At 33.7% G+C, this 115,343-nt stretch carries 82 protein-coding genes, 7 tRNA genes and 1 pseudogene; 46 read left to right on the top strand and 44 right to left on the bottom strand.

Features of this window, described 5'->3' with window-relative positions:
* Positions 1–28: 28 nt before the first annotated feature.
* The 4 genes from GQS07_RS00455 to GQS07_RS00440 form a co-directional block, all read right to left on the bottom strand.
* Entirely contained in the window at positions 29–1,756 is a 1,728-nt protein-coding gene (locus GQS07_RS00455; RefSeq protein WP_158209182.1) for a phospho-sugar mutase, read from the bottom strand.
* A 21-nt stretch (positions 1,757–1,777) separates the two neighbouring features.
* The gene (locus GQS07_RS00450; protein ID WP_158209181.1) at positions 1,778–2,734 is read right to left on the bottom strand and encodes a glycosyltransferase family 2 protein; all 957 of its coding nucleotides are present in this window, start codon (positions 2,732–2,734) and stop codon (positions 1,778–1,780) included.
* 3 nt (positions 2,735–2,737) lie between these two features.
* On the bottom strand, positions 2,738–3,328 hold the full coding sequence (locus GQS07_RS00445) for a DUF4199 domain-containing protein (RefSeq protein WP_158209180.1): 591 nt from the start codon (positions 3,326–3,328) through the stop codon (positions 2,738–2,740).
* Positions 3,329–3,536: 208 nt separating this feature from the next.
* Positions 3,537–4,832: a S28 family serine protease gene (locus GQS07_RS00440; protein WP_158209179.1), complete on the bottom strand. Its 1,296-nt coding sequence runs from the start codon at positions 4,830–4,832 to the stop codon at positions 3,537–3,539.
* 275 nt (positions 4,833–5,107) lie between these two features.
* Between GQS07_RS00440 and GQS07_RS00435 the strand changes: the two genes are divergently transcribed.
* Both GQS07_RS00435 and GQS07_RS00430 read left to right on the top strand, forming a co-directional pair.
* A complete protein-coding gene (locus GQS07_RS00435; protein WP_090407597.1) occupies positions 5,108–5,359 on the top strand; it encodes a type B 50S ribosomal protein L31 in 252 nt (83 codons plus the stop codon).
* A 132-nt stretch (positions 5,360–5,491) separates the two neighbouring features.
* The gene (locus tag GQS07_RS00430; RefSeq protein ID WP_158209178.1) at positions 5,492–6,682 is read left to right on the top strand and encodes a GlmU family protein; all 1,191 of its coding nucleotides are present in this window, start codon (positions 5,492–5,494) and stop codon (positions 6,680–6,682) included.
* A gap of 92 nt (positions 6,683–6,774) precedes the next feature.
* Here GQS07_RS00430 and GQS07_RS00425 read toward each other — a convergent pair whose 3' ends face one another.
* Positions 6,775–8,577: a hypothetical protein gene (locus GQS07_RS00425; RefSeq protein ID WP_233269291.1), complete on the bottom strand. Its 1,803-nt coding sequence runs from the start codon at positions 8,575–8,577 to the stop codon at positions 6,775–6,777.
* Positions 8,578–8,705: 128 nt separating this feature from the next.
* Complete coding sequence (locus GQS07_RS00420; protein WP_158209176.1) at positions 8,706–9,149, bottom strand: DUF4268 domain-containing protein; 444 nt, start codon at positions 9,147–9,149, stop codon at positions 8,706–8,708.
* A 50-nt stretch (positions 9,150–9,199) separates the two neighbouring features.
* Between GQS07_RS00420 and GQS07_RS00415 the strand changes: the two genes are divergently transcribed.
* Positions 9,200–9,838 carry an NUDIX hydrolase gene (locus tag GQS07_RS00415; protein ID WP_158209175.1) on the top strand — a complete coding sequence of 213 codons (639 nt, stop codon included), beginning with the start codon at positions 9,200–9,202 and terminating at the stop codon, positions 9,836–9,838.
* A 155-nt stretch (positions 9,839–9,993) separates the two neighbouring features.
* Positions 9,994–10,800 (top strand): lysophospholipid acyltransferase family protein, encoded by an 807-nt coding sequence (locus tag GQS07_RS00410; protein ID WP_158209174.1) that lies wholly within the window; start codon positions 9,994–9,996, stop codon positions 10,798–10,800.
* 44 nt (positions 10,801–10,844) lie between these two features.
* Here GQS07_RS00410 and GQS07_RS00405 read toward each other — a convergent pair whose 3' ends face one another.
* The 5 genes from GQS07_RS00405 to GQS07_RS00385 all read right to left on the bottom strand — a co-directional run bounded on the left by GQS07_RS00405 (position 10,845) and on the right by GQS07_RS00385 (position 17,638).
* Positions 10,845–11,381 (bottom strand): TlpA family protein disulfide reductase, encoded by a 537-nt coding sequence (locus GQS07_RS00405; protein ID WP_158209173.1) that lies wholly within the window; start codon positions 11,379–11,381, stop codon positions 10,845–10,847.
* An 18-nt stretch (positions 11,382–11,399) separates the two neighbouring features.
* Complete coding sequence (locus tag GQS07_RS00400; RefSeq protein ID WP_158209172.1) at positions 11,400–12,497, bottom strand: efflux RND transporter periplasmic adaptor subunit; 1,098 nt, start codon at positions 12,495–12,497, stop codon at positions 11,400–11,402.
* A 26-nt stretch (positions 12,498–12,523) separates the two neighbouring features.
* On the bottom strand, positions 12,524–15,697 hold the full coding sequence (locus GQS07_RS00395; RefSeq protein WP_158209171.1) for an efflux RND transporter permease subunit: 3,174 nt from the start codon (positions 15,695–15,697) through the stop codon (positions 12,524–12,526).
* 11 nt (positions 15,698–15,708) lie between these two features.
* Positions 15,709–17,097 carry a TolC family protein gene (locus tag GQS07_RS00390; RefSeq protein WP_158209170.1) on the bottom strand — a complete coding sequence of 463 codons (1,389 nt, stop codon included), beginning with the start codon at positions 17,095–17,097 and terminating at the stop codon, positions 15,709–15,711.
* A gap of 118 nt (positions 17,098–17,215) precedes the next feature.
* Complete coding sequence (locus GQS07_RS00385; protein WP_158209169.1) at positions 17,216–17,638, bottom strand: hypothetical protein; 423 nt, start codon at positions 17,636–17,638, stop codon at positions 17,216–17,218.
* A gap of 671 nt (positions 17,639–18,309) precedes the next feature.
* Between GQS07_RS00385 and GQS07_RS00380 the strand changes: the two genes are divergently transcribed.
* From GQS07_RS00380 to fabV, 12 genes are all read left to right on the top strand, one after another.
* Entirely contained in the window at positions 18,310–20,691 is a 2,382-nt protein-coding gene (locus tag GQS07_RS00380; protein WP_158209168.1) for a hypothetical protein, read from the top strand.
* Between the two features lie 910 nt (positions 20,692–21,601).
* A complete protein-coding gene (locus GQS07_RS00375; RefSeq protein WP_158209167.1) occupies positions 21,602–22,552 on the top strand; it encodes a helix-turn-helix domain-containing protein in 951 nt (316 codons plus the stop codon).
* A gap of 16 nt (positions 22,553–22,568) precedes the next feature.
* Entirely contained in the window at positions 22,569–23,696 is a 1,128-nt protein-coding gene (locus GQS07_RS00370) for a helix-turn-helix domain-containing protein (RefSeq protein WP_158209166.1), read from the top strand.
* 1,089 nt (positions 23,697–24,785) lie between these two features.
* Complete coding sequence (locus tag GQS07_RS00365; protein ID WP_158209165.1) at positions 24,786–28,310, top strand: DUF11 domain-containing protein; 3,525 nt, start codon at positions 24,786–24,788, stop codon at positions 28,308–28,310.
* 38 nt (positions 28,311–28,348) lie between these two features.
* Positions 28,349–31,276, top strand: a complete 2,928-nt coding sequence (locus tag GQS07_RS00360; RefSeq protein ID WP_158209164.1) for a hypothetical protein — start codon at positions 28,349–28,351, stop codon at positions 31,274–31,276.
* A gap of 429 nt (positions 31,277–31,705) precedes the next feature.
* Complete coding sequence (locus GQS07_RS00355) at positions 31,706–33,040, top strand: gliding motility-associated C-terminal domain-containing protein (protein WP_158209163.1); 1,335 nt, start codon at positions 31,706–31,708, stop codon at positions 33,038–33,040.
* A gap of 12 nt (positions 33,041–33,052) precedes the next feature.
* Positions 33,053–33,985: a type IX secretion system membrane protein PorP/SprF gene (locus tag GQS07_RS00350; RefSeq protein WP_158209162.1), complete on the top strand. Its 933-nt coding sequence runs from the start codon at positions 33,053–33,055 to the stop codon at positions 33,983–33,985.
* Between the two features lie 12 nt (positions 33,986–33,997).
* Positions 33,998–35,971, top strand: a complete 1,974-nt coding sequence (locus tag GQS07_RS00345) for an OmpA family protein (protein ID WP_158209161.1) — start codon at positions 33,998–34,000, stop codon at positions 35,969–35,971.
* A 452-nt stretch (positions 35,972–36,423) separates the two neighbouring features.
* Positions 36,424–37,695 carry a gliding motility-associated C-terminal domain-containing protein gene (locus GQS07_RS00340; RefSeq protein ID WP_158209160.1) on the top strand — a complete coding sequence of 424 codons (1,272 nt, stop codon included), beginning with the start codon at positions 36,424–36,426 and terminating at the stop codon, positions 37,693–37,695.
* 13 nt (positions 37,696–37,708) lie between these two features.
* Positions 37,709–38,641, top strand: coding sequence for a type IX secretion system membrane protein PorP/SprF (locus GQS07_RS00335; RefSeq protein ID WP_158209159.1), 933 nt, complete (start codon positions 37,709–37,711; stop codon positions 38,639–38,641).
* An 11-nt stretch (positions 38,642–38,652) separates the two neighbouring features.
* A complete protein-coding gene (locus tag GQS07_RS00330; protein WP_158209158.1) occupies positions 38,653–40,620 on the top strand; it encodes an OmpA family protein in 1,968 nt (655 codons plus the stop codon).
* A gap of 162 nt (positions 40,621–40,782) precedes the next feature.
* Positions 40,783–41,976 (top strand): enoyl-ACP reductase FabV, encoded by a 1,194-nt coding sequence (fabV, locus tag GQS07_RS00325; RefSeq protein WP_158209157.1) that lies wholly within the window; start codon positions 40,783–40,785, stop codon positions 41,974–41,976.
* A 102-nt stretch (positions 41,977–42,078) separates the two neighbouring features.
* Here the strand turns inward: fabV and GQS07_RS00320 are convergent, their stop codons facing one another.
* The 3 genes and pseudogenes from GQS07_RS00320 to GQS07_RS00310 all read right to left on the bottom strand — a co-directional run bounded on the left by GQS07_RS00320 (position 42,079) and on the right by GQS07_RS00310 (position 44,004).
* The gene (locus tag GQS07_RS00320) at positions 42,079–43,029 is read right to left on the bottom strand and encodes a hypothetical protein (protein ID WP_158209156.1); all 951 of its coding nucleotides are present in this window, start codon (positions 43,027–43,029) and stop codon (positions 42,079–42,081) included.
* Between the two features lie 312 nt (positions 43,030–43,341).
* Positions 43,342–43,842: pseudogene (locus GQS07_RS00315) on the bottom strand (fimbrillin family protein); the annotation flags it as partial.
* Between the two features lie 15 nt (positions 43,843–43,857).
* Positions 43,858–44,004, bottom strand: a complete 147-nt coding sequence (locus GQS07_RS00310) for a hypothetical protein (protein WP_158209154.1) — start codon at positions 44,002–44,004, stop codon at positions 43,858–43,860.
* Between the two features lie 301 nt (positions 44,005–44,305).
* Between GQS07_RS00310 and GQS07_RS00305 the strand changes: the two genes are divergently transcribed.
* On the top strand, positions 44,306–45,706 hold the full coding sequence (locus GQS07_RS00305) for an FISUMP domain-containing protein (RefSeq protein ID WP_158209153.1): 1,401 nt from the start codon (positions 44,306–44,308) through the stop codon (positions 45,704–45,706).
* A gap of 76 nt (positions 45,707–45,782) precedes the next feature.
* On the opposite strand, the gene GQS07_RS00300 is transcribed toward GQS07_RS00305, so the two are convergent.
* Positions 45,783–48,218 carry an ATP-binding protein gene (locus tag GQS07_RS00300; protein WP_158209152.1) on the bottom strand — a complete coding sequence of 812 codons (2,436 nt, stop codon included), beginning with the start codon at positions 48,216–48,218 and terminating at the stop codon, positions 45,783–45,785.
* A 152-nt stretch (positions 48,219–48,370) separates the two neighbouring features.
* Positions 48,371–49,513 (bottom strand): acyl-CoA dehydrogenase family protein, encoded by a 1,143-nt coding sequence (locus tag GQS07_RS00295; RefSeq protein WP_090407668.1) that lies wholly within the window; start codon positions 49,511–49,513, stop codon positions 48,371–48,373.
* Between the two features lie 100 nt (positions 49,514–49,613).
* Here GQS07_RS00295 and GQS07_RS00290 point away from each other — a divergent pair, with 100 nt between their 5' ends.
* The 15 genes from GQS07_RS00290 to GQS07_RS00220 all read left to right on the top strand — a co-directional run bounded on the left by GQS07_RS00290 (position 49,614) and on the right by GQS07_RS00220 (position 61,931).
* Positions 49,614–50,702 carry an anhydro-N-acetylmuramic acid kinase gene (locus GQS07_RS00290; RefSeq protein WP_158209151.1) on the top strand — a complete coding sequence of 363 codons (1,089 nt, stop codon included), beginning with the start codon at positions 49,614–49,616 and terminating at the stop codon, positions 50,700–50,702.
* 328 nt (positions 50,703–51,030) lie between these two features.
* Positions 51,031–51,750 (top strand): MotA/TolQ/ExbB proton channel family protein, encoded by a 720-nt coding sequence (locus tag GQS07_RS00285; RefSeq protein ID WP_158209150.1) that lies wholly within the window; start codon positions 51,031–51,033, stop codon positions 51,748–51,750.
* A complete protein-coding gene (locus GQS07_RS00280; RefSeq protein WP_158209149.1) occupies positions 51,750–52,145 on the top strand; it encodes an ExbD/TolR family protein in 396 nt (131 codons plus the stop codon). Before GQS07_RS00285 ends, GQS07_RS00280 begins: the two co-directional genes overlap by 1 nt.
* A 3-nt stretch (positions 52,146–52,148) precedes the next feature.
* Positions 52,149–52,961 carry an energy transducer TonB gene (locus GQS07_RS00275; protein WP_158209148.1) on the top strand — a complete coding sequence of 271 codons (813 nt, stop codon included), beginning with the start codon at positions 52,149–52,151 and terminating at the stop codon, positions 52,959–52,961.
* Between the two features lie 20 nt (positions 52,962–52,981).
* Complete coding sequence (locus tag GQS07_RS00270) at positions 52,982–54,199, top strand: bifunctional folylpolyglutamate synthase/dihydrofolate synthase (protein ID WP_158209147.1); 1,218 nt, start codon at positions 52,982–52,984, stop codon at positions 54,197–54,199.
* A gap of 89 nt (positions 54,200–54,288) precedes the next feature.
* Positions 54,289–54,363: transfer RNA gene (locus tag GQS07_RS00265), tRNA-Val, on the top strand.
* Positions 54,364–54,409: 46 nt separating this feature from the next.
* Positions 54,410–54,484 (top strand) — tRNA-Val (locus GQS07_RS00260).
* Between the two features lie 29 nt (positions 54,485–54,513).
* Positions 54,514–54,588 (top strand) — tRNA-Val (locus tag GQS07_RS00255).
* Between the two features lie 29 nt (positions 54,589–54,617).
* A tRNA-Val gene (locus GQS07_RS00250) sits at positions 54,618–54,692 on the top strand.
* Positions 54,693–54,722: 30 nt separating this feature from the next.
* Positions 54,723–54,797: transfer RNA gene (locus tag GQS07_RS00245), tRNA-Val, on the top strand.
* A gap of 29 nt (positions 54,798–54,826) precedes the next feature.
* Positions 54,827–54,901 (top strand) — tRNA-Val (locus GQS07_RS00240).
* A 647-nt stretch (positions 54,902–55,548) separates the two neighbouring features.
* On the top strand, positions 55,549–57,327 hold the full coding sequence (gene argS, locus GQS07_RS00235) for an arginine--tRNA ligase (RefSeq protein WP_158209146.1): 1,779 nt from the start codon (positions 55,549–55,551) through the stop codon (positions 57,325–57,327).
* A 61-nt stretch (positions 57,328–57,388) separates the two neighbouring features.
* Complete coding sequence (locus tag GQS07_RS00230) at positions 57,389–58,843, top strand: hypothetical protein (protein WP_410505320.1); 1,455 nt, start codon at positions 57,389–57,391, stop codon at positions 58,841–58,843.
* A complete protein-coding gene (locus GQS07_RS00225; RefSeq protein ID WP_158209145.1) occupies positions 58,836–60,269 on the top strand; it encodes a LysM peptidoglycan-binding domain-containing protein in 1,434 nt (477 codons plus the stop codon). Before GQS07_RS00230 ends, GQS07_RS00225 begins: the two co-directional genes overlap by 8 nt.
* The gene (locus GQS07_RS00220) at positions 60,270–61,931 is read left to right on the top strand and encodes an MBOAT family O-acyltransferase (RefSeq protein WP_158209144.1); all 1,662 of its coding nucleotides are present in this window, start codon (positions 60,270–60,272) and stop codon (positions 61,929–61,931) included.
* 70 nt (positions 61,932–62,001) lie between these two features.
* On the opposite strand, the gene GQS07_RS00215 is transcribed toward GQS07_RS00220, so the two are convergent.
* The 7 genes from GQS07_RS00215 to GQS07_RS00185 all read right to left on the bottom strand — a co-directional run bounded on the left by GQS07_RS00215 (position 62,002) and on the right by GQS07_RS00185 (position 72,692).
* Positions 62,002–62,475 (bottom strand): DUF4265 domain-containing protein, encoded by a 474-nt coding sequence (locus GQS07_RS00215; protein WP_090410265.1) that lies wholly within the window; start codon positions 62,473–62,475, stop codon positions 62,002–62,004.
* A gap of 418 nt (positions 62,476–62,893) precedes the next feature.
* Entirely contained in the window at positions 62,894–66,565 is a 3,672-nt protein-coding gene (gene purL / locus GQS07_RS00210) for a phosphoribosylformylglycinamidine synthase (RefSeq protein WP_158209143.1), read from the bottom strand.
* 335 nt (positions 66,566–66,900) lie between these two features.
* On the bottom strand, positions 66,901–67,665 hold the full coding sequence (locus GQS07_RS00205; RefSeq protein ID WP_158209142.1) for a glycosyltransferase family 2 protein: 765 nt from the start codon (positions 67,663–67,665) through the stop codon (positions 66,901–66,903).
* Positions 67,666–67,811: 146 nt separating this feature from the next.
* Positions 67,812–69,674 carry an LTA synthase family protein gene (locus tag GQS07_RS00200; protein WP_158209141.1) on the bottom strand — a complete coding sequence of 621 codons (1,863 nt, stop codon included), beginning with the start codon at positions 69,672–69,674 and terminating at the stop codon, positions 67,812–67,814.
* A 76-nt stretch (positions 69,675–69,750) separates the two neighbouring features.
* Positions 69,751–70,566: a 2,3,4,5-tetrahydropyridine-2,6-dicarboxylate N-succinyltransferase gene (locus tag GQS07_RS00195; RefSeq protein ID WP_158209140.1), complete on the bottom strand. Its 816-nt coding sequence runs from the start codon at positions 70,564–70,566 to the stop codon at positions 69,751–69,753.
* A 26-nt stretch (positions 70,567–70,592) separates the two neighbouring features.
* Positions 70,593–71,435, bottom strand: a complete 843-nt coding sequence (locus tag GQS07_RS00190) for an NAD(P)-dependent oxidoreductase (protein WP_158209139.1) — start codon at positions 71,433–71,435, stop codon at positions 70,593–70,595.
* A gap of 639 nt (positions 71,436–72,074) precedes the next feature.
* Positions 72,075–72,692, bottom strand: coding sequence for a hypothetical protein (locus tag GQS07_RS00185; RefSeq protein WP_233269288.1), 618 nt, complete (start codon positions 72,690–72,692; stop codon positions 72,075–72,077).
* Positions 72,693–73,020: 328 nt separating this feature from the next.
* Here GQS07_RS00185 and GQS07_RS00180 point away from each other — a divergent pair, with 328 nt between their 5' ends.
* Positions 73,021–73,221: a hypothetical protein gene (locus GQS07_RS00180; RefSeq protein WP_158209137.1), complete on the top strand. Its 201-nt coding sequence runs from the start codon at positions 73,021–73,023 to the stop codon at positions 73,219–73,221.
* A 99-nt stretch (positions 73,222–73,320) separates the two neighbouring features.
* Here GQS07_RS00180 and GQS07_RS00175 read toward each other — a convergent pair whose 3' ends face one another.
* Both GQS07_RS00175 and dinB read right to left on the bottom strand, forming a co-directional pair.
* Entirely contained in the window at positions 73,321–76,380 is a 3,060-nt protein-coding gene (locus GQS07_RS00175; protein WP_158209136.1) for a DNA polymerase III subunit alpha, read from the bottom strand.
* 126 nt (positions 76,381–76,506) lie between these two features.
* Positions 76,507–77,664, bottom strand: coding sequence for a DNA polymerase IV (dinB, locus tag GQS07_RS00170; protein ID WP_158209135.1), 1,158 nt, complete (start codon positions 77,662–77,664; stop codon positions 76,507–76,509).
* 83 nt (positions 77,665–77,747) lie between these two features.
* Here dinB and GQS07_RS00165 point away from each other — a divergent pair, with 83 nt between their 5' ends.
* Positions 77,748–78,515, top strand: coding sequence for an XRE family transcriptional regulator (locus GQS07_RS00165; RefSeq protein WP_090410256.1), 768 nt, complete (start codon positions 77,748–77,750; stop codon positions 78,513–78,515).
* A 37-nt stretch (positions 78,516–78,552) separates the two neighbouring features.
* On the opposite strand, the gene GQS07_RS00160 is transcribed toward GQS07_RS00165, so the two are convergent.
* Positions 78,553–79,617 carry a 2,3-butanediol dehydrogenase gene (locus GQS07_RS00160; protein WP_158209134.1) on the bottom strand — a complete coding sequence of 355 codons (1,065 nt, stop codon included), beginning with the start codon at positions 79,615–79,617 and terminating at the stop codon, positions 78,553–78,555.
* A gap of 266 nt (positions 79,618–79,883) precedes the next feature.
* Here GQS07_RS00160 and lgt point away from each other — a divergent pair, with 266 nt between their 5' ends.
* Both lgt and GQS07_RS00150 read left to right on the top strand, forming a co-directional pair.
* A complete protein-coding gene (gene lgt, locus GQS07_RS00155; protein WP_158209133.1) occupies positions 79,884–80,741 on the top strand; it encodes a prolipoprotein diacylglyceryl transferase in 858 nt (285 codons plus the stop codon).
* Positions 80,742–80,769: 28 nt separating this feature from the next.
* A complete protein-coding gene (locus GQS07_RS00150; protein WP_158209132.1) occupies positions 80,770–81,480 on the top strand; it encodes a hypothetical protein in 711 nt (236 codons plus the stop codon).
* 60 nt (positions 81,481–81,540) lie between these two features.
* Here GQS07_RS00150 and GQS07_RS00145 read toward each other — a convergent pair whose 3' ends face one another.
* Complete coding sequence (locus GQS07_RS00145) at positions 81,541–82,488, bottom strand: Dyp-type peroxidase (protein ID WP_158209131.1); 948 nt, start codon at positions 82,486–82,488, stop codon at positions 81,541–81,543.
* Between the two features lie 711 nt (positions 82,489–83,199).
* On the opposite strand from GQS07_RS00145, the gene GQS07_RS00140 reads away from it, so the two are divergent.
* Together GQS07_RS00140 and GQS07_RS00135 are read left to right on the top strand one after the other, a co-directional pair.
* On the top strand, positions 83,200–87,678 hold the full coding sequence (locus GQS07_RS00140) for a hypothetical protein (RefSeq protein WP_158209130.1): 4,479 nt from the start codon (positions 83,200–83,202) through the stop codon (positions 87,676–87,678).
* A 26-nt stretch (positions 87,679–87,704) separates the two neighbouring features.
* Positions 87,705–88,250: a hypothetical protein gene (locus tag GQS07_RS00135; RefSeq protein WP_233269287.1), complete on the top strand. Its 546-nt coding sequence runs from the start codon at positions 87,705–87,707 to the stop codon at positions 88,248–88,250.
* Positions 88,251–88,449: 199 nt separating this feature from the next.
* On the opposite strand, the gene GQS07_RS00130 is transcribed toward GQS07_RS00135, so the two are convergent.
* The 10 genes from GQS07_RS00130 to nhaC form a co-directional block, all read right to left on the bottom strand.
* Positions 88,450–88,534, bottom strand: a tRNA-Ser gene (locus tag GQS07_RS00130).
* 135 nt (positions 88,535–88,669) lie between these two features.
* On the bottom strand, positions 88,670–89,803 hold the full coding sequence (gene ribB, locus GQS07_RS00125) for a 3,4-dihydroxy-2-butanone-4-phosphate synthase (protein ID WP_158209129.1): 1,134 nt from the start codon (positions 89,801–89,803) through the stop codon (positions 88,670–88,672).
* Positions 89,804–89,860: 57 nt separating this feature from the next.
* Positions 89,861–91,321, bottom strand: coding sequence for an LptF/LptG family permease (locus GQS07_RS00120; RefSeq protein WP_158209128.1), 1,461 nt, complete (start codon positions 91,319–91,321; stop codon positions 89,861–89,863).
* A 10-nt stretch (positions 91,322–91,331) separates the two neighbouring features.
* On the bottom strand, positions 91,332–91,979 hold the full coding sequence (locus GQS07_RS00115; RefSeq protein ID WP_158209127.1) for a LolA family protein: 648 nt from the start codon (positions 91,977–91,979) through the stop codon (positions 91,332–91,334).
* Between the two features lie 11 nt (positions 91,980–91,990).
* Positions 91,991–94,489 carry an FtsK/SpoIIIE family DNA translocase gene (locus tag GQS07_RS00110; protein ID WP_158209126.1) on the bottom strand — a complete coding sequence of 833 codons (2,499 nt, stop codon included), beginning with the start codon at positions 94,487–94,489 and terminating at the stop codon, positions 91,991–91,993.
* Positions 94,490–94,625: 136 nt separating this feature from the next.
* Complete coding sequence (gene tpx, locus GQS07_RS00105) at positions 94,626–95,126, bottom strand: thiol peroxidase (RefSeq protein WP_158209125.1); 501 nt, start codon at positions 95,124–95,126, stop codon at positions 94,626–94,628.
* 175 nt (positions 95,127–95,301) lie between these two features.
* Positions 95,302–95,559, bottom strand: a complete 258-nt coding sequence (locus GQS07_RS00100; protein ID WP_090410493.1) for a DUF6952 family protein — start codon at positions 95,557–95,559, stop codon at positions 95,302–95,304.
* A 19-nt stretch (positions 95,560–95,578) separates the two neighbouring features.
* Positions 95,579–95,887, bottom strand: coding sequence for a thioredoxin family protein (locus GQS07_RS00095; protein WP_090410494.1), 309 nt, complete (start codon positions 95,885–95,887; stop codon positions 95,579–95,581).
* Between the two features lie 41 nt (positions 95,888–95,928).
* Positions 95,929–96,567, bottom strand: a complete 639-nt coding sequence (locus tag GQS07_RS00090) for a peroxiredoxin (RefSeq protein WP_090410495.1) — start codon at positions 96,565–96,567, stop codon at positions 95,929–95,931.
* A gap of 236 nt (positions 96,568–96,803) precedes the next feature.
* Positions 96,804–98,255 carry a Na+/H+ antiporter NhaC gene (gene nhaC / locus GQS07_RS00085; protein ID WP_158209124.1) on the bottom strand — a complete coding sequence of 484 codons (1,452 nt, stop codon included), beginning with the start codon at positions 98,253–98,255 and terminating at the stop codon, positions 96,804–96,806.
* A 395-nt stretch (positions 98,256–98,650) separates the two neighbouring features.
* Here nhaC and GQS07_RS00080 point away from each other — a divergent pair, with 395 nt between their 5' ends.
* On the top strand, positions 98,651–99,577 hold the full coding sequence (locus GQS07_RS00080) for a bestrophin family protein (protein ID WP_158209123.1): 927 nt from the start codon (positions 98,651–98,653) through the stop codon (positions 99,575–99,577).
* A 1,094-nt stretch (positions 99,578–100,671) separates the two neighbouring features.
* Here the strand turns inward: GQS07_RS00080 and GQS07_RS00075 are convergent.
* Positions 100,672–102,252 carry a PepSY-associated TM helix domain-containing protein gene (locus GQS07_RS00075; RefSeq protein WP_158209122.1) on the bottom strand — a complete coding sequence of 527 codons (1,581 nt, stop codon included), beginning with the start codon at positions 102,250–102,252 and terminating at the stop codon, positions 100,672–100,674.
* 316 nt (positions 102,253–102,568) lie between these two features.
* On the bottom strand, positions 102,569–102,904 hold the full coding sequence (locus tag GQS07_RS00065; RefSeq protein WP_233269286.1) for a hypothetical protein: 336 nt from the start codon (positions 102,902–102,904) through the stop codon (positions 102,569–102,571).
* Positions 102,905–103,125: 221 nt separating this feature from the next.
* Between GQS07_RS00065 and GQS07_RS00060 the strand changes: the two genes are divergently transcribed.
* The 3 genes from GQS07_RS00060 to GQS07_RS00050 all read left to right on the top strand — a co-directional run bounded on the left by GQS07_RS00060 (position 103,126) and on the right by GQS07_RS00050 (position 106,053).
* Positions 103,126–103,752, top strand: a complete 627-nt coding sequence (locus tag GQS07_RS00060) for a 2OG-Fe(II) oxygenase (RefSeq protein ID WP_158209120.1) — start codon at positions 103,126–103,128, stop codon at positions 103,750–103,752.
* A 394-nt stretch (positions 103,753–104,146) separates the two neighbouring features.
* Positions 104,147–105,043 carry a LysR family transcriptional regulator gene (locus GQS07_RS00055; protein ID WP_158209119.1) on the top strand — a complete coding sequence of 299 codons (897 nt, stop codon included), beginning with the start codon at positions 104,147–104,149 and terminating at the stop codon, positions 105,041–105,043.
* A 71-nt stretch (positions 105,044–105,114) separates the two neighbouring features.
* A complete protein-coding gene (locus tag GQS07_RS00050) occupies positions 105,115–106,053 on the top strand; it encodes a YeiH family protein (protein WP_158209118.1) in 939 nt (312 codons plus the stop codon).
* A 278-nt stretch (positions 106,054–106,331) separates the two neighbouring features.
* On the opposite strand, the gene GQS07_RS00045 is transcribed toward GQS07_RS00050, so the two are convergent.
* Positions 106,332–107,960 carry an acyl-CoA carboxylase subunit beta gene (locus GQS07_RS00045; RefSeq protein ID WP_158209117.1) on the bottom strand — a complete coding sequence of 543 codons (1,629 nt, stop codon included), beginning with the start codon at positions 107,958–107,960 and terminating at the stop codon, positions 106,332–106,334.
* Positions 107,961–108,132: 172 nt separating this feature from the next.
* Here GQS07_RS00045 and GQS07_RS00040 point away from each other — a divergent pair, with 172 nt between their 5' ends.
* On the top strand, positions 108,133–108,777 hold the full coding sequence (locus GQS07_RS00040) for a DUF47 domain-containing protein (protein WP_090409640.1): 645 nt from the start codon (positions 108,133–108,135) through the stop codon (positions 108,775–108,777).
* A gap of 19 nt (positions 108,778–108,796) precedes the next feature.
* Entirely contained in the window at positions 108,797–109,894 is a 1,098-nt protein-coding gene (locus GQS07_RS00035) for an inorganic phosphate transporter (protein ID WP_090409638.1), read from the top strand.
* 73 nt (positions 109,895–109,967) lie between these two features.
* On the opposite strand, the gene prfB is transcribed toward GQS07_RS00035, so the two are convergent.
* Positions 109,968–111,066, bottom strand: a protein-coding gene (gene prfB / locus GQS07_RS00030) for a peptide chain release factor 2 (protein ID WP_143021889.1) whose coding sequence is annotated in 2 segments (ribosomal slippage) — positions 109,968–111,002 and positions 111,004–111,066 — 1,098 coding nt in all. Because the reading frame shifts where the segments join, the coding sequence is not laid out codon by codon here.
* Between the two features lie 47 nt (positions 111,067–111,113).
* On the opposite strand from prfB, the gene GQS07_RS00025 reads away from it, so the two are divergent.
* Positions 111,114–112,139, top strand: a complete 1,026-nt coding sequence (locus tag GQS07_RS00025) for a threonine aldolase family protein (protein ID WP_158209116.1) — start codon at positions 111,114–111,116, stop codon at positions 112,137–112,139.
* A gap of 100 nt (positions 112,140–112,239) precedes the next feature.
* The gene (locus GQS07_RS00020) at positions 112,240–112,557 is read left to right on the top strand and encodes a DUF6787 family protein (RefSeq protein WP_158209115.1); all 318 of its coding nucleotides are present in this window, start codon (positions 112,240–112,242) and stop codon (positions 112,555–112,557) included.
* Between the two features lie 63 nt (positions 112,558–112,620).
* Here the strand turns inward: GQS07_RS00020 and GQS07_RS00015 are convergent, their stop codons facing one another.
* The 3 genes from GQS07_RS00015 to dnaA all read right to left on the bottom strand — a co-directional run bounded on the left by GQS07_RS00015 (position 112,621) and on the right by dnaA (position 115,343).
* Positions 112,621–113,346 (bottom strand): SAM-dependent methyltransferase, encoded by a 726-nt coding sequence (locus GQS07_RS00015; protein WP_158209114.1) that lies wholly within the window; start codon positions 113,344–113,346, stop codon positions 112,621–112,623.
* Between the two features lie 99 nt (positions 113,347–113,445).
* Positions 113,446–113,904, bottom strand: coding sequence for a low molecular weight protein-tyrosine-phosphatase (locus tag GQS07_RS00010; protein WP_158209113.1), 459 nt, complete (start codon positions 113,902–113,904; stop codon positions 113,446–113,448).
* The gene (gene dnaA, locus GQS07_RS00005; RefSeq protein WP_158209112.1) at positions 113,904–115,343 is read right to left on the bottom strand and encodes a chromosomal replication initiator protein DnaA; all 1,440 of its coding nucleotides are present in this window, start codon (positions 115,341–115,343) and stop codon (positions 113,904–113,906) included. Before dnaA ends, GQS07_RS00010 begins: the two co-directional genes overlap by 1 nt.

Genomic DNA, 115,343 nt, shown 5'->3' with positions numbered 1-115,343 from the left:
GACTGGCATTGCTACCAGTCTATTCTATTTAGTTTAATTTCATTTCTTTAATGATATCTTGAATTTTCTGGTCTAAAAGTTGCTCAGTAGCTTTTACTTCAGACAAGTCGTGTAACGGTTCGTTTACACTGAAATAGAACTTAATCTTTGGCTCAGTACCACTTGGACGAGCTGCGATTTTCGTACCATCTTCAAGATAGTAAATCAACACGTTTGACTTAGGAACATCAATCGTTTCAATTTCATTTGTAATTAAGTTTTTAGCCTCACTACTTTGATAATCTTCAACACATACTACGCGTTGTCCGATAATTTCTGTTAATGGGTTTTGTCTTAATTGAACCATCATTTCTTTAATTTCTTCTGCTCCAGAAATACCTTTTTTCACAAGAGAAATTAAATGTTCTTTATAGAAACTATTATCAATGTAAAGGTTCATCAATTCTTGGAAGAATGAGCTTCCAGCAGCTTTTGCAATTGCAGCAATCTCACAAACTAATAACGTAGAAGCAACAGCATCTTTATCGCGTACTGCGTCACCTACCATATATCCGAAACTTTCTTCACCACCACCGATGAACTTTTGATCTGGACATTCGTTGATGAATTTAGCAATCCATTTGAATCCTGTTAAACCAACTTTACACTCTACATTGTAGCTTTCTGCTAAGTCTAACATCATAGGAGTCGATACAATTGTAGAACCGATAAATTCGTTTCCTTTGAATCCTTTGTTTCGTTTCCATTGCTCTAATAAGAAAGCAGTCATCATAACCATAGTTTGGTTACCATTTAACAATCTCATATTTCCATCAAGGTCACGTACTCCAATACCGATACGGTCAGAATCAGGGTCAGTACCAATAACGATATCTGCACCTTTTTCATCTGCTAATTCCATTGCCATTTTCAATGCTTCTGGCTCTTCTGGATTTGGAGATTTTACAGTTGGGAAGTCCCCATTTGGTTCTTCTTGTTCTTTTACAATGAATACATTTTTGTATCCAGCAGCTTCTAAAGTTCTTGGAATAAGTTTAATAGAAGTACCGTGTAAAGAAGTATAAGATATTTTTAATCCGTCTTTGATATTTTGAGGAGTATCAAAGCTTGCATTTTCAATTGTAGATTGGATGAACGCTTTGTCTAACTCTTCACCAACGTAAGTGATTAAGCTGTCGTTTCCGGTGAATTGTACTTCGTTATAGCTTAATGAATTGATTTCATCAATAACTGCAGCATCGTTTGGAGGAACAATTTGTCCACCATCTTGCCAGTACACTTTGTACCCGTTGTATTCAGGAGGGTTATGTGAAGCAGTCAATACAATACCAGCATTACAGTTGTAATGTCTAACAGCGAAAGACAACTCAGGAGTAGGACGCATTTCAGAGAATAAGTAAACCTTTATTCCATTTGCTGTAAAAACGTCAGCTACTACTTTCGCTAATTCTTGACTGTTATGACGACAGTCATAGTTAATAGCTACTTTCCACTCTTGTCCAGGGAAAGATTCTTTGATATAGTTAGATAAACCTTGTGTATTTTTACCCAAAGTATATTTGTTGATGCGGTTTGTACCGATACCCATAATACCACGCATACCACCTGTTCCAAATTCTAAGTTTTTGTAAAAACTATCTTTAAGTAGGGCAGGGTCAGTATCAATCATTGTTTGAACAGAAGCCTGTGTGTCAGCATCGAAAGGTGATTTTAACCACAATTCTGCTTTTGCTAAGATTTCTTTTTCTATTTGCATAATATTAAATTTTAGTGTGGATTAAAAACCGCGTTGTTCAGCGATTTTATATCTACTAATGTTTGTTCTCGTTTTTAAAATCATTTCTCCTAAGAAACCAGCAAGGAACATTTGTGTTCCAATTACCATTGTTGCTAAGGATATATAAAACCACGGATTCTGTGTAACCAAAATCGCTGTTTCATTGTTGTATAACTTGTACAATTTACTCATTCCAATACCAAAGGCAGCACAGAATCCAATACCAAAAGTTATTCCTCCTAAGGTACCGAAAAAATGCATTGGTCTTTTCCCAAATTTTGATAAAAACCAAATTGTAATAAGATCTAAGAAACCATAGATAAAACGGCTCATACCAAATTTAGTTGTACCGTATTTTCTTGCTTGGTGTTGTACTACTTTTTCACCGATATTGTCATATCCTTCATTCTTTGCAAGAACAGGAATGTAACGATGCATTTCACCGGATACTTCAATGTTTTTAATCACCTCGTTTTTATAGGCTTTTAATCCACAATTGAAATCGTTTAAAGTAACACCGGATGTTTTACGGGCAGCCCAATTGAATAATTTAGAAGGAAGGTTTTTAGCAATGACTGAGTCATATCTCTTTTTCTTCCAACCAGATACCATATCAAAACCATCAACAGTAATCATTTTGAATAACTCTGGGATTTCATCAGGACTGTCTTGTAAGTCGGCATCCATTGTAATGACTACATCTCCATTCGCTTGTGCAAATCCAGCGTGTAGTGCTTGTGATTTACCAAAGTTACGTTGAAAACGTATTCCTTTTGTATGAGAATCGTCATATGATAATTGTGAAATTATTTTCCAAGAATCATCTTTACTACCATCATCTACAAATAAGATTTCATACGAAAAGTCGTGCTCACGCATAACCTTCGTTATCCACTGATGCAGTTCGGGAAGCGACTCTGCTTCATTAAGCAAAGGAATTACAATTGATAAATTCATTTATTACTTGCGTTTCTTAGGCTGTTTTGGTTCAGCAATTACTTCTTCTATGTGTTCTTCAACAGGTGGAATAAATTCAGACTTGTTTTTAAAAATAGCAGCTAAAAGTAACCCTAAGATAGAGTTTCTCAATATACTACCAGCCCACATAAACAATTGAGATTTTGGTGCAAACTGACTGATGTCGCGTGCTTTTTGTAATTGTTCATCTATTTGGTCTTGTGGTAAACCTGAATTATCTAATGTTTGAATAAGCATTTCATACAATGCTTTATTTACGACATCTTTTGCCGCTGGGTCAACAACGTTAAACAATAAGTTATATACAATATAGTTTACGGTAACCCCAATAGTAATCATGATTAAGTAAGGAGTAAACGCCTCTCTAAAAGTTACATATCCACCACATTTGTTTTTAGCAACAAGGACAGATAAAATACCAAGACATACAACAACTCCCATATTGAAGAAACCTGCAAGTGTGTTGGCAAATAATGTTTGATCTGTGAAAAAGATAACACAGTTAAACAAGATATAATAGATGGCTAATATAATTCCAAAAGTGATTCCTACTTTATTTACGGTACTCTTCATTACGATTTTAATAGATATAATTGACAAATATACTAAAAATAACCCTTTACCTTTTGGTTACAATAAGAGAATATTAACATTAACTAACGAAGAATTGTACCCTATTACTAATGTCTTGGAAGAAGTTTGTGTAGCTGATTGAGCAGTAGGAGAGTATAAAACAAGAAGTGACTCTGTACATCACTTCTTGTTTATATGTTTTAGCTGGTTAAAGCGTTTGCGTTTGAGGTTTTAAGCCTGTCAATTGTTCTAACGACTTAAAGAAATCTTTTCTCATTTGTGGTGTCATATTCTTAACTCTTGCTTGTCCGTGGTCTTTACCAGGTAAAACAAAAGACTTAGAATTTACTTGTTTTGTTGGTATTACCATAGACGCACTCCAAGTGTCTGTTTCTCCATACACATAAAGAATGTTGTTTGCTTCTGTATCTAACCACGTTTTTACCTTTTGGATTAATTCGTCAGAAAATACGTCATATGTAGTTCCTTTTGGCATAAAAGTAGCCAGTGGATTTTGGTCAAAGCTAACGTATTGTTTGAAAGGTGTAATATCATACCCATAGTATCCTAATTGTGTGCCCGCTTGGTAAAAGTGTGAAGCAAAACGTTCAATTGTTTTATCGCTAAAGAAGTCGATGTTACTCACACTTAAAAAGTGCTCTGTTAGTTCGTCTAAGTTTGTAGTATTTGGAAATACAGTACAAGAATGCCCAGATTGCCAAAAGCCAAAACTATATTCTAATACTGCATATTCAAAAGCTTTTTCAAGAGAACCTAAGTAGTCAAAAGTCAAGTTAGCTCCTTTAGCATACCAATTTAGCTTTTCTAAGATTGCCTTTTTGTTTTTAAACAAGCTTATTTGAATAGTGTAAATCTTGTCGCGACACGTTTTATCTCCAACTTGTTCAAGAAAAGGGTAGATACGTGGTTCTTCTAAGGATTGGTTAAATGGTGCTACGTAAGGAATCGCTACATCAACATCATTAGGGTAGAAGTATTTGTAGTAAATAGCCGTTTGTCCACCTTTGCTAATACCCGTACTAATCCATTTTCCGTGGTATAATTCACGAAACAATTGGTTAATTTCGTGTAGATCGGTTGTTACTTGTTCCATTGTCAGAAATTCCCACGGTTTGCCATCAGGAATTGACTCGCCAAAATAGCGATGTTCTATATTGAGGTAATTACTGTTTAAGTAGCTTACCATTTCACTTGCGCGTACATATAAATTATACCCGTTGGTTTCCATAATCGTTGGTCTGTCAAAACCTCTGTGGTAGTAATGTACTTTTTGTTTAAAATACCCTTTAGAAGGGTCGTTGTGATCTACTAATTGTCGTATAAACAATTCATACAACAGATAGTCATCGTCATTTGTTTCTATCTGTTTAAAAGTTACATTCTTTAAATTGTAAAGTGCTTGTTCTACAACCTTTTTGTCGGGATGAGCAAAAGACAGTAAGTAGAAGCATAAAAAGAGTAAGGTAGTGAGTGTTTTTTGCATTGGTTTTGTGTGTTTGAAGGTGTTATAAAAATAGTTTAGGTTTATCAATATGATATAAATCCAAGTTTGAAGCCTTGGAAAGCAAAAAGATAGGGATTATACTTTGTTTGAACAAAAAATAATTTAAATACTTATTTGATAATTGAATTTTAGTTGTACATTTGCACACTGAAAAGTAAATAATTATAACAAAAAAGTTATCGGAAGTTTACACCTTTCTTGAAAATAGAAAGCTTCGGGACGGAAAATAACTCAAAATTTAAATAGAATTTATCATGAAAAAAGGTATTCACCCAGAAAATTACAGATTAGTAGCATTTAAAGATATGTCTAACGAAGACGTATTCATCACAAAATCAACAGTAGATACAAAAGAAACTATCGAAGTTGACGGAGTAGAATACCCAGTGTTCAAAATGGAGATCTCTCGTACATCTCACCCATTCTACACAGGTAAATCTAAACTTATCGATACTGCAGGACGTATTGACAAATTCAAAACTAAATACGCTAAATTCAAAAAATAATTTAGTATATCATATAATAAGAACCTCTCAAGCAATTGAGAGGTTTTTTTTTGGTCCGTTGTGAGAAAATGTTGTGTTTTTCCAGCTGATTAAAGTAACTTTGATTTCAATTAGAAAAAGATCCGATTAATTATGAATTATATTTTATTTGATGGAGACGTAAGAGAGGCATTATTGCCATTTACTTTTACTCGCCCAGTAGCTGATATACGTATTGGTATTCTTACAATTAGAGAAAAATGGGAGACTTACCTGCGTTATACTACAACTACATTAACGGAAGAATATTTGTCTGCTAAATTTCCAATGGTAGAGGTAGAAAACAATGTGATGATTAATGCATCATACTTGCCAAACCGTGAATTAGCTGACCTTATTTTAGACTTAGAGCCAATGCAGGCTGTAGTTTATCAAGAAGATATCATTGCTTTTTATACACAAGAAACACAAGAGGAAGTAGATTTTAATGATTATACATTAATTTCTTATGAAGGAGAGTTAATACAAGTTGCTAATAAATGGGATATTTTCCAAAAGAACGATGAGGCGCTTCGTGCTGACTTTGCTCTTGTTACGGAAGATAGAATATCAGAGCCAATCCCTTCTAATGTTAATGTAATTGCTCCAGAGAACGTATTTATTGAAGAAGGTGCAAAGTTAGCTTTTGTTACTTTAAATGCTTCTACAGGTCCAATTTACATCGGTAAGGACACCGAGATTATGGAAGGGTCAATTATTCGTGGACCTTTTGCTCTTTGTGAAGGTGCCCAAGTAAAATTGGGAACTAAAATATATGGTGCTACTACAGTTGGACCAGAGTGTAGAGTAGGAGGAGAAGTGAATAACTCTGTAATGTTCGGCTATTCAAACAAAGGACATGACGGATTCTTAGGGAACTCGGTTTTAGGGGAATGGTGTAATTTAGGAGCAGATACAAACAACTCTAACTTAAAGAACAACTATGCACCTGTTAAATTGTGGAACTATGAAACAGGTGATTATGAGAATACAGGTTTACAGTTCTGTGGATTAATGATGGGAGACCACAGTAAAAGTGGTATTAACACTATGTTTAATACAGGAACAGTAGTAGGTGTGTCTTGTAGTATTTTTGGAGGTGGTTTTCCTAAAACATTCTTGCCAAACTTTACTTGGGGTGGTGTAGAATCTACAGATCACTACAAAGTAGACAAGGCTATTGAGACAATGAAGATTGTAATGGAAAGAAGACATATCGAGTTAACACCAATTGATGAGGAGATAATTCGTCAAATTGCTGCAGATACTGAATTAGAGAGATTTCAACACAGTTTGAAAAGATAATATGAAAATGTGAAAAGGGGCTATCTCATTGAGATAGCCCCTTTTTTTATGCTTTGTTATTTATCATACACACTACAAGATACAATGTATTCTTAATAATATGATACTGTTTGTGGTCTGTCGTAATTAAAGTTAGGTAACGACATATCATATTGACTTGAATTAGCTCTAAAAATACTTGAACCAGCATCTGGCATTGTAGGGTAGAATATCAATGATATCGCTATTTTACTAAATACCAAGTAATCGTTATTCGCTACTACTCCAATACTAAAACGAGAATACAATTTTGAGTCTAAAAAGCGGTTGTTCTTATCTCCCATAAAAGCTGTTTCTATATTAAAGAATGGGTTAAAGCGAAATCCTTTCCATTCATACGGAGCGTAGGACTGCCATTGGTATGCCATTGAAAACCTACGTGTCCCCGTTATTTTTTGAGCTCTTATTCCTTGTATAACACCGTCTAAGCGCAATTCATCACCAACATTATCTATTCTATTAGTACCTAAAACTAATTGGGGGATGAAGAAATGACGGAACCTCCAATTGCCCATCATAAAGAGTTTAGTGAAATATGTACCTTCTAATCTAAATGCTCCTTGTTCTGCTTTATTGCCAAAGAAATAACTACCCCATTCTATGTTTCCTGCAAAATAACCTAATCTTGTATAACCTCCGATAGAGAATTTAGCACCAAAATAAGCGCGACGCTTAGAGTATTGGTCTTTCATTCCTCCTGTGATAGCAAATACCTTTCCAACTTGTACGTCCTCAATTAAGTTATAATTAAAGATATAACGGTCTTGTACATAGTTAATAGAGCTTAAACTAATAGAGGCAAGATAGGTCCTTTGATCTCGATAGTATTCTAAAGGATCATATATCTCATTAGGTGTTTTTAAAAAGTTCTGTTGCACATAGCGTAAAGACGTACGTAAATTTGTTATTACAGGTTTGTCTTTATAGCTTTTAAACAATGGTATGGAATATCCTGCCCAATAGTCATAAGTATTGTATTTGACAGACTCTAAACTGTATTTATCTTGTGCTTGATTTGGAAGTGAATCTCTTTTAAATCGTTGAGAAACACTTACTCCTCCTGCCCATTTAGTATAGGGTGAATAAAAAGGACGATCTACAACAACTCCTTTTACATAGTTCTGCCAAACATCTTGATTAAACAAAACATTGGCGCGTATAAAGGTGTTTTGAATGTTGTTTACAGAATAGCTGAAAAGCATTCCTTCTTTTCCTCTTTCTTTGTAACGCGAACGATATTGTAAGATTACATCGTGTCCAAAACCACCAAAATTACGGTCTGTCAGTTTAAAACGAAGGTTGTTTGTTGATAAGGAACCTGTTGGGTAAATACTCCACGAGTCTAACTCTCTAATTAACACGTCAACAGAGTCGGGAGATGAAGTAGGTATTGCATACATTGTAACCCTTCTCACAAAACGTTGGGTACGTATTAAACGTTCACTTTCCTTTATTTTAAGGGAGTCGAATTTATCTCCCTCTTTAAAAATAAGGTAATTACGAATGGTAAATTTCTTTGTTTTTAAGTGAAAGTTATTTCCAAGTTTTTCTAAGCTTTTTGTAGGCTTACGCAAAGAGTCGGAATCTGAATAACCAAAAGGATCTAAAGTGGTTATACGGATATTTCTAATAATTTTTCCTTCACCAAGTTCTAAGTGTTGGTCAAGTTTAAGTTCAGGAGCATTAGCAACAAGCTTTCTATTATTTTTATAAATAAGCTTATTGATTAATCTCCCAAACTTAGTTTTTTTATTGTTTTCCTCTAAGTTTTTAAAAATACGAGTAGTGTCGCGTTCTATAACTGTAGGGATTTCTGCTTTTGAATAATGTATAGTAGTTGTTGCTACGCTATCCATTTTTATAGGCTCTAATTCTTGTGCTTTTGAGGGCATCCAAAAGAATAAACATAAAAATAGTATGTAAAAGCAATCACGCATATCCGTTAATACAGTATAAAAAGTAAGGTTTTCTTATAACGATAAACTTACGTGTTTATTTCTAAATCACGAATATAATCTTCATATTCATAGAAAAATAATTCAAAAAGTCCCATTTTTTCATTAAAGAAGTCATAAATATCATTCCAAGTAGCTTTGTTATTGATACAAACATTTGTTTGTTCGATCCAAATACGACTTACAAGCTTTCCATTTTCTAAATAAAAGTTTTCTTCGAAGATAGCTTCAGGTAAATACTCTTCTAAAAGTATTGTTTTTAAAGACTCAATTTTTTGAAAATAAATAGTTCTTTTCTCTTCATCTTTATGTTCTATATCCAATAACACTTGTGCTTTTTTATTGTCAGCATAAAATTTAAATGCAAAGTCTTTAATCTTGGTATTGTGCAAAAGCCATTTACGAGGATAAACATCTGCAAATGTTATCCAAAACTCTCTTTTTATTCTTTGTGCTTCTTCTTTACTGAACATAGGTAATAAAATTGTAATTTTATAATACAAATAATTTGTAGCGCGAAGATATGACTTTTGAAACTTTTTTTCATCAAATACAAGCAATTAAAAGCACTGAGCTTCTTGGTATAGAGGCCCAAGAGGTTATGGTACCTACTGAAAGAAGACCGTATTTAGATGTAGAGAAATTTAAAGAGAGACATCCAAGAACCTCTGCTGTGATGATGCTTTTGTATCCTAAAGAAGGAGAAACTTCACTATTGTTGATTGAACGTGCAACTTATAAGGGAGTACATTCAGGACAAGTTGGGTTTCCTGGAGGGAAATTTGAGAAGTCAGATGTAGATTTAGAAACTACGGCTTTGCGTGAGACAATGGAAGAGGTAGGGATTACAGCCAATCAAATTGAGGTAATTAAACCTTTTACACAAGTCTATATTCCTCCAAGTAATTTTATAGTACAACCTTTTTTAGGTGTATTAACCGAAACTCCGCTTATTATTCCAAGCGACTACGAGGTTGCAAATATTATAGAGATGCCTTTAAACACTCTATTAGACGACTCAATTGTTCAAAATGTATATCTACAGACGAGTTATGCCGATTACATCAATGTACCTGCTTTTGTGTATAATGACTATACTATTTGGGGAGCTACTGCTATGATGTTAAGTGAGTTAAAGGAGACAATTAAGCTGTCGATTTAAATTTAATTGCTTTTTTAACGTTATTTTACACATTTACAGCTATTTACTTTTGTAATTTTCTTTTTTTAGTCGTAATTCTGTACTAATTATAAGTATTTTAGGTTAGTCTATTCCAAAAGTTGTAAATTTGCAGTTCGCTTTAATGAGTGTTGAATATGGGATTGTTTAAAAGAAATCCATTTGGACATATATTGTTCTTAAAGAAATGGATTATTAGAGTATTTGGTTTTGCAACGCATCAACGCTTCAGAGGTTTCAATGATTTAAAGATAGAAGGATCTGAAGTACTGCGTAATTTACCAGATAGAAATGTTTTGTTTATATCTAATCACCAAACATATTTTGCAGACGTAGTGGCAATGTTTCACGTGTTTAATGCAAGTTTAAAAGGTCGTGACGATTCAATTAAAAACATTATGTACATCTGGCATCCTAAGTTAAATGTGTACTATGTAGCTGCGGCAGAAACAATGAAGTCGGGTATCTTACCTCGAATATTGTCGTATGTAGGAGCTATCACAGTAGATAGAACTTGGAGAAGTAAAGGTGTGGAATTAACAGAAAAGAAAAAGGTTAATAAGGATCAGGTAGAGAATATCCATACAGCTTTAGAAGATGGTTGGGTTATTACTTTTCCACAAGGTACTACTAAGTCGTTTAAACCAATTAGAAAGGGAACAGCTCATATTATCAAGAATTACAAGCCAGTGGTTGTACCAATTGTAATTGACGGTTTCAGAAGATCGTTTGATAAAAAAGGATTGTACCTGAAGAAAAAAGGTATTCTACAGTCAATGGTGATTAAAGAACCTTTGGAAATAGATTATGAAAACGATACAATTGATATGATCGTAGAGAAAGTTGAAATGGCTATTGAGCAACATCCTTCTTTCTTAAAGGTTATCCCTCAAGAGTTTTTAGAACAAGAACAGGAGTTGAATAAACTTCGTAGATATGAATAAAAAAAGACGAGCACATTGCTCGTCTTTTTTGTTTTAGGAACGTTTTATAAAGCTAACACTTGATTCATGAACTTCTCAACTTCTGGCGAATCGTAATCAACACCTCCTACGATGCGTTGTACTAAATTCCCCTTCTTGTCAAAAATTATAGTTGTTGGAACTGAAGTTCCTAAATAGTGTTCTGAGATATTACCTCCAGGAATGTATACTGGTAATGTGTACCTTTTCTTATCCATAAAGGCTTTTGATTTAGCGTATTGTGAATCCACATCTACCATCATAAAGACAACGTCTTTTTTAGCAAACTTGTCTTTTAGGGCTTGAATGGATGGCATTTCCTTGATACAAGGAGGACACCACGTTGCCCAAAAGTTTACAAAGACAACTTTTCCTTGTAATGAACTTAAAGATACTTTTTTACCATCACCATCTAAGAAAACAGCATCTACTTTAGAACTGTTAATCGTTGGTGGATTGCCCTCTGCTACTGTTGCTGCGTAAGAAGTAAATGAGTGTGTACTCATTAAGGCAATTGCTCCGAAAGCAATTGCTTTTTTTACTGATTTAAAAATAGGTTTCATATTTTGCTGTTTTATATTTTACATAGCTACTTTACCTTCTTTCATTTCTTCAGAAGGTTTATTGATGATTAAATCGTCAAGGGCTAACTGCCCAAATACTTCTGTTATTGTATCTAATTGAGCACCCATTTTCACAGGTATTCTCTTTAAGTTTTGCTCTTTGTCTAAGGTTAGAACAAAAGTACCTGCTTGTGAACGCAAAATGCTTTTAGTGTTTACCCAATAAGTAGGATTATGGCGTTGTAAGTTTAACTGTACTTGAGCGTAATCTCCTCCTTTAAAATTCTTGTCTTTATTGTCAATATCAAACTCTAAAGTCAATGAACGGTCTTGGTTGTTTAACAAGCCTGAAGTACGCGATAATTGTGTGTCAAACTTTTGACCTGGTGCGCCACTTACCGTAAAAGTAGCTGTCATTTCATCAGGAACAGCCGCTGCGTGTTTTTCTGGAATAGAAACCGTTAAGCGCAACTTTCCATTCTGTGCCATTGCAAATACAGGTTGAGCTCCGTTGTTTCCAACTAAAGACCCTGTAGACAAATATCTATCCGTAATAATTCCGTCAAACGGAGCTGTAATGCGTAAATAATCTTGTTGTTGATACGCTTGAGCAGTACTTGCTTTAGCAGATTCATAAGCTGCTTTAGCACTATTCATATTACTTTGTGCGCGTTCTAATTCGATTAAGGCAACAGCACCACTGGTTTTAGAAGCATCAACTAAACGCTCATATACTTGTTTCGCAAGAAGATAATCTGTGTGTACTTTTTGTTCGGCCGACTTGTCTGATAAATGGCGTTGATTTACTTCAGGAGCTTCTAATAACGCCAATAATTGCCCTTTTTTTACTTGATCTCCCCGGTCAACGTAAAGCGTTTTTATAAAACCAGAAACCTTTGAATACAAGGCTACTTGTTCATACGGTTTCATTTCACCGGGAACTGAAACTGTATAAGAAAGATTAATATGTTGAATAGGCGAAGTAGTAATGGTTACTTTAGCCGTTTCTGTTGTTGGTGTTGTAGTTTGCTGTTCTTCTTTAGACGAGCAAGCTGTTAGTAAAACTGAGAATGCAAGCACTGCTTTCACAGGGAATGAAAATAAAAAAGTTTTCATACTATATTGAAATTTTTGAGTCATTGTTAATTAGTTTCTACTTCGTAATATTTACTGTCTTTATCATCAGGGTCTAATGAAGGACCAACGATGCTTGACTTCGCCATCATAGAGGTAAAGAAATGAGGTAGCAACAACAGAATTGTGATTGTTGAAGCAATTAATCCTCCGATTACCGCTTGTCCTAATGGAGCTACTTGTTCTCCACCATCTCCAAGTCCTAACGACATTGGTAACATACCTGCAATCATCGCCGCTGCTGTCATTAAAATCGGGCGCAAACGAGATGAAGCCGCTAATCTTGCTGCATTAACAGGGCGTAGGCGTACTTCTTTTCGGTAGTGTTCTGCTTGGTTAATCAAGAGAACAGCATTGGAAACAGAAACTCCAATCGACATAATGATTCCCATATACGACTGTAAGTTTAGCGTACTACCACTTAGGAATAGAACAATTAAGCTACCTGTGATTACAGCTGGTAATACTGATAAAATAACTAACGGTAGGCGGAACGATTGATAGAAGGCAGATAACATCAAGTAAATTGTAATTACCGCTACTCCTAAACCGATTAATAAGTTACCTAAGGTTTCGTCTAATAAATTAAGTGTACCTTCTGTCCATACCATTGTACCTCTCGGTGCTTCTCCCACATTAGCAATGGCTTTTTTAACTGCTTTAGAAGCCGATCCTAAGTCTTTTTGATGAATATTAGCAATAATGGTAACATAGCGGTTTGGACCTTTACGGTTTACTTGTGCCGCTTCAGGAACGCGAGTAATTGTTGCCACATCGTCTAAAGTAGGGCGTAGGCTTCCTTTTTTCAAAGGCATAGCACGTAGTGTTTGTTCGCTATTCATATCTCCTTCCGGAATCTGAACTTGCACCTGGAATACTAATCCCGAATTAGGGTCAACCCATAAGTTTTTGTCAGTAAAACGCGTAGATGAAGTTGCTGTAGCTAAACTTTTAGTAACGTCTCTCATCGTCAAACCAAATTGTCCTAATAAATCTCTGTCCACTTCAATTTGTAAAGAAGGATAAGCAAGCGGTTCTGCTATGCGTATATCTCTTAAATAAGGAATTTGTTTTAACTCAGCTTCAATTTTCTTAGCGTGTCCCTCTGCCACTTTTATTTGGCGAGAACCTACTTTTACTTCAATTGGCGTCATAGCACCTTGTCCCATAATCTTTTCAACCAACTCCATCGGTTCAAAGTTGATTTGTACATCAGGTCTGTTTTCTGCTACTAAAAGGCGAATCTTTTCTTTTAGTTCAACCATAGAACCAGTGTATATGCTTTGGTCAACAGCTACTTGTAATACGGCTTCGTGAGAGGCATTTGTAAACAAGAAAATAGGGTTAATTGGCGTACCTGACGGTTGCATACCCACATAAGCTGAGGTAATAGACAACCCATTTTCAGGTAGAATAGACTTGATGTCACCAATGATATCCTTGACAATCCCCTCTGTTTTTTCTAAGCGACTTCCTTGTGGTGCTTCAATTCTAATTTGGAAATCTCCACTGTTAGACGTTGGCATAATATCCATTCCAATTACAGGCAATAACAGAGCTATAGCACCAATAGCAATCGCAACATACCCTATAAATAATACTCTTGAACGTTTATGTGAAACACGCACCACTTGCGAATAACGCAGTCTGAACTTCTCAAAAAATTTGCGTTGTCTTTTAGTCTTAGATTTGTAAACTTTCTTCAACTTGTTTTTCATTAACCAGTTTGCCAAAATAGGCACAAAAGTTTGAGAAGCTAAGAAAGAGAATATCATTGCAAAAGCTACTGCCATAGATAGAGGCATAAACATATCTCTTGGGATTCCCGCCATAATAAATGCTGGCGTTAATACAGCAAGAATACACAGTAAAATCAGTAATTTAGGAATAGATATTTCTAACAACGCATCTAAAATAGCCTTAGGCTTTCGCTTGCCCATTTCCATATGTTGGTGAATATTCTCAATGGTTACGGTGGCTTCATCGACGAGGATACCAATTGACAAGGCAAGACCACTTAAAGTCATAATGTTAATGGTCTGACCAAAGAAGTATAGGGTAGCAACCGCCGACAAAATAGCAACAGGAATGGTTAGAATTACGATTAACGCTCCACGGGGATCTCCTAAGAAAAGGAAAATCATCAGTCCTGTAAACAAAGCACCTAAAATACCTTCGTGAATTAAGTTTGTCAACGAACGCTCAATGTATTTCGATTGGTCAAATTCATAGCGAATACTCACGTCTTCTGGAAGGGTGTTTTTAAGCATTGGCAGCGACTCTTTCAAGTTGTTTACCACGTCAATTGTAGAGGCATCTGCCTTTTTGATAATAGGCAAGTAAACAGAACGAGAGCCGTTAATTAAAGCATACCCCGTTGTTTGGTCAGCCGCATCTTGTACATTAGCAACATCCTTGATATAGATTGTTCTACCGTCTTTATTCTTAATTGGTGTGTTTAAGAAAGTCTCTTGATTTTTGGCAATTGAGTTAATCGGCGCCATTAAGTTTTCTTCTCCAATGCGGATATTACCAGCAGGAGAAGGGTGGCTATTCTGTGTAATAGCAAGTGTTACTTCTTCTGGGTTTAAGCCATTTGCTTGCATTGCTTGTTGGTCTAAGCTAATTACAATCGAACGCACGTTTCCACCAAAAGGAGCAGGAGCTGTAACCCCAGGAATTTGCACAAACATTGGTCTAATGCGCGTTTGTACCATTGTTTGTAGTTCTGTGATAGAACGCTGAGAACTCTCAAAAACTAATTGTCCCACAGGCAGTGAACTACCGTCAAAACGCACCACCATAGGAGGTACCGCACCAGGAGGTAAGAATCCCATTGCACGCGATACTTGGGTAGAAACTTCTCCCGCTGCTTGTGCCATATCTGTACCAGGATAAAACGAAAGTTTCATCAACGTTAATCCTTGTACACTTTTAAAGTCAATATTTTGAACTCCCCCTACGAAAAGTAATACCTTTTGGAACTCATTAGCCATAAAACCATCCATATAAGCTGGAGATAGTCCACCATACGGCATAGCAATGTAAATAGAAGGCAATTCTATTTCAGGGAATATATCTACGTTTATTTTTTTAATTGCATTAACTGATAAAAAGCCCATTGCTAATACGATAATCATAATCGCAATCGGTTTCCTCAATGCAAATCGAATAAGATTCATAGTAAGTTGAATTAAAGATTGTTGAAAAGAAATTGGAAATCAGTGGTCAATGTTGCTTGTGCTACTAATTGTAACCAATACTGTTGAGATGCTTCTATATGCGTTTTCTCAGCTTGTTGCAATAGCGATTGAATCTGCAATAATTCACTCAAAGCAATTAAACCACTTTTATAACGTGCTAAATACATTGTGTAAGCCTGATGTGCTTGCTCAATAGCCTGTTTTGTCTTTTGCAATTGCTTTTGTTGCTCATTGATTTTAGCGATGCTCGACGCCAATTGCGCTTGCATTTGTTGGCTGTATTGTTCCTTTTGAAAATCAACACTCTTAGCCATTTTAGCAAAGTTTTCTTGCTTGTGCTTATTCGTAAAAAGAGTTGTAAAGTTCCACGTTAGTCCAACACCAACCAGATAGTTATCTACGCTATTTGAGAAACCATCTTTCCAACGATCAGATACATAACCAGACTTGTCTATTCCAGACCCTCTAACAGCATATCCTCCTAAAACTTTGAAGGATGGTAATCCACTGCGAGCGATAGATTTACTTGAATGCATCAGTGATTCCGATTGGTGTTCAAGTGATTGTAAGAAAGGGTGATTGTTTTCAATTGCTGTAGCAGGTTGATTTTCAATTGTAGAAAATGTTAGAAAACGCTCGGTTTCAATTGTATTCATTCCGCTTTCTTCCCCCGTTAGTTCAGCTAAGTGTATAAGCGAACTTTCCTTATTTCCTTGCCATAAGTCTTGCTGACTCAACGCTTGTAAATAAGAAGAATGTGCCAGTAAACTATCAGCTTGTGGTTTCATTCCTGCTGCAGTTAAACTGGCAGTAATACGTTGTACTTCATTGAGGCGATTGGTGTTTTTCTGTGTCCAATCTAAGTTAGCCTCATTGTATAAAGTACGGATATAGCGAGTTGTCAGTTCCTTTTTGAGTTGAATAGCATAAGCCTCTTTATCAGCAATAGACTTATTTAAAGAAGCCTTCGTTGCTTTAGTAGCTTGTTTTTGTTTGCCAAAAGCAAATACTTCCCATTCCACAACAGCAGAGCCGAAAGTGTTCATTGTATTATCTGCTCCGTCAAACGCATCAGGATTACCACTTACGTTAAAAAAACCAGGTTGCGGAAAGAAAGCACCATTGCTACCTTCAAACGAACCATAAGAGTTTTGTGCTTGAATGCGAAGTTGTGGTAACGCTTCCGTTTTAGAAGATTTATAATGATGTTGTGCAGCATCTACAGAGGCATTTTTAGCTTGTAGTCCCACATAGTTTTGTTCAGTTTTTTCCCACAAATCAATTAGTGAAAATTGAGGCGTATTTTGGGCGTACCCCCATTGAGCAGTAAGAGTAATCACTCCTACAACAGCGGTTGTAAAAAGGTGTTTTTTCATCATCAGGAAGATTTTGAAAAGGCTGTAAAAGCTTGATAGCCTTGATTAATTTGAAAAATTTAAGCATAGTAATGCTTACCCAATAGTGTGAATATTGCGTAGCTAAATCGTTGCTTTTAAATCAAATTCTAAAATTCTGATGTTGTATAAACAGAGGTAAGTTTCCTCTAAGCAGCGTATTGCTACTATACAGAGGGTGAACAGTGAAGTCTTTTAAAAACGCAAAGCCAAAAAAGAAGAAAACAAAAGTAGAGATAAGCAAGGCAACATAAGGGTTGCTGATATCTACACCTGCTTTTTGTATCACAATATCGCTATCAGCAGTGAATTGATTCTGACAATTCTCTGGGCTAAAAACAACTTTGTTACTGTGCTTTGGTTTATTGGGTTTAGTGCTTTGTTCAATAGAAGTTAAGTCATTTGTGCTAAGAGCAGAAATAGTAGCTTGAACAGTACACGAAGATAAAATAACCCACAAAAGACTAAATAGGGCAAAGAACCTTTGACCTTGAGATTTAATGTTATGTGAATTGATTTTTTTCATATTACGCAAACATATATGTTTCTGTTAATAGTTCAAAGGAATAAATGACAAAGATTTGTTAATAGCAAAAGAGGCTATGAATAGATGTTATGAGGTGTTTTAAAATAAAAAGAGGTAGTTTTTTGAGGTAAAAAGGTATGTTTTTCTGTTTTTTTGGTTAAAAAAATGTCTAAAAGTGCATTTTCTCTTGTTTATTAAGTGTAATAGAGGTGTTTTTAAAAATGATTTATATGACGTATTTATAGCCTTTAAGTCAGCAATAATAACGGCTTTAGCTATGTATTTGTTTAGGGTTTAATGTAGTTAAATAGGAACCTTGTTCGACACAAGTTCGACACAAGTTCGAGATTCCTTAGGAAAACGGTCGTTTTGTCGAAGGAGTGTGGTGGGAATGTGGTAGGAGTGTAGTAGGAGTATCAAAGAAGATTTGAAGAATAATCGATTTATTTTAGTGTAAAGCGACTATATAATGAAGATAGTTTTCTAAAATTAGAGACTATAGTGTTGTTGCCGATAATAGATGTAGCAAAATTTATGAGGAGAGTAGTATAGGGAATTAAGTGGGTTTGAAAAAGTTTCATTTATAGTAAGTTGCATTAATGTAATAGGAAGATTACTTGGGAATTGTAGTATATTTATGGTTTTATTAAAAATTTGCAGAAACAATAGATATGGCACAAAAAGATATAAGATTAGAAGAAATTAAGGAGCTTTATGATCAATTGATAGTTGGTGACAAATTATTGGAGGCTAATGAAGAAGAGAAGGCTATTTTTTATGCAAAGAATCAAAGTTTGTCTGAACAGGTATTATCTATTGTAGAGGAGCTCTTGCGAGAAAATGCCTTAAATGTAGAGGCTCTGTTTTGGAAAATAAGTATTCACAATGGTCCATACTATGATGATGTCTCTGTAATACTTTCTACAGCACAAGAAATTATTGACAATGTGTCAAATGACAAAGAAGCTGTTTTTTCTGCTTACGACTTAATAGCGTGGTCGTATGAACATAAGTTAGAACTAAAAGAGAAAGCAATTGAAGTTTTACACGATAAGTTGATTGAAATTTCAAAGCTAAAAGATGATTATAGTTTACAAGATAAAGAGTTCGGAGATACATATTATAAAATAGCTTTCCTCTACAGAGAGTTGGAAGACTTTAGTACAGCAGAAGCTTTTTATAGAATGAGTTTTGAACACGCTCCAGATCATTATTACACAGGATTTCAAGGTGGTAATCTATTTCTTGAAAGAGGTAAGTATGGAGAAGCTTTTATTTATATGAATTCTTTTTATAATTTTCACAGTAATGCATATTGTAGCGTATTTGTAAAAGCAATAGAAGTAGAATATGAGGCAGGAAAAATAGACAACGAATGGGGATTGCTGTATTTAATGTATGCTATTGCAGTTGATTATCCTACAGAATGTGGGTATAAAAATGTACGTGAGGTTGGTGCAAAGTATGCTTCATTAATTGAAAAAGGATTGGAAGAAAATCCTGATAATGCCTTTGCTTTACAGATGAAGGCAAAGTATTATTTAAGTGTAGAGAAGAATACCAAACGTGCTTTTGAGTATTTGCATCAGTATTTTGATCAAAATAAAAAGATAGAAGGACCTCTTTATTTTATATTTTACGAATTAGGAGAACGTTTAGGTATTGATATTCAAGAGTATGGTTATGAGTTAGATTGTGAAGGTTTTTTCGCATATAATTTAATGACTCTTTTTCTTGAGAAAGGAAGTGAGTATCGCGATAATGACGATATTGAAAAGGCTTTAGTTTACTATGAGAATGCGAGTAATATTGGAAAGTATGCAATTCCTCTTGCAGAAACTTATTTTGAAACTGGTGTTGGTAATAAAGTAAACAACAATAAACACGGGTATGCTTTGATGTGCAATAATTTAGGGATAGTAAGTAAGAATATTGTACAGTTAACAGATGGGAATTATGCCGTTGAAGACTGTGTTGAAGCTTTACAATTGCATAGAAAAGGGTATAAAGCTGCTCCTTTTTGGGAAAATATGGAAAGCGGATTACGTTTGGCTGAATTGATGAAAGAGTATGATGAGGTTGAATATTTTGCTAATGAGTTATTAAGTTATTACGATGTATATAGTGCAACTTATGTAGCAATAAAAGGGAGAATCTTAAAAAACTATTTGAACGCAGGTAAATTTGAACAAGCTGAAGCATATTTTAAAGCGGTTCGTGTTGACTTTGAGTTAAAAGAGATAGAAGATGAAGACGTGGTTGCAGAGGTGATTTATATGGCAGCCGATATGTTTACATATCTGCGTTATGAATTAAAAGATTACCATAGTTCAATCGATATGACCGAAGCCTTTTTTAGTAAGTCTAAGTACGTAGAATTAAATGAAGAGGTAGCTAATATTAATTACTGGTTTAGTTTAGCTTGGGCTTATCACGGATTAGAAGATTTTGAAAAAGCATCAAAGTACTTTGATTTGATGAAGTCAACCTATGAACATAATGAGCGCTATAAAGGGACGCTTGAGGATATTCCGGCAGAGTATAATTTACCTAAAGAAGAGCGAGAAGCGTTGAATCGTTTATGGGTGTTTAATCGGCAAGAAGTTGAATCAATAACTAATTATCCTTTAGAAGATACATTTGGAAATGTAGCCCATTTAAATAAGATTGTTGATTATATAACAGGAGGACGTCAAATAAGAGTAGAAGGTTGGTTAAGTGATGATGTAAATTTGAAGGTAGTCCCAAGAGTACAGCGAAAGGATATTAAGGAAGAAGTTTTTGATACTTCTTTAGATTTCTATTTCCAAAAGGAAAATATTACGATTCGCTTCAATATTGATGAGCGCAATGAACAGATTAAGTCATTTTTTGGGTTAAAGTCAAAAAATGTATGGAAAAAGGAGATGTATGTCTATTATTACTTTTATAAGGAAGGAGAGACAGCATCGAATGATTTTGATGTATTTGGCAATGGCAATAAAGAGTTAGATAGCAAGGCTCAGTTATTTTGGAATGCATTCGTCAGTAAATATTACCAATTAAATAAATAATAAGTAATGATATAAAATCCCAAACAATTTTGTTTGGGATTTTTTGTTTTTAGTCACTAAGCAAAGGAAAATAAAAAGGCTTACAAAAAAAAACGCGTAGTGTTTTATTTTTTTATAGATGTCTGGATTGGAAACAAGAGATTAAACAGTTTAAACTTGCATATTTAACATAGCTAAGAAGAGTGTAAATTATGTTATCATAAAGTAAAATGAAATATTTTAAACTTTATGATTATTGTGTAAAGCTTAGTTTATTAAGTTAATTAATGAATTAATTACAATCTATTTATTATAGTTAGTAGTTTTTGGTATTAAAAGGTAGGTTTGTTTATGTGGTAATGTTCACAAAATGTAGTACTTTGCTATAGCATTCTTCAGGAAATGTGACTTTTTGTGATAAACATTGTCTAAAATGGGACTGAAGAGGCAGGTTGCTAAGAGGTAGATAACAAAAAAACGGAAAATATGCCTAAATATAACAGTATGATTATTTAAAAAATGATATTTATCATATGTTGTATTTGAAGTTTGTTTTAGTTAAAAAGAAGAGTTTGTGACAATTTACGAATTGATTATTGTTAAAATCGCTTATTTTGACTTATAAATATGTTTATTATATACTATTTAATAAATAATATTTAATACAAAACGGCTTTTAGGTTGTTTAATGTTGCGTATTTTTTTCATTTATATGGGATTTTCGCAAATCTAACGTTGATATGTTAAAAACACTTTTAGAATTAGAAATAAGTAATAATTTTGCAGAGCTTTTTAAAATAATTAGAATATGCGAATATTCTAAATATAAGTCCCCACTTAATAAAGCGACACATAGCATAACGAAGTTGTGCTTTGTTGTATCGTTGTGAGGATTTATGATTGTAAAGCAAGCTATAATTCTCACAATGATATGACTGTATTAAACAAAATAAATAGCGTTTTAATCGAGAAAACTAACTTCTTAAAGTTAGTAGGTCTTGTATTAGTTGTTTCTGTTATTCAGTTACTATTTGCTATTTTTGGATTTTCTATCACTTTTATCTGGTTAACTATTCCACTGTTTTATATTTATACAAAATATGAAACAATAGAAAAAAGCAAATTGTGGAAAGAATTAGTTGCTCATTACATTGTTACAATTCTTGTAATGGGAGTGCCATTTAGTGATGATAACTATTATTTTGAAATAGTTAATCTTCCTTATTTAATGTTTTATTCTTTTGCGATCTATACTAATTTAGTTGCAAAGAGAGAACATAGTTTTTCAAATCAAACAATCAATTTTATCGGCGTATTTAGTTTTTACTTATTCATAAGTATTTTTGTACTAAGCTTTTTAACTGTAATGGAATTGACAGGAAGTCGTTTCACTGTTAAGGGGGAGTTTGTAAACAAAGGATTAGTTTTCTTTATGAGTTTGTTTTCTTTGGTAAGCTATTTGAGTTTTACGAATCAAGAAATGGTTCAGGATATGGGAGCTTTATTAAATGATAATATCGCAAGTAGCACTGAAGAGGCTGTTTCTGATTTTGAAATAAAAGAGAAAAAAATTATAAGTTTCTTTAATAACAATAAAGGTTTTTTAGAAACATCGTTTTCATTAGAACAATTAGCTAAAGAAGTAGGGTTAAGTAAACAAGAAGTTTCTGAGGTTATTAATCAGAACCTATATTCGAGCTTTTACCAGCTTTTAGCTAAGTATAGAATAGAATATGCTAAATCATTATTGATGAGGGATAAAAACCTTACTATCGACGCTGTAGTTGATGAATGTGGGCTCTGTTCGAAATCAACATTTAATAAATATTTTAAAATGTACGTTGGGCAAACACCTTCTGTTTTTAGAAGCCAAGTGGCATAGGGCGTAATTGATGTAAATGGAGGAATCGTATTTATATATAATTATTTTAGCAGCGGCAATAATATTGTCGTCAATCTCCTATTTCATTAATAGTAGTTTAGTAGCAAGACCTAAGTCAAGAAGACTTGCCAATGGTTTTTTAGTTTTGTTTACTATTCATTGCTCAATAATTATTTTAACAAGATTCTTCTACAATGATTATATCTTTGTTTATTTAGGATTGCCTTTGAGTCTATTTTACGGACCTTTTTTGTATATCAGTTTAAATGCAATGACAAAAGGGAAGGAAGGTGACTATGTAGTTGGATTTTCAAATTCACTTTTGCACTTTATTCCGGGTATTGTTTTTTTCTTGATTTATGTACAATCTATTTTTATGATTGATAAACTAAGTGTTCCTTATTTAGTTTATTATTATTTAGTATTGTATGTTACGCAGGCAATTCAATTTATGGGATATGCTTTGTACTGTTACGTTCAAGTAGGGAAAGTGACATTAGAAAACCAATCTCGCCTATTAATTTTGAGAATTGTTTGGATTCTTATTTTTATGGCAATGATTTTTATAGGATTAGTTTCTTATAATGCTATTCCAAACAACGATCAGAATATTATTTATATAGGAATGTTCTGTTATTCATTGACTATTTTTCAATACTATGTTCAAAGATTGAAAAATTCTAAAATAGTAGAACACGGAGTTGAGGTTGAGGTTGTTGAAAAAGTAGAGGATACTGCTCCTGTTGTAGAAGTAGTACAGAAATATGAAAAGTCTAAAGTAAATGGAGAACATTTAGAAGACTATAAAGCTTTAGTAGAGAAAGTGATTATTGGTGATAAGTTTTATTTAGATTCTGGTTGTTCTTTAGAACGCTTGGAGAAAATGACAAAAATATCAAAACACCATCTTTCTCAGTTCTTTGCTTTACAATATAACTCACATTTCAATGCGCATATTAATAAGTTGCGTGTGGAATTTGCGAAAAAAGTTTTAAAAGAAAGAAATAATGAAATTACTGTTACTGAATTAGGAGAGTTAAGTGGATTTAATTCGCGCACTTCTTTTTTCAGAGCATTTAAAAAATTCGAAGGGGTTTCTCCTTCTGAATTTATAGAAGAGCAATTACGATTGAACAACAAATAACAACAGATTACCGGAGTTCTAAAGCCACGAACTCCAACAACAACTTAAAAAATCACATCATTTAGCCAATGCATGTGATTTTTTTTTGCTTTATACTGAGTTGTTTTGTTGATAAGTAGCTTTAAATCAATTAGGTATATGTAAAGGTTGATAGTTTTTTAGCTGCACGATTGGTTGCTCTGTCTTTGTAATCATAATCTTAATTTACATTTAAAGGTAATTAGGTCGTAATTAAGTCGTAATTGAGTCGTAATTAGTTCGCTAAAAAGGCTTTTAGGTGAGGTAATTACGAGCTATTTACGGCCTAATTGCGAGTTAATCACCTGTGAGGTATGTTTTGTGTGTTGTAAATCAGGTGTTTACGTAATCTTAATAGGTGGTAAAATATGTAATTTCTATCTGTAGTATATACAGTAACTGCTGCTATTGGTTTTATATGTGGTGTTTTTTTTCTTTTTTACTATTGCTAAGGTAAGGGGTGCTATATTTTGGATCTAATTTTTGTTGTGTTAGTTAGATAGGGTAGGTGCATTAGCTTGTCTTTTTATTGGAGTTTACTTTTTAGCACTATAATCTATCTGTTTTTTTGTATTGTTTGGGACAAGAAAACCGCTGTTTTTTAAAGATTTTGTGTTCAACTTTACTACTACCTCGCGTTTTGGTGCGTTTTTTATACCGCTGTTTTAGATTTTTTATCAGTTTTATTGGTGTTTTTATCATTCAAACTTATTTTTTCTTCCATCTAAAGTAATTTTTTTTACTGCTTTTTTGTGTTAGTAGTTTAAGGTATATTTTTCGATTAATTAAATGATTTTTAAGCGGTTTTTTCAAGTAAAAGTACGCCTGTAGATGATGTCTTAAATCGGCTGTATTCGTTTTTTACAATATATAGTAGAATATATACTAAAAGGCTGATTAGTAGTACTCTGTTACAGGGATTGAGGCGTGTTTCATATTCTTGGGAGGTATGACGTACTAAGAAAACGCAACCTTTACTACGTTAATTATCAACACTTTTGCATTGTTAAATCGGATGTACATATAATGATGTCAGCCAGTTTAAAAACAACAAAAAAAATAGTTTAAAATATGAAAAGAAAATTATTTACAAAGGTCTTGGCGACAATGATGCTTCTCTTAGGAATAAGCGGAAGTGGTTTAGCACAGTTCAAGATCGGTGAAGACTTTACTAAATCAACAACTACAGAGAACAATGTAGTTTTTCTTAAAAATGGAAAAGGAGTAGTTACTTCTTATTTAACTGCAGCCAAAGGTATTGATGCTGATGGTGATGGGTGGTTGCGTTTAACTGAGGATAAGTTACAACAAAGTGGTGGAGTTATCTTTGATGAGCGTTTTCCCTCTGATAAAGGAGTTGTTTTAGATTTCGAATATAAGACATGGAGGAATTTAGTAGGAGATTCTCAAGTACCAGAAGGATTTGCACCCAGAGGAGGAGATGGTTTTACTGTTTTTCTAATTGATGGAAGTGTAGAAGGTAAAGATGTTGTTGTAGGTGGTGATGGACATCATTTAGGTTATGGAGGTCAATTAAATGATCCCTATGAAGATACTAAACCTGTAACTGGAGCTTATTTAGGTTTGGGATTAGATGAGTATGGAAATTACATTTTTGAAGGAACGAACGGGTATTATGCTTTAAATGGATTACAAAATAATAATTGGATTGAAGGTTACGACAAGGAAGTAATGCGTTACAAGTTCGTAAACTCAGTTGGTTTGCGTGGTAGTGCAAATTATAAAGGACAGATTACACCTTTAATTGCTTATAAGACATTAAAGGAAAATGAAGGAGGAGTTGGTTTTTCTAAATTAACAAGTGTTAGACCAAATGACCGATCATTCTATAGACGTGTTCAAATGGAACTTTATAAGTATAAAAGTGGTTATAAAGTAGAGGTTAGATGGAAAAGAGATAATAAGTCTACTACACCATTTGAAGAATTATTTACAGCTGAATACGATGAAGTACCAAGTGAGTTCTTAAAAATAGGTTTTTCAGCTGGTACAGGTTCGGCAGTAAATAATCACGAGATCAGAGGACTTTCAGTTTTTATGCCAGAGGGTGTTAAGGTTGAAAAGTTTGTAGATAAAGAAAGTACAATTGTAGGAGAGAATCTTACGTATAGGATTGAAGTTAGAAACTTATCACAAGGACAATATAAAGGTGTTGTTTTAAATGATTTATTAGGAGCTATTTCAGACAGTTTTGAGGTTAAAGAAATGTCATTTAAAAGTGAGACAGGGTCTACTTTTACAAATGCTGGGGGATTTGATAAAAATCTAAAACAATTAGAAAACATTAAAGTAGACTTGGATAGTAGAGATGCTGCTGTATTCACAATAAAAGGTACAATTGTTAGAATGCCAGTAGGAGGTGTAATTAAAAACACTGCAACTATTAATGTTGGTGCTTTAAAATTTTATAATGAAAAAGAGGCAATTGGTATTGGGCGTTTAGAAAGCACTGTAGAAACACAAGTTTCATTTGTAGGTGATGATTTTTGTGAAAACGAAGGAGATAACTTTATTTCAGGATATCACTCAACGATTATTAAAACAGCACATGGTTTTGAAATTTTTGGGGAACGTTCTATGCCAACAGGAGGACAAGGAGATGACTTTTACGTGCCTACATTAATTTGTCCTGAGAAAGGATTTGACTTTAAAGGAAGTCCATTACATGCAACTTTAGGAGCGAGAGATTACGATAATAGTCAGAATTTTTTACTGACAACAGATGGTTTATATGTTTGGGGAAGTAATGGTTATCAACAAGGTGGAGGATCACATTATTCAGTAGTTTCTCCTGCATTAGTTAATACTTCTAAATTTCAAAAAATGACATTGCCAACTGGTGTGACTCCGAAAATGGTGCGTTATATGACAGCATCACATAGGGTTCTTGCTTTGTTGTTAACAGATGGTAGAATTATGATTAATGGTACTAAATCTGAATTATATGGAGACGGTACAAGCGAGATAGATGGTAATTGGCATACAGTAAGTAAATCAGGAAATACACCTTTATTGGAGGTTGAAAAAATGAAAGTTCATACAAGCGGTGGGTTTGCTTATACTAAGGATGGAAAATATTATGCATGGGGAAGTGTTGTTTATAATGGAAGTTACAGGAATTCAAATTATGGATATAGTTATGCTGAAGAAGTAAGCAGTCCATTTAAAGGAGAGCCTGAAATGATTGCAATAACAGGTCATGGAGAGGATTCTTTGGTTAGCTACTTTACTCTTGCTAAAGATGGAAAAGTTTATTCTATGGGTAGTAATAGTAATGGAGAGCTTGGGGTTGGTGATCTTAATGAAAGAGTAAATTGGGAAACTGTTAAGACAGAAGACGGCGAGGATTTAAAAGATATAAAATATTTGAATGCACAAGATCATGCTTCTTATCAAACAGCAGCTGGGGCAATTAATAAATACGGAAGAGCTTATTTTTGGGGGAATAATGCTTATAATATGTTAGGTCAAGATCAAGATGTTAAGTATAATATACCATCTGCAACAGAGCCTCAAGGATTAGATAATAACCGCGTTGTTTACTTAGAAGTTGGTGGACATACGGGAATGATTGTGAATGATAATAATAAGTATTGTTATGTAGGACACAAAGTAAATGGTAGTATGGGAGATGGTAGAGAAGAAGAGGACCGAAATTTTACCGTTCATACTTTCGACTGTGAAAATACAGCAAACGTAGTAGAAATGTGTGGTAAGATTGAGATTGAACCAGAGCCAGGATTATTAATTCATAAAGTTGGAACATATGTAGATAGTAATAAGGATGGAAAGGTTAATGTTGGAGACCACATAAACTATACGTTCACAGTTAGTAATACAGGAAATACAATTTTAAAGGATATTTCTTTAACGGATGGTAAAATTAAGTTAACAGGTGGGCCTATTGAAACTTTAAATCCGAATGGAATAGATAATGGTACTTTTTCAGGTGTTTATGAGATAACACAAGTAGATATTGATCGTGGAGGAGTATTTAATATAGCATTAGGTACAGCTAAAGATCCAAATGATAAGCCAATTGTATCTAAGTCAATAGATCCAGAACCTTTACATCCTACGGATCCTAATTATCCATTAGAAGATCCTAAGTATAAAGATTGTGCTACGTGTACAGTTACAACATTACCACAAGATCCATCGATTACTTTAGTTAAAGTAGGTGTTTTTGATGAAGATACGCCAGGGGATAATGGAAATGGAATTATCAACTATACGTTTACTATGACGAATACTGGAAACGTAACATTGAATACTGTTGAGTTAATAGATTTTGATATTGATCCTTTTAAGCCTGTATTTAAGGAAGAACAAGGAACAGGAAGTTTAGAAGTTGGTAAGAGTTGGACTGCTACTTTTAAATATTCAGTTACAGATGCAGATATGGATTTAGGATATAAATTCAACCAAGCTTTAGTGATGGCAAAATCTCCAAGAGACAAAGAGGTTGAAGCTGAATCAGGAACTGAGATAGGAAATGAAAATCCTACAATTACAGAAGTAGAAGGTGGTGGACCTTTAATGACTAACCCACACATTTATCACAAAGTACAATAATTTTAATTAAGACGTTTAAGACACAAAAATATATCGTTATGAAAAAAAGAATACTTTCAGCTGCTTTATTAATGGGAGCAATAGCGGCAAATGCACAGGTTGGTATTGGAGTAAAAGAACCAAACTTATCTGCTGAGTTAACTATTGAAGCACATAATCGTGGATTGTTAATTCCAAATGTAAAGTTGAATGGAGCTTTCGATAGTGAAAGGATTTCAAACGGAAACGTAGTAAGTTTATTAGTATATAACACTAATACAACAAAACTTAATGATAAAACAAAAGATTTAAAACCAGGTTACCACTATTGGGATGGAAAAAGATGGGCTCGTTTAACAGCAGAGCAAGATATTCCTCAGATCGTAGTGAATCATTTTCAAGATATTTTAAATTTAGATGAAGGAAGTGTTACTAATTTAATCAAAGCAATTTTTAAAGGAAAGCTTTCATTAGATGGAGGACTTGAGTTCAAAGATAAAAATAGTGCTGCTGCAAATTTATTATTAGCTAATGCTGGTATTCAAATTGCGGATGGTGGTGTTACTCCTCAAAAAATAAAAGAAGGTAAGCCAGGTGAAGTTTTAGTTACTGATGCTAATGGAAAAGTTAAATGGGTAAAAGGGAAAGATGCAGTAGTTGAAAAACTGGTTAAAGATAATGAGACGATCACAACATTAGTAGATAATGGTGATGGTACTATCACATATACAAATGAAGCAGGTGTAAAAGTTACTGTTGATTTAGCTAAAGGACCTAAAGGAGACAAAGGAGAAGATGGTAAGTCAGCTAAAGTTGTTGATAACGGAGATGGAACAGTTACTATTACAGATGGTAGTGGTGGAACAGCTATTGTTAAAAATGGTAAAGACGGAATTTCAGTAACAACAGTTGTTGAGAAAGACGGTACTATTACAGTTAAAGAAGGAGAAAAAGTAGTTGGAACTATCGTAAACGGAAAAGACGGTAAGTCAGTTACAGTAGTAGATAACGGAGATGGAACAGTTACTATTACAGATGGTAATGGAGGAACAGCTACAGTTAAGAACGGAAAAGATGGTAAAGACGGAATTTCAGTAACTACAGTTGTAGAGAAAGACGGTACTATTACAGTTAAAGAAGGAGAAAAAGTAATTGGAACTATCGTAAACGGAAAAGACGGTAAGTCAGTTACAGTAGTAGATAACCAAGATGGTACAGTTACTATTACAGATGGTAAAGGAGGAACAGCTACAGTTAAGAACGGAAAAGATGGTAAAGACGGAATTTCAGTAACTACAGTTGTAGAGAAAGACGGTATTATTACAGTTAAAGAAGGAGAAAAAGTAATTGGAACTATCGTAAACGGAAAAGACGGAAAAGATGGTAAAGACGGAAATTCAGTTACAACAGAAATCGGAAAAGACGGTGAAATCATCGTTAAAGAAGGAGAGACAGTAGTTGGAACTATCGTAAACGGAAAAGACGGAAAAGATGGTAAAGACGGAAATTCAGTTACAACAGAAATCGGAAAAGACGGTGAAATCATCGTTAAAGAAGGAGAGACAGTAGTTGGAACTATCGTAAACGGAAAAGACGGAAAAGACGGAAATTCAGTTACAACAGAAATTGGAAAAGACGGTGAAATCATCGTTAAAGAAGGAGAGACAGTAGTTGGAACTATCGTAAACGGAAAAGACGGAAAAGATGGTAAAGACGGAAATTCAGTTACAACAGAAATCGGAAAAGACGGTGAAATCATCGTTAAAGAAGGAGAGACAGTAGTTGGAACTATCGTAAACGGAAAAGACGGAGTTGATGGTAAGTCAGTAGTTGTATCAGAAAAAGTAAATGGAGTTGTAACTATTACAGATGGTGATAACAAAACTGTTGAAATTAAAGACGGAGTTGACGGAGTTGACGGAAAAGACGGAGTTGATGGAAAAGATGGAGTTGATGGAAAAGATGGAGTTGACGGAACAAACGGAGTTGACGGAACAAACGGAGTTGATGGTAAGTCAGTAGTTGTATCAGAAAAAGTAAATGGAGTTGTAACTATTACAGATGGTGATAACAAAACTGTTGAAATTAAAGACGGAGTTGATGGAAAAGACGGAGTTGATGGAAAAGATGGAGCTGATGGAAAAGATGGAGTTGACGGAACAAACGGAGTTGATGGTAAGTCAGTAGTTGTATCAGAAAAAGTAAATGGAGTTGTAACTATTACAGATGGTGATAACAAAACTGTTGAAATTAAAGACGGAGTTGATGGAAAAGACGGAGTTGACGGAAAAGATGGAGCTGATGGAGTTGACGGAACAAACGGAGTTGATGGTAAGTCAGTAGTTGTATCAGAAAAAGTAAATGGAGTTGTAACTATTACAGATGGTGATAACAAAACTGTTGAAATTAAAGACGGAAAAGATGGAAAAGACGGTATCGGTGGGAAAACGATACCTGGAGATAATACTGTTACAATTACAGGAGAAGGTACAGAAGAAGATCCTTACAAAGTAAGCGCTAATTTTCCAGTTGTTAAGCCTGCAGATGGTAAGGAAAATAACAGTAATGTTATAGTGACTGAAGGAGTTGAAAACGGTGAAAAAGTATACACTGTAGATGTGAAAGCAGCTATGCCTAAAGTATTCTATATGCCACCAGTAATGTTTGATACTTCAAAAGCAGAAACAGGTAAAACAAGAAACTTGTACGCAGAGTATAAAGCAATGTTTACAGGGGATTTAAGTGAAAATGTAGTTGATACACCTAGACCACAAAAGCCTATGGTTAAGTCTGATGGAGCAGCTACAATTCCAGTATTTGCAGCAAACGAATTAGATTTCTTTGTTCCTTATTATGATCCAACTGTTTTTGATAATGTTTCGGTTAGTAAGGAAGGTGTTTTAACTTATGATATTATCAAGAAAGCAAAATACGGTGCATTTATGACTGTAGTATTTGTTGTGAAAGATCAAAAGGATATTAAATAAGAAAAGTTAATCGTGTTAGTCTTCGGGCTAACACGGTTTCTTTAAAAATAAGAGTTTGAAATTATACTACGTGCCGTAGATTAAGTTATAAAGTTGTATTCTAAATAAGGGATTATAACAATTAATAGCATAATAACAAGGTGTTTTAAGTAAATATGGTACAATAGTTGCTATATGACTTATGCCTAAGGCTGTGATTCGAGAAGTTTAAATTCTTAAACCTTTGATAATAAGAATGTTTTACTGTATTCTGTCTTCAGAAAGTCAAGTTAGAATGAGGATGTGGTAAAAGATAGAGTTAGTACAAAGGGAGAATTGTTAAAAGGTGTTTTAAACAAGAAGACACAAAAGGTATTCGTAGAAAAATAATATACAGATTGTAAGTTTTGGGGGTAATTCTTACTTATAATCTAAAAAAAAACTGAAGTTATGCAATCAAGAAAGTTATTTAAATCAGTTGCTCTAATCGGACTTATTGTTCCTTGTGCTGCATTTGCACAGAAAGCAGAAAAAGCAAAAGAAGATAAAGTAATGATTAATAAAGGTAAGATGTCTATCGTTAATGGTGGTGTGATGTCTACGCTTTATGATTTTGAAAATACAGCAGAAGGAATCGTTAATAACGATGGAACTGTTTATTATTATAGCAATTTTCACAACGAGAATATTTATTCTCACAGCAAAGATGCTAAAGGATCTAAAGCTATTTTTACTCCAGCAGATCCTGCAAAAGGAGCGCAAAAAATATCAACTAAAGCGACATCAAAAAAGAAACCAGGTATTGCTGAGTTTTACAATGTGGAGTTAAATAATCCTACAGCAGTAATGGCGTTTGACCTTAAAGGTGAGATGGACGTTAATGGTACGGTTGATTTTAAAGATGGTATTATTAAAGTTGATCCAAAAGAAGGAGCGCTTACCTTTTTAAAAGGTGCAAAAGCTAATAACCCTACGGATAAAAGTCACGCTGAAGGATTTGTTGGAAAAGTAGGAAACGAAGAGTTTCAATTCCCTAAAGGAGATGAAGGTTTATACAGATATGCTCGTATCAGTGCACCAGGTGCAGCAGAAGATGCTTATGAAGGTAAGTTCTCTACGAATGACGCAGAGGCTTTCTTTAGAGCTCGTAAAAACAAAGCTGGAGTTATTGACTTAGTTGACATGAAAGAATACTGGACTGTTGAAAAAGGAAATGACAATAGTAAAAATGATGTAATGCTTACCTTAAGTTGGGATGAGCGTACTACACCAGCTGAATTGTTGATTAATCCTGAAAAAGAATTACACATTATTCGTTGGGATGCAAAACAACAAATGTGGGTAGATGAAGGTGGAGCTGTTGACCTTGAGAGAAAAGAAATTACTACTGTTTCTACAGTTAGAGGTTATGGTTTCTTTACTTTAGGAACAGTGAAAACAGATTTATTATTAGATGGAGATGTAGTTATTTACAACTTAGTTACTCCTGATGGAGATGGAATGAATGATTACTTCATTATCGATAATATTAATAGATTCCCTAATAATACGGTAGAGATTTACAACCGTTGGGGAGTTAAGGTTTATGACGCTAAGAACTATGATAGTGCTGGCGATGGTTCAGTAAACGTTTTTAACGGATATTCAGAAGGCCGTGTTACAGTTAATAAAAACGAGAAACTACCAACAGGTACTTACTTCTACATTGTAAACTATGAGTATAAAGATGCTCAAGGTTCAAGAATGATTAAGAAATCAGGTTACCTACACTTAGACACAAATTAATAGAAAGAATTTATGAGTATTCAACATAAAATAAAAAAGATTGGAATCAGCCTACTTGCGTTAGGCTGTTTCTCTCAAATGCAAGCGCAACAAGATCCTCAGTTTACACAGTATATGTATAATACAAATAATGTAAACCCTGCCTATGCTGGATCAAGAGGAACTCTTACTGTTTTTGGGATGTATAGAACGCAATGGGTAGGTCTTGATGGAGCACCTAAAACAGCAAATGTTTCTGTTAATACACCTTTAGGTGAAAGTGGTTTAGGTTTAGGGGTAAACTTTACCAATGATCAATTAGGTGCAATGGCAGAAAATAATATTTCGGTTGATTTATCGTATGCAATTGACCTTAATAGAGATTATAAATTAGCTTTTGGATTAAAAGGGACAGCTAATTTATTAGATGTAGATTATACTAAACTTAATATTCATAATCCAAATGATCCTGTTTCTCAGGAGAATATTAATAATAAATTTTCGCCAAACCTTGGAGCTGGTGTATATTTGTACTCAGATAAAGCATATTTAGGTTTTTCAGTTCCTAACTTTTTGACAACAGATCGTTATGATGATAATGATGTTGAAACAATGCGTCAAAGAGCTAACTTTTATTTAATGGGGGGATATGTATTTGAGTTAAATCCAAGTCTTAAGTTGAAGCCAGCCTTCTTAGCAAAAGCAATAGAAGGAGCACCATTACAAGTTGACTTAACAGCCAATTTATTAATTGTAGATAAGTTTACTGTAGGAGCTGCATACCGTTGGGATGCATCTGTTAGTGCATTAGCTGGATTCCAAATAAATGAAAATTTGTTTGTAGGTTATGCTTATGACGCAGAAACTACTAAATTAGCAAGATATAATTCTGGGTCACACGAGATCTTCTTGCGTTTTGAGTTGTTTAAACGTGGCGGTAGAATTAATACACCAAGATTCTTCTAATAGATTTATAGTATGAGAAAAGAGATTATTAAAATAGGATTGTTTACAATGTTGCTTTTGGGAGCTGGAATTCAAGGTTTCGCTCAGAAAGTAGCTGAGAAAAAAGCTGAGAAAGCATCCGAAAAATTAGCTTATGTAGATGCTATTAAGATTTATGAGCGCATTGCTGATAAAGGTTATACAAATGCATCAATGTTACAAAAGTTAGCTGATGCTTACTATTTCAACGGAAAGTTGATCGAAGCTAATAAATGGTATAGTGCTTTGTTTAATAGTGAATATGACGATAAAGATTTAAACGCAATCTCTTCGGAGTATTATTACCGTTTTGCACAAACTTTGAAAGCAGTAGAAGACTACGATTATTCAAAGCAAATGATGGAGAAGTTTGCAGAAATGGAAAGTTCGGATTCTCGTGCTAAATTATTTGAAGAACAAAAGGATCGTTACCTAAAAGATATTGAAGCGAATTCTAATCGTTACCAACTGACGAATATTGGTGTAAATACTCCTTATTCTGATTATGGAGCTGCTTTATTAGGAAATCAGTTAATCTTTACTTCGGCAAGAGAAACTGAGGATAAATCAGGTAGAAGAATTCACGAATGGACAAACGAGAGCTTTACAAGTTTGTTTTCGTCAACAATTAATGCTGATGGAACTTTTGAAGCACCGGAAAAGTTTGCTCCAGAATTAGATAGTAAAGTAAACGAAGCTACGGCTGTGTTTACTGCTGATGGAAAAACAATGTACTTTACACGTAATAATACAAGTGTAAAAGGGAAAAAGAAAAGAAATAAGGATAGAGATACTTTATTAAAAATCTATAAAGCAACTTTATCTGATGAGGGTAAATGGGAGAATGTAGAAGAGTTACCTTTTAACTCGGATAACTTTAATACAGCTCACCCTGCATTAACTCCTGATGAAAGCTGGTTATACTTTTCTTCTGATAGAGAAGGAACTTTAGGGCAGTCTGATATTTTTAGAGTTGCTATTTATCCAACAGGAGGTTACGGAAACGTTGAGAATGTTGGAGATAAAGTGAATACTGCAGGTAGAGAAACATTTCCTTTTATCTCTAAAGATAATTTCTTGTTTTTCTCTTCTGATGGTCACCCAGGTTTAGGAGGATTAGATGTATTTGTAGCTAAAATTAATGTTGATGGAAGCTTTGGTACGGTTACTAATATGGGAGCACCAATTAATAGTAGTACAGATGATTTTGCTTTTTATATTGACAACAAAACTAAAAAAGGATTTGTTAGTTCAAATAGAGCAGACGGTGTAGGAGGAGATGATATTTATTTCTTTATGGAAAGAGTTTGTCGTCAAATCTTAGAAGGTATTGTATTTGATAAGGATACTAAAGAGGTTTTAGCAAATGCAACAGTTACTGTGTTTGATAATACATATAAGAAAATAGGAGAAATCTTGACTGATGAGCAAGGTTATTACAAAGTTGAAGAGGCAGAATGTGGTGTTAAGTATCGTTTGAAAGCCGAAGCTCCTGAGTATAATACTGAAGAAGTAATTGTTCAGTTAGACTTTAATCCAGGTGGTGTATTCAAGCAAGATATCGCTTTAGAGAAAACAGAGAAGCCTATTGTAGTTGAAGATGACTTGTTTAAGAAATTAAAATTACAACCAATCTATTTTGATTTTGATAAGTCTAACATTCGTCCTGATGCAGCGATTGAGTTAATGAAAGTGGTAGAGGTATTAAAAGAATACCCAACTATGAAAATAGATGTTCGTTCTCATACTGATAGTAGAGGTAATGATAATTATAACCTTAGTTTATCAGATAGAAGAGCGAAATCTACAATTCAATGGATGGTTAAACAAGGTATTGATGCAAGTAGAATTACAGGAAAAGGTTACGGTGAAACAAGATTGTTAAACAAATGTAGTAACGGAGTACCATGTACTGTTGAAGAGCACCAATTAAACCGTCGTAGTGAGTTTATCGTATTGGAACTTTAATCTGTTTCGTTAGAAACAATTATAGATATTTGTTCAGAGCAACAAAACAATTTTTTTTTCGACCCATCTACTGTGAGATGTAAAAATGCAGTACTTAGCCAAAAGTAAGGGCTGCCTAGGAATAGGCAGCCCTTTTTTTATGTTTAATATTTTTTTTAGTTATCTATTAATAGTTAGTTGTTGAAATTTTGTATTTGATTCTGAGGGATTTATAAACTTATCTGGTCTGATAATATAGAAAACCTAAGGTATTTTCATTTTTTTTTATTAGTGTAATCTTGTTAAAAATGATATTAATTCTAAAAATAGTTAGAATAATTATTTTGTGTGTGTGCTTTTAACTTGTTGGTTTGTGATTAATATAATTCTTAACATAAATTAGTTGTTTTTTTATTATTTTGCTAATTTTGTATTATTAAGTGTGAAAAAGAAAATTGAAAAATACTAAAACTATGAAAAGAAAAATTACATATGGAAAAGGGATATTCCCGTTAGTGCTTTTAGCAACTACTGGAGTTTCTTTTGGACAAGAAACATCTGCGTTTTATAATGAAGGAAAATTTCTTGTAAGTGGTGAAACAGTGCTTTCTACTGTTGGTGAATTTGAGAATAGCGCGTCGGGTAATTTTACAAATGACGGGAAGGCTTATTTCTTAGATGATTTTAAGAATGAAGGGATCTATAATTTTAGTTCATCTTCAAAAGAAGGGCATACATTTTTTGAGCAAAATGATGATAATAAAGAAAAAACTGTGCTAAGTGGTACTAAGGGAACAAGTTTTTTTAATATCACATTCGATACGAAAGAATTGTCTTTACAGAATGAAATAGATATTAATGGGAAAACTTATTTTAAAAGAGGAAATGTTCTTGTAAACGAGAAAGAGCAAGGTGCAATTACTTTTCTTGAAGGAGCTTCTGTAGAAGAAGTAGGAGATGATAGTCACGTTGTAGGTGCTGTTGAAAGGGATGGACGTGATGAGTTGACTATGCCAGTTGGTAATGGAGAATATTATCGTCCAATTACTTTAGGAGCTTCTATAGGTAAGGATGACTTATTTAAAACAGTATATAGATATGAAAATCCATTACTAAAAAGACCTCATACCGCTAAGAATGCGATTTTAGAGGTTGATGATACTGAATACTGGGAAGTTGAAAATAAAGCTAAAACAGGCTTTGTAATCGTAGCGTTATCTTGGAATGAGAATACTACTTCTAAAAATATTTTAGATAATGTAAATAATGGCTTGCATATTCTTAGATGGGATGAAGAAGCTAAAGTTTGGGTAGCAGAATCAGGAGAAGTTGATTCAGTTAAGAAAACTATTACTACACCGTCAGCTATTGATGCTAAAGGGATTTTTACTTTAGGTATTGTTGATAGCAACTTTACAGATGAAATTAAAATTTATAATGCTGTTTCACCTAATGGAGATGGTCAAAACGACTATTTCATTATAGAAAACATTAATCATTATCCAAATAATAGTGTTCAGATTGTGAATCGTTGGGGATCTAAAGTTTTTGATACAAATAATTATGACCCTAATGGAGATGGTTCTGAGAATGTGTTTATAGGTGAGTCAGGAGGTAGAGGAGTTATTGGAAGTGGAAAATTACCGTCAGGTACTTACTATTATATTTTAAAGTATGAGAAGAAAAATGGTAATGGTACAGAATGGGTTACAAAATCTGGATACTTACATTTAGAAAATAATTAGAAAATAAATTGCAATGAAAAGAAGTAAATATATAAAATTAAGTGTTCTATTATCAGCAATGTTATTTGTTGGTTTAGATGTACAAGCACAACAAGATCCACAGTATACACATTATATGTATAATACGACTAATATAAACCCTGGTTATACTGGTTCTCGTGGTATGATGAGTATTTTTGGAATGTATAGAGCGCAATGGGTTGGTTTAGATGGAGCGCCAAAAACGGCTAACTTATCTATTGATACACCAATTGGAGATAAAGGGATGGCTGCTGGGATAAACTATACAAATGATAGGATTGGTGCAATGGATGAGAATAATATTTCGATTAATGGATCTTATACTATTGATTTAAATAATGAGTTTAAACTTGCATTTGGTTTAAAAGCTACAGCTAATCTTTTAAATGTTGATTATACTAAGCTTGATATTAGAGATGGTGAGGATATTACTTTTCAAGAGAATATCAGTAATAAGTTTAATCCAAACTTTGGAGCAGGACTGTATATGTATTCTGATAAAGCATATGTAGGATTCTCTGTACCGTCATTTTTAACATCTGATAGATTTGAAAATGAAGGAACTAAAATGATGAGAGAAAAAATGCATTTCTATTTAATGGGAGGATATGTATTTGATTTAAACCCAAGTTTAAAATTAAAACCTGCATTTTTAGCTAAAGCAGTGTCTGGGGCTCCTTTACAAGTGGATTTAACAGCTAACTTTTTAATTGTTGACAAGTTTACGGTTGGAGCTGCTTATAGATGGGATTCGTCAATTAGTGGTTTGGCTGGTTTCCAAATTAATGATGGACTATTTATTGGGTATAGTTATGACGCAGATACATCAAAGTTAGCACGTTATAATTCAGGATCTCACGAGATATTTATGAGGTTTGAATTATTTAGCCGATTTAATAAAGTAAGTACATCACGTTTCTTTTAAAAAATGAAAATATGATTAAGAAAAATACAAAAATTATTTTATGTAGTTTATTTTGCTTAGGCTTTTCTTTGAGTGGCTTTTCACAAAAAGTTTTAGAGAAAAAAGCAGAAGTAGAGTTTGAGAAATTTGCGTATATAGATGCAATTAAACTTTATGAGAAAGTGGCGAAAGAAGGGCATAGAAATGCTGATATTCTTAAGAAGTTAGGTGATGCTTACTATTTTACAGGGAAGTTTATTGAGGCAAATAAATGGTATTTTGAATTGTTTGAAGGGACTTACATTGATAAGGGGAAGGGGACAGTAGGTTCAGAATACTATTATCGTTATGCAGAAACATTAAAGTCTATTGGTGATTATGAGAAGTCAAATCGCGTAATGGTGCGTTTTTCAGAATTAGAAAGTGAAGATTCACGAGCTAAGTTGTTCTTGTCAAATAAAGATTATTTAAAGAAAATTGAAAATAAGGAAGAAACATTTGAGTTAACTAACCTTATTGTAAATTCTCCTTATTCAGACTATGGAGCTACAGTTTACGGAGATCAGTTTGTTTATACTTCTGCTCGCTTGACACCAACTCAACCTAAAAATTTGATTCATAAGTGGACAAATGAGAGTTATACAAGTTTATTTTCAAGTACAATTAGTTTAAATGGTTCTTTAGAAAATCCAGTTTTGTTTTCTTCTGAATTAGATTCTGAAGTAAATGATGCTACCGCTGTTTTTACACGCAATAAACAAACAGTTTATTTTACAAGAAATAACTCTTCATCAAGTGGAAAGAAGAGAAAAAATAAAGACAATAGTACTTTAACTAAGATTTATAGAGCTTCACTTTTAGGTAATGGTAAGTGGGGAAAAGTAGAGGAGTTACCATTTAATTCTGATAATTTTAGTACAGCTAACCCTGCTTTGTCACCAGATGAAAAGTGGTTATATTTTGCTTCGGATAGAAAAGGTGGTTTAGGACAATCAGATATTTATAGAGTTGGTATTTTTGGTAATGGAGAGTTTAGTACGCCAGAAAACTTAGGAAGTAAAATTAATACTTCAGGGCGTGAAAACTTTCCCTTTGTTTCTGCTGATAACTATTTGTTCTTTTCATCTGATGGATTGCCAGGTTTAGGAGGATTGGATGTTTTTGTTGTAAAGATTAATGATAATGGTACTCTTGGAGACCCTGTAAATATGGGAACGCCTATTAATAGTAGTTATGATGATTTTAGCTTTTTTATTAATGGAGTAGGAACAGATGGATACGTTAGTTCAAATCGTCCTGGTGGAAAAGGTGGAGATGATATTTATTCTTTTAAAGAAAAACCTTGCTTACAAGAGTTAACTGGAAAAGTTTTTAATAAAGAAACGAAAGAACCAATTATAAGTGCTATGGTTATAATATCAGATGCTCTTTATAAGTCTGCAGATACATTATACACTAATAATGAAGGTATTTATAAGTCAAAGGTTTTATCTTGTAATGAGAAATATAGAGTTTTAGCTCAAAAGAATGGTTTTAATACAATCGAGACAGTTTTTGAGATATCTGGGGTTTCAGGTTTAAAGGTATTAGATATAGAATTAGAACAAGTTATTGAACCAATTAAGGTTAATGACGATTTATTTGAGAAATTAAAACTTAAACCGATTTATTTTGATTACGATAGGGCTGAGATTAGACAAGATGCAGAAGTAGAATTGTTTAAAATTGTAGAGGTAATGAGGTTGAATCCTGACTTAACAATTGATGTGCGTTCTCATACAGACAGTAGAGGTAATCCTACTTATAATTTAGCTTTGTCTGATCGACGTGCTAAATCTACACGAGATTGGATTGTTTCGCATGGAATTCAAGGTAATCGAGTAACTTATCGTGGTTTTGGTGATACACAATTGCTAAATGGTTGTAGACGCGGAGTTAAGTGTAGTGAAGATGAGCATGCTGTTAATAGACGAAGTGAATTTATTGTAACAGATTTATAATTAAAATAGCCTCTTATTGTATTATACAATAAGAGGTTTTTTTTATAAAATAGTTAGTACTATTATGTAAGTATAAAATTCTATTATTAAGTGTGTTTTATTCTTATAAAATGATTAATTTGCAACTTGGAATAAAGTCAATTAAGTAGAAAAAGATTTAAAATGATAATACAACCTAGAACTAGAGGATTTATTTGCTTAACTTCTCACCCTGAGGGATGTGCTGAAAATGTTAAAAAGCAAATTGAGTATGTAAAGTCTAAAGGACAAATTAACAATGGACCTAAGAAAGTACTGGTTATTGGTGCTTCTACAGGTTTTGGATTAGCTTCAAGAATATCAGCTGCTTTTGGATCTAATGCTGCTACTATTGGTGTTTTCTTTGAAAAACCTGGTACTGCTGGTAGACCTGGTACTGCAGGTTGGTATAATACAGCTGCTTTTGAAACAGAAGCAACTAAAGCTGGTTTATATGCAAAAAGTATCAATGGAGATGCTTTTTCTGATGAAATTAAAAAGCAAACTATAGAGTTGATTAAGCAAGACTTAGGTCAGATTGATTTAATAGTATATAGTTTAGCTTCACCTCGTCGTACGCACCCTAAAACAGGTGTTGCTTATGCATCGGTTTTGAAACCAATTGGAGAGCCTTTTACTAATAAAACAGTAGATTTCCATACTGGCGTTGTTACTAATATTTCTATTGATCCTGTTAAAGAACAATCGGATATTGATAATACTATCGCTGTAATGGGGGGTGAAGACTGGAAGTTCTGGATAGAAGATTTAAAAGCTGCAGGGGTTTTGGCTGATGGTGTTAAAACAGTTGCTTATTCTTATATTGGACCTGAATTGACATATCCGATCTACCGCAATGGTACAATTGGTATGGCTAAAAATGATTTAGAAGCTACTGTGTCTACAATTAATGAGCTATTAAAGGATAAGAATGGTGTTTCTTATGTTTCTGTAAATAAAGCATTAGTAACTCAGTCAAGTTCTGCAATTCCTGTTGTACCTCTTTATATATCATTATTATATAAAGTAATGAAAGAGAAAGGTATTCACGAAGGATGTATCGAACAAATGCAACGTTTATTTGCTGAGCGTTTATATGCTACTGATGCACAATTAGATTCAGAAGGACGTATTCGTGTTGATGATTTAGAAATGAGAGAAGATGTTCAAGCTGAAGTTGCTAAGCTATGGGCTGAAGTAACTACTGAGAATATTGAAGCTATTTCTGATTTAGCTGGATATAGAAGGGACTTCTTTAACTTATTTGGATTTGAATTTGATGGTATTAACTACGATCAAGAGAGTGATGAGTTAACACAAGTTGAAAGTATAAAATAATATATAATTATTTTTATAAAGAAAGGGGATCGTAATTTACGATCCCCTTTTTGTTATAAGCTGAATGGATAAATGTAGTTTACCTATTCATATATTTTATAATTATTCTCGAATACAACGGATAGAAGCTCCTAAAGCTCTTTGTGCAGTTTGGTTATCTGATATCCATCCTTTTTCAATTAAGAAACTTGAAGCGTTAGTATTATTAGATTTTGGTTTTGTACTTGATGTCCAATAATGTGCTGTTTTTCCTTCTCTTCCTGGTCCAACAGGTGCTCCTGATGTAAACATTAAGTAGCTTGGATCAGTTGAGAAAGTTATTTTCTGTCCATTTTCAGCGTTAAATTCCCAACTTTCATTTACAAATTTTCCATTGTCTGAGTCAAAACTTTCAAAAGCTTCTGTAGGAGGTACTCTATAACCAATTGGACAAGGATCGTAAATAGATTTTTTACCTAAGTTATTTTCTAAATTACCCCATAATTCGTTATTTCTATTTTCTATACCTGATGTTTTTCCATTCCAATCAAAGTCACTTCCGTGTGAAGCTTTAAAGTATCCTGTAGGGAATTTTACTGCTTCATCAATAGCAGAGTCTTTACCATTTGCAGTAAATGTACTTGCTTGCCATCCATATTTAGTGTGGTAAACAATTCCTTCGTGTTCAGAACCATCTAATTTAAAACCGTCTTTTAAGAATGGATCTTTTCTTCCCCATTGGTATTTTAATCCATTACCTTTTTTATCTGGATCTACTGATAATGCTCCTAAATTTATAGCCATAAATTGAAACTTATCTCCAGCTTTACTTTTTACAGTAATGTTTTTATTTACGTCATAAGGAGTGCTCCAAATATGCCAGCTCCAAAGAATTGTTCCCATAGGGAATTCATCTGTAGGCTCCCCATCAGTTACTGCAATTAACGCATTACCACCAATTTTTTCTGATGTAATGAAAGTAACAATCCCATTTTCATCAAGAGATACATTTGCAATTACTCCTTTTTCTGTTTTTGAAGATTCCCAAACAACAAATGCTTTTTTAGGAGTCAATTTCTTAGGAGTTATTTTAGATGTAGATTTTCCATTCCCCTGAACTTTAGCATCAAATTTATAAGCTTTATTTGCTTCGCTTACAATATAACTATTAGCATAACCATTTTTATTTAAATCTTCTGCAGGAAAGAAGATAATAAGAGGAATATTGTAAATATGATTAGGTAAATAAGCTTCAGGTGCAATATCAAAATCTAAAGTTTTACCATCAACTTGTACTAATATTTTTAAAGGTTGTTTTTCTAATAATGGATTAATTGTAATACGTGCTTTAATAGAGTTAGTATTTAAAGCATCATTTTTACTTTTTTATGTAATTGATTTAGCTGTATTCGAACCTGTTTGAGGAATTACTTTATCAGCAGTTAAGTCAACAGTAAAGTCTCCTGCTAAATTTTGGTTTTGTGAAGTAATAGTAATTTCTGATATTTTTTGATCAGGTGATTCTAATGTAAAGTCAAACTCTAATATTGAGAATAAGTTTTTTAACCCAAAATTAATAGATGAATTGTTATTGTTTACGCTAATTTTTTGTGTAGCATAAAAGAAAGAATAGTTTGCAATGTTATCGTTTGTAGCAGTTTCAGCTTGATATTGTTCACTTGGTAAATTAACTATCACTTTTTTCGGATCATTTCCGTGTGATTCATGGTGTGGATAAAGAGCACTAAAAGTGTGGACACCTTTTTCGAAGTTTGAAATTGGTTCAAACGTTGCTTGATTTGTTTCTGCTCCACTGATAAGTTTTGAAGTAAAGTGATTTAATTCATTTTTACCACTTTCAGTAGACATTGAATGATAAATTCCTAATTTAGAATTGGTATTCTATTTAAATTCTCTTGGTAGTTGTGCTTCAATTCTACCATCAAAATTAATAGGGTCAACAGGATTATTGTCACTGCTGCTACAAGCCGAAATTGTTGCTGCAATTGAAGCAGAAGTAATTAGCCCGTAAAAAAATCTTTTTTTCATAAAGCTTTAAATAAGTTTGTTAGTTTACCTCTCATCTATATTGGTGATTTGAATTAATTACTAAATCATTTGGGAGGTTTTATAGTCGGCGAATATATTAATATTGTTGTAAAATTTATGATATAAAATGTTAATTTAAAAATTACGTTTTTGTATTTTTTATGAATAATATTTTTATATCAATTAATTATTGATTTAAGTTAATTAATTACTATTAAAAAATAAATTAAAAATAATTTCTACTATTTAGTTTAAAGTATATATTTGTGTGACTATTAAAAACTATTAACTAAATTAAATTATGGGAAAAAAGAATTTGTTACTCTTAGGAGTTGTGTGTTTTGTTTCATTTTTCACGAGTTGTTCAAGTGATGATGGAAATGTTGAAAGTATTGAAGGCTTTAAAGTAGATCAAGATTTACTGAATTATGAAGCAAATGGAGGGAAAAAAGAAGTGAAAGTAACTTCTAAATTGGAGTGGAAAGCTGAATTAGATGAAGCTACTGCTTCTTGGCTTTCTATTGAGAGATTAGTAGATAAAATTGTAGTTGAAGCAAAAGTTAATGAAACTACAGAAGAACGAGTAGGAGTGGTTAATTTACTATCTAATGAGACTGGGAAGTCTCTTCTGAAAATTAATGTAAAACAACTTGCTGCAGATAAGAATGTTGGTAATAAAGCTTATCAATTGGCTATGCCTACAAAAGATATGTTTAAAGGGTCAAATATTTATAAAGTACTTGATGATTCAGGTAATGAAGTAGCAAGATTATACTTAGAGTATTTAAAATCTACAGAAATAGCAGAACAAAGAATTACTTTACATACTTTAAAAGATGGTAAGATTAACAATACTGAAGGAGTTGTATTACCTGATGGAGGAGCTATTAAATGGGATTTAAAACTTAATAAATTTACTTATTCAAAGGGTGCAAATGCTGATGCTAAAACTGTTTTTATACAAAATGATGGAAGTGTTACTTTTTCTAAAGGTGAGGGATTAACGGTTGTTGATGCTAAGTTAGAAGCTTACGTACTTGAAGATAAAAGAAATGAAGAAGTTAGTAAATATGCGTTAGTGAAAATTGGTGGTCAAATTTGGTTGGCTGAAAATTTAAAAACTAAGTATTACTTAGATGGTTCTCCGATTAATGGCTATATAAACAAGAAAGATTGGCACGAAACTACAGAAGGAGCTTATGCTTTTTACGATAATGATATCGCTAATAAGGATGTAATGGGAGGATTATATAACTGGATGGCTGCAACAAGTCCGAAAGGATTAGCTCCAAAAGGATTTAGAGTTACTGGTCATAAAGATTGGGCAACAATAGCTTATTATTTAGATCCTGCAAATTTTGATATTGATGATACTTATGGTGGTGCAAGAGAGTCGGAAACTATTGCTCCAATAATGAAATCTACTTCAGGATGGCAGTTTAACAGTAGTGTAAACAAACCGGGAGATGGAAACAATTTATCAGGTTTAAATATTTTTGCTTATGGTTCTACAACTGAAAGTAGTTTTATGGAATTTTCTGGTAAAGGGAGACAAGCATATTTTTGGACTACTGATGAATATGAAGAGAAAACAGCAATGTTTAGGAGATTTTATTATGATGAAGTATTCGTAAATCAATGGTTTGAGAATATGAACTATGGATATTCAATAAGATGTCTTATTGAGTTAGATAAATTCTAAGCACTAAGTAATAAACAAAAATGCCATCACAACGTTATATTGTGATGGCATTTTTATTTATAAAACCTTTTTTTCTTTAGAAATTCTCCTCTTTAATAAGGGCTAATATTGTATTGATTTCTTGTTCAATAGTTGTAATGTATAAACTTACTTCTTCTTGCTTATCAAATGAAATACTATGGTTTTCTAAATCTTCCAATAGAGGTACTACATTGTTAATTTCCAGTTGTCTGAACATAGGTAACATCTTGTGTGCTATGTTTCCTAATGTGTCTAAGTCAAAGTCCTCTGCAGCATAATGCATATCTAAGATGTTCTCTTTTGTACTATCTAAAAAGATCACAAGTATTTTGCGCAATGCTTCTTTTTCTGGGCCAATAAACTGAATTAAGGTATCTGTGTTATAAGCTTTGTTTTGATCTGTTTTACTTTCGTTTACAGCAGTTGGTTTAATTGACTCTATGCTATTATCAGGGTATAGTACGTTGCTGATTAACATCAATAATTCCTCTAATTGTAGAGGTTTTGGATGTGCTGCAGTAAAACCGCTATTGATAAATTCTTCTTCTGTAATATCTCTTTTACCAGATAATGCAATGATTGGAATATTAGTAAGCTGCTCTTCTTGTTTGATGGCTTGTAATAATTCAAAACCATCTAATTTAGGCATTTGTATGTCGGTTAATAAGATGTCTATCTTTTTATCTGAAATAACCTGAACTACCTCTGTAGAGTCGTCAATTAATATTACCTTTTTGAATAGGGGAGTTAATATTTCCTCCATTAATTGTAATTGTATTTTATCGTCATCTACAACAGCAATAGTGTTGTTTTGTAAAATGTCAAAGCGTTTCTGAGTGTTTTCAGTATGTGCGATTTCTTGTTCCTCTTCCATAGTAATTGCAGGAAGGTTAATTGAGAATGTAGAACCTTCTCCTAATTTACTTTCCACAGCAATTGTTCCGTCTAATAATTCAATTAAACGTTTGGAGATATTTAATCCTAATCCAGTTCCTCCAAATTTTTTCTCAATACCATCGTGGGCTTGTTTAAACTCTTTGAAGATATTGTCAACTTCACTATTATCAATACCAATCCCAGTGTCGTTTACTAAGATTTGTATAGCGTCATTTTCAATAAATGCTTTAACAGATACTCCACCGTTTTGTGTAAACTTAATCGCGTTTGTGATTAGGTTCGTAAGAATTTGTTTGATGCGGTAAGGGTCTGTATAAAACTTTTGGTCTAACGCCTCATCTACTTCCCACGTTAAACTAATCTTTTTGTTTTCTGCTGAAGGAATTAATACCTGGCAAGTGCTAAAAATAAGTTCCTTGATATTGATGTTTTCTTTTTGAATACTTATTTTATTGTTTTCAAGACGTGAGAAATCCGTTAAATCGTTCACCAGGTTAGTAATATACTGTGAAGAGGATTTTATATTAGCCACGTATTGCTTTTGCTTATTTTGCAAAGGTGTTTGGTCTAATAAGTCGGCAAATCCTATTAAGCTGCCCAGTGGAGTTTGTAAATCGTGAGTTACTGTAGCAAATAACATTGTTTTACTGCGCAAAAGTACCTCTTTCTCTTGGTTTAACTTTTCTAACGCAACCCTATACTCTTGGGTTTGGTTAAGATCTCTGATGATAATCCACCCTAATATGATAATAACAATAAGAGCAGAACCACCTAAATAAGCAATATTTGTAGAAGCAGTACTTATTCGTGATTTAGATTCGTTTATTTTTTGATATGAAAGGACTAAGATATTTTGTTCTACGTTTTGTAAAATCTCTCTTAGCTGATTGGTGATATTCTTGTTTTCTTGTAATAATTTTTGTTCTTGTTGTAACAGTTTTTTTTGTTGTTCATTGATTTTAGCCTGAGTAGAGGTTATAATTTTCTCCATAGCATTAATCAATGAATCAGATACACGAGGGTAGTTAATAGTCGTCTTAATGGTATCTGTGTTATCACCTTTAAAAAGACGTGCCCACGCGCTGCGTTTTTCTTTCTCCTTAGATTGGATTACTATAGGTTGAGCCTTGTTTTCGATCTCTTCTCTAATATTGTATATCTCAGAAAAAGCCTCTGTGTATTTCGTGTCTTCAGACAGTTCTTTACGGGCTTTAATAATACTTTTAAAGCTAACTTTTTTCTTAGCTAATAGTTCTTTTACGGAGTTTAGTTTTGATATAGTGATTGGATCTTGAACTTGTTTTTGCATCAAGTCAATTTGCTTTACAATGGTGTCAAGTTCCTTGTAATATAAGTTTATATCACTTTGATTACCTGTTAATATTGCACTACGGCTATAGGCTTCACTACTATAAAGGTTATTAATAGTACTACTAACTAAAAATATTTTATTGTTTTCTTCAACTACTTGCTCTTCTGGAATAGTAAACTTTTTTGCCTCTTTGTAGATGTATGCTCCAGAGAAGATTACAGCTATAAATAGGGTAAAGTATAAGAAAAGTATTTTGGTTTTTATAGATCTTGATGGCTTCATAGTATAATTGAAATATGGCGTAAAAATACAAAAGTCATTTGAATGAAAGTCATCTTTCAATATTAGTTGATTGACAAATTGTGGAATGGTAAGAAAACAAAAAAGGATGTACCGCACAGTACATCCTCTTTATATTTAAACGAATGGAAAAACTATTCTTTAGCGATACCTCTTGAGATAACGATTTTTTGAATCTCAGAAGTACCTTCGTAAATTTGAGTAATTTTAGCATCACGCATCATTCTTTCAACGTGATATTCTCTTACGTATCCATTTCCTCCGTGAATTTGAACAGCTTCGATTGTTGTATCCATTGCTGTTTTCGAAGAGAATAATTTAGCCATTGCTCCAGAGATAGAGATATCTTGTCCTGCATCTTTTTCAGCTGCTGCTTTCATACAAAGCATTCTTGCTGCAGAGATGTTAGTAGCCATATCAGCTAATTTGAAAGCTACTGCTTGGTGGTTGATAATTTCTGTACCAAATGCTTTACGTTCTTTAGCGTATTTTAAAGCTAATTCGTAAGCACCTTGTGCAATACCTAATGCTTGAGAAGCAATACCGATACGCCCTCCGTTAAGAACATTCATTGCGAAAGCGAATCCAAATCCGTCTTCTCCAATTCTGTTTTCTTTAGGAACTTTCACATCAGTAAACATTAATGAATGCGTATCAGAACCACGGATACCCATTTTTTGTTCTTTTGCTCCAATTTCAAATCCTTCCCATCCTTTTTCAACGATGAAAGCATTGATTCCTTTGTGTTTTTTCTCTGGGTGAGTTTGTGCTATTACTAAGTAGTAATCAGCTGTACTACCATTTGTAATCCAGTTTTTAGTACCGTTTAACAAGTAGTAATCTCCCATATCTACCGCAGTTGTTTTTTGCGATGTAGCGTCTGATCCAGCTTCAGGCTCTGATAAACAGAAAGCTCCGATTACTTGACCTGATGCAAGAGGAGTAAGGTATTTCACTTTTTGTTCTTCACTTGCATATTTTTCTAATCCTGCACAAACTAATGAGTTGTTTACAGACATAACTACTGCTGCAGAAGCGTCTACTTTAGCAATTTCTTCCATTGCTAATACGTATGATACGCTGTCTAATCCACTTCCTCCATATTTCGGGTCAACCATCATTCCTAAGAAACCAAGTTCTCCAAGTTTTTTTACTTGTTCTGCTGGGAAAATTTGATTCTCGTCTCTTTCGATAACACCAGGTAGTAATTCTGTTTGAGCAAAGTCACGAGCAGCTTGTTGAATCATCAACTGCTCTTCTGATAATTTAAAGTCCATTTTTCGTATCTTAATTTTTTAGTTGATTCTTAGTATTGTAGTTTCCAAATATATATGAATTAAATCAATTATTCAATGAACATTGTTTAATTTTATCCCTATGAAAAAGTTTCAGTATAATATTATCGGAGTAATGTCAGGAACCTCATTAGATGGGGTTGATTTGGTATATGTCGAATTTACTTGTGATAGTGGCAAATGGTCTTTTGAGGTTTTGAATGCAGAAACTGTACCTTATTCTGAAGCGTGGAAGACGAAGTTAGCCAATGCAATTAATTTGAATAGGGAGGAAATAGAACATTTTGATGAGCGATATACTGTGCATTTGGCAAGTGTTATTCGCGAATTCATTATTACACATAAAATAAAAGAAGTAGATGCTGTTTGTTCACACGGGCATACGGTATTTCACAAGCCTGATTTAGGCTATACATTGCAGATAGGTAATTTGCCTTTGTTGTCTGATTTGATAGAACAGAAGGTAGTTTGCGATTTTAGAGTTCAGGATGTACTTTTAGGAGGACAAGGCGCACCATTAGTGCCTATCGGCGATCGTTTGTTGTTTGCAGATTATGAGGCTTGTTTAAATTTAGGTGGATTTGCCAATGTGTCTTATGAGAATAATAGGGGGTATAGAATTGCTTTTGATCTTGTTCCTGTAAATACACTACTCAATGCGCAGATGAGTAAAGTAGGATTAGAATATGATGCGGAGGGACATCACGCATCAAGAGGAAAAGTGAATAGTGAGCTTTTAGCAGAGCTAAATGCATTAGATTACTATAAAGAAAAGGCACCTAAGTCTTTAGGAGTAGAGTTTGTCAAAACATTTGTTAATCCAATTTTATCCAAGTTCCCTTTGTCTGTGGAGGATTACTTAGCAACTATAGTAGAACATATCGCTATTCAAACTGCTAACGGATTATCGTTGAAACAAGGAAGTACGGTATTGGTAACAGGAGGTGGTGCACACAATAATTATCTACTGCATCGCATTAGAGAGAATAGTCCCCATTTAATCTTCAAAAAACCAGATAATTTGATAATAGACTTTAAAGAGGCTATTATATTCGGGTTTTTAGGAGTCTTGAAAATAAGAGATGAGGTGAATTGTTTAGCAAGTGTAACTGGTGCAAAATACGATCACAGTTCAGGAAAGATTTACAATTTTTTTGAAAAACACGATTAGCGAGTTATTGAATTGTTAAATTAATCTCTTGACAAAATAGCATAATAGCTATCATATGTTAAGAAAATTATATACTTTATGGTTGATGTGTAAAAAATAGGGTGTAGAATGAGAAAAATCTTTAAAAAACATTCTATATTTGGACTTTATTTCAGCGTCATATTGCGACTATTTATTGGGGTACTAAAGTGTTATTTTTTATCAGGTTAGATATTAAAATCGCTTTTTTATCGTTTATGATAGTATAGTAGTCTTATCACTTAAATAGATAAGCTATAATATGGGCGAATTTCAACATTGACATTAAAATTAAAAACACGAATTATTTATGTTTCATTTCTTACAAGTGGATACTACAGCAGTTGCTCAAAACTTAACTGAGGCAATTGAAAAAACAGAAGGTGCAGTAAACAAAGAGTTAGCATTAAGCGACATCATCTTTAGTGGTGGAATCATCGGACAATCTATTATGGTTGTTATTTTCATTATGTTGTTTATGGCTTTGTACTTATATTTAGAGAGATTTTTTGCTATCAAAAAAGCATCTAAAGTAGATGAAAGCTTTATGAGTCAAATCAAATTATTTTTATCTCAAGGTAAAATTGACCAAGCAAAAGTGCTTTGTGCTCATACAGATACTCCTGTTGCAAGATTAGTAGGAAAAGGGATTTCAAGAATTGGTAAGCCATTACAAGACATCAATATTGCTATTGAGAATGCAGGTAAATTAGAGGTTTACAAAATGGAGAAGAACATTAACTTATTAGCTACTTTATCTGGAGCAGGACCAATGACAGGTTTCTTAGGAACAGTAGTAGGTATGGTTATGGCGTTTCACGAAATGTCAACTGCAAGTTCAGCTCGTATAGATATGAGTGTATTAGCAGAGGGTATTTATACTGCGATGATGACTACAGTATTTGGTTTAATCGTTGGTATTATTGCTTATGTTGGGTACAATCACTTAGTAAGTAAAATCGATAAAATTGTTCACCAATTAGAAGCAAACGCAGTTGAGTTTTTAGATTTATTAAATGAGCCTGCCTAATGAATATCAGAGGAAGAAATAGAGTTTCGGCAGAGTTTAATATGTCGTCGATGACTGATATTGTGTTTTTGTTACTTATTTTCTTTATGGTAGCAATTACAACGATGACAACGACGAACGCTTTAGATTTGGTATTGCCAAATTCTGATGGTAAGTCAGATTCAGTTGAAACAGTAGCGATTAGTATAGATAATCAATCTAATTATTTTATAGATCAAGACCAATTTCCATCAGAAGGATTAGAAGAAGGGTTAAAACAGAAATTAGCTAATCAAGAAGAACCGAATGTGGTTTTGCACGTGGCTAAAGGTGTACCTGTTGAAGATGCTGTATTTGTGATGGATATTGCTTATCGAAATAATTATAAAATTGTATTGGCTGTAGAGCCAAAATAAGGTATGAAGATATTAGAAACAGATAGTGAAAAGAAAGCTTTTGCAGTTACATCTACTGTTTTTGTAATTCTTTTTTTGCTGTTTTTCTTTTACAAAATAATGACTCCTGTTCAAGAGACAGTTTTGACAGGGGGTGAAATAGCTATTAACTTTGGTAATACAGACAAAGGAAAAGGTGATGTTCAGCCAAAAGAAACTATTGAAATGCAACCCGAACCAGAGGTTGCTCCTAAAGTGGAAACACCAAAGGTAGAACCAGTAGTTACACAAAATAAGGTTGATGTGCCTGTGGTTAAAAAAGTAGAAGAAACACCTAAGCCAAAAGAGGTTGTAAAAGCTGAGGTACCAGTGAAAAAACCAGACCCTAAACCGAGTCAAAGTACAACTGACGCATTAGCCAGTTTGATTAATGGTCCAAAGAGTACGGGAGAGAAATCTCAAGGACAAGGGGATTCTTCTGTAAACGGAGACCAAGGTAAGTTGGATGGAGATATGTACTCTAATTCTACTTATGGAAATGGAAAAGGACAAGGTGCTGGAGGTGGTACAAGTTGGGGACTAAACGGAAGATCATTAGCTTCACGTGGATCAGTAGTACCCGATTGTAATGAAGTTGGTACAGTAGTGGTGGAAATTAGAGTAGATAAATCAGGAAAAGTGGTTTCTGCTCAACATACACGTGGTACAACTAACTCGGCTAAATGTTTAACTGACGCAGCAATTGCAACAGCTAAAACATTTAGATGGAAATCAGATGATAAAGCACCTAATATTCAAATAGGTTTTATAGTTATTAATTTTAAAGTAGGATCTTAGGTCCTATTTTTTTTGTAGATATGACATATCAAGAAACATTAGAATGGATGTATGCTCAGCTTCCAATGTATCAACAAAAGGGAGCGGTAGCTTACAAAGCAGATTTATCTAATACGATTAAATTAGTAAATCATTTAGGTAATCCACAAAAGGAAATTCAAACAATACATATAGCTGGTACTAATGGAAAGGGATCTACTTCTTCCATGGTTGCTTCAATTTTACAAGAAGCGGGTTATAAAGTAGGATTATATACTTCTCCGCACTTAAAAGATTTTAGAGAACGAATTAAAATTAATGGAGAGGAAATCTCAGAAGCTTTTGTTGTTGATTTTATAGCAAAAAACAAACCTTTTTTTGAGCAAGAATCGCTTAGTTTTTTTGAAATGACAGTTGGTATGTCTTTCGAGTATTTTAAAAACGAACAAGTAGATATTGCTGTAATAGAAGTAGGAATGGGAGGTAGATTAGATGCTACCAATATTATAGAACCCCTTGTTTCTGTAATTACGAATATTGGAAAAGATCACACGGCATTTTTAGGAAGTACTCTTTCTGCTATTGCGGGAGAAAAGGCGGGGATCATAAAACCAAATACCCCTGTTGTAATTGGCGAATATACAGAGGAAACAAAACCAGTGTTTGTGGCAAAGGCTGCTACATCTAATGCACCTATTTATTTTGCACAAGAAACGTATGCTAACAATGTGCTTACTTCAGATTTGAAAGGGGATTATCAAAAGTCAAACATTCGAACTGTACTTCAAAGCATCGAGTTGTTGCAAAAACACTATACTATTACACAAGAAAACATTGAAAGAGGACTTTTAAATGTTGTAAAGAATACAAATTTGCAAGGTCGTTGGCAGGTTTTAGGAAGCAATCCTAAGATAATTACAGACACTGCACACAATTCACACGGGTTAACAATTGTAATGAATCAGCTAAAACAAGAGAAGTTTGAGCAATTGTACATTGTTTTCGGTGTAGTAAATGACAAAGATTTAGATTCAATTTTGCCATTATTGCCAAAAGAGGCAAAATATTTTTTTGCAAAGCCAAATAATTCTCGAGGCTTAGATGCTGAGGTTTTAGCGGCGAAAGCAGGGGAGTTTAAACTTTATGGTAAGGTTTGTGGTTCAATACCAGATGCTTATGCAGAAGCTAAGTCTGTGGCAACGTCTGAAGACTTGATTTACGTGGGGGGAAGCACATTTGTGGTTGCAGAAATTTTATAAAAAGTTGCATAAAAAACTTGCGTAATAAAAATGAGGTCGTATATTTGCACCCGTAATCAACAAACGATTACACGTTCATAAAAGAAAAAGGGCGATTAGCTCAGTTGGTTCAGAGCACCTCGTTTACACCGAGGGGGTCGGGGGTTCGAATCCCTCATCGCCCACAACTTTTTCTTGACATATTGAAATATCCAAATTAAAAAATAATTTGGGCGATTAGCTCAGTTGGTTCAGAGCACCTCGTTTACACCGAGGGGGTCGGGGGTTCGAATCCCTCATCGCCCACAATAATGCAAATTATTTTACGATAATTTGGGCGATTAGCTCAGTTGGTTCAGAGCACCTCGTTTACACCGAGGGGGTCGGGGGTTCGAATCCCTCATCGCCCACAATAATACAAATTATTTTACAATAATTTGGGCGATTAGCTCAGTTGGTTCAGAGCACCTCGTTTACACCGAGGGGGTCGGGGGTTCGAATCCCTCATCGCCCACAATAATGCAAATTATTTTATAAATAATTTGGGCGATTAGCTCAGTTGGTTCAGAGCACCTCGTTTACACCGAGGGGGTCGGGGGTTCGAATCCCTCATCGCCCACAATAACTCAAGTTATTTTACAATAATTTGGGCGATTAGCTCAGTTGGTTCAGAGCACCTCGTTTACACCGAGGGGGTCGGGGGTTCGAATCCCTCATCGCCCACAACTTATCAAGCCTTGCAAACGCAAGGCTTTTTTTATATCTATACTTTTCATTTTATAGTGTTGAAAGTGCTTCAATTATAGTAGTCTTTTCGAATACATTTCTATTTGCAACTTTACAGGATTAAACCTATAGGTTTTGTTTATGTCTAAAGTTTAGCTAATCAAAAAAAGAAGAAGAACTTAAATATAAACGTTAGAAACTAAATATGAACAACACGGTTCTATAAGAAATAAAATAAACGAATATTTAAAATTTAAAGCATTGGCTTGTACTTGCGATAATGTACATATCAAAGTGTAGTTTTAAACGCACTATGTTCGAGACATCTACCACATAAGTACCACAGAGGCTCGGAAAAAAGGCCTTTTTCTCGAAGATGTGTGGTACTTGTGTAGTGTTTGTGTGGAATATGTATAAAAGAAGCTTGTAATGACAATACTTTAAAGGCTGTTCTTTTAGTTAATAGGAGTATTAAATAACAATTATTAGCCAGGTCTGGTTATTTTCTATAGATAGTACTAAAGTAGGTCATTGATTTAATACCATTTTAAAGATATTTCTTTTTTGCGAGCTTAAATTCCTTGCTTTCTGTTCCTAAATTGTGGAAATATAAATTATCTTTGCTTCTTAATAAATTGAAAAAAATGACATTAAATCAGATTTTAACTCCGCAGATTGAAAAGGCAGTTCAACAATTATACGGGGCGACCGTTGAAAAAGTTGAGTACCAAGCGACAAGAAAAGAGTTCGAAGGCGATATTACAGTAGTTATTTTCCCTTTTTTAAGACAGATTAAAGGGAATCCAGTAGAAATAGGTACTAAAATTGGTGAATATTTAGTAGAGAATACGAACGTAATTGAACGGTTTAATGTAGTTAAAGGATTTTTGAACTTAGTCGTTTCAGATAGTTACTATATTTCATTTTTTAACGGTATTCGAAATGTAGAACACTTTGGATATGTTGAACCAAAAGAAGGTGATAAATCAGTATTGGTAGAGTATTCTTCTCCAAATACAAACAAACCTTTGCACTTAGGACACGTTAGAAATAACTTATTAGGATACTCTGTAGCTGAAATTTTAAAAGCTTCAGGTAAGAAAGTATTCAAAACTCAAATTATTAATGATAGAGGAATCCATATTTGTAAGTCTATGTTGGCTTGGCAAAAATATGGTAATGGAGAGACTCCTGAGTCAACTGGACTTAAAGGAGATAAATTAGTAGGAAATTACTACGTTAAATTTGACGTTGAATACAAAGCTCAAATCAAGGAATTGATGGAGCAAGGTATGTCTGAAGATGATGCTAAAAAAGAAGCGCCAATTATCAAAGAAGCAAAACAAATGCTTGTGGATTGGGAGGCAAATAAACCTGAAGTTATTGATTTATGGAATATGATGAATCAATGGGTTTATGATGGATTTGCTGTTTCTTACAAAAATTTAGGTGTTGATTTCGACAAAAACTACTTTGAAAGTAATACTTATTTATTAGGTAAAGACGTTGTAGAGAAAGGATTAGAGCAAGGTGTTTTCTATAAAAAAGAAGACAACTCTGTTTGGATTGATCTTTCTGACGAAGGATTAGATGAAAAGCTTGTATTAAGAGGTGATGGTACTTCTGTTTATATGACGCAAGATATTGGTACTGCTATCCAACGTGTAAAAGACTTTGGAGATGTAGGTGGTATGGTTTATACTGTAGGTAATGAACAAGATTATCACTTTAAAGTATTATTCTTAATCTTAAAACGTTTAGGTTTTGATTGGGCTGAAAGCTTATATCACTTATCATACGGAATGGTTGATTTACCTTCAGGGAAAATGAAGAGTAGAGAAGGTACTGTTGTAGATGCTGATGATTTGATGGATGAGATGACGAATACAGCTAAAACTATCTCTGAAGAGTTAGGTAAATTAGATGGTTATTCTGAAGAAGAGAAAAGTGTATTGTTTAATACAATTGGATTAGGAGCTCTTAAATATTATATTTTAAAAGTAGATCCTAAGAAACGTATTTTGTTTAACCCAGAAGAATCTGTTGATTTTGCAGGGAATACAGGGCCGTTTATCCAATATACATATGCACGTATCCAATCTATTTTACGTAAAGCAGATTTCGATTGTACACAAGAGATTACGGATATCGTTTTAGATCCAAAAGAAAAAGAATTATTGAAGTTGTTAGAAGAATTCCCAGTGGTAATTCAGGATGCAGCGCGTACATATAGCCCAGCTTTAATTGCAAACTATGTTTACGAATTAGTAAGAGAGTACAACTCTTTCTATCAGACGGTTTCTATCTTAGGAGAAGAAAATATGACTTTAAAAGTATTTAGAGTTCAGTTATCTCAAAAAGTAGGTTTAGTGATTAACGATGCATTTACATTGTTAGGAATCGCTGTACCTGAGCGTATGTAATTTTTATGTTTCTGTGAAAGTAGAAAAATCATATATATTTCAGTCACTTGCCATTATAGTAATGGCAAGTGGCTTTTTTTTGTTTTTTAAGGGAAATTTGCCAAAGAAGTTATTCAGTGAAGAACCTATAAAAACAAGTAATATTGTTGTGGATAGTTTAATGCTTGAGGCTATTCAGAATGTTGAAGGAGGTACAGGAATTGTTGATTCAAAAGTGAAGAAGGATTCTGTAGTTAAATTTGACGAAAGCGTTGTCTATGTTACTGAAGATGATATCTTGAGTAATGAGGATGCAAATTCATTCAAGGGAATGGCATATTTAGAGTCTTTCTTTGCAAGACTATATGCTGTAGAGCAAGCACAAGGAAAGAGAGTGCGTATTGCTTATTATGGAGATTCGATGACAGATGGAGATTTAATTGTGCAAGATCTTAGAAAAAACTATCAAAGTAAATACGGGGGTAGTGGGGTAGGATATGTGTCGATTATGTCAGAATCTGCACAATCTCGTCAGTCTGTAATACACCGATATTCAAACAACTGGAAAATGCAATCGTACTTGAATGTGAAAAGACCACAGAAACCATTCGGTGTGTCTGGTCAAGTATATTTTGTGAAAGATAGCATACGCCCAACGTGGGTAAGTTATCAAGCGGGGAATATTAAGAATATGACCTCGTTAAATAGTCCTACTTTATATTATGGAGCTTCTAATAATAAGAGAGGTGAAGTACTCGTTATTATTGGTAAGGATACGATTACTAAAAAGTTGAGTATCAATTCAGAATTAAATAAGCTTAAAATTGCAGATGGCTCTGTTAAACAAGTGAAACTGATGTTTAAGCACGCAGATTCTATTCCTATTTACGGAATGGACTTCAGTGCAAATTCAGGTGTGCAAGTAGATAACTTCTCAAGTAGAGGTAACTCTGGTTTGCCTTTGTCTTTGTTTAAAGTTAGCTTGATGCAGAAGTATCAGAATAATTTAGATTATAGCTTAATTATTTTACACTATGGAGCGAATGTTTTAAACTACGGTTCACTGAACTATTCTTGGTACACAAAACAGATGAACAAGGTAGTGGCGCATTTAAAACAAAGTTTCCCTAAAGCTAATATTTTGGTTATTTCAACCGCTGATAAGTCAACTAAGTATGAAACAGAGATGAGAACGGATTCTGCCGTTGTTCCATTAATGAAGGCTCAAAGAGCTTATGCAATGGAAGCTCACGCTGGTTTCTTTAACTTATATCAAGCGATGGGTGGCTCTGGTTCTATGATTAAATGGGTAGAGGAAGCGCCAACAAAAGCAAATAAAGATTATACGCACTTCAACCATAGAGGAGCTCAAGTTATTGCTCAAATGATTTTCAAGCAACTTGAGGAAGGCTATGAAGATTACAAGAAGAAAAACGGAAATAAAACAACTACATCACCGGTGAAAACAGAAACTGCTCAAGGGAGTGATGTAGAGAAAAACACTAATAAAGAGCAACAGCACTTAGGAAATGAGTAAAAATAGAATTGCTATATTTTTAGTAAGTCTTTTTTGTGGGTTCAATTTATTTGCACAGGATCAAGCTCCTACTTCTACAGACAATAGTGAGGTAGTCGATTCTGATAGCAATAATGGAATGATCAAAAACAAGGTTTACTATCCAGAACAACTAAACTCGTTTTTCACTAAACTTGGAAAGTTAAAAGGGAGTAAGAACAAAAAAGTGAACATAGTTCATATTGGGGATTCACATATTCAAGCTGATTTTTTCAGTGGACGTATGAGATCGCTACTTCAGGATAAATTTGGAAACGGGGGATTGGGGTTTGCCTTTCCTTATAAATTAGCCAAGACAAACGGAAATTCTTTAGTACGATATTCTTCTAATGCAGAATGGTCGAGTTATAGAAATATCTTTCCTGTAAAAGGTGCTAATGTCGGATTGAGTGGTATTGCCCTTTCAACAGAAAACAAAGACCTTGTAATTGAGCTTAGTGTTCGCGATGCAAGTTATGGGTTTTCCCGTATGAAAGTATTTACACCCAAGAATGACGAGTCCTTGAAGGTAGGAACAACTCGAGAGAAGGTGTTTTTAGAATCATCTGCTCCTAAAAAGATATCACACCAAATTAAGAGCGGTGAGTCTTTATCGAGTATAGCGAGAAAATACAATACTACTATTCCTGAAATTAAAAAGGCAAATAGTATGAAAAACAATGTTATTCACGCAGGGAAAAAATTGAGTATTCCTACAAAAGAAAGAGAAGCTGTATCTGTTTCTAAAAGTGTGTTTAACGAACTATCTGGAAAGAAAGAAGACGTTTTTCATACATTTGAGTTAGGACAAGAGTTAGATCGTATTTACTTCTATTCAAATAAACAAGCAGAAGCGTATGACTTGAATGGAGTAGTTTTAGAAAATGATAAGTCGGGTGTTTTGTATCACACAATTGGTGTTAATGGTGCTCGTTTTTCAGACTATTTAAAATACAATTTATTCTTCGAGCAGTTAAAAGGATTAGAGGCTGATTTGATTATTGTGTCAATGGGAACGAATGAGTCATTCGATAGAATGGATTCAAAAGATTTTCAAGACCAAGTGAATGCTTTTCTTGCAAAAGTGAAACAGGTAGCTCCAAATGCAAGTGTGTTATTAACTACACCGCCACCGTCATACTTTTCAAAAAACACCCCTAATACAGTAGCATCTGCTTTAGCAAATGAGATTATTATTAGCGGTATTAAAGGTAAGTATGCAGTTTGGGATACTTATTATAATTTAGGAGGATCATTAGCTCTTGCTTCTTTAAGAGATGAAGGGTTATTATCTAAGGACTTAGTTCATTATTCTGTAAAAGGATATAACTATACAGGGGATTTATTTTATGAAGCCCTGATGGATGCGTACAATCAATTTGTCAAACAAAATAGTGCTTTAAAGTAAATGAGTCTATTTAATATTGAGATACCGAGTTTTACCATTGATGAAGTAATCAATTGGTTTACTTTTAACCCAAAGGAACCTTTGTTGTTTAACTCAGGTTTGTTTTTAGGTTTGTTTATCGTGTTTTACCTCTTCTATATTTTGATGAGGAAAACCTTTCACGTGCGTTTATTATACGTTGTAATCTTTTCACTTTTCTTCTATTATAAGTCAAGTGGAATGTACTTCCTTATTTTAGTGGGGTCATCTTTAATGGATTATTACTTTGCTAAAATTATTAATGATACGGATAATTCGGTTAAAAAGCGATTGCTCTTAACGATTAGTATTATTGTGAACTTAGGATTACTGGGGTATTTTAAATACACTAACTTCTTTTTAGATGGATTTAATTTTATTGCCAATTCACAGTGGCATTTAGATGATATTATCTTACCTGTAGGTATTTCGTTTTTTACGTTCCAATCGATAAGTTATATTATAGAGATATACCGCAAGGAAATAGAGCCAACGAAGAACTTTTTAGACTATTTGTTCTTTATTTCGTTCTTCCCTCAATTAGTAGCAGGTCCAATTGTACGTGCTAAGGACTTTATTCCTCAGATATACTCTAATATACACGTAACAAGAGATCACGTAAATGAGGGGATGTTATTGATTATAGGAGGGGTGTTAAAAAAGGCAGTGATATCTGATTACATTTCAATTAATTTTGTTGACCGAGTATTTGATGCTCCTAATAGTTACACAGCTTTTGAAAACTTAATGGCTTCTTATGGATATGCTATTCAGATTTACTGTGATTTCTCAGGATACTCAGATATGGCAATTGGTATTGCTTTATTGATGGGATATCGCTTGCCGATGAACTTTAATGTTCCATATCAATCAATGTCTATTACAGAATTCTGGAGACGTTGGCATATATCGCTATCTACTTGGTTAAAGGATTTCTTATATATATCTGTCGGAGGTAATAGAAATGGAAGTTTTGGAGGGTATTTCTTTCCAGGATTATTCTTTGCAGGAATAATAGGGTGGGGAGTTTATTATTTAGAACAAAGTGCGATACCATTGATTATAGCAGGTGCGTCAGTTGTGGTTTTTGCTTTAACGATAGTATTGTCAAAAGATAAAAACAAGAGTTTGTTTACCAACTTTAACTTGTTTACAACAATGCTACTTGGTGGATTATGGCACGGAGCAAGTTTGCGTTTTATTGTATGGGGAGCATTACACGGAATAGCATTAGCAGTTCACAAAATGTTTATGGAGTTGTTTCCACGTGCAAAAGGTAAAGAACCGTCATTTGTATGGAAAATAGTTTCAATCTTCATTACATTTCACTTTGTTACGTTTTGTTGGATATTCTTTAGAGCAACATCATTTGACGCAGCGTTAAATGTAATTTATAATATAGGTCAATTGGAATTTGATTGGAATGCGTGGTCAACAATCATTATGGGATATAAGAATGCTTTCTTATTAATCTTCATTGGGTTTATCTGGCATTATATTCCAAAATCGTGGATGGCTATACCAAACCAAATGTTTTGCGTAGCCCCAATGTTTGTAAAAGCAGTTGTATTGGGATTAGTATTTTGGGTAGTGTACGCTACAGCAACAGCTGGTCCACAACCTTTTATTTACTTCCAGTTTTAAGATAAAGAGTTATATAAAAAAATCCCGTTTACTTTCTTGTAAACGGGATTTTTTTATGATGTATATAATCTTATTTAGATCTTAAATCAGCACTGTGTTTAGGTGCTAAAAGAGGTTCTGCATAAGTAATAACTGTTTCGTCTTCTAATTCAGCTAAGATAGCAACAACGTTTTTGTAATCTGTTTTATTAGGTACGTTAATAACAAAGTATTGGTCACTTAGTACTTCAATTTCAGTCCCTGCATATAAGATTTCATTATATAAATCTTCAAGGTTGTATTTTTCATTTTGAACAATAACTTGTACCGTTGAATTACCCGATGCTTTTGCAACATAGCGGTAAGTTAATGTTTTTTCAGTTTCGTCGTATTCTGCAAATACTACATCATCGCAAGAAAAATCTGGTCCATAAAAAGGAATATTGTCTACTTGATACAAACCTTCTTTTTCATCTACTACTTTACCCCAAAAAGTTTCTACTGTATTTTCTTCTAAGACATTACTATAATATCTAACTAAAATTTGTTGATATTGATCTTCCATTGCGTAATAATTAATTCTATTAGTTTATACCGAGCTTCCATACGGTATTTGATTTGTCAAAGATAATGTAATTATGAATTAATAGATAAGGAGGCTTTCGATTTTATGGTTTAATTGTAGTTTATGAGTAATTATAATGGCTATCCTTTTAGTTTAAGGCATAAAATCTGGTCATTTGCGGTACTTTAAAACGTTTTTAAAGTCTATCGTTAAGGAGTAGTTTGCGATAATAAGAAGAACATATATTCTTTAGCAATTTTATGGTAGAAGATCCGTAAGCTATCAGAACCAGTCATAAGTATATTATCTGTGTGTAAGAGTATTTCTAACTATTTTATTGAAAAGGGTAAGTTTGTCATAAGGATGAAATAAGCATAAAAAAAACGCCTTCTGAAACAGAAGGCGTTTTAAGTATCTATTAGTTAGAATTGTTTTCTTCAATCCATTTTCTTGCATTAACAAATGCTTCCATCCAAGGAGAAACTTCATCTTTTCTTCCTTCAGGATAATTAGCCCAATGCCATTGGAATAATGAACGCTCAATATGTGGCATCATTACTAAGTGACGTCCTGTAGTATCACACATCATGGCTGTGTTATAGTCAGAACCATTAGGGTTAGCAGGATAAGCTTCATAAGCATATTTACCTACGATATTGTATTTATCCTCTGTTTCTGGTAAGTTAAATTTACCTTCACCGTGAGAAATCCACACTCCTAATGTGCTTCCAGCTAAAGTAGAAAGCATAATAGAATTGTTTTCTTGAATAGTAACAGAAGTAAAGTTACTCTCGTGTTTTTGAGAATCGTTGTGTTTCATCTTACCGTGAACTGGGTGTTCAGGATTGATTAACTCCAATTCCATAAACAACTGACAACCATTACAAATACCAACAGACATTGTATCTTTTCTTGCAAAGAAGTTCTTTAATGCTGTATTTGCTTTTTCGTTGTACATAAAAGCACCAGCCCATCCTTTTGCAGAACCTAATACGTCTGAGTTAGAGAAACCACCAACAGCACCAATAAATTGGATATCTTCTAATGTTTCTCTACCAGAGATAAGGTCTGTCATATGAACGTCTTTCACATCAAAACCTGCTAAATACATTGCGTTAGCAACTTCTCTTTCAGAGTTACTTCCTTTTTCACGGATAATAGCCGCTTTAGGACGTGGTTTAGAAGCGTCTATTACAGGTTTTTTACCGTCGAACTGTGCTGGGAAGTTAAACTGTAAAGGTTGTACTTTATAGTTGTTGAAACGATCCGTAGCCTTGTTGTTTTTAGTTTGTTTTTGGTCTAACAAATAAGATGTTTTAAACCAAGTATCTCTCAATGTTGGAACACTGAATTCGAAGTGGTCAGCACCATTTGTAAAGCTAACTTTTTCATCAGTTGTAACCTGACCAATCTTTACAGCCTCAACACCTTTTGCATTCATTGCAGTTTCAAAAGCTTTATCATCTTTTGCCTGAACGATTAATGCTATGTTTTCGTTGAACAATGCTTTCACAGTGTCTTTTTCATTCAATGCAGTTAGGTCGTATTTAGCACCTAAATTAACATCAGCAAAAGTCATTTCTAATAAAGAAGTAATTAAACCACCACTTCCGATATCGTGACCAGCAGCAATTTGTTCATCAACGATTAACTCTTGAATTGTATTGAAAGCATTTTTAAAGTAAGCAGCATCCTGAATAGTAGGAGCGTCTTGACCAATTTTGTTTAGTACTTGAGCAAAAGAAGAACCTCCTAATTTGAAGCTATCTTTAGACAAGTTGATATAGTAGATAGAACCAGCGTTTTTGTTTAAAACAGGTTCTACAATTTTAGTAATATCAGTACAGTTTGCCGCTGCTGAAATAATAACAGTACCCGGAGCAATAACTTCGTCATTAGGATATTTTTGTTTCATAGACAAAGAATCCTTTCCAGTAGGGATGTTAATACCTAACTCAATTGCGAAGTCAGAACAAGCTTTTACAGCTTCGTATAAACGAGCATCTTCACCAGGATTGTTACAAGCCCACATCCAGTTAGCAGACAAAGAAATCTTGTTGATACCATCTTTTAATGGTGCCCATACAATGTTAGACAATGATTCAGCAATAGCATTTCTACTTCCTGCAGCAGGGTTTATTAAAGCCACAACAGGAGCGTGTCCAACCGTAGTAGCAATACCTTCTTTTCCTTTGAAGTCAAGTGCCATAGCACCAAGGTTGTTCAATGGCAATTGTAATGTACCCACACATTGTTGTTTAGCCACACGGCCACCAACACAACGGTCAACTTTATTAGTTAACCAATCTTTAGAACCAACAGCTTCTAATTGTAGTAATTGGTCTAAGTATTGAGCAACATTAGCAACAGAATAATCTAAATCAGCATAAACGCGTTCAATAGTTTTGTCCTCCATAATTGTTTTTGGTGAACTACCAAACATATCATTAAGTTCAAAATCCATTGGTTTAGCACCAGTTGTTTTAGATTCAATTGTAAAACGGTCGTCATTTGTAACCTCACCAACAGTGTACATTGGAGCACGTTCTCTTTCAGCGATACGCGCTAAAGTATCAATATCTTTTTTACCAATAACTAATCCCATTCTTTCTTGAGACTCGTTACCAATAGTTTCTTTAGCAGATAGAGTAGGGTCACCAACAGGTAATTTATCTAAGTTGATATTACCACCCGTTTCTTCAACAAGTTCAGACAAACAGTTTAAGTGTCCACCTGCACCGTGGTCGTGAATAGACACAATTGGATTGTGTTCAGCTTCAACCATACCGCGGATAGCGTTAGCCGCTCTTTTTTGCATTTCAGGGTTAGAACGTTGAATAGCATTAAGCTCGATACCAGAACCAAAAGCCCCCGTATTAGCAGAAGATACAGCTGCACCTCCCATACCAATTCTATAGTTCTCACCACCAAGGATTACGATTTGGTCACCTTCTTCAGGTTTGTGTTTGATAGCTTGGTCTAATTTACCATATCCAATACCACCAGCTTGCATAATTACCTTGTCAAAACCAAGTTTACGAGCCTCTTCTTCGTGTTCAAACGTAAGGATAGACCCCGTAATTAAAGGTTGTCCAAATTTGTTACCAAAGTCAGAAGCACCATTAGAAGCTTTGATTAAGATATCAATAGGTGTTTGGTATAACCAAGCTCTTTCATCCATCGCTTTTTCCCAAGGACGGTTTTCTTCTAATCTTGAATAAGAAGTCATATAGATTGCAGTTCCCGCAAGCGGTAAAGAACCTTGTCCACCTGCTAAACGGTCACGGATTTCTCCACCAGAACCAGTAGCAGCACCATTGAAAGGTTCAACAGTAGTTGGGAAGTTGTGAGTTTCTGCTTTTAAAGAGATAACAGAGTCGAATTCTGTTTCTGCATAAAAGTCAGGTTTGTCTGCTGATTTAGGAGCAAACTGCGTTACTTTAGGTCCTTTGACAAAAGCAACGTTATCTTTATAAGCTGAAACGATATCATTAGGATTCGTTTCAGAAGTTTTCTTAATTAATTTGAATAGAGAAGTTGGTTGTTCAACTCCATCTATTACGAAAGTACCATTGAAAATTTTGTGACGACAGTGTTCAGAGTTAACTTGAGAAAACCCAAAAACTTCAGAATCCGTTAGTTTTCGTCCCAATTTTTCAGCAAGGTTGTTTAAATATGTAACCTCTTCTTCGTTTAGTGCTAATCCCTCTTGTTGGTTGTAAGCAGCGATATCATCAATATAGATGATTGCTTCCGGAGCGATGTTAATTGCGAAGATATCTTGGTTTAACTCGTTGTATTCTTGTGCCAGCATCGGATCAAACGACTCACATTCGTCAGCTCTATAGAACTCTTCAATACGGATGATACCTTTGATCCCCATATTTTGAGTGATTTCCACAGCATTAGTACTCCATGGAGTAACCATAGTTGCGCGTGGACCTACAAATTTAGCATTGATTGTTTTCTCGTTTAAGTGCTTGGCATTGCCAAATAACCAGTTTAACTTTTGGATATCTTCATTAGATAAATCGTTCTCTACTTGTGCAGCATAGAACATTTTCGAAGGGTTTTCGAAGAAATGAATCATTACGTTAATAATATTTAGTTGTTGTTGTGATGCACAAAAATAGGTTAAAAAATGTCAATTTAAAAATAATTGTTTTTACCTAATTAGGTGCTTTTTTGTTGTATTATAATAGATGGTAACTTATTGTTTTATAGTTAGGTATTTTATAGTAAAACACGTGTTTCTTTATTGTTTGTGATATAGTTTTATTATGTTAATTACTTTAATGATAATCTTGCTCATAGGATTAAATAATCTTTGGTAACGCTATATAAGGCGAGCAAAATAGCCTTCACTATTTTAAAAGATTATATATGAAACAATAAGAGCCCTTCACATTGTGAAAGGCTCTTATTTTATTTGTCAATATTATTTCTTAGCATCCATATTTTTACATAGCGTAAAAACACAGCATAACTTCCTAAACAAGACATTATGATACCTGGAACTCCATCTCGGAAACCTTGCTGAATTACGTAGTGCTTGAAAAAGCGATACATAGGTTTGAGGATAAAGTGATAAAAGTTTAAGTTCGTTGTTTTTTTATTGTAATCAAGAGCTTGTAGAGTAGCATAGTGATTTAGTTTTTGAATATGAAAGTCAAAACCTTTGTATGTGTTGTGATGAAGCTTGTTTTTTAAGAAGCCTATTTTACCATCAACTACAAGCTGTTCGTGTACTTGATTTATATATTTACATTTGTTTTTATTGAACAGACGAATTACTTTATCCTTTTGAAAACCACTATAGTTTAATTGTTTGTTAAAAAAGTGATTCTGTCTAAAAGCCCAATATGCTTGGTATTTTTGTAAGTTATCTGATTTGATTAAATTTTCGATTTCTACAAATAATTTATCTGTTAAATATTCGTCCGCATCTAATAGTAATATCCATTCATTTGACGCTTTAGGAATAGCCCAATTCTTTTGATTGGAATAATTATCAAAAGTTCGTTGAATTACTATGGCTCCTAATGATTCTGCTATTGACTTTGTGTCATCAGTACTAAATGAATCTACAACAATGATTTCATCAACTAACTTATTAGCAGAGAGTACACATTTACTAATGCGCTCAGCTTCATTTTTTGTAGGTATTAGTAGCGTTATTTTATTAGACATTTATAAAACTGATTTGTATTAAAAGATATTTTGTTATAAAAAGTTAAACAAAAGTAATATTAAAAACTATATAACGTTCTTTTTTTATTTATTATGTGTAACCAAATTGATTGGTATTTATAATAAAAATATATACTCTTGGATGATTATTTGATTATTAACATATTATTTTTAACCCTATGATTAAAAGACTGGATATAGGCTTTAAGAAATGTTTCCATCTCAACTAATTTATCTGGTTCCTGGTCTATTAGATTCTTTTGTAATGTAGGATCAAGTTTCCAATTATATAAACCTAATGACTTCTTCCCGTCAAAAGCTAAATAATAATCACCTTTTTCGTAGTTATAAATATTGTTTAAGTAGTTTACCACAAAATCCTTGTCTGATTTAAAAGACTTACCATAACTAACTATTTTAGTATTGATTTGTAAGTAGTCCATTAAACTTGGAAGAATATCAATTTGCTGAAAACTTTTTTCCACTTTTTCAACAGGAATTGTTTCATCGCCAGGAGCAAAGAATAGGATAGGAATTCTAAACATTCCTACATTACTTTTCCAAATATCTTCTTGTGGTTCTGAAGATGTATGGTCTGCAGTGATGATGAAAATAGTATTGTTATACCAATCTTTTGTTTTTGCGGTCTCAAAGAATTGTTTCAATGAATAATCCGCATAAGCAATAGATTCGTGTATATTAGCTTCACCTTTAGGAAATTTACCTTTGTATTTTTCTGGAATAGTATAAGGATTGTGAGAAGAGATAGTAAAGAGAGTTGTGAAGAACGGTTGTTCAATACCGTCAAGTTTTTTAGCAAAAAACTGTAAAAACTCTTCATCAAATATTCCCCAAGAGCCATCAAATGCTTCAGGACCTTCATATTCATTCTTCCCGAAATAATCTTTAAAACCTGCTACATTAGCATATTGGTCAAAGTTTTGAGAACCATTAAAAGCACCGTGAAAGAATGCTGTATAGTATCCCTGTTCATTTAATATTTTTGGTAAAGCGTGAACATCATTTAAAGCATAACTCGAGGTAATGAATGTTCTATTCATTAAACTTGGGATGCTTGAAATAGATGATGGTACAGCGTCAATAGAAACTTTACCATTAGCAAAACCATTTTCAAAAAAATGACTATTAAGAGCTAATGAATCCATAAAAGGAGTTAATCCTCTATGCATAGTTTCTCTACCAAAACTTTCTACAATTAGTAAAACAACGTTCTTTTTGTTGATGCTGTCATATTTAAATTCTTGAATAGGATTAAAAATATTATTTAATTCTTCTTCAGAATAAAAGTTTACTTCCTCTAAGTTTTCACTTTTCCCCATTGTTTTTAAAACAGAAAAAGGGGTATTTAGTACCAATGCTGTGTTTTTCAATCCTCCATATTGCGAAGCATCAACTAAGCGAATAGGTTTAGGTTGTAAACCACCTCTCCCCATTACAAGCATAATACCTGTTACAACTAATGCTGTGATTAAACCTATAACATTAAAGCTACTATAATGAACTTGGTATTTTATTTTTTTATAAATAAAATAAAAAGAAAGGATTGTAAATAGTATGAATAAAGGAATCCACCAAAATTCAACAATGAAATTTTTTAATAGTCCAGGTAGTTCCTGTTCCATCCCAGAGGCTGTTATAAACGAATAAGAACTTCTTCTACCAATAAATTTAAAATATTCATAGTCAACAAAATTTAAACATAGTATAAATATGTTTACTAAGAAAAAACCATAAAATAAGATTTTCTGATAGGCTTTGTTATTTTGAAATTTACCAGGAATTAAATGTAACAAAGCAAAAGGCATATTGATGAAGCCAAGAGCTGCTAAGTCAAATCTAATTCCTCCCATAAAAATTTTAAAATTCCAAGGATCCAAAAGATGTGCGTTATAGAAATAGAAACCTATTCTACAAAGTTGGTAAAATAGGAAGATTAAGAAAAATCTTTTAGTAAAAACAAGTAGATTTTGAGATAAAACCTTATTCATACAATTACAATTAGTGTATAATAAAAGAAAACAGAGTAATTATACTCTGTTTTCAAAAATATTGTTTTAGTTAAAATTAAACAGCTACGTTATATTCTCTTAACGCATCGTTTAATGATGTTTTTAAATCCGTTGATGGTTTTCTTTGTCCAATGATTAAAGCACAAGGAACTTGAAACTCTCCAGCAGGGAATTTTTTAGTATAAGAACCTGGGATAACAACAGATCTTTCAGGAACATATCCTTTGATTTCAACTGGAGTTTCTCCTGTTACATCAATAATTTTAGTAGATGCCGTTAATACAACATTTGCTCCTAAAACAGCTTCTTTTCCAACACGTACTCCTTCAACTACGATACAACGAGAACCAATGAAAGCATTGTCTTCAATAATAACTGGTGCTGCTTGTAATGGTTCTAATACACCACCAATTCCAACTCCACCTGATAAGTGTACATTTTTACCAATTTGAGCACAAGAACCTACAGTTGCCCAAGTATCAACCATTGTTCCTGCATCAACATAAGCTCCGATATTAACGTATGAAGGCATTAAGATAACACCCGAAGAAATATAAGCTCCGTGACGTGCAACAGCGTTAGGAACAACACGAATACCTTTTTCAGCATAGTTTTTCTTTAAAGGCATTTTGTCGTGGTATTCAAAAATACCTGCTTCTAATGTTTCCATTTTTTGAATAGGGAAATAAAGAACAACAGCTTTTTTTACCCATTCGTTGATTTGCCAATCATCACCTTTTGGTTCTGCTACACGTAGTTTACCTGAATCGATTAATTCTACTACTTCGCGAATAGCATTTTGTGTATCTGTATTTTGTAATAAAGAACGGTCTTCCCACGCTCTTTCTATGATTTCTTGTAAATTATTCATTTCCTAAAGGATTATATTTAGTTTAATTATTCTTTTATTGCTTTAATAACTGCCATTAAATCTTGTTCTGCAAGACCTTGTTCACTTGCCTTGTTAAACATTTTTTCAGCCGCATTAATTAAGTCTGTATTCCAACCTTCTGCTTGAGCTAAGCGCAAGTCTTTAAGCATAAATTTCAAAGGAAAAGCAGCAGGGTATTCATCTTTTAAAATAGGAGCTGTTTTGATTTTACTCATTCCAGAACCACAAGCACCATCATTTACTATAGCCGTCATCATTTCACGTGAAATACCATTTTCTTCTGCAAATAATACTGTTTCGGCTAAGCCTTGTACAACCACAGACATATAATAGTTAATTGCCAATTTAGCTTTACTTCCGCTTCCTGCTTGTCCTAAATAATAGTGATGTTTTCCCATTATTTCGAAAAAAGGAATATTCTCTGTATATGCTTGTTGCTCTCCACCAACAAGGAAAGAAAGGGTACCGTCTATTGCAGGTTTTACACTTCCAGAAACAGGAGCATCAATATAAACTCCTTCTTTTACTGAGACAGCATGATGTAGTTTTTGAGCAAGGCTTGGTGAAATGGTACTGCTATTGATAAAGGTTTTTCCGCTGATATTAGTTGAAAGTATCTTTTCAAAAGTATCTTCGGTAATACTATCATTTGGCAATGTTAAGAAAATAACGTCTGTTTGTTCAATAAAGTTGTTTAACTCATCAACTCCATTTGCTCCATTAGAAAGGAGAGGAGATCGCTTGCTTGGATCTCTTAAATAGATATTAACTTTATATCCTGCCTTTAAAAGGTTAGCAGCCATAGGAGTTCCCATATTTCCTAATCCTATCCACCCAGTCGTTTTCATAAATGTATATACTTTTTGATTAGACGTAATTCTTATTAAGAGCAAATATAAGCATAAAAAATTGTGCTTCCTTATACTGTTTTTTATAGATTCAAAAATAGGGTAGACTAATTTATCTTGTCTATAACTGAAATATAATATGAGTAGTTTAAAACGATGTAATAGAGTTTTTTTTTCTTAATTTTTATGTATAAATTTTAGAAGATAGTGTGAGATTCCTTCGAGGGTCCTCTGACTATTGTCCGACAAAATAGTTCTCAAGCCAGTATTCTCGGAGGATAGTCGGACTATTGTCAGAGAATTGTTTATAAAGCCTTGTATATGCTGTGGGTAAGTAAAGTTGAAAATAAACAAGAAATCTCCAGTTTAAATATATTTACTTATATTAAGCTATTGATTATTAATTGTTTATATTGTTTTAATTCTATGTTTTTAAAGGAATAAAAATGAATTGTTTTTTACTTTTTTTAAAATAAAATGACTAAAAAAAGGAGATTAAAAGCACAATTTTTATAAAAATAGCCTTTTAATCATCAAAAGAGGAAGTGTTTTATTGTGTAGGCAATTTGAAAACATAATATTTTCTATCCAACTTTTCATTGGTTCAATTATTATTTTTTCTTAGGAAGATATATTGATTTAAAATGACAATTTAATAATCCTATCTATTTTATGTTTATCTATATGAGGAGGTAATTCTCTGTAAAGTTCACTTTTTAGTAAAGAAACTATAGCAAAAAAGTCATTAGTTAGTACAGAATAGTATTGTGTCAAAGCTTCTTTAGACTTAAAGTCTAATGCTTTTATTTTGTTACTTTCTTCAATTAAATTCCCTACTAAGCCAAGAACTTTATCAAAAGTTTCTGCTGATGTGTGCATTTGTAAGAAGCCAAATTCAAATAGTAAGTCCTGTAAATTGTGTACTTCCTTTGCTAATGTTTTTTCTGGGCTAAGGTGAACAGCCAAGTTATCTTTCTGTAAAATAGTGTTTAGTTGCGTTAAGAATTGAAAGAAGATTTCTTGTTTTTTCTCAAAAACCATTAGATGTCTTTCGCGTCTTTCTTCACTTTTTGTTTGTCCTTGCAATAACAATACTGTTATAATAGCTGTTATTACAACTCCTAATAATGTTCCAAAAAACTGAGCTGGTAACGTATGAAGTTCAAAGATTTCAAATGTAACAGCTGTAATTAAAAAGATAATCGTGCAGGCAATAATTCCTAAACGAGCCCAATCTACTTTTTTCATAAAGTTCATATCACTAAACGTATTAATGTTTAGTTCAAATTACGGCTAATTAATTCGGATTTAAAATTATTGTATGAAGTTATTTTAACAATATTTATAGTCGTTTATGAAAGGTGTTAAGAGTATAAGAAAGGAAAAAAAATATGCTTATTTCTAAATGTTTAGATTGGTACGAAAGAATATAAACGATTAAATAGTAAACTTTATTGTATCTGATTATAGAATAATTAATAGAGTAAATTGAAGTGCTAAAGTTGTATTAAAATTTAAAGGATAAACTATTTTTATAATGTAAAATCATTATGTTTACTAAAGTAATATGAAATAAGTTACAGATATGAAAACACGATTAATGTTTGATTTCGCAAGAACTGTTCTTGAAAATGTCAGCTTTGATCCTAAGCTGTTTTACAAAGAACTTCAAAAAGCTATAAACCATTTATTGCCTTATGATTTAGATCAATTAGAGCAATGGGTTAGCGGATATGTTCAGGAAAAACCTGAATTACAAGACTCTTTAAGTTTAATTAATTCGTAATATTAGAAAGCACCTCAGATGAGGTGCTTTTTTTATAATAAGGATTATGAAATGAAGTATATAATTTTTTAGGAGACTACTGTATTAAATTGTATAATACTATTTATTAAACTTCATTCTGTAACGAGGTAAGTTTATTTCAGTCGCTTTTGGATAAGGTGGGCGATTTGTTAAACTAACATCTTCTTTGATTTTATTTTGTGTTGTCTTGTTTTGATCATCATTATAATGATAACGTGGGTCAGCGATAAAAGGCAACTTCGCTATTTTCTGAATTTGTACATTTGGAAAGTGATATTCCACTTCAACGGTTCCTAATAACAAATAACAGCCTCCTCCTTGAAAAGGATAAGCTTCTAAACTATCTGGAAAGTGTACAGTGTCAAAATAATGACCATTAACATCTATCCAAGTTCCAAAATACATTGTTCCCCTTGCCGTAGGAACGTGTTTACGCGCAATGAGATAAGCTAACATTCGCACTGTTTGTTTGTGGTTTTTTAGCAAATCACATACCATCACATCTCCTCTAAATTTTGTTTTTAGCAAGTCAAAAGGAGTACAGGAAACAGGAAAACCAAGTAATTCTATTTCGTCAAAGGCATCTTCAAAAGCAGACCTTTCTAAAGTAGGAAAGGTGTATTCTTGTATTGGCTCTTGTAACAAAGTAGGTGAGGTATCTGGTTTGTAACGCACTAATAGTAATCTCGCTTGAATTAACAATTCATTTTTTTGTTTTCCCATACATTGAAATGCACCTATAAATATTAGGTTTTGTAAGGTTTCTAACCCTATTGGCACTCGCTGTATAAAGTCTGAAAGCGATATATAATTCCCATTTACAGTACGCTCTTCTATTATTTCTTTGATTAAATCCGCATTCACGCCTTGAATAAACATAAGGCCTAAGTAAAGATCATTGTTGTATAAAGTAGTTTCCCAATTACTTTGGTTGATACAAGGGGGATGCACAATAGCACCAGCCATTTTTGCTTCGTGTACATAAACTTCTGTTCTGTAAAACCCCCCTTGGTTATTGATTACTGCAGTAATAAACTCTAAAGGATAATACACTTTTAAATACAAGCTTTGGTAACTTTCAATAGCATAAGAAGCTGAGTGTGCTTTGCAAAAAGAATACCCTGCAAAGGATTCAATCTGCCTGTAAATTTCCTCACTTAAGCCACGTGCGTGTCCTTTTGCATCACAATGTTCAAAAAAACGCTGTTTGATAGCCGATAAAGCATCTTTAGAACGGCTTTTTCCACTCATTGCTCTACGCAGTATATCTCCATCAGCAGGGTGTAAGCCTCCGTAGTGTAGTGCTATTTTAATAACGTCTTCTTGGTAAACCATAATGCCGTAAGTCTCTCCTAATTGTTCTTTAAATACCTGGTGGAAGTACTCAAATTGTCCGGGATTGTTATGGCGAAAGATGTATTCCTGCATCATACCACTTTGGGCTACACCGGGACGTATAATAGATGATGCGGCTACTAATATTTTGTAGTTGTCACATTTTAAACGTCTTAATAAACCTCTCATAGCGGGGCTCTCAATATAAAAGCATCCAACTGTATTACCTATCTGTAAATATTCATTTGTTTGTACTTCATCTTTCGATAGAGCGATATTCCGGATATCTACTGTAATGTTTTTATTCTTTTTAATGAGTTGAACAGCTTCTTCAATATGGCCAATGCCTCGTTGACTAAGAATATCAAATTTGTCAAAGCCAATATCTTCAGCAATGTGCATATCAAATTGTGCCACAGGAAAACCTTTAGGAGGATAATCTAAGGCGGTATAGTTTGTCATAGGTTCTTCTGAAATCAAGATACCACACGGATGCATAGTGCGCTGATTAGGAAAACCTTCTAACATTTGTCCATATTGATGAATGAGTTGAACGATACTATTAGGGTCGTGTTGCTCCATCGAATTGCGGGTTAGACTATCCAATTCTTCTTTGGGTAATCCGTAAACTTTACCTATTTCTCGTATTATAGAACGGTATTTAAAAGTTGACATAGCGCCACAAAAAGCCACGTGTCCTTTGCCATATTTTGTGAATATATATTTGAGGATTGTATCTCTATCTTTCCACGACCAATCAATGTCAAAGTCGGGAGGTGTCTTTCTATTCTCATTTAAAAAACGCTCAAAGTACAAGTCCAATTCTAACGGACATACATTGGTAATTCCAAGGCAGTAGCCTACAATGCTATTGGCTCCACTACCACGACCAATGTGCATAAATCCCATAGCATTGCTGTACTGTATAATATCCCAAGTGATTAAGAAGTAACCAGAAAAAGCCAAATCATTAATTACCTTTAGTTCTTTTTCTACCCGCGCCATTGCTTGTGGGTGATTTTGTCCATAAATACGTTCCATTCCTTGATATGCCAAACGAGTCAGTAAGTCCATATCTGTTTGTTGATTATCAGTATAGAAACGTTTATTTCTCGGCTTTCTAAACTCGAAAGAGAACTGGCATTGTTCTATCAGTTGTTGTGTATTGGCAATTATTTCAGGGTAGTCTTTAAATAAATCAAGTACTACCTGTTCGTTAATCATCATCTCATCAGGATGTGCACAATCGCGTTGTTCAAGTTTAGAAACAAGCGTATTTCTATCAATCGCACGTAGTATTTGATGGAGTCCATATTCTTGATTGTTTTGATGGGTAACAGGATGTAAGACTACCATTTTAGACAACAATTCTCTCCACTTTGGTTGATAAAGTAAATTGAGTTGAGAGGCTTTTATTCCGATGTATTCATTTTCCTTGAGTTGTGTAAACGCTGCTGATAGTGGATATATAACAATAGTGTTTTCAAAGTCAGGAGCAATAACAGAAAGGGGAGTGGCAAGTTCGTTATGGGTGGTTAATAGTTCACTCATTTCAGCCATTCCGCTTTGATTCTTAGCTATGCCAATATAGCATAACTCATTGTCTTGTCTAAACTCAATACCTACCAATGGTTTTATGTTCGCTTTATTACATAGCTGAATAAAGTCGTACACTCCATTAAACGTATTGATGTCTGTTAAGGTTAAACAAGAAACTTGGTGTTGTTTACCTAAAGAGACTAATTGCTCTAAGGGAATAGTACCATAGCGAAGGCTGTAATAGGAATGACAATTTAGAAACATTGTTTAAGGGAAATGTGTTTTATATTAGGTAGTTGAATTGCTAATTATTGAATAGGTGAAATGGGTTATTTAAAGCAGTAAACTATTAATAAGCGATAGATAGTTGCTTGTTTAATCACAGGTAAACTATTCGCTTTCTTTCTTTAAAAAAGCGCCAGTACAACGGGTTACAGCATTTATACCATACCTTTTTTTCATTCTGTCCATTGCTTGATATAGCGCCATCAATTCTTGTGTATCTTCAAACAGGTTCATTTGATAGGTACCGCGTACTAATCCACTGAATTGAATACCAATTAAACGGAGTCGCATTCTTCGTTGGTATACTTTTTCAAACAAGTCAATAATGTACTTATTAAGCGTGTGGTCTGCTGAGGTATAAGCAATTCTCATTTGTTTTGTTTCCGTATCAAAATTAGCATAGCGTATTTTAACCGTAACAATAGACGTTAGCCATTCTTCAGAGCGCAGTTGAAAAGCTAATTTCTCAACCATCCCTAACAGCAAGGACTTGAGTAGGGGAATATCAATAGAATCTTGTTCAAAGGTGTGTTCTGTAGAGATAGACTTACGCTCTCTATAAGGTTCAACCATAGTGTAGTCAATCCCATTTGCCTTTTTCCACAAGTCCACACCATTTTTGCCTAACATCTGTTGTAGTATCTGTATTGGCATTTCTGAAAGTGTTTTGATATTGCGTATACCAATACGTGAAAGCGTGTTATAAGTAACTTCTCCCAGCATAGGTATTTTGCGAATTGAAAGCGGATTGAGAAAAGGTTGTACCTCTATAGGTTGAATTTGAATAGCTCCCAATGGTTTCGCCTCTCCTGTACCAATTTTAGAAACTGTTTTATTAACAGATAAAGCGTAACTAAGTGGTAAGCCAGTTTCTTTTTTAATCGTGTCTGCTAATTCATTTGTCCATTGATAGGTACCGAAAAACTTGTCCATTCCCGTTAGGTCAAGGTAAAACTCGTCTATACTTGCTTTTTCTACCACAGGGGCTTTTTCGGTTATAATTTCTGTAACTGTATGTGAAAGTTTAGAGTACAACGACATATCTCCTTTGATGACTTTTGCTTGTGGACATAATCGCATTGCCATTCGAATAGGCATAGCGGAACGCACACCAAAATAACGTGCTTCGTAAGAACAACTGGATACAACACCTCTGTCGCCACCGCCTATGATAATAGGAATATTGTTTAGGGAGGAGTTTAGTAAACGCTCACAAGAGACAAAGAAACTGTCTAAATCTAAATGTACAATTGCCCTTTCCATCTCAATTAGTTAAAAAATTATAAGACGAAATTACTATATATGTTAGCAAAGTTTATTATATTTGATGCTATAAATAATAGCAAATGTCTTTACTATCTGATAATATCCGTTATTTAAGAGCGCAGAAAGCAATGTCTCAGCAGAAAGTAGCTGATGAGTTGATGATTACTCGTGCGCGTTACTCAAAGTATGAAGAGGGTGCTTCAGAGCCACCTTTGGAAGTATTATTGCGTATTTCTCGTTTTTTTCACGTGAGTGTAGACTTGATGATTTCAGTTGACTTGCGCAAAGTACCTATGCAAGATTTATTGAAGTTGGAAGACAACCGTATTTTGTTGCCAATTATGGTTGATCCAACGGGGAATAACTTTATTGAGATTATTCCGCATAAAGCAAGAGCAGGGTATTTAACGGGGTATGCTGACCCTGAGTTTATTCAAAACTTAGAGCAGATATCTCTACCGTTTTTACGAGAAGGAAAGTATCGTGCGTTTCCAATTGAAGGGGATTCAATGCCTCCACATCAAGAGGGCTCGTTTATCATTGGTAGTTATGTAGAGCGTTTACAAGATATAAGAAATGGGCATACTTATATTATTATTACCGCTAATGAAGGGGTAGTATATAAAAGAGTATATCGCATAGATGAAGAAACACTGGAGTTACATTCAGATAATACGTTTTATGAACCTTATCAAATTAAGGCGTATGATGTAATTGAAATCTGGGAATATGCTTGTAGTATAGCAACGGAGGAGTTTAAACCAGAAGATTTAGTAGAACCAGATACCAAAGCTATGTTTCAAGAGATAAGACATATGCTGGGTGAGGTGATGAAAAAAGTAAAATAAAAAAAGGGCTAATCTTAATTGGATTAGCCCTTTTGTATTATTTATTGATATCAATTAAGATTTTAACTTCTGAAGGATTATTTACTAAGGCTTCAAATCCATTAGTTACAATCTCGTCTAAAGTAATTTTGTTTGTTACAAGTTTTTCAACGTCCATACGACCTGAGTCAATTAAAGAGATAACTTGAGGGAAGATGTTTCTGTATGCGATTACACCTTTTACAGTAATTTCTCTTAATACTTGGTCTAAAGCATCGTGTTGTACTGGTTTACCAAATAAAGCAACTAATACAGCAGTACCACCATTTCTTGTAGAAGCAATACCAGTGTTGTAAGAAGCTTGTACTCCAGCACAGTCTAAGAATACGTTTACTCCTAAACCATCAGTTAATTCTTTGATTTTAGCAGGAAGGTCTTTGTCCATTGCGTTGAATACGTGAGTAGCTCCGATTTCTCTTGCTTTCTCTAAACGTTTTTCAGCAACGTCAGTTACGATTACATTAGATGCACCTGCTGCTAAAGCTGCTTGCGCACATAATAATCCAATTGGTCCTGCACCTGATACAAGTACTGATTGACCTACTTTTAATCCACTTTGTAATACTGAATACACAGCTACTGCTGCAGGTTCTACTAATGCTCCTTGTTCGAAAGACATTGTATCTGGAATTTTGTGAATCATATAGTCTTCTACAACTACATATTTAGCAAAACCACCATTTCCTGCTAATCCGATAAATCCTAAGTGCTCTCCTAAGTTGTATTCTCCAGAAGTTACAAATGGGCTATCAAAGTTTTTATAAATAGGCTCGATCACTACGCGATCTCCTTTTTTTACATTGTGTACACCTTCACCAAGCTCTTCTACGATTCCAGAGAATTCGTGTCCAAGTGTTGTAACACCTTGGTGTCCGTTTAATGGGTAAGGTTGATCTACAGGGATAAGTTGAGGTCCGTGTACATATTCGTGTAAGTCAGAACCACATATTCCAGCATATTGAACAGCAATCTTTACTTGTCCTTTTTTAGGTGTTGGAACTTCTGTTTGTTCTACTCTAATATCTTTGGCTGCATACCAGCGTGCTGCTTTCATAGTGCTCATATATTCTTCTTTTAATAAGTTTATTTTTCTTTTATTATGTAATCCAAATATAAGGAAATGATACAGCATAATATATGACAAATGTCCTGTTTAGAAGTAAATGGTATAGTGATTAACTTAAATTAAGGAATTTAACACTCGTTTTTACATATTAAATAGCAATGTGATATTCTCTTGTTAGAATACTATATTTTATGGGTATTTAGGTAGTTCATTTTTTTTAAATGTAGTACTTTGCGTACCATTTTAGTATAAAAACGGAGACAATGAATCAAGCAATCATGCTATGGGATGCAAATCCTGAACTATTTTCTATTGCAGGTGTACCAGTAAGGTATTACGGAGTCTTATTTGCAGTAGGGTTAATCCTTGGGTATAATATTGTAAAACGCTTATTTCAAAAGGAGCGCATTCCTATTCAATATTTAGATACTTTACTTATATATATACTTGTTGGTACCGTAGTAGGTGCCCGATTAGGCCACTGTTTATTTTACGATTTTGCGTACTATTCACAGCATCCCTTAGAAGCAATTATTCCTTTTCAAAAAATAGGAGGTGCTTATCAGTATGTTGGTTTTATGGGCTTGGCAAGTCACGGTGGAGCGATAGGTGTTCTTTTGGCAATTTATTTGTATTGTCGAAAGTATAAAATTGGAATGTTTTGGTTGTTAGATCGCATTGCTATCGGGGTTCCTGTGGCAGGTGCTTTCATTCGATTTGGAAACTTTATGAATTCTGAAATTTACGGAAAACCAACGAATGGCAACTGGGGAGTTATATTTGCTAATGACGATATGATTCCAAGACACCCAACGCAACTATATGAAGCATTCGCTTATTTATTGACTTGTGTAATCTTGTACCTTGTTTATAAGAAAGTTAACTTAAAGACAAACGGCGTTATTTTTAGTTTGTTTCTTATTTTGATGTTTACAGCGCGTTTTGTGTTGGAGTTCTTTAAGGAAGATCAAGTTGCTTTTGAACAAGGAATGTTGTTTAATATGGGACAATGGTTAAGTGTTCCATTTATTGTATTTGGAGTATGGCTATTGGTGTTTCAAAAACAATTAGTTAAGATAACCGCTTATTCTCCTGTAAATTTACAAGAGAAAGAGGCGTAAGCTTTATAAATTTAAAAGAGTTAGAAAGATGTTGTCAAATACAATTCACGCTTATTGGAGTTCTGTGATGATGGGCGGAAAAATAGTTTATATAGACGAATTATTCACATTGGTAATTAATGCGCGTTTAGATGATTCTTACCGAATTATGATGGTAAAAATGCCTAATCAACACACATTAGCTGTGGTGTCTCCTGAAGTTGCTGAAAAGTTAGATTTGCTTGCTATTGGCGAGTTTTCTCAGGCTATATTCCGTCAGTTGGTAGTTGAAAGTGGATTAGTAATTAATAACCCTGTTGAGGTATTTTACTTTTCTGAAAATGAAAAGACAAGATTAGCGAAACAAACTATTTCAGGTGAAATAAAGCTATTGACGATGGATGAGAATACTTGCATAGCTAATTTTAAAGCAAAGCTTTCTAAAGACACATTAAATGCATCTGGCGTAAGTTTTGAAGATGAGTTTGTATTTGGTGCTTTTGAGAATGATGAGTTAGTCTGTGTGGCAAGTGGAAGTAAGTGGAGTACAAGTCCGTTTACGGATGTCCGTGTAATCACATTGGACACACATCAGGAGTTAGGAATGGCGACTGCTGTTGTTCGAAAGTTGAGTCAGTCTATCCTTTCTGAAGGAGGAGAACCGCAATTTCGTTGTCCTATAGCTAATGAGGCAGCTCTTGGTTTAACCGATGCGTTGGAATTAACAGCCTTTGGTCAGTTAGAAATAGTTGCTCAATAAAATTGAAGATATAAAAGAAAAGCCTCTACTAATTTTAAGTAGAGGCTTTTTTATGCTGTATTATTCAGCAGAATAATCGTCTAACATATCAAGAGAAGGCACAAAGTATAACGTACCTGTTTTAGCTGTACTAAAATCTAATATTCTATCGTAGTTTCCTACTGGATCACCGATAAACATATTCTCTAACATTTTCTTAGTTGTACTAAACGTACTTGCATAAGAAATGAAATAAGTACCTGCTTCACCTTTAGAAGGGTTAGCAAACGGCATATTTGCTCTTACAATTTTTAGTTCATTTCCATCTTCATCTTCAATAGCCGTTAATGACGAGTGAGAGTTAGAAGGTTTAACGTCTTCTTCCATTTCAATGTCAGTTGCCTTATATCTACCAATTACCTTTTCTTGGTCTTCTGTAGAAAGCTTGTTCCAGTTATTCATATTGTGAATATACTTTTGAACAAATAAATAACTACCACCATTATAAGCAGGGTCGTTATCGCGTACAACACCAAAGTAATCTCTATCGTCGTCAGTTGGGTTTTCAGTACCATCCACAAATCCGATAATAGATCTACCATCCCAATATCTAAATCCTTGTACTTCTTCTAAACAATCAGCAATCGGAATTAATATATCCGCTAAGGCAGCTGCCATATCAAAGCAAATAGCCGGATTAATAGCACTTAGGTGAAAGTGTAAGTCTCCTTCTGTAGAAACAGCAGTGTGTTTCTCGCCTTTGATTTCTTCAAAAGGTTTAAATTCTTTCGGAAGAGGAGTAGGTAAACCTAAGTCTAACCAAGCGTTGTAACCAACTCCCATAATGCAACTTGTTTTAGCATCTGGAATGCGGATTTTAAATGAATTGTTTAAGTTATTGACCAATCCACAAAGTTTTTCAAAAGCAGGTTTAATATTAGCACCTTGTTTAAACTTCCAAACTGAAAAAATGGTGTTCTTATTTGGATAATCAGTAACACTTTGCGGTTTATTCGTTTTGTTTTCCATTGAAATAAAATTGTTTTATCGGTTATACTTATTATAAACAAGATTTAGATAGCAAGCTTAGAAGCTTTAGGCAAGTAATACTCTTGTTTGTTGTAACTAAAGTATAAAAGTATTTATATTTTTTTGGCTATGCTATTTTTAGAGGGAATAATGTTGGTAAACTGTTGTGAGGTATGAGTTATTGGGATTAAAATATGATTATAAATAGATAATCAATGTCGCACTTAAAAGTTTTTACATTTTTAAATCAATGTAAATGTTTAGTTCGTTTTGCGAATATTATCTTTTTTTATGTGTTAATGTTTTAATAATGAGATTTTTTAAAACACTTGTTTTATTGAGTAATATCTAAATAATTGTTTTTTAATGGGTTATTATTTTTGTTAATAAGAGATATGTTGTTGTTTTTTTAAATATTCGTGTGTAATTCTGTTTGTTTGTGAGTGTTTTTTTATGAAATAATGATGGTAATAATTAAGTGTTTTGTTTAAAAATATGTGTAAATGATAATTGTGATTAACGTGGCTAAACTATTTTTTGATAATATCGTAAAAATAAATTGGATTATTAAAATATTGAGATTAGATATTATATTTAAGTGAGGTCTGTTAGTTAAAAAGACGTAAATATTTATTATTCGTAATTAGTGAAGTTGCTGTTTGTTGAGAATATGAACGGAGGTATAATAAGAAAAAAATAATCCAGTTAGTTATGAGAAACATTTATACACTTGTATTTTTTTTATGTTCATTATGGATTACCGCTCAGAGTCCAGGAGGTATTTCTAATATTGATGTTGAGATTTGGTTAAAAGCTGATGCTCTAAATTCTAATGAGCAAGAAGAGGGCACTGCTGTACATCTATGGCAAGATTTATCTGGTAATAAAAGAGATTTTTGGGGGATTTTAGGAACTTTACCGCGATTTACAAAATCAGGAATGAACTATCATCCTGCTGTAGAGTTTTATTCAATTAACGAGGAAAAAGGTAGTGATGAAGATAAAAAACGAAAATTAGTCACACAATCTATTTTTAAGGTTGATGATAAAAAGTCATATTTTGTAATTTGGGTTTCAAAGATAGATAGAGATTTAAGTGATGGTAAGGCAACTGTTTTTTCTTTAAATGCGTCAAGGCGTAATAATTTCGGATGGGAGGGTAGTTTATGGGAAGAAATAGATGCTACAAGTGTTAATCATCAAAATGATGCGCTTGATTACGGGATTGGAATTTCAATAATTCCTAATAAGAAGAATGGAGCGAAGAATGAGTTTTATTTTAATGGATTAAGTAGTTTAAAAAACACAGCAGATAAGCAATTAAAATTATCTACTGATAAAAAGGGTGTTAGTGTACTTGGTAATTCTGACGACGGTAATTCAAGTAGTAATTCTTTTTTTGGAGAGATACAGGAGGTAATTGTCTTATCACGTTCAAGTGGTGCAACTCTTTCTTCTACTGAATTAATACAATTAAATAGTTATTTAGCGATAAAATACGGTATTTCATTAGAATTATCGGGAGTACAACGTATGTATATGTTATCAAATAATTTTATAGTTTATAATATTGATTCAAGTGGTTATACTTCTTTTAATAAAGATATTTTTGGTATTGCAAGGGATAATTTAAGTGGTTTGAATCAAAAACAATCAATAAATTCTAATAATCATTATATGACCGTTTATGTTGGAAATCTTGAAGACACAAATAATGAGAATGTATTTGAATTAGAAGATAAGACTGCTGTGATGTTTGGTGGTAATGGAGAAATTGGAGTTAAACCATATGAGTTTGGTCAAGGAACAAGGTTTATAAATTATGAGTTCGGTACAGTAATAGATCCTGTAACAGGAGTTATTAGAGAAGAGAAGGTTTCTTCAATCTATAAGTATCAATATAGAGCGAAGGTAAGTGGAAAGGAATCTTTTACAGTAAATATTGCTCCTAATTTAGGCGAATGGTTACTAATAAGTAAAGATGCAAGGTTTACACCATCTACTACTCGAATTTATAGAATAAAAGGAGGAAAGGTTGAAAATATACAAATTAATGATGGAGATTTTATTGGTTTTGCTTACCACGTAAAAGCACCAGGAGGTGTTGTAGATGGTTTAAAAATGTGGTTAAATGCTTCAATCGCTAATACAATAACAGTTAATGGTTCTGGAGAAATTTTAAACTGGAGCGATTATGCAGGTTTTGGCACAAGTTATAAACGTAAGATTTCTAATAAATCATCAGCATTATATGTTGAAGCAGATGAGAGAACGAACTTTCACCCAACAGCATTATTTAGAAAATGGCAAGATTATTTAGTTACAGAGCGTGCTCCTTTTTCTGTAGCAGCTCCTGCTAATGTCGCTATTTACACAGTCGTAAATCACAGTTTTGCAAATGATAGGTCTTATTTTATAGGCTTTGGTTCTGATGTTGTAAATTCGAAAGCAAGAAGACCATCATTTGGTGTATATCAAAATAAAGAAAGTGGCTTTGGGCGAATAGGTTCAACGGCGTTGACCAATAGTACGAAGAGATTGTTTACACCTAAATCAACAACTATTGCAAGTTATCACTGGGCTATAGGAACAAATATAGCCTTTGAGTTTGATGCACATAGTGATATTGTACGACATACTTCTAAATATGTAGCAATGAATGAAAAAGGAATGCTTGGGTTAGCGAGTTCTTCAAAAACGTATTATTTAGATGGGGCAATGCCTGAAATTATTGCCTACGAAAGGGCATTAACCCAAATAGAAAAAAATAAAATTAATTCATATTTAGGATTGAAGTATGGAATTACAATAGATTTAGATAAGGAATCTATTAATACTAATTTTAATTATGTGTTTTCCAATAATGACCCCATTTGGTTTGGGAATGACCAAATTCATAAATCGTATCATAATAATGTAACTTCTGTATTGAGAGATGACAATGCAAGTTTATACAATAGGCAATCTAAGTCTACTGAATATGGAAGTATAGTACATATGGGAGTAGGAACTAAATTAGGTATGAAACCAAATTTAGGAAATATAATTCGCGATAAATCTGCACTTACTTGGGGGCATAATAATTTACCAATGACAGAGTATTCTTTTGCAGGTAATCAAGATGTTTGTGGTGCAATGGACTCTCGATTAAATGGAAGAATTTGGTTAGTAGATAATGAGAATTTTGACCAAAGTATATTGGTTAGTGCTTCAGGAGAATTATTTCCTTATAATGGAGCTGGCTATCAAGTTTTTTTATTAGTTGCAGATAGCGCAAGTAAGTTAAGTGCTAATAAATGGGATCAGATAGTACCAATGACTTTTGTGGATGATAAACATGTAGTAAATTATAAATTTAAAGAGAAGTATAGTTATTTTACTTTTGGTGCAAAAGGAATAGGTACTTGTGAAGGGTGTGATTTCCAAGGTATAAAGTCAATCGATTTCACAAAAAAGAATTGGAAACGAGGGGATAAAGGACCAAAAAACTTTAGTTTAGGAGACAATTTTAATGTAAATATATCTATTGAGGATCCAAGTAATAATTTAAAACTAAAATATCCAAGAGCATCTTCTAAAAAATCACTTAGAGAGAAAAAGAGTGGAAGTGGAGTTGTTACTACTAAAGTCGTATTTAAAACAGATAGAGGAGAAAAAACTGCTGCTGCTACTTCCTTTGAGTTATTTGATGTTGATCGCTCAGGTAAAGTACTTGATGATGTTCAAGTTATAGGTTATTGTAATGGAAGAACAATATATCCAAAGTTGACCTACACTTATAAAAAACCTGCTTTGAGTCGTTATACATTAAATAATATTGGTGGTGCCGTAGCTAAATCTCCTGGAGTACCTGGCAATGGAAGTTCTGGGTATACTAATCTTCGAGGTAGGGTATTTGTTGATTTTGAAAAACCAGTTGAAGAGATACGTATCATTTATAAAACTGTAAGTACCGCTTCTTCTAATTCAAGCTCTTTTATAGGGATTGGTCCAATGGAGTTTTATTGTGTTGCACCACCTCCACCACCTAATGAGGATGGATTGATCTTTGTTAAACAAGGACCAACTGAAGCAAAGTTATGTGAAGTTGTGGATTATAAGTTTAGTGTTGTAAATACTAATTGTGCACCAAAAGAGGTTCTGTTTACAGATACTCTACCTGAAGGGATGGTATGGCTTAATGATTCGTTCTCAGCTGGAGATATTGAAGTCGGTGATGATAAAGTGTATGGATATGGAACAAGAACATTGGTTGTTTCGGGACTGATAGTACCTGGGGGAGGAAGTACTTATATGCTTAGAGCAAGTGCTGTTTTTGATGAAAATGCTAATCCTGGTATTTATAAAAATAGGGCTGCTTTGGATTATGAAAGATTAGGTAAAAAAGTAGAGTTATTAAGTCAAGATCGTCTAACAGGTAATAATTTTACAGAAACTAAGGTGTCTGATTCTCCAAGACCAAAACAGGTAGTTACTTCTTTTACTACAGATAAAAGTTGTTTTGCTTTATCAAAGGAAATAGAGTTCACTATTGAAATAGAGAATCCAAATGATATTGAACTAAAAGATATGTTCTTAGGGATAGATTATGATAGTAACTCTTTTAAGTTAGTATCTGGAAGTTTAAAAACATCAAATGGTTTAAGATTGGGAAGTAATCAAGGGGAAGAAGGAAGTTTAGAATATGAAGATTTTACATTACCTATTGGTAAGAGTTGGATAAAATATAAAGTTGTAGCTTCTGGTAATTTAACTGATTATGATAAGGATATTGTCACTAAAAAACCTATTAATGCAAGCTTTAGTTTTGAATTGAATAGTGAATCAGAAGACGAGTGTCTAAACTCTTCATTACTTTTTGCAAGCGGAGATATAGAATTGCCGTATTGTACGGTTTGTTATTACAAACCTGTTATAGGAGACAATGGGGATATTTTTGCTTCAGATGGGTTTATGGCATTGACTACTTTAAACAGACCTAATATGGATTGGATGGATAAACGTGGTAATGCTTTTGTAGTCTTAGAGTCTAATAATAAAGGATTGGTAATTACTCGTTTGACAACAAATCAGATATCTAAATTGGAAGCAAAAGAAGGAATGTTAGTATATGATACTACTGTTAATTGCATCAAGTTATATAATGGCAAGTCTTGGGGATGTGTCGAACAAGGCTGTGTTGATGAATGATATTTATAAATTTAAATAGAATAGCTATGTATCAAAAAATTAATAAGCAATCTATTATTATGATTTTCTTTTGTTGTTTCAGTTTTACTTCACTTTTTGCACAAACTGCAATAGGTAAAAATGAAGTGGAAGGAAAAGATGTTATTTTAGACTTTAAGGAAGATGATAATAGAGGGATGATTTTATCTTGGGTAAATAAAGATTCTGATGTTATTTCTCCAGTAGGAGGAACTATGATATATGATTCTAATGAAAAGAAGGTGAAATACTACAGAGCCGGCAATACAGCAGGTTGGGTGGATTTATCTATAAACCCAGGTACTGTTGATTTAAGTATTCACGAATCTTTAGCAGAGAATTATTCACCTACAATAATTGGAAAAGATTCTTCAACAGCTAAAGGGGTCTTAATTTTGGAAGCAACTGATAAAGCAATGGTGTTACCAAAGAGTAAGAGTCCTCATCTAAATATAAAAAGTCCAGCCTCTGGTACTATTGCATATGATACTATCTCAAAGATGTTATGTGTGTTTAATGGAGAGGAATGGTCTTTTTGGAAAGTCGAAGATTAAGTGTTTGTATTTGTTAATTAGCAAGGCCTATAAGTTTATACTTATAGGTTTTGTCTTTTATACTATAATAGATATTGAGAGATAAAATAAAAGTAGGAAAGATGAGGTTACTTAACGCTAATAGGGGGAATACAAAAGAAACCATTGTAAAGTTCCTTATAATAAAAAAACCGATAACTTTCGTTATCGGTTTTCTTTGCGGAGAAAGAGGGATTCGAACCCCCGGACCTGTTACAGTCAACAGTTTTCAAGACTGCCGCATTCGACCACTCTGCCATTTCTCCAGTCGAACGGATTGTTCCGTATTGCGAGTGCAAATATAGAACTTTAGATTGTTTATCCAAAAAAAAAGTGAAGTAAAAATTACTTTTTTTACCTCACTTTTTTTAAGTTATTTAAAATAAGAATATTACTTCAAATTAATATTTAGTATATCCTGTAATTTCTAAACCATAACCAGTCATTCCTACTCTTTTTGCTTGTTCAGAGTTAGTCATTAAGTTAATATTAGTAATGTTTAAGTCGTGTAATATTTGAGCTCCAATACCGAAGTCTTTTTCATCAGCGGTTAATTTTGGAGTATCCATATCTAAACTTGCTTTTTGCTCTTTAATTACCGCTAATCTTTTCAATAAACTTGAACTTTGTTCTTCTTGATTAATGAATAAAATAGCTCCTTTTCCTTCTTCATTAACTCTGTTGAAAGCTGACTCAAGGCGTTTATTTAGTTTACCACTAAGAGCATCTAAAATATCGTTGTTAGCAATCATTGAATTAATACGAGTTAATACAGGCTCTCCTTCATTCCAAGTACCTTTTGTTAAAGCAATGTGTACTTGATCATTTGTATTTTGTTGGTATGCTCTTAATCTGAATTTACCAAAACGAGTATCAATTTCGAAGTCTTCTTTTTTGTCAATCAAACTATCGTGTTTCATTCTATAAGAAACTAAGTTTTCAATTGATATAATCTTTAGATCCCATTTCTTAGCTACTTCAACAAGTTGAGGTAAACGAGCCATAGAACCATCTTCGTTTAAAATTTCTACTAAAATACCAGCAGGTTTAAAACCGGCTAAGCGTGCTAAGTCAACTGCAGCCTCTGTGTGCCCAGTTCTTCTTAATACTCCACCTTGCTTAGCAATTAATGGAAAAATGTGTCCAGGACGTCCTAAATCTTCTGCTTTCGTCTCTTCTTTAACCAAAGATTCAATAGTTTTAGCTCTATCGTGAACTGAAATACCTGTTGTACATCCGTTTCCTTTTAAGTCAATCGATACTGTAAAAGCCGTCTGGTGTAAAACTGTGTTATTTGAAACCATTGGATTTAAATCCAATTCTTTACATCTTGATTGTGTAAGGGGAGCGCAGATAAGTCCTCTACCGTGAGTTGCCATGAAATTGATCATTTCTGGTGTAACTTTCTCTGCAGCGGCGATAAAATCACCTTCGTTTTCACGATCCTCATCATCTACCACTATGATTACTTTTCCTGCACGGATATCTTCGATTGCTTCCTCAATAGTGTTTAATTGAATGTGATTGTGTGACATTATAGTTGTTTTTGTTGTTACTACAAATTGTTTTTATTTACGTTCTAAAAGTAAGTATTATCTACTTGCTTCAGATTGTGTTTTCTTTTTTGTTAATGCTTTAAAGAAATCTACAATTGGATCTATTGTAGCACTAAAGTTTACTTGTCCGTTATCTTTTGTAGCTTTATATGTTAAGTACACTGCTAACGGAGTTAATACTAAAGAACCTATCCAACCTCCTAAGAACGGTGTAATACCATCTTCTTGTGCGAGCTTTTTACCAAATGTATTAATAAAGTGGTAAGTAATGAAAATTATAACTGCAAAAACGATAGGTAATCCCAATCCTCCTTTACGTATAATTGCTCCTAATGGTGCTCCTATATAAAACATAAGGAAACAAGAGAAAGCAATTACGAATTTCTCATAAAAAGCAAGCCAGTGGTCATTAATTTTCTTTACTTGATTTAATACAGAAAGGTCATTACTTTCAGCATTAAAACTAATATTATTAGTGTAGTCTATAGCTGATTGTAAAATACGACTTTGATTGTCTTTTGTAAAACTTTCTAATAAGTTTTCTGGGGCAATTTCTACTATTTTAATAGTAGTTTCTTTCGGAGACGCCTCTGTGAATAGGTTAGTCATTCTCAGAGAAATGTTGTCTGTATTTGAATTCTTTTCTATATCTAATGCTTTTTGTAATGAATCAATCGTATAGTTCAATTCTTTCAAATTAAGCATTCCATATGTATTTGTAATTTTTTCGTCGTCTTTTCCTTCATTTTGAAAACTACTCAAATCGATGTTCATCGTGTATTTTTCAAACTTTGTCTTTACAAAAGGATGCTTTTTAGCTTGTTCGTATGTTTTTGCTGTAACATCATCATAATAATTCCCATCAAATAAGTGTAGCTTAAGAATATTAGACGATTCATCTGTTTGTAGCTCTCCATCTATAGATCTAATAACAGTTTTATTTTCATATCCTGAATTAGATTTAACGTGCATTGTTACATTTTTTAGATATTGTCCGTTTTTTCCAGACTTATTATCTACTTTGATATTTACTTGTCCTAAGTCATTAAACTGTCCTGCAGCAATAGCCATAGCGGGTTTAGTCTGAATGATTTCTTTTCTCAGGTTTAAGAATTTATATTCTGCCTTTGGAATAACATCATTAGCAAACCAAAAAGAAATAGCTGCTAAAATGAAAATAAAGATAGATAGCGGGCGCATTGCTCTTTTTAGAGAAATACCCGACGCTTTCATTGCAGCAAACTCGTAGTTTTCGGCAAAGCTACCAAAGGTCATAATAGAAGCTAAAAGTACAGATAGTGGTAACACTAAAGGTACCATCTTGGGTGAGTAGAATAGAAGGAATTGAACAATAATTAATATGTCCAAATCTTTTCCTGCTAACTCAGAAATGAATAGCCATACACCTTGAAGTATGAATATAAAATATAAAATAGCAAACACTGTAAGCAGTGTTGTTATAAAGGTCTTTAAAATATAACGGTCAAGTATCTTCACTTAAAATCGACTAATCTATTTTGTTAATGTAGTAATTAGGGTACATTGATTCTGTAAAGGTAAAATGATTTTTTGATATAGGTTGATTTGTTTTAAAAGAATTAACCGTTATCGTTGATTTTGAACCATCTTTATTTACTTGAATTTTGTTGTAAACATTTTTCGTTTCATCGTCTATTCCTAACAAGACTTCTTTGATTACAGAATTTTTGTTAGTAGGTATTAATTTGATGTATTGGATTTTTCTTCCTTTCAAGTTTTGAAGAATATCCCATTGAAAGTTATATCCCGTATTGAAAAAAGTTAACATATGTGATGGTAGAATTCCTTCCGTACTTTCAGGGTCATAATTTGAAATAGTTACTTCTTCATCTTCAGGACTTACGGTGTATATTTTTTTACCGTCGTAGAATTTCTTCATACCCATAAAGTCTAAGTAGTACAAGTCTTTCTGAATGTCAATATGTCCGTTACTGTCGTAATTTTTACTTGCATTCTTGTCATTTCTTGAAGTGAAAGAGAAGTCAATTACAACATTTTTGTATGAGTTAAACTTTTTAGTTACTTCTTGTAAATAATTTTTTGCTCTTTGGCTTGTTTGTGCAGATGCGCTAAATGTAATTAGCGAAACGCATATAAAGGCAATAATTTTTTTCATTTGTGTTTGTTTTAGTTTCTGTTTTGCTCGTTTTCAAAAAACTGCTCTAAAGCGATTAAGTCTGGGATGAGTACGCTTCTTGCTTTGCTTCCTTCAAACGGGCCTACAATTCCTGAGGCTTCTAATTGATCAATGATACGACCAGCTCTATTATACCCTAATTTCAATTTACGTTGTAATAGGGAAGCAGAACCTTGTTGTGCTGTTACAATAATTTCAGCTGCATCTCTGAACAATGCGTCACGCTCACTAATATCTACATCAATACCTGTGCCACCGTCTTCGCCTACAAATTCTGGCAGTAAGTATGCGTCTGGATATGCTTTTTGTGAACCGATGTAATTGGTTAATCTCTCTACTTCTGGTGTATCTACAAAAGCACACTGAACACGTACTAATTCGTTCCCTTGTGTGTATAGTAAATCTCCTCGTCCAATTAATTGGTCAGCTCCTTGTTGATCTAAAATTGTACGTGAGTCAATTTTAGAAGTTACACGGAAAGCAACCCTTGCAGGGAAATTGGCTTTAATAATACCTGTAATTACGTTTACAGACGGACGTTGTGTAGCAATAATCAAGTGAATACCAATAGCACGTGCTAATTGTGCTAAACGAGCAATTGGCGTTTCAACTTCTTTACCAGCTGTCATAATTAAATCGGCAAACTCATCTACTACTAATACGATATAAGGTAAAAAGCGGTGTCCGTTTTCAGGATTTAATTTACGTTGTTTAAATTTCTCATTGTATTCTTTAATGTTTCTAACCATTGCATCTTTCAACAATGTGTAGCGATTATCCATCTCTATACACAACGAATTTAAGGTATTGATAACTTTGGTGTTATCTGTAATGATCGCATCTTCTGAATCTGGAAGTTTAGCTAAATAGTGACGTTCAATTTTATTAAATAACGTCAATTCTACTTTTTTCGGGTCAACCAATACAAACTTAACTTCCGCTGGGTGTTTTTTGTATAACAGAGAAGTCAGTAAGGCATTCAAACCAACAGATTTACCTTGTCCTGTTGCTCCTGCCATCAGTAAGTGAGGCATTTTTGCTAAGTCAACTACAAATGTTTCGTTAGAAATCGTTTTACCAAGTGCAACTGGTAATTCCATTTCTGCATTTTGAAATTTTGGAGATGCGATAACACTTCTCATTGATACTATAGAAGGTTTGTTGTTTGGTACCTCAATACCAATGGTACCTCTACCTGGAATAGGAGCAATAATACGAATACCTAAAGCTGATAATGACAGCGCAATATCATCTTCTAAGTTTTTAATTTTTGAAATTCTTACACCTGCTTCTGGTACAATTTCATATAAGGTTACAGTAGGACCTACAGTTGCCTTAATTTGAGCAATGTCAATCTTATAGTTTTTAAGTGTATCTACAATTCTATTTTTATTTTCTTCTAATTCCTCTTGGTTGATTGTAATACCACCTGTTCCATAGTCTTTTAATAAGTCAATAGAAGGGAATTGATAATTTGATAAGTCTAAAGTAGGGTCAAACTCTCCAAAATCTCGTACTAATTTTGCTGCTAAGTTTTCTTCAACCGTACTTTCCTCCATTGGAGTTTCAATGACAAATTCATCTGTTGGCGTGTCTAAAATCATACCTTCAAAAGAAGTGTCTTTTTCTTTTGTCGATGATTTAACATCAAGGTTAAGTTCAGAACTATGCTCAATAGTTGGTTTTACATTTTTATGCTCAACAATAACACTTTGTTGTGGTTCAACAGGAGTTTGAATGCTAAAGTTTTCCTTCGATTTCTCTTGATTTATAATAGGCTCAGCTACTTTTTGTGGGGTAGGTGTAGCCTTTTCAGTTGTCTTAGCAGTGTTAGGAGCGTCAAATGTTTTTGGATCTTCTAAATGCTTTTTTCTAATGTTTTTAAACATTTCAGGCCATGCGCTAAGTTTCTCTTTAATTGCAGTAGGAGAAAGTCTAAAGCGAAAAAGGATAAACGAAAACCCTAAGAATAGTAGCAACAATACAGTTCCTGCCGTTCCAAGGTAATCCGTAAAATAATGATTAAGTTCATAACCAACAGTTCCTCCTAAAATAGGATTGTTATTCCAGAAAAAACCAAAGAATACAGAGAACAACAACATAGAAGATAAGTCCCAAAAGATCATTCGCTTAATTCTTTTGGCAGCAATATCAAAGAAAGCATAAACACCACTGTGAACTAACATTTTAGCAAAGAAGAAAGAGGCAATACCAAAACCTTTGAAAATAAAAATATGTGCAAAATACGCACCTACTTTACCTAACCAGTTTTCTACTGCAGCTTCTCTATCACCTAATAATGCAAGGTTGCTTTGATCTTCAATTCCTGTTACTATATATGAGATAAAGCTTAAACACAAAGCAATTCCACTAATGATTAATAGGATAGTAATAAGGAACTTACTGTTTCTTAGAACAGAAGTATCATATTTTTTAACAGGATCTTTTGTTGTAGTTGTTTTCTTTTTTGTTTTATTATCTTTTTCCATTTCAATTTTGATTCACAATAATGGCGTATTGTTTTTACTAAAGTAATTCTTTGACAATATAAAACTGTTATTAATGTTTAGTAAACTAATTCGTTTAGCAATATAAACATTAATAACAGTGTAGGAGTATAACGGCTTATTTTAAAGCTGTTAATGCTTTGTCGTAATTAGGTTCATCTGCTGTTTCAGCAACTTGTTCAGTATAGATTACTTTTCCTTCTTCATTGATAACAACGATTGATCTCGATAATAATCCTTTTAATGGACCATCTGCGAACAATACACCGTAATCTTTTCCAAATTGTCCGTCTCTAAAGTCAGACAACATTTCTACATTTTCAATTCCTTCTGCACCACAGAAACGTCCTTGTGCAAATGGTAAATCTCTTGAGATACACAATACAACTGTGTTTTCTAATTTAGCAGCATCTTGGTTAAAATGTCTAACAGATGTAGCACAAGTAGCTGTATCAACACTTGGAAAGATGTTTAAGATTACTTTCTTTCCTGCGTAATCAGCAAGTTTTTTGTCTGCTAATCCAGCTCCAACTAATTCAAAATTAGGAGCAATTGTGTTCACTGCTGGTAATTCACCAACTGTTTGAACAGGAGTATTTTTTAGTGTAACTGTTGCCATATTGTTTTTATTTATAGTCATACAAAAATATATAAAATTTGATAATTAATAGATGTTTGTATTGTTAGATATCTTAGCAAAGTGCACAAAAATTGAATATTTGTATAAGTTTAGGTTATGGCAAAAAAAAAGAGACTACAAAACGTAGTCTCTTTTTAAAATATATTGAAATGTTTTATTTATCAATTGATCCTAAAACTCTTTTCATAAAGCTATTTAAAGCTTCTTTTTGCGTTGCACCGTCTTTCATTAATTTCTGAACTTCAAGTGCTCCGTACATATTAGAGATAATTTCACCAATTACGTCAAGCTCTTCATCTTTCAAAGAAGGAACTTCAGTAAGGTTTTCTAATACCTCAATAGTTTCGATTACATAATCTTGGTCATTCTCCTCAATAAATTGAGTTAAATGCTTGATAACAGGTAATTTCATAGGTTATGGTTTTATGAAATTAAGCAATTTCGTTAACTAATTCGTTCAATACTTCAGCCTTGTTAGTCTGAGTTTGGTTCACTAATTTTCCGTTAACAAATGTAGCGAAAGTTGGTAAGTTACTTACATCAGCCAATTGTCTTGACTCAGGGAAGTTCTCAGCATCCGCAATAACGAAAGTCATTCCTTCTTTCTCATTAGCCAATTTTTTGAATTTTGGTTTCATGATTCTACAGTTACCACACCAAGAAGCTGCATATTGAACAACTACTTTTTCATTTGAATTTACAATCTCTTGTAAATTATCTTTATCTAGTTCTAAAAGCATTTTTTTATTTTTTTTCGTTAATAACTAAAAGGAGGTTATCCTTAGTTTTTACTTAAGTATTCAGCAACACCTTTTCTGTCAGCGTTCATTGCTTGTTTACCTTCTTCCCAGTTAGCTGGACATACTTCACCATGAGTTTGTACGTGAGTGTAAGCATCGATTAATCTGATGTACTCTTGTACGTTTCTTCCTAATGGCATATCGTTAACTGATTCGTGGAAGATTTTTCCTGACTCGTCTACTAAGTAAGTAGCTCTGTAAGTTACGTTAGATCCTTCGATTTGAACTGAATCTAATTCTTCGTTATAAACTTCGTTTTCAATATCTAAGATACCTAAAACTGAAGATAAGTTTCTTTGAGCGTCAGAAACGATTGGGTAAGTTACTCCTTCGATTCCTCCGTTATCTTTTGCAGTGTTTAACCAAGCAAAGTGTACTTCGTTAGTATCACAAGAAGCACCGATTACCATTGTGTTTCTTTTTTCGAACTCAGGTAAAGCAGCTTGGAAAGCGTGTAATTCTGTAGGACAAACAAAAGTAAAATCTTTTGGATACCAGAATAATAATACTTTTTTGTTATTTTTTGTAGCTTCTTCAAAAATGTTGATTTTTAAATCGTCACCCATTTCTGACATTGCGTCAACTGTAATGTTTGGAAATTTTTTACCTACTAAAGACATAATATTTATTTTTAAAGTTAATATTTCTTGTTTTGATTTCTGATACAAATGTAGGGCGAGTAGTAGAGGTAATCAATTATTTTTGATTATTGTTTTTTATAATCATATAAAGAAAACCTATGACTTACTTTTTTTACCCTTGTCTAATAAATTTTTATCCCAAGCCTTAAAAGACATCTGAAAGATATAAAGAAAAAGCCAATTTAAAAAATTGGCTTTGTTATAATAATACTAATTTATTTTTTTGCGAGTTTTCTAATTTTGAAATTTAACGCAGCGTATAGTAGCGTTACGAAAGGGCTCAAATAATTAAAGAATGCGTATGGTAGGTAAGTCATAGTCGGAATTCCCAATACCCCAGAGTGATATGCTCCACAAGTATTCCACGGAATAAGAACTGATGTTACTGTTCCTGAATCTTCTAATGTTCTACTTAAGTTTTCTGGCGCTAAGTCTTTTGCTTTATATGCCTCTGAAAACATTTTACCAGGTACTACAATTGACAAGTATTGGTCAGATGTCATCACGTTAATCGCTAAACAGCTGGCAACAGTACTTGCAAATAATCCAAATACATTGTTGGCAATGTTTAATAAGGCCATTGATATTTTCTGTAACGCTCCGATTGCTTCCATTGCACCACCAAAAAACATAGCACATAAGATCAACCAAACCGTGTTCAACATACTTGCCATTCCTCCTGCTTCAAATAATCCGTTAAGACTTTCAAGCGGTGATAAGATTCTAATGTCAGACGTTAAGGCAAGCATTACTCCTTTATATGCATTGTAGAAGTTGAATTCGTCTCCACCTGAAACTGCAATTACAATTGACGGTTGGAAGATTAAAGCAAACACTCCTCCTAATAAAGTACCGATTAATAGGGCAGCAATAGGTTGTACCTTTTTTACAATTAAAAAGATTACAAACGCAGGAACTACAAATAACCATGGCGTAATTAAGAAAGTATCTGAAATTGCTTTCAATGTTTCTGTTGTATCTACATCTCCAGAAGTCCCGTAAACAATTCCCAAACCAATGAATAATAACAAGGTTACAACATAAGTAGGTACTGTTGTGTACAACATATATTTAATGTGAGTAAACAAATCTGTTCCTGCCATTACTGGTGCTAAGTTTGTTGTATCTGAAAGAGGCGATAATTTGTCTCCAAAATAAGCTCCTGAGATAACAGCTCCACCGATAACCCCTAAAGGCATACCTAAAGCGTTTCCAATTCCAACTAACGCAATACCTACTGTTGCAGAAGTAGTCCAAGAACTACCTGTAGCAATAGAAATGATAGAAGTAATGATAACACACGCAGGTAAGTAAATAGCAGGGTGTAATATTTTTAGTCCGAAATAAATCATATTAGGGATAATACCACTTAATAGCCACGTTCCTGATAATGCACCTACTAATAATAAGATGAATACAGCACCAGAAGTATCTTTAACGTTATTGGTAATTTGGTTCAGAATTTTGTCATAAGACACTCTGTTGTATAAACCAACACCTGTAGCAATTGCTCCTCCTATAAGTAAAATGAACTGATTTGTTCCCGACAGCGCGTCATCCCGGAATACAAACACATTAACAGCTAATAAGGCAACTAAGATAATTACAGGTATTAGCGATTGAAGTAATGTGATTGGTTTCTCTGCTTTGTCGTGAATTTTTTCCATTTATTTAAAATTAAATCATATTTACTTGCGAAAGTACGTATTTTATTGATTAATGTAATAAAAAAAGAAAGATTATAGTAATCTTTAGTAGAAAATAATTTAGGGTAGAAGGTTGATATTTAGTTTATTAAGAAATAATTTACAGAAAATAAATTTATGAGAATAAAAAGTATTGTTAAAAAGCAAATTATTTATTATATTTACTGAATACTATAAAGTAATTTATATAGTATTACTTTACGTTTTTTAGTCATTTAAAATTAACGTATAGGTATAAAAATATTGTTGTTTTGATGTTTTTAGAGGGACATCATCTAAAGGCTACTTATCCACAAAATAAGTAGCTTTTTTTGTGTTTTCACTCTACCTTTGTATGAACTAAAAAAAACAACAATATGATCGTTCGTAACAAGAAGCATATTTTACAAATGCTTTTTATCTGGAAGGGGTCTGTTTTGAAAAAAATTGCCCCTACTTTGTTAGCTATCTTTCTTTTTTCTTGGTTAGTTTATTTCTGTCACTATCTATTTCCTGATGTAATTATACCTTTAAATGTTGGAGCATTCGCTTTGGTGGGTATTTCATTAGCCATATTCTTAGGGTTTTGTAATAGCGCTGCTTATGACCGATTTTGGGAAGGTCGTAAACAGTGGGGGAGCTTAGTCATTCACACCCGTTCCTTAGCTTTCCAAATTCAAAACTATATTCAAGAAAACGAACAGTTTACCAAAAAAGACAAGGAGGAGGGAATTAAACTTATCTTTGCTTTTTGCTATGCGCTAAACTTGCAATTGAGAGAAAAGCAGGATTATGAAATCTTAAAAAAATATTTGTCGCAAGAGGTTTATGATACTTTGTTGACTAAAAAATTCAAACCAACTTTTTTATTGAATGAGTTGACTGCTTGGATTGCAAAGCAACATAGAGAAGGGCGTATGGATTCAATTACTTTGACAAGAATTGATGAGAATTTAGATCAAATGTCTATTGTACTTGGGGCTTGTGAGCGTATTGTACATACTAAAATTCCGTTTGTTTACTTCGTTATTCTACACCGTACCGTGTATATCTACTGCTTTATTCTTCCTTTTGGATTGATTGATTTAATCATTTGGGTAATGCCGTTTTTCGTAACGTTTGTAGCGTATACCTTTATTGCGTTAGATGCCGTTGTGGCTGAAATTGCAGAACCTTTTGGTGAAGAGGAAAACGATTTAGCATTAGATCAAATGTGCGCGAATATTGAGTATTCAATTTGTGAAATATCGGATATGCCAACGCCTATCTTATTGTCACACGACCACAATTATATCGTTAGATAAAAACGTTTTTTTAAATAAAATAGGAAGGGATATCGCAAAAGGATATCCTTTTTTTATGGGCGATTTTCTCTGAATTAGGCGATTGTCAATAGGGATTAAAGAGTAGAATAAGGGGAGTTTTAATAGGACCATGTTCGGGACATCTTCGAGATATGTTCGGGATAAGTTCGGAAAAAGGCCTTTTTTCCGAAGGAGTGTCGAATTTGTGTGGTCTATGTTTAGAACCAGTTACGGACAGTATAGGACGTTGTATTGTCTGAAAGTAGGCTGTAACTGTATTTAAACCAGGAATGGGGCGCTTGTATTGCGTTGTTGTGTTATTCTTTTTAAACTCGGGTTAGGGAGGTTAGCTAAGAAATATATTCCCTGCATATACTGGATTAACATAGAATCACAACGGCTTTTTGTGGTATAAGTGATCGGGAGTTTATAAGAGGATTGAGCATATAATGTTTTTTGGTGTGTTGTGTAAAATTGAATCATAATTCCTGTGTTTGTAGTTTCTAAAGCAAAATTAATACTAACGGCAAATACTTTTTTTCAAAGTGGTTATTTTGACATCATTTGCTATCAAATGACATCAAATGCACTATTAACTCTGTCCTACTTTTGCACTCAACTGTTCGCAATCCCTTATAAACAAAGGGATTGTCATAACCTCATATGTACATTAGTCGAAGATAACTCGGAGATAAGTCGTAGATACCTCACCTAAAGGCCTTTTTCGCGAACGAAATACGACTTATTTACGACTCATTTACGATTAATTCCCATAGGAAACCATTGAAAGTGGCGTGGTTACTGACTTACAGCCAAATTGAGGCTTTTTGAGAAATAGGGGCCAACTATGCGTTTAGTGTTTTTATTCTTTATCGATTTGTTTTGGTTTAAGGGAATCCACTTAGGTGTAAATCGCTTATCGCAAGTGTTTTTGAAGATTATAAGTAAAGTAGTAATTATTGCGAACTACTCTTAGGAAATAAAAAAAGGTGAAAATAAAAAGGGTTATTACTGTTTTTGACGTAATAACCCTTTTTACTATTGACCGATCACTATTCAAATATAGGAGTGATGGTATAGGAAAGTTTGATTGTTTAAACTTCTTTATTTTGTTTTTTGCGCACCAAATACCAAGCGTATAAAGTGATGCAAGGAATGATAATCCAAAAGATATCAATGATAAGAATATCGTAATACTGATTTTTCCAATTTGTCCAAAACCAAGTACCTGTTACAATTCCATTTGTAATTGGAATCAATAAACCGATTGCACTTCCTACTAGTAAGCAGTCTCTATTTGTTTTATACAAGCTTTTTCTTGCTGCTAATACAATTGTCAAGGCAAGCCAAGTGTAGAAATAAAACGAATAGATAAAAGTTTGTCCTCCCGTTGGGTTTAGCTTAACTGCAATGAACGCTAAAGCTGTTACGGGGTACATTGATAAGCAAATCGACAAGTATATATTGGTTAACCAGAAGTTGAACTTGCGCTTTTTCTCAGGTACATTCTTTTTATCTCTGGCTACTAACCATATTAAAACCCCTGAAATAATCACAAAACAACCTGCTATTCCAATTAAAAAGTAAATAATGCGAGTTGCATATCCTCCAAATGAACCAAAGTGTAACACATACATCAAGTTTGAAACTACTTCACTGTAAGTAGAGCTATCGTTTGGATTAGCTTTTTCTTCTATTTCACCGGTTGCAACTGTATAAATGATTTCACCTCTACTGTTGAATTGTTTATGTTCAGAAACCTTTCCGAGTAATTTAACCTGCATATTTTGGTCGCCATAATTACTAACTTCAACAAAGGTGATGATCCCATCTTCCCATTTTTGTAAAGTTTCTTGTACATAGCTATTGATGTCAACGTGTTGTTTTAGGGGAGTATTCGTGAAAGACATTTCTAATTTTGGGCCTTTTCTGCCACCTACTTCTGCTTGGAGTTTTTGGGTATCACCTCCATATCCTAACGAGGCTATCGCATTTGCAAAAAAGTAAGAAGTCAAGAAGAAATAAGAGCCAGAAATAGCAAAAATAAATAAGAATGGAGAAGTTAATACACCTAAAGCTGTGTGTAAATCAGTCCAAACTGTTTTTAGTTTTTCCCAAGGTCTAAAAACATAAAAATTAGAAACTATTTTTTGCCAATGTACAAGTACTCCTGTTATTAGAGCGATAAGAAAGGTAAAAGCAACGATTCCTGCAATTAAGTATCCTAAAGGTATACTGAAGTTTGCTAAACTATTAACAGGCGCTAAAAAGTGTAAACGATATAGAAATTCACCCAATGAGTATTGTTCTGCATAGCTTTTACTTTCATCAGATAGGGTATCATACATTACGAACCCACGTTCAGCTGCTTTTGGATTAAGGGTGTCTTTTGAAGGAGAAACTACAAGTCCGATTATGCGACTTTTATAACCAAGTCTAAAGCTGACGTTTCTTCCGTATAAACCATATTGGTTATTAAGGGAATCAGCAATAGTATTATAGTTAAGAGTATTTGAAGCAAATGCTCCTTTTGGCGTATTGTTTTGCCAATTGTTTATTTCGTTTTTAAAGAAGGCAAAAGAACCTGCAAAAAAGAAAACGAAAAGTACTGCAGTAATAATAATTCCACTTAAGGTATGTAAGTGAAAGTACTTATTGTAGTTTCTTATATTCATATGGGGTGTGGCGTAATTGTCTTAGATATTGATAGGTTGTATTAAATAAGGCAGGTAAAAAAGAATAGCGAGACCACTATATAATGCCCAAATTTTATAACCACTTTTTGCTATAAAAGCAAGGATAAATAGTGTTGCCCATAATACAAAACCTGTTATAAACATTGTAGTGTATATGGGTTTAGCATCTAAAAAATACATGAAAAACATGTGAAAGGTAACTGTTAAAAAGAATCCACCAATACAACCTGCCGTAAACTTTAAAAATCGTTGCCAAGGCGAAGTTTCTAAATGTTTTTTGTTTGCTGGCATAATTTTAGAAGAGTATAAATTCAAATAATAAACAAACACCAATTAAGCTTAGTACTTGCGTGTATTTCATTGAAATGGTAGGGTAGATAGCTACAACAGCAGAACCGATAAACATCAGATATAATATAAATGTAAGGGATCCTACACCAATACCTTCGTAAGCGATTTCTGTTAATAGTGTAATAACTAATAATGAATAAGCAATACGCTTAGATAAGATTTTGTTTTCTCTTAGCCAATCTGTAAACGGACAACGTTTGTTGAACTTAACTTTTTTAGAGCTGTTGTACAGCATAAAAAAACTTAATGCTGCTATTCCGAACAATAGTGTATACATCATTATTTAGATTAATTAAAAACAAAGGTAGTCCTATTTTTTAAAACTTGGTGATTTTTTGTAAAAAAAATCTAACAATAGTGGGACGTCACAAAGATATTAGGATGTTTTTAGGGGGGAATAGGATATGTTTTTTAACTTTTTGTTAATAAAAAATATCTTATTTTGGGTATTATTTTTTTTCTATTGTAATATATATTTGCGTACTTTTTATTTATTAATGTATGGGTGATTTTGAAGTAAATCCATTTTATGAGTTAATTATAGACGATTTAGTAAATCGTAAATACTCAGTTATTGATTGTTTTTTCTCAGAAGAGGAGATCAATCTGCTTAGGGCAAATTTGTTTTTGAAACAAGATTTGGAAAATTTCAAAAAAGCAGCAATTGGGCAAGCTTCAGAAGAGCAAATAGTGGAAGAAATCCGTGGAGACTCTATTTTATGGCTTGATGAAAAGAAACCAGATGAAGTAGAGAAGATGTATTTTGATAAGGTTAATACCTTTATTGAATATATTAATCGCACCTGCTATTTGGGAATTCAAGAAGGGGAGTTTCATTATGCTTGTTACCCAAAAGGGACATTTTATAAAAGACATTTAGATGTTTTTCATACGGATACACGTAGAACCCTTTCAGTGGTGTTGTATTTGAATGAGCAAGACTGGACTCCTGCAAATGGTGGGGAGTTAGCTTTGTATCTTCAAAATGAAGATGGAACAGAAAGAGAAGAGATTGTTCAGCCTTTGCCAGGGCGTTTGGTTGTGTTTGATAGTAAGTATATTGAACACGAAGTTAAGATGGTAAATTATCCGAGATACAGTATCACAGGATGGTTAAAAACGAGATAAAAGAATTAAAGCTGCCTCTTTTTACGGAGACAGCTTTTTTTCTAAGTGATACTTTTAGTTTTACAACGGAATCTTATTGTAAATCACTTAAATCGAATATAACTCTTGTCGAGTTCTATTGGGATTTGATTTGTGGAGATTTTAAAATGTTTTTATGGGAACGACAATTAGCCTGACTAAGCTCTTTGTATTTTTAATCCTTCCACCTTTGTCTAACAACTTTGACAGCTCATACCTATTATTTGCTATATTATTTGCCGTTTATTAACTTGTTAGCTTATTTTTGTAATACAAAGATAGAGTAAGCCTAATGTGTTTATGTTATACTAATCGTGGGATTGTTTGCACTAATCGTGGTTTTTTATCTTTTTTATCTTTCTTAATAATATAAATTATGTTTGATTTTAGATTAAAAGTTTTTTACACAGTTGCCAAAAGGGGGAGTTTTACAAAAGCTGCTAAGGAATTATTGATTTCTCAACCTGCTGTAACGAAACATATTCAAGAAATTGAGTCGTCTTATCAGACAAAATTGTTCTTAAGAGATGGGATGAAAATTAGCCTGACTGAGGCTGGACAATTGCTGTTTGGTTATGCGGAAGAAATATTCTCTATTTATAGAAATTTAGAGTTTGATATTCACGCTTTGAATGCTAAAATGGACGGTAGTTTGTGTGTTGGTGCCAGTACGACGGTTTCTCAATATGTGTTACCTCCTTTATTGGCTGAGTTTCGAAAAAAGGTAAACGACTTACACCTTGATTTGTTTTCCGATAATACTACGGCTATTGAAAATCTTTTGTTGAGCAAGAGTATTGATGTTGGAATTGTTGAGGGCTTTTCTAAAAACCCACAAATAAAGTATATTGATTTTATTAAAGATGAGATTGTCTTGGTGTGTGGTAGCGCTAATCCTTTGGCAAAAAGGGGAGTTATTAAAGCGGATGAATTAAAGGATTTGACGTTTTTATTGCGCGAAACAGGTTCGGGTACATTAGATGTAGTGGGCGCTCAGTTAAAGGAAGTGGGAATCAACATCAACGATTTGAATAATGAAATGAATTTTTCAAGTACGGAGAGTATTAAAATGTATTTAATGCATTCGGATAGTGTTGCTTTTTTATCAATACACGCCATATTGAAGGAATTGCGTTATAATGAACTGACGGTTATTGATGTAGAGGGATTGGAAATAACGCGTAATTTCTCTGTTATACAGCGTCAAGGACAGGAGAGTGCCTTGGTGGAATTGTTTACGCGATTTGTTACAACGCATAACGTGAAGTTATAGCCTATAACTATTATGTATTTTCTTTTGGTTGCTGTACAGCCGACCTTTGTGGCTGTAAAACAACGAAACAAATGTCTTTAAACACAAATACATCACTGAGCAAAGTAATTTTAATAGGATTGGCTATTTTAAGTTTATTTCCTTTTGTAAATTCTGCTACAGCTTTAATTTTAGGGATTGTATACGCCCAGATTTTTGAAAATCCGTATGCTAAACAAACTAAAAAGACAACGGGACTCCTATTAAAGGTAGCTGTGGTAGGTCTTGGGTTTGGAATGAATATCTACAGTGCATTATCAGCAGGTAAGGATGGGTTTATTCTAACTGTTTTTTCTATTTTCTTAACGTTAGGTCTTGGGTTTATTCTTGGAAAGGCTTTTAAAATTGACAAGAAGATTTCTTATTTAATTTCTTCAGGTACTGCTATTTGTGGAGGAAGTGCTATTGCGGCTGTTTCTCCTGTGATTAAAGCAGATGAAAAGCAGATTTCTGTTGCTTTGGGAATTGTTTTTATCTTAAACTCTATTGCCTTGCTTATTTTCCCACCGATAGGTCATTATCTTGGAATGAGTCAGATTGACTTTGGATTGTGGTCTGCGATTGCTATTCACGATACGAGTTCGGTTGTAGGAGCTGCTGCTAAGTATGGAGATGAAGCGTTAGAAGTAGCTACTACGGTTAAGTTAGCTCGTGCTTTATGGGTGATTCCGGTTGCTTTCTTGTCAACTGTACTTTTCAAAAATAAAGGAGGAAAAGTGAAGTTGCCTTATTTCATTGGTTTCTTCGTTTTAGCGATGTTAGCTAACTCTTATATTCCGTTTGTACAGCAAATAGGACCTTATATTGTAGAGGTTTCTAAAGCGGCATTAACATTGACTTTGTTTTTAATTGGTACTTCTCTGTCTTATCGCACAGTAAAATCAGTGGGAATGAAACCCTTGTTAGAAGGAGTAGGGTTATGGGTATTTATATCAATTACCTCTTTATTGTATATACTTTATATAAACTAAGTAGTTGGTTTATTACTTTTAATTATAAGAAAGCACTTGTTACACTCTAACAGGTGCTTTTTGTTTTGGGGAATGCGTGATGCGTGAAACGTGAAACGTGAAAGGTGAAGTGTGATGAATGATGTGTGATGTGTGAAAGGTGATACGTGAAAGGTGAAAGGTGATGAGTGAAGTGTGATGATTGAAACGTGAAAGGTGATGAGTATCTCTAAATATGGATGGTGTAGGGATAAAAAAAATAGGATACTTTGCAGTATCCCATTTTTCCGGTTTATTCATCATACTTGGATTACTCCAAGATTAAAGGGCTTTTCTATTGGAGCGTGATTAGCTGCTTCAATACCCATTGAGATCCACGTTCTTGTATCCAGTGGATCAATTATAGCGTCTGTCCACAATCTCGCTGCCGCATAATACGGAGAAACTTGATTGTCGTATTTCGCTTTAATTTTGTCAAATAATTCTTGTTCTTTTTCCGGAGTTAATTCTTCGCCTTTTGCTTTTAATGAAGAAGCTTCAATTTGCAATAATACTTTGGCAGCTTGCGAACCACCCATTACAGCTAATTCAGCACTTGGCCAAGCAAAGATTAAGCGTGGGTCATAAGCTTTACCACACATAGCGTAGTTTCCAGCTCCGTAAGAGTTTCCTACAACTACTGTAAACTTAGGAACTACAGAGTTAGCAACGGCATTTACCATTTTAGCTCCGTCTTTAATAATTCCACCGTGTTCAGATTTAGAACCTACCATAAATCCAGTAACATCTTGTAAGAATACAAGTGGAATTTTCTTTTGGTTACAGTTCGCGATAAAGCGAGTAGCCTTGTCTGCTGAGTCAGAATAAATCACTCCACCAAACTGCATTTCTCCTTTTGTCGTTTTCACAACTTTACGTTGGTTAGCCACAATACCTACAGCCCAACCGTCAATGCGAGCATATCCAGTAATGATTGTTTGTCCGTAACCTTCTTTGTATTGTTCAAACTCAGAATCGTCAACTAATCGTTTGATGATTTCAAGCATATCGTACTGTTCCGTACGTGCTTTAGGCAAGATACCATAGATATCTTTAGGATCTAAAGCCGGTTTCTTAGGTTTGATTCTGCTATATCCTGCTTTGTCAAAATCGCCAATTTTATCAACGATGTTTTTGATTTTATCCAGAGCGTCTTTATCATCAGCTGCTTTATAATCTGTAACACCAGATATTTCGCAGTGCGTAGTAGCCCCACCTAATGTTTCGTTGTCAATATTTTCTCCGATTGCAGCTTTCACCAAATAGCTACCTGCTAAAAAGATACTTCCTGTTTTATCAACGATTAAGGCCTCGTCACTCATAATAGGAAGGTAAGCACCACCGGCAACACAACTACCCATTACAGCGGCAATTTGAGTAATACCCATACTGCTCATAATAGCGTTGTTTCTAAATATGCGTCCGAAGTGTTCTTTATCTGGGAAAATTTCATCTTGTAGTGGTAAATAAACCCCTGCACTATCTACTAAATAGATGATCGGAAGTTTATTTTCGATGGCAATTTCTTGTGCTCTTAAGTTTTTCTTACCTGTAATTGGAAACCAAGCCCCTGCTTTTACAGTTGCGTCATTGGCAACAACGATACATTGTTTACCTTTAATATATCCAATTTTTACAACTACACCACCAGACGGACATCCACCGTGTTCTTGGTACATATCCTCACCAACGAAAGCTCCGATTTCAATACTCGACGCTTTGTCATCTAAAAGATAATCAATGCGCTCTCTTGCGGTTAACTTTCCTTGTTCGTGTAGTTTGGCAATTCTTTTGTCACCACCACCTTTTTTTACTTTGACTAATTTGCGTTTCAAATCAGACAATAAAAGCTTGTTGTGGTCTTCGTTTTTATTGAAGTTTATATCCATAGTTTGATCGGTTATTTCTACGCTTTTCTTTCAGTTTCGCTAAAATACAAAATTATAGTTCATATAAAACATTAGGTATGATTTTTGGTCTTGACAAAAAAATAACGTGATGGATACACATAGAATAGTATAAATAATGTACTTTTGTCTCCGTTTTTTATCATTATATATAATGTCGCTAAATAGTATTTTTCAGTTTTTGGTGCCAAAGGATAAAGTATTTTATCCTTTATTCGAAAAGGCATCTATTAAGATTAAGTCACTTTCACAAACATTGCACGAGGCAGTAAATGCTCCTGCAAAAGAAAGAGAGAAATTATTAAAAGATGTAGAGGTTATCAAACAAGACATCGAAGCAATTGCTCAAACGACGAGAATTGAATTAGGTAAAAATTTTATTACTCCTTTTGATAGAGAGGATATTCACAACCTAATTACAGCAGTTGACGCTGTAGCCGATCATTTATCAGATGCTGCATCTCGTATGAGATTGTACCAAATTGATAAAATTACAAAACCATTAAGAAAGCTTACAGAAGCTAACTTAGAGGCTTGTAGTGAGGTTTCTCGTGGTCTTTTAGAATTAAAAGATATGAAGAACTTACCTGCATTGGCTGAGGTTTGTAAGAATATTTCACGTTTAGAGCGTAAAGCTGATAAGGTATTTGACAAAGCAGTAGCTGATATCTTTGAAAATGAAAGTAATGCAATAGAAATTATTAAGTATAAAGAAGTTATGTCTGCGTTAGAGACTGCTACAGATAGCTGTAGAGACGTTGCTAACGTGTTAGAGACTATCACGGTAAAATATTCTTAATTAACTATAACCATTACTTATGGAATTTTTCTATGAAATGCTAACTAATCAAAGCGGTATTATGCTGATTACGATTATCGTATTAGCATTAGGTTTTGATTACATAAACGGATTTCACGATGCAGCCAATTCTATTGCAACTATTGTAACAACGCGTGTTTTAACGCCTGTTCAAGCTGTAATTTGGGCAGCTGCATTTAACTTCGTTGCTTATTTTATTTCTCTTTATATAATAGGGGAGTTTAAAATTGGTAATACAATTGCTAAATCCATTAATGAGAACTTCATTACATTAGAAGTAATCTTTGCCGGATTGGTAGCAGCAATTATTTGGAATTTAATGACGTGGAAGTTGGGTATCCCTTCTTCGTCTTCACATACGTTAATAGGTGGATTTATCGGTGCGGCTGTAGCTCACGCTGGTGGATTAAGCGTTGACGGAATAGATGTTATCGTTTATTCTAAAGTAGTGCCTATTTTCTTGTTTATTTTTGGAGCACCTTTCTTAGGGATGTTCTTAGCTTATTTTATCACAGTTGCTATTCTGTGGATATGTAGAAAACAAGCGCCTCATAAATGTGAGGTGTGGTTTAAACGTCTTCAGTTAGTTTCTTCTGCTTTGTTCTCATTAGGACACGGGGGGAATGACGCACAGAAAGTAATGGGTATTATTGGTGCTGCGGTTATCTTTTACCACATTAATGTAGATATGGACCCTGCTTATATGGTTAGTGGTGTTGATACATTCAAATTGTTCGTAGAACACTGGTGGTGGGTTCCTTTAGCTTCATTCGTATTCATTGGTCTTGGTACTTTATCAGGAGGATGGAAGATTGTAAAAACAATGGGATCTAAGATTACTAAGGTTACGCCTTTAGAAGGGGTAGCAGCTGAAACAGCAGGGGCAGTTGCCTTATATGTTACAGAGCACTTAGGTATTCCTGTTTCTACAACACATACGATTGCAGGTTCTATCATCGGGGTTGGGGTTACAAAACGTATCTCAGCAGTTCGTTGGGGAGTAACGATTAACTTGTTATGGGCTTGGGTATTAACCATTCCTGTTTCTGCAATTATTGCAATGGTAGTTTACTATATTATATCGCTATTTTTATAGTAGGTAGGATATATTAGATATAAAAAAACGGAGTAGTCTTTCAAAGGCTACTCCGTTTTTTATTTGTACTTGCTTATTCTTCTTCTCGTTGTCCCATCATCATTAGATAAGCTTTTAAGAATTCGTCAATCTCTCCGTTCATCACAGAGTCAACATCTGTTGATTCATATTGCGTACGGACATCTTTTACAAGTTTGTATGGATGCATCACGTAGTTTCTAATCTGTGAACCCCATTCAATCTTTTTCTTATTCGCTTCAATCTCATCGCGCATTGCTTGTTTTTTCTTCAACTCAATTTCGTAAAGTTGCGATTTTAAAAGCTGCATGGCTTTGGTCTTGTTATCTAACTGTGATCTCGTTTCAGAGTTTTCAATGATAATTCCAGTAGGGTGGTGGCGTAAACGAACAGCTGTTTCAACTTTGTTTACATTCTGACCTCCAGCACCACTTGAACGCATTGTTTCCCATGAAATGTCAGCTGGACTAATTTCAATCTCGATTGTGTCATCCGCAAGAGGATAAACATAAACAGAGACGAAAGATGTATGTCGTTTGGCATTACTGTCAAAAGGCGAGATACGAACTAAACGGTGAACACCATTTTCTCCTTTCAAATAACCAAAAGCAAATTCTCCGTCAAACTCTAAAGTTACTGTTTTAACTCCAGCAACCTCCCCTTCTTGGTAGTTTAACTCTTTTACTTTTACGCCATTCTTTTCTCCCCACATGATGTACATACGCATCAACATAGCAGCCCAATCACAACTTTCAGTTCCTCCAGCTCCAGCAGTGATTTGCAATACAGCACTCATACTGTCACCTTCGTCAGAAAGCATATTTTTAAACTCAAGTTCCTCAACGATTTCTCGAGTTTTATTGTATTGTGCTACAACTTCTTCTTCGGTAGATTCTCCTTCAGCATAAAACTCAAGAAGTATCTGTAATTCCTCTAAATTTGCTTTAGCATTTTCATACCCTTCAACCCATTTCTTTTTGGATTTCAGTGCTTTAACGATTACTTCGGCCTCTTTAGGGTTGTTCCAAAAATCAGGAGCAAAGGTCTTTTCTTCCTCGTTTGTGATCTCAATTAACTTCTTATCGACGTCAAAGATACCTCCTTAACGCACCAAGGCGATCAATAATATCCTTCTGTTGTTCTGTGGTTACCATAATTTTTAATACTTTTATACCACAAAAATACTTATTCCTATCAATTTATGGAAATTAATTTAGTAAGTGATACAATCACTAAGCCTACGCCTGAGATGTTAAACTACATGATGAAAGCAAGGGTAGGTGATGATGTTTATAAACAAGACGGTAGTACTAATGAGTTGGAAGTAGCTGTAGCAGAGTTGTTTGGTATGGAAGCAGCGCTGTTTTTTCCCTCAGGTACAATGGCAAATCAAGTTGCAATTAAGTTACATACACAGCCTGGAGACCAGTTAATCTGTGACAAAACTTCTCATATAAATCTTTTTGAAGGAGGAGGAGTTGCTGTACATAGTGGGGTTACTTGTGCTTTAGTAGATGGTGTTCGCGGTAGAATTACGGCAGACCAAGTGTTACAACACTACAATGAACCTAATAATATTCACTTGCCAAAAACAACATTAGTAAGTTTAGAGAATACAACTAATCTTGGAGGTGGTGCTTGTTATGAAATGCAAGAGTTAGAACGCATCCGCGAGGTGTGTGATGATAAAGGATTGAAGTTGCACTTAGATGGGGCAAGATTGTGGAATGCTTTAGTAGCAAAATCACAACATCCAAGTCAGTTTGGAGCTTTATTCGATACTATTTCTGTTTGTTTTTCAAAAGGATTAGGAGCGCCGATTGGTTCTGTGTTGTTAGGATCAAAAGCAGATATTCAAAAAGCATTGCGCATCCGTAAGTTAATGGGAGGTGGAATGCGTCAAACGGGATATTTAGCAGCAGCAGCTTTATTCGCTTTAAAGAACAATGTAGGTAGATTGCAAAGAGATCATTTCAGAGCGAAGCAAATAGAGATGATTTTAAACAAGAAACTTTGGATAGGTGAGGTTTTGCCTGTGCAAACGAATATCGTTGTTTTTAAGCTAAAAGAACCGGTTCTAAGCAAGTTGTTTGTAGACAAGTTGAAACAAAAAAACATATCTATTAGTGATATGGGAGGTGGATGGCTTCGAATGGTAACCCATTTAGATTACCGCGAAGTAATGCATGAGTATGTATTAGAAGCACTCTCAAAACTAGAATTATAGCATAAGAAGTCATTCCGCAAGGAGTGACTTTTTTATTTAAGATATTTTAGTTTTTTACTTAGACAAAATGAATTACCTTTGTTTAGAATTAAATTAAATAATGGAAAAACTTAAGCAACGCTGGGGGGTAACATCCAATTTTCAATTGACAGTTATCTTTATTGTTTTCGCAATTACTGGTTCAACATCAGCCTACATATCTAAGCCTATTTTATCATATATTGGAATAGAAAGAGATGGGATGTATCCGTTTCTTTATTGGATTTTATACATTGTTTTGATATTACCTGTTTACAAGGTTTTATTGCTGTGTATTGGTACATTGTTTGGACAACGCGTGTTTTTCTGGAACTTCGTAAAGAAAATGTTACGCAGTATGGGAATGGGCTTTATATTGCCTAAGGAGAAGAAAGAATAGGTGTTTGGTTGTAAACCACACGGAATATATACAAAAAGAGCAGCTTTTATAAGCTGCTCTTTTTTAGTTTTTATGTATAATGAAAATACACGGTCTTTTGTGTAAATCTACTTTTGTATTCTTCCATTGAGAAGCAGGTTTGGTCGAGATAAACTCTGTTTCTAATGTAATGTCACAAGCCACGCAAACTAAGGTGTTTGGGTTTAAGATTTGTGCCATATCTTGTAATAATTGGTTATTTCTATACGGCGTTTCAATAAACAATTGAGATTGATTCTTTTCTTGTGATAATCTTTCCAAGCCTTTTAGCGCATTCTTCTTTTCTGCTTTGTCAATTGGCAAGTATCCGTTGAAAGCAAAACTCTGACCATTCATACCTGAAGCCATTACTGACAATAGGATAGAAGATGGACCTACAAGTGGTGTTACTTTGATATTGCGCTTATGTGCTAAATCAACGATTACAGCACCAGGGTCTGCTACTCCAGGACATCCTGCTTCACTCATTACACCAACGCTTTTACCTTCTAATAACGGCTTGATGTAATCTTTGTATTCACTTGTTGTCGTGTGCTTGTTTAACGGGAATAAAATAAGTTCTGATTGTTTCTTTTCAGGACAAATACTTTTGATAAAACGCCTTGCTGTCTTTTCATTTTCTACGATGAAAATATCAAGCATTTCAATAGCGCGTTTTACTGTTTGTGGTAACACATCAAGAGGATTAGTTGTTTCTCCTAATGTAATTGGTATAAGGTATAAAGTACCTGTAGGTGATTGATTTGTCATGAATAGTGTATTCTATAAATAGTTGTACAAAGGTAAAGATAAAGAATAGTACAAAAAAGAAAAGGAAGAAAATGACTTTCTTCCTTTTACTAAATATATCTAAGATTGTAAATCTTTGGCTATTACGTTACAAGCATCGTCTAACATTTTATAGACGTGGTAAAAACCTCCTGGACCTCCAAAGTACGGATCAGGTACTTCTTTATTTGAACCAGGGTGTAGTTCATTTAATATGAGTTTTACCTTTTGTTTAGCTTCTTCATTAGGGGCTAATTTAATTACGTTGTCATAATTAGATTGGTCCATAACGTAGATTCTGTCAAACTCAGTAAAATCGTTTATGCTAAATTGACGAGCTCTTTGGGTAGTTAAATCAATGTCATAATGCGAAGCAACTTCTATAGATCTTGGATCAGGTTGTTGTCCGATATGCCACGCACCCGTTCCTGCTGAGTCAACAAAAAAACTTTCTTTCGAAAGTTTTGATTGTAGGATACCCTCTGCTAATGGAGAACGGCAAATATTACCTAAGCAAACCATCAAAACTTTAGCTTTCATTACATACTAAATTTAAGATTAATATCGTCGTGATATTTTTTAAACTCTTTGTCTGTTTCAAGTAGGTTGTCAATCGTTTTACAAGCGTGTAATACAGTTGCGTGATCACGATCTCCAATTTGAGAACCAATACTTGCTAAAGAAGACTTTGTGTATTTTTTAGCAAAGAACATAGCAAGTTGTCTTGCTTGTACAATGTTTCTCTTTCTTGTTTTAGAACGAAGTGTTTCTGTATCCATTTGGAAATAGTCAGATACCACTTTTTGAATATAATCGATAGAGATTTCTCTCTTAACATTTTTAACGAATTTCTCAACTACGCTTCTTGCAAGGTCAATTGTAACTTCGCGTTTGTTGAATGAAGACTGTGCAATTAATGAAATAATAGCACCTTCTAATTCACGGATGTTAGAATTTACATTTTTAGCAACGTATTGAATAATGTCTTTCGGCATTTCAACACCATCGCGGTATAAAAGGCTTTCAACGATTCTAACACGCGTTTCAAAATCTGGGTGCTGAATTTCAGCAGATAATCCCCATTTAAAACGAGATAATAAACGTTGTTCGATGTCTTGCATATCAACAGGTGCCTTATCTGAAGTCAAGATAACTTGTTTACCATTTTGGTGTAAATGGTTAAAGATATGGAAGAATACATCTTGCGTACCTGATTTACCAGATAAGAATTGAATATCATCGACAATTAATACATCAATTAACTGATAGAAATAAATAAAATCATTTCTTGTTTGCTTACGTACAGAGTCAACATATTGTTGTGTAAATACTTCAGCAGAGATGTATAAAACAGTCTTCTCAGGGTATAAGTCTTTAATCTCAACTCCAATAGCGTGAGCTAAGTGAGTTTTTCCTAAACCTACTCCTCCGAATATTAATAATGGGTTGAATGATGTACCTCCAGGTTTGTTAGCTACAGCTAAACCTGCTGAACGTGCTAAACGGTTTGAATCACCTTCTAAGAAGTTATCAAATGAATAATTTGAATTTAATTGTGACTCAATCTTAACATTGCGAATTCCAGGAATTACAAAAGGGTTTTTTAATTCTGGATTCTTATTTTGTACAGGTACGTCTAATTCTTGTGGTTTAACAGGGCTTCTTTGAGCACTCGGTAATTGTTCTGTATAAGGTTGTTTTTTTCCAGATGTATTTTCCATCTGAATTTTATACAGCAATTTAGCTTCAGGGCCAAGTTGTCTGGTTAAGGCTACTTTAAGAATTTTTACATAGTGTTCTTCCAACCACTCGTAAAAAAACTTACTTGGCACTTGAATATATAAAGCATTCTCTGTAAGCTCAATTGCCTGAATAGGCATGAACCAAGTCTTATAAGCTTGTTCTTGGATATTGTCTTTTATGAACTCAAGACAATTATTCCATACAGATTCTGCGGACTTAATCGTATACTCGTGCAT

It is taken from the genome of Myroides phaeus, assembly GCF_009799805.1.
Classification (GTDB): domain Bacteria; phylum Bacteroidota; class Bacteroidia; order Flavobacteriales; family Flavobacteriaceae; genus Flavobacterium; species Flavobacterium phaeum_A.
Note: the sequence above shows the minus strand (reverse complement) of the source record. Positions and strands in the feature narration are given on the sequence as shown.

Bases quoted from the DNA above. Each gene is read 5' to 3' on its own strand.
- GQS07_RS00455 (WP_158209182.1), bottom strand. From the start codon at position 1,756: ATGCAAATAGAAAAAGAAATCTTAGCAAAAGCAGAATTGTGGTTAAAA.
- GQS07_RS00450 (WP_158209181.1), bottom strand. From the start codon at position 2,734: ATGAATTTATCAATTGTAATTCCTTTGCTTAATGAAGCAGAGTCGCTT.
- GQS07_RS00445 (WP_158209180.1), bottom strand. From the start codon at position 3,328: ATGAAGAGTACCGTAAATAAAGTAGGAATCACTTTTGGAATTATATTA.
- GQS07_RS00440 (WP_158209179.1), bottom strand. From the start codon at position 4,832: ATGCAAAAAACACTCACTACCTTACTCTTTTTATGCTTCTACTTACTG.
- GQS07_RS00435 (WP_090407597.1), top strand. From the start codon at position 5,108: ATGAAAAAAGGTATTCACCCAGAAAATTACAGATTAGTAGCATTTAAA.
- GQS07_RS00430 (WP_158209178.1), top strand. From the start codon at position 5,492: ATGAATTATATTTTATTTGATGGAGACGTAAGAGAGGCATTATTGCCA.
- GQS07_RS00425 (WP_233269291.1), bottom strand. From the start codon at position 8,577: ATGGATAGCGTAGCAACAACTACTATACATTATTCAAAAGCAGAAATC.
- GQS07_RS00420 (WP_158209176.1), bottom strand. From the start codon at position 9,149: ATGTTCAGTAAAGAAGAAGCACAAAGAATAAAAAGAGAGTTTTGGATA.
- GQS07_RS00415 (WP_158209175.1), top strand. From the start codon at position 9,200: ATGACTTTTGAAACTTTTTTTCATCAAATACAAGCAATTAAAAGCACT.
- GQS07_RS00410 (WP_158209174.1), top strand. From the start codon at position 9,994: ATGGGATTGTTTAAAAGAAATCCATTTGGACATATATTGTTCTTAAAG.
- GQS07_RS00405 (WP_158209173.1), bottom strand. From the start codon at position 11,381: ATGAAACCTATTTTTAAATCAGTAAAAAAAGCAATTGCTTTCGGAGCA.
- GQS07_RS00400 (WP_158209172.1), bottom strand. From the start codon at position 12,497: ATGAAAACTTTTTTATTTTCATTCCCTGTGAAAGCAGTGCTTGCATTC.
- GQS07_RS00395 (WP_158209171.1), bottom strand. From the start codon at position 15,697: ATGAATCTTATTCGATTTGCATTGAGGAAACCGATTGCGATTATGATT.
- GQS07_RS00390 (WP_158209170.1), bottom strand. From the start codon at position 17,097: ATGATGAAAAAACACCTTTTTACAACCGCTGTTGTAGGAGTGATTACT.
- GQS07_RS00385 (WP_158209169.1), bottom strand. From the start codon at position 17,638: ATGAAAAAAATCAATTCACATAACATTAAATCTCAAGGTCAAAGGTTC.
- GQS07_RS00380 (WP_158209168.1), top strand. From the start codon at position 18,310: ATGGCACAAAAAGATATAAGATTAGAAGAAATTAAGGAGCTTTATGAT.
- GQS07_RS00375 (WP_158209167.1), top strand. From the start codon at position 21,602: ATGACTGTATTAAACAAAATAAATAGCGTTTTAATCGAGAAAACTAAC.
- GQS07_RS00370 (WP_158209166.1), top strand. From the start codon at position 22,569: ATGGAGGAATCGTATTTATATATAATTATTTTAGCAGCGGCAATAATA.
- GQS07_RS00365 (WP_158209165.1), top strand. From the start codon at position 24,786: ATGAAAAGAAAATTATTTACAAAGGTCTTGGCGACAATGATGCTTCTC.
- GQS07_RS00360 (WP_158209164.1), top strand. From the start codon at position 28,349: ATGAAAAAAAGAATACTTTCAGCTGCTTTATTAATGGGAGCAATAGCG.
- GQS07_RS00355 (WP_158209163.1), top strand. From the start codon at position 31,706: ATGCAATCAAGAAAGTTATTTAAATCAGTTGCTCTAATCGGACTTATT.
- GQS07_RS00350 (WP_158209162.1), top strand. From the start codon at position 33,053: ATGAGTATTCAACATAAAATAAAAAAGATTGGAATCAGCCTACTTGCG.
- GQS07_RS00345 (WP_158209161.1), top strand. From the start codon at position 33,998: ATGAGAAAAGAGATTATTAAAATAGGATTGTTTACAATGTTGCTTTTG.
- GQS07_RS00340 (WP_158209160.1), top strand. From the start codon at position 36,424: ATGAAAAGAAAAATTACATATGGAAAAGGGATATTCCCGTTAGTGCTT.
- GQS07_RS00335 (WP_158209159.1), top strand. From the start codon at position 37,709: ATGAAAAGAAGTAAATATATAAAATTAAGTGTTCTATTATCAGCAATG.
- GQS07_RS00330 (WP_158209158.1), top strand. From the start codon at position 38,653: ATGATTAAGAAAAATACAAAAATTATTTTATGTAGTTTATTTTGCTTA.
- fabV (WP_158209157.1), top strand. From the start codon at position 40,783: ATGATAATACAACCTAGAACTAGAGGATTTATTTGCTTAACTTCTCAC.
- GQS07_RS00310 (WP_158209154.1), bottom strand. From the start codon at position 44,004: ATGAAAAAAAGATTTTTTTACGGGCTAATTACTTCTGCTTCAATTGCA.
- GQS07_RS00305 (WP_158209153.1), top strand. From the start codon at position 44,306: ATGGGAAAAAAGAATTTGTTACTCTTAGGAGTTGTGTGTTTTGTTTCA.
- GQS07_RS00300 (WP_158209152.1), bottom strand. From the start codon at position 48,218: ATGAAGCCATCAAGATCTATAAAAACCAAAATACTTTTCTTATACTTT.
- GQS07_RS00295 (WP_090407668.1), bottom strand. From the start codon at position 49,513: ATGGACTTTAAATTATCAGAAGAGCAGTTGATGATTCAACAAGCTGCT.
- GQS07_RS00290 (WP_158209151.1), top strand. From the start codon at position 49,614: ATGAAAAAGTTTCAGTATAATATTATCGGAGTAATGTCAGGAACCTCA.
- GQS07_RS00285 (WP_158209150.1), top strand. From the start codon at position 51,031: ATGTTTCATTTCTTACAAGTGGATACTACAGCAGTTGCTCAAAACTTA.
- GQS07_RS00280 (WP_158209149.1), top strand. From the start codon at position 51,750: ATGAATATCAGAGGAAGAAATAGAGTTTCGGCAGAGTTTAATATGTCG.
- GQS07_RS00275 (WP_158209148.1), top strand. From the start codon at position 52,149: ATGAAGATATTAGAAACAGATAGTGAAAAGAAAGCTTTTGCAGTTACA.
- GQS07_RS00270 (WP_158209147.1), top strand. From the start codon at position 52,982: ATGACATATCAAGAAACATTAGAATGGATGTATGCTCAGCTTCCAATG.
- argS (WP_158209146.1), top strand. From the start codon at position 55,549: ATGACATTAAATCAGATTTTAACTCCGCAGATTGAAAAGGCAGTTCAA.
- GQS07_RS00230 (WP_410505320.1), top strand. From the start codon at position 57,389: ATGGCAAGTGGCTTTTTTTTGTTTTTTAAGGGAAATTTGCCAAAGAAG.
- GQS07_RS00225 (WP_158209145.1), top strand. From the start codon at position 58,836: ATGAGTAAAAATAGAATTGCTATATTTTTAGTAAGTCTTTTTTGTGGG.
- GQS07_RS00220 (WP_158209144.1), top strand. From the start codon at position 60,270: ATGAGTCTATTTAATATTGAGATACCGAGTTTTACCATTGATGAAGTA.
- GQS07_RS00215 (WP_090410265.1), bottom strand. From the start codon at position 62,475: ATGGAAGATCAATATCAACAAATTTTAGTTAGATATTATAGTAATGTC.
- purL (WP_158209143.1), bottom strand. From the start codon at position 66,565: ATGATTCATTTCTTCGAAAACCCTTCGAAAATGTTCTATGCTGCACAA.
- GQS07_RS00205 (WP_158209142.1), bottom strand. From the start codon at position 67,665: ATGTCTAATAAAATAACGCTACTAATACCTACAAAAAATGAAGCTGAG.
- GQS07_RS00200 (WP_158209141.1), bottom strand. From the start codon at position 69,674: ATGAATAAGGTTTTATCTCAAAATCTACTTGTTTTTACTAAAAGATTT.
- GQS07_RS00195 (WP_158209140.1), bottom strand. From the start codon at position 70,566: ATGAATAATTTACAAGAAATCATAGAAAGAGCGTGGGAAGACCGTTCT.
- GQS07_RS00190 (WP_158209139.1), bottom strand. From the start codon at position 71,435: ATGAAAACGACTGGGTGGATAGGATTAGGAAATATGGGAACTCCTATG.
- GQS07_RS00185 (WP_233269288.1), bottom strand. From the start codon at position 72,692: ATGAACTTTATGAAAAAAGTAGATTGGGCTCGTTTAGGAATTATTGCC.
- GQS07_RS00180 (WP_158209137.1), top strand. From the start codon at position 73,021: ATGAAAACACGATTAATGTTTGATTTCGCAAGAACTGTTCTTGAAAAT.
- GQS07_RS00175 (WP_158209136.1), bottom strand. From the start codon at position 76,380: ATGTTTCTAAATTGTCATTCCTATTACAGCCTTCGCTATGGTACTATT.
- dinB (WP_158209135.1), bottom strand. From the start codon at position 77,664: ATGGAAAGGGCAATTGTACATTTAGATTTAGACAGTTTCTTTGTCTCT.
- GQS07_RS00165 (WP_090410256.1), top strand. From the start codon at position 77,748: ATGTCTTTACTATCTGATAATATCCGTTATTTAAGAGCGCAGAAAGCA.
- GQS07_RS00160 (WP_158209134.1), bottom strand. From the start codon at position 79,617: ATGAGCACTATGAAAGCAGCACGCTGGTATGCAGCCAAAGATATTAGA.
- lgt (WP_158209133.1), top strand. From the start codon at position 79,884: ATGAATCAAGCAATCATGCTATGGGATGCAAATCCTGAACTATTTTCT.
- GQS07_RS00150 (WP_158209132.1), top strand. From the start codon at position 80,770: ATGTTGTCAAATACAATTCACGCTTATTGGAGTTCTGTGATGATGGGC.
- GQS07_RS00145 (WP_158209131.1), bottom strand. From the start codon at position 82,488: ATGGAAAACAAAACGAATAAACCGCAAAGTGTTACTGATTATCCAAAT.
- GQS07_RS00140 (WP_158209130.1), top strand. From the start codon at position 83,200: ATGAGAAACATTTATACACTTGTATTTTTTTTATGTTCATTATGGATT.
- GQS07_RS00135 (WP_233269287.1), top strand. From the start codon at position 87,705: ATGTATCAAAAAATTAATAAGCAATCTATTATTATGATTTTCTTTTGT.
- ribB (WP_158209129.1), bottom strand. From the start codon at position 89,803: ATGTCACACAATCACATTCAATTAAACACTATTGAGGAAGCAATCGAA.
- GQS07_RS00115 (WP_158209127.1), bottom strand. From the start codon at position 91,979: ATGAAAAAAATTATTGCCTTTATATGCGTTTCGCTAATTACATTTAGC.
- GQS07_RS00110 (WP_158209126.1), bottom strand. From the start codon at position 94,489: ATGGAAAAAGATAATAAAACAAAAAAGAAAACAACTACAACAAAAGAT.
- tpx (WP_158209125.1), bottom strand. From the start codon at position 95,126: ATGGCAACAGTTACACTAAAAAATACTCCTGTTCAAACAGTTGGTGAA.
- GQS07_RS00100 (WP_090410493.1), bottom strand. From the start codon at position 95,559: ATGAAATTACCTGTTATCAAGCATTTAACTCAATTTATTGAGGAGAAT.
- GQS07_RS00095 (WP_090410494.1), bottom strand. From the start codon at position 95,887: ATGCTTTTAGAACTAGATAAAGATAATTTACAAGAGATTGTAAATTCA.
- GQS07_RS00090 (WP_090410495.1), bottom strand. From the start codon at position 96,567: ATGTCTTTAGTAGGTAAAAAATTTCCAAACATTACAGTTGACGCAATG.
- nhaC (WP_158209124.1), bottom strand. From the start codon at position 98,255: ATGGAAAAAATTCACGACAAAGCAGAGAAACCAATCACATTACTTCAA.
- GQS07_RS00080 (WP_158209123.1), top strand. From the start codon at position 98,651: ATGATCGTTCGTAACAAGAAGCATATTTTACAAATGCTTTTTATCTGG.
- GQS07_RS00075 (WP_158209122.1), bottom strand. From the start codon at position 102,252: ATGAATATAAGAAACTACAATAAGTACTTTCACTTACATACCTTAAGT.
- GQS07_RS00065 (WP_233269286.1), bottom strand. From the start codon at position 102,904: ATGATGTATACACTATTGTTCGGAATAGCAGCATTAAGTTTTTTTATG.
- GQS07_RS00060 (WP_158209120.1), top strand. From the start codon at position 103,126: ATGGGTGATTTTGAAGTAAATCCATTTTATGAGTTAATTATAGACGAT.
- GQS07_RS00055 (WP_158209119.1), top strand. From the start codon at position 104,147: ATGTTTGATTTTAGATTAAAAGTTTTTTACACAGTTGCCAAAAGGGGG.
- GQS07_RS00050 (WP_158209118.1), top strand. From the start codon at position 105,115: ATGTCTTTAAACACAAATACATCACTGAGCAAAGTAATTTTAATAGGA.
- GQS07_RS00045 (WP_158209117.1), bottom strand. From the start codon at position 107,960: ATGGATATAAACTTCAATAAAAACGAAGACCACAACAAGCTTTTATTG.
- GQS07_RS00040 (WP_090409640.1), top strand. From the start codon at position 108,133: ATGTCGCTAAATAGTATTTTTCAGTTTTTGGTGCCAAAGGATAAAGTA.
- GQS07_RS00035 (WP_090409638.1), top strand. From the start codon at position 108,797: ATGGAATTTTTCTATGAAATGCTAACTAATCAAAGCGGTATTATGCTG.
- GQS07_RS00025 (WP_158209116.1), top strand. From the start codon at position 111,114: ATGGAAATTAATTTAGTAAGTGATACAATCACTAAGCCTACGCCTGAG.
- GQS07_RS00020 (WP_158209115.1), top strand. From the start codon at position 112,240: ATGGAAAAACTTAAGCAACGCTGGGGGGTAACATCCAATTTTCAATTG.
- GQS07_RS00015 (WP_158209114.1), bottom strand. From the start codon at position 113,346: ATGACAAATCAATCACCTACAGGTACTTTATACCTTATACCAATTACA.
- GQS07_RS00010 (WP_158209113.1), bottom strand. From the start codon at position 113,904: ATGAAAGCTAAAGTTTTGATGGTTTGCTTAGGTAATATTTGCCGTTCT.
- dnaA (WP_158209112.1), bottom strand. From the start codon at position 115,343: ATGCACGAGTATACGATTAAGTCCGCAGAATCTGTATGGAATAATTGT.